This window comes from Ferrovibrio sp. (assembly GCF_041906005.1).
Taxonomy (GTDB): domain Bacteria; phylum Pseudomonadota; class Alphaproteobacteria; order Ferrovibrionales; family Ferrovibrionaceae; genus Ferrovibrio.
Genome location: NZ_JAYRJY010000001.1, coordinates 2066720 through 2176672 on the forward strand (window position 1 = coordinate 2066720; position 109953 = coordinate 2176672).

Genomic DNA, 109953 nt, shown 5'->3' on the forward strand with positions numbered 1-109953 from the left:
CGCCATAGGGTGATTTCTCGGCGGCGATCTTGTCGAGATGAAAGGGCTGCGGGTCATAGGTGAAAGCAAAGGCCAGGATCTCGGCCTCCGAGATTGTCACGCCATCAGCCCTGATGATCTCGCCGACGGTATAATCCTCGAACCAGCGTTCACTTCTGCTCATTGCTCACACACTCACATTGCGGAAAAACGACTGCACATCCTGGATGAAGGCGTCCGGCTGCTCCATTGCCACGAAATGGCCGCCGCGCTCCAGGTCGCGGCGATGCGTCACATGATAGCCACGCTCCAGCCAGCCTTTCGGCGGTGGCGGCACCAGATCCCAGGGCGGCAGCAGGAAGCCGGTGGGGCTGTGCACGAATTCGCCGGGCTTCAGGTTGAAGTCGCCGCTGCGCAAGGCCGCCCAGTAAAGCCAGGCCGCCGTGGTGGAGGTGTCGGTCAGCCAGTAGAGTGCGATATTGGCGATCAGATGGTCGATGTCGAAGGGTGGATCCTGTTCCACCGGCGCACGGGCGAAGCCATGGAATTTCTCCACGATCCAGCCGGCAAGGCCCGCCGGACTGTCGCTGAGGCCGTAGCCGAGCGATGTGGGCTTGGTGCTCTGGATCGCCAGATAGCCGGCCTCGCTGGCGTGGATCTTCTTGGTGCGGGCGATCCATTCCTTCTCGGCGGCCGTGAGCGGCGGACTGTCCTTGCTCAGCGCCGGACGCAGCGGCACCATGTTGAGATGCAGCATCACGGCCTGGTCGGGATAATCGGCACCTAGCCAGCTCGACACCACCGACCCCCAGTCGCCGGCCTGCGCCAGGAAACGCGGATAGCCCAGCACCTCCACCATCAAATCGCGCCACAGACGGGCGATGGCACGCGGCGCGATCGGCTGTTCCAGCGGCATGGAAAAGCCGTAACCGGGTAAAGTTGGGCAGATCACCGTGAAGGCATCCGCCACCTTGCCGCCGAAGCGTTCGGGATGCGCCAGCTTTTCGATGACATCGATAAACTCGAACACCGAACCGGGCCAGCCATGGGTGAGCAGCAGCGGTCGCGGATTGTCGCCCGAGCCTGGCTCGATCAGGAAATGCACGTTCTGCAGCTTGCCAGTATCGGGCCGTTTCAGCGCCACGCGATATTGCAGGAAGCGGTTCAGCTGCGTTTCCCAGTGGCGCCAGTCGAATCCGTTTTGCCAGCGCGCGATGAAGCGGCGCATGTAGGCGCCGTTGCTGCCATATTGCCAGGCGGCATCGGCAGGTTCGGCGGGGAAGCGCGTCAGCGCCAGACGCTGTTTCAGGTCGGCCAGCGCGGCATCGGGGATCGCGATGGTGAATTTTTCCGCGGCGGGGGCCAGACGCAGCATGTCAGCCCCGCTTCAGCGCCGCGGTCAGCAGGCCGGCACCAATCAGCATGCCGCCGCCGGCGCGGTTCATGTTTTTCAACACGCGCGGGCTGACGATGCGATGGCGCGCCCGCCCCATCATGGCGATCCAGCAGCCCTGGATCGAGGCCGCGAGAATATTGAGCGTGAGGGTCAGCAGCACGACCTGCGGCAGCAGGGGCCTGGCCGGATCGATGAATTGCGGCAGGAAGGCCGCGAAAAACAGAATCCCCTTCGGATTCAGCAAGGTGACGACAAAGGTCTGCAGAATAGCTTCCCCGGCGGTTCTGCGGTTGGCGGCGACCGGAGTCATATCCGCTGGCGGCGCGCGCCACAGCTTGATGCCCAGCCAGACCAGATAGGCGGCGCCGAGCCATTTCATCACCAGGAAGGCTTCGGCCGAAGCGGCCAGCAGGGCGCTGAAACCCAGCGTGGATAATGTGATGGCGCCGATATCGCCAAGGGTGACGCCGATCAGGCTGATCGCGCCGACACGTGGCCCACTGGCCATAGTATGGCCCATCACCATCAAGGTGGTTGGCCCGGGAATCAGGATCATCACCGTCGCGGCGGCGGCGAAGGCGAGCCAAAGGTCGAGACTGATCGGCATGCTGAATTCCTCCCGTGATGCAGCCAGCCACAGGCGAGGCCGGTTTGGCAAGCCTGTCATCACGGCAGGGAAGGGGTCAGTCAGCCAGTCCTTCGACGGCCAACGCCGCAAAGGTTGCCAGCCAATGCTCGCCACCATATTCGCCGCTTTCCAGGAAGGGCAGGCTGGCGGCTTCATGCGCCGCTGCCATCTCGCGCAGCAACGAGGATCGCGAATCCGGCAGGGTATTGGCGATGCCGCGCAGACACCAGGCGCGCGAGAGATTGAGTCCATCCAGATGCACGCCCTTGGCATCGCTGCGGTCGGCCACGATGGCTGGCGCGAAGGATGGCGCTGGCAGGAATGTTGTGAACCAATCGGCGAAATCACCGCCCGGCAATACCATGGCCAGAAGCAGCGCTTCGGTCAGCGCGCCGGAGAGAAAATCATCGCCATTGGGTTCGTAATGCGCGGGGTAAGCGGCATCGGGCAAGAATTTGCCCCGCGCATAATCCGTAATGGCCTGTTCCAGACCGGCATCGCCGCAGATGCGGGCGTAATGCAATGCCAGCACCAGGCCGAAGGCGGTGTTGAAATGCGTGCCGGTGCGGATCGGATAGGTCAGTTTCGCCAGATAGGCCGGGAAGGCGCGGGCGATATGATTTTCCAGAGGTCGCAGGGCGGTGCGCCAGACCTTTGCTTCCGGCTGCGGCCAGAGTTGCAGTTCCGCGCATAAAGCCAGCAGCCAGCCCCAGCCGTAGGGCCGTTCCCAGGTGCCGCGCCCGGGCTGCCGCATATAGTCCGCTTCGGCCGCACCGGCTTCAGGCGTGAAATGCGATGTGAACAGCGCAAGGGCCTGACCGGCGATCGGCAGGTCTGGATGGCGGCGCAGGCAGCGCGCCAGCAGCCACCAGCCATGCACGCAGGAATGCCAATCATAGGATCCGTAAAACACCGGATGCAGATCGCGGGGCGACCGCAGGTCTGCCGGGCCGTTCAGGAAATGCGCCAGGCTGTTGGGATATTCGGCGGTGAGGTTGCGCAAGGGCAGGGCGGCGAACCGGCTGGCCTGCTGCGGGCTGAGGCGGACTGTGGGATCAATCATGCCGCGATCTCGCCTGGCCGCAGCCCGAGCGTCAATCCCTTGCCGGCCGGGTGGGCGGGGCAGTCCGGGAAATATTAAGAATATGTTGAGAACAAAATAAGAAATATTCTCTGGACGTTCTCATTTTTCCGTGGCAGTGTTCTCATATCGTTCAGGCAGATTATGCAGGAAAGGCAGCTGTCATGTTCATGCGTCCGTTTTCCGTCGACAAGTCGCTTCGCACCCATCTGCTGCGCCCCCTGGCTGCGGCGGCAGCCAAAACGGCGCCGGCCGACCCGGTCTGGACCACGGCCTGTGCCTGGATGAACGGCGCTTCGCTGCGCCAGCTATTCGGCGACCTGATTTTCGATCTGCTGGAAGGCGTCGGCGAAGGCCAGGCGAACCGCCGCGCCGATGTGGCAAAGCTGCAGGCCTTGCTGCATCGCGAGGGCGATCTCGATCTTTTCGCCAGCGGCGGGCCGACCGGCTACTGGACCAAACGCGAGGCAACGGCCTTGCGCAGCTTCCAGCAGCGTCACGGCCTGAAGGTCGACGGGCTGGTGGCGCCGGATGGCGAGACCCTCACGCTGCTGCGTGCGCTCTACGCCCCCAGGCACTAAAAAGACGGCAAACCGGCGGTGAGCGCCCAGGCCGGCTCCGGGGCGCTCACTTGCCGTGGCAATATTTGTATTTCTTTCCCGAACCGCAGGGGCAGGGGCCATTGCGCGGCGCATGCTTCCAGGTCGCCGGATCGTTCGGATCGACCAGGGTGTTGCGCGCCTGGCTCACCGGCCGGGCCGGCAGGCCTTCCTGGGCCGTCGCGCCATCCTCGGCTTCCATCAGTTCGCCGCGGCTTTCATGCATCGGTTGCGACGGGCGGCTGAACAGCCCCTGCGGCGGTTCTTCCGCGCGAATCTCCACACGGGCGAGGATCGAGGTGGTCTGCTCGCGCACACGCACCAGCATCTGCTGGAACAGCGAGAAAGCCTCGCGCTTGTATTCGTTCAGCGGGTCCTTCTGCGCATAGGCGCGCAGACCGATCGCCTGGCGCAGGTAATCCAGGTGATGCAGGTGTTCCTTCCAGGTCTGGTCCAGCACCTGCAGCAGCAGGCTGCGCTCCACCATGCGCATCGTCTCGGGCCCGAAATTGGCGGCCTTCTCGGCCATGCGGCGGTCGACAATATCGTGCAGGCGCTCGCGGATCTGCTGGTCGGCGATGCCCTCTTCCTTGGCCCAGTCGGCGATCGGCAGGTCGAGGGCGAAAACGCGTAGCACTTCCTGCTGCAGGCCCTCCGCGTCCCATTGTTCGGCATAGGCCTTTTCCGGGATGTGGCGACTGACCATCTCGTCGACGATCTCGGCGCGCATGTCGGTGATCGTATCGGCCACGTCATCGGCCTGCATGATCTCGATGCGCTGCTCATAGACCACCTTGCGCTGGTCGTTCATCACATCGTCGTATTTCAGCAGGTTCTTGCGGATCTCATAGTTCCGCGCTTCCACCTTCTGCTGCGCTTTTTCCAGCGCCTTGTTGATCCAGGGGTGGATGATCGCCTCGCCTTCCTGCAGGCCCAGGCGCTGCAGCATGGCATCCATGCGTTCCGAGCCGAAAATGCGCAGCAGGTCGTCTTCCAGGCTGAGGAAGAATTTCGAGGCGCCGGGATCGCCCTGACGGCCGGAACGACCGCGCAGCTGGTTGTCGATGCGCCGGCTTTCGTGGCGTTCGGTGCCGATCACATACAGGCCGCCGGCCTCGCGCACACGCTGTTTCTCGGCATCCACCTCGGCGCGGATCTTCTCGATCAGTTTGTCTTTGACCTCGCCGTCGAAACCCTGGGTTTCCTGCAGGATCCGCATCTCGGCATTGCCGCCGAGCTGGATGTCGGTGCCGCGGCCGGCCATGTTGGTGGCGATGGTGACGGCATTCAGGCGGCCGGCCTGGGCGACGATGAAGGCTTCCTGGTCGTGGTGACGCGCGTTCAGCACGTTATGGGCGATGCCGCGCTGCTTGAGGAAATCCGACAGCAATTCGGATTTCTCGATCGACACGGTGCCGACCAGCACCGGCTGGCCCTTTGCGCTGCACTCGGCGATCAGTTTGACGATCGCCTCGTATTTCTCGCGCGCCGTGCGGTAAACCTCGTCATCGGCATCCTTGCGGGCGACCGGCAGGTTGGTCGGAATTTCGATCACGTCCAGCCGGTAGATGTCGGAGAATTCCGAGGCTTCCGTCGAAGCCGTGCCAGTCATGCCGGCCAGCTTGGGATACATGCGGAAATAATTCTGGAAGGTGATCGAGGCCAGCGTCTGGTTCTCGGTCTGCACCTCGACGCCTTCCTTGGCTTCCAGTGCCTGATGCAGGCCGTCGGAATAGCGCCGGCCTTCCATCATGCGGCCGGTGAATTCGTCGATGATGACCAGCTTGCCGTCCTTCACGATGTAATCGACATCGCGGGTGAACAGCTTGTGCGCGCGCAGGGCCTGGTTGGCATGATGCACGGCCGCGATGTTTTCGATGTCGTACAGCGATTCCGATTTCAGCAAACCGGCATCGCGCAGAAGCTGCTCGATATGCTCGGTGCCGGCCTCGGTGAAGCTGACGGTGCGCTGCTTCTCATCCTTCTCGAAATCGCTGTCCTGCAGCGACGGGATCAGCGCGTTGACCTTCACGTAAAGATCCGAGGTGTCTTCCGACGGGCCCGAGATGATCAGCGGCGTGCGCGCTTCGTCGATCAGGATCGAGTCGACCTCGTCGACGATGGCAAAGCTGAACGGACGCTGCACCATCTCCTCGCGACGGAACTTCATGTTGTCGCGCAGGTAGTCGAAGCCGTATTCGTTGTTGGTGCCGTAAGTGACATCGGCGGCATAGGCCGTGCGGCGTTCCTCGTCGGTCAAGCCATGTACGATGACGCCGGTGCTCAGGCCCAGGAAGCGGTATACCCGGCCCATCCATTCGCAGTCGCGCTTGGCCAGGTAATCGTTGACGGTCACCACATGCACGCCCTTGCCGGGCAACGCGTTAAGGTAGACCGCCAGTGTGGCAACCAGGGTCTTGCCCTCGCCGGTCTTCATTTCGGCGATCCGGCCGTCATGCAGCACCATGCCGCCGATCAGCTGCACGTCGTAATGGCGCTGGCCCAGCACGCGTTTGGCGGCCTCGCGCACCACCGCGAAAGCCTCAGGCAGCAGATCGTCGAGATCCTCGCCCTTTTCCAGCCGTCCGCGAAACTCCGCCGTCTTGGCCTGCAGCGCGGCATCGTCCAGCTTGGCGATCTCCGGCTCGAGGGCGTTGATCGCCTCGACAGTCTTGAAATACCCCTTTACGGCACGGTCGTTGGCCGAACCGAACAGCTTCTTGGCGATCGCGCCGAACATTATGCCGTACCCCTGGGAATTCTGCTAAATCCACGTCGCAGCACGAGAACCGGGCGACGGAAACCGCGCATTAGATATGCATTGCCCCCCGTCATGTCAACGAAGGGGGCCGGTTTTACGCCGCGTTTACCCGCATTGACCCGCGCTGATTCAAGGGGTTACATCCCGCTGTCACAGAAAGGCGTTGCCCGTGTCCGCTTCTCCCTCCGCGCCGGTCCAGACCGGCCTGCCCGATCCCGTTCACCTGGCCCAGGCCCTGATCCGCTGCCCGAGCGTGACCCCAGCCGACAAGGGGGCCCTGGGGGTGCTGGAACAGGCGCTGACCGCCCTGGGTTTCCATTGCGAGCGGCTGAGATTCTCCGCGCCGGGCACGCCCGATGTGGAGAATCTCTACGCCCGCTGGGGCACGGGCCCGATCGGGCGGAATGAAGGCCCGAATTTCTGCTTCGCCGGCCATACCGACGTGGTGCCGGTGGGCGACGAGAATGCCTGGACCATGCCGCCGTTTGGCGCCGAGATCGCCGGGGGGCAGCTTTATGGGCGCGGCGCGGCCGACATGAAATCGGCCATTGCCGCCTTTGTTGCCGCCGCCGGCCGGTTCCTGCACAGCCGCAACGGCCAATTGAAGGGCGGCATCAGCCTGCTGATCACGGGCGACGAGGAGGGGCCGGCGATCAACGGCACGGTGAAAGTGCTGCAATGGCTGGCCGAGAAGGGCGAAACGCTGTCGGCCTGCGTGGTCGGCGAACCGACCAATCCGCTGAAACTGGGCCAGATGATGAAGATCGGCCGCCGCGGCTCGCTCACGGCGCGCATCACCGTGCATGGCATCCAGGGGCATGTCGGTTATCCGCACCTGGCCGATAATCCGATCCCGAAACTGCTCGACATCCTCTCGGCCCTGAAAAGCCGCCGGCTCGATACCGGCAACGCGCATTTCGAGCCGTCCAATCTGGAAATCACCACCATCGATGTCGGCAATCCGGCCAACAACGTGATCCCGGCCAGCGCCCATGCGGTGCTGAACATCCGCTACAACACCGAGCAGTCATCGGACGGCCTGAAAAGCTGGATCACCCGCACCTGCGAAGCCGTCTGTGGTGGTCAGGGTTCCAATCGCGCACTGCAGGGCACGCGCTTTGATCTGGTGCTGGAAGATGGCGCCATGCCCTTCCTCACCCAGCCCGGTCCCTTCGTGGCCGCCATGGCCGATGCGGTGCGCGAGGGCACCGGCCAGGACCCTGAACTCAGCACAACAGGTGGCACCTCGGATGCGCGGTTCATCCAGGCCTATTGCCCGGTGGTCGAATTCGGCCTGATCGGCCAGACCATGCACAAGGTGGATGAACGCGCCGCCGTCGCCGACATCCAGGCCCTGAGCAGGGTTTACGAGGGCATGTTGCAACGGTTCTTCGCTGTAGTCTGAGCGATGGCCCTGCCACATCGCGCCGAGATAACTGCCGCCCTGAAAGGCCTGGCGCTGCTGCTGCGCGGCGATGCGCGCGCCCTGCAATTCTACGACCTCAGCCTGGATGGTTTCTGGCGTTCCTTCGGGCTGCCGCTGTTCTGCCTGGTCTGCTACCTGATCCTGCAGCCGATGACGGCCGCGCAGACCGAGCTCTGGGGCGACAACCGGGTCGGTTTCATCCTCGTGCAGGGGGTGGAATATCTGCTGGCCTGGGGCGTCTATCTGGCTGTCATGGCGGCTGTCAGTCGCGGCTTCGGGCTGTCGCACCGCTATGCCGTGTTCGTGGTCCTCTACAACTGGGCTCAGGCCATCGTCACCGCCGCCAGCCTGCCGGTGCTGGCCGGCAGTCTGATCGGGCTCTTGCCGCCAGGCACGCTGACCGGCTGGAGCACCGGTATCCTGCTGCTTTGGCTTTATATCGTGCTGCAGGCCGCCCGGATCGGCCTTGGTGCGGGACTGTCGCTGGCGCTTGGCGCCGCCTTTCTGGATCTGGCGGCCAGCATCCTGCTGCACGGGTTGCTCGATCTGGTGTCGTGACGGCCTGTTGGCGGGCCAGCCTGGTGTCGGGACAGCGGTTGGCTGGACTTGCGCGCCGCCCCGGGGCAGGGTAACCCTCAAATACGTCCAATGCCGGGTCTGCTCCCGAAGGGCCGGCGATCCAGAACGAGGACCAGAATGGACCAGAATTTGCGCCAGAAGCTGATCGCCATGGTCGATGAGGCCAAGCGGGTGCGCAGCACGCTCAGTGCCGATGGCAGCCTGTTTCAGGGCTACAACGCCGATCTGCGGGCCATCCATAACAGCCAGGCCAAAACCCTGGCCGATATCATCGATCAGCAGGGCTGGCCGGGCCGGTCGAAAGTGGGCGAAGACGGTGCCGCCGCAGCGTGGATGATCGTACAGCAGGCCATCGGCCTGCCGCGTTTCATGCGCGCCTGCCGTGATGTCATCGAGGCGGAAGTGGCCAAGGGCGAAGCGGCCCGCTGGCAATTGGCGCTGCTCACGGATCGCATCCGCTGGCTGGAAGGCAGGAAGCAGGTCTATGGCACCCAGTTCGACTGGGATGAGAAGGGTGAACTCAACCCGGTGCCGATCGAGGACGAAGCCACGGTCGATGCCCGTCGTGCCCTGGCCGATCTGGTGCCGCTGGCCGAAGGTGTGGCGCAGCGCCGTCGCGAAGCCGCGCAGAACGGCGAAGTGGCCCCGGCCAATCCGGCTGGCCGCCGCAAGGATTTCGAGGACTGGGCCAAGGCGATTGGCTGGCGCAGCTAAACAGCGCCGGGACGATTGGCTGGCGCGGTTAAATCACGCGCTTCAGTAATCAACCTGCATCAGGGTCAGGCCCTCTGCCGGCGCCGTTGGGCCGGCGGCGGAACGGTCGCGCTTGTCGAGTGCCGCTTGTACGTCGGCGGCCGACCAGCGCCCTTCGCCCACCAGTTTCAGCGTGCCAACCATGTTGCGCACCTGGTGATGCAGGAAGCTGCGGGCCTTTGCCGTGACGTGAATCTCCTCGCCCGCGCGCGTCACCGCCAGATGCGCCAGCGTCTTCTCGGGTGATTTGGCCTGGCATTCGGCGGCGCGGAAACTGGTGAAATCGTGATGGCCGACCAGGCATTGCGCGGCGTCATGCATCGCCGCCACATCCAGCGGCACCGGCACATGCCACACGAAGCCGGCTTCCAGCGCCGGCGGCGGGCGACGGTTGAGGATGCGATAGAGATACTGCCGCCCGGTGGCGGAAAGCCGGGCGTGGAAATCCGGCCCGACGATGGCGGCATCCAGCACTTTCACCGGCTCCAGCCGAAGATGGAAATTCAGCCCGTCGCGGATGCGGTCGGCCGTGAAATCGCGCTCCAGGTCGAAATGCACCACCTGGCCGCGGGCATGCACACCGGCATCGGTGCGGCCGGCCGCCACGGTTTCCACGCTCTGGCCGCTCATGGCCTGGATGGCTTCTTCCAGCGCCTGCTGCACCGCGCGGTTGTCCTGCTGCCGCTGCCAGCCGACATAGGCGCCGCCATTGTATTCGATGGTGAGGCGGAAGCGCGGCATCAGCCCAGAACCGTGCCGCGCGGCAAGGCAAAGCCACGCAGGAAATCGGCGATGCCGACTGCGCTTTTGCTGGGCCGCTGCAGGCGCAGCAGCTTCAGCGCACCGTCTCCGCAGGCCACAATGCCGGCATCGTCCAGAGTCGTGCCGGCCGCGCCGCGATCCGCCACGGGCTCGACCGCCAGCACCTTGATGCGCTCGCCGTTCAGTTCAAAGAAGGTGCCCGGCCCGGGATTCAGCGCACGCACCATGCGGTCGATTTCGGCGGCGGGTTTCGTCCAGTCGATGCGGCCTTCATCCCTGGTCAGCTTGGTCGCATAGGTCACGCCCTGTTCAGGCTGCGGCTGCGGCTTGATCTTGCCGGCGGCGAAATCGTGCAGCGCTCGCACCATCAGCGGCGCGCCCACACGCGCCAGTTCGTCATGCAGTTCGGCAATCGTCATGCGCGGGCCGATGGCGACACGCTCGCAGGCCAGCACCGGCCCGGTATCGAGCCCGACATCCATCTGCATGGCACAGACGCCGGTTTCGGTGTCGCCGGCCATGATCGCGCGCTGGATCGGCGCGGCGCCGCGCCAGCGCGGCAGCAGCGAGGCATGCAGGTTGAAGCAGCCCAGTTTCGGCGCCTCCAGCACCGGTTTGGGCAGCAGCAGGCCATAGGCCACCACCACGGCGGCATCGGCTTTCCACGCGGCGAATTCCGCCTGCGCCTCGGCCGTTTTCAGGCTCACCGGATGGCGCACGGGCAGGCCGTGCTTTTCGGCGCAGGCCTGCACGGGCGAAGGCGTCAGCTTGTGGCCGCGGCCGGCCGGGCGTGGCGGCTGGCTGTAGACAGCAGAGATCTCGTCGCCATTGGCGATGAAGGATTCCAGCACCGGCACGGCGAAATCCGGCGTGCCCATGAAAACCAGACGTAAGGCCATGGGGTGAACCGGCTCAGCCGGCTTCGGCGAGGCGCTTCTGCTTCAGCAGCTTGCGCAGGATCATATTGCGCTTCAGCGCCGAGAGATGATCGACGAACAGGATGCCGTCCAGATGGTCGATCTCGTGCTGCAGGCAGACGGCAAGCAGGCCATCAGCATGCAGCTCCTTCTTCTCGCCGTTATAGCCCAGGTATTCGATCTTCGCCTCGGCCGGGCGGGCCACTTCGGCATACTGCTCGGGCAGCGACAGGCAGCCCTCCTCGTAGACCTTGTCCTCGTCCGACAGCCAGGTGAATTCCGGATTGATGATGAAAAGCGGCTGCTTTTCCTCGCCCTCGCGCGAAACGTCGATCACCAGCATGCGCTTGGGGATGCCCACCTGGATGGCGGCCAGGCCGATGCCCGGCGCGGCATACATGGTCTCCAGCATGTCGTCGAGCTGGCGGCGCACCTCGTCGGTCACGGCCTCGACGGGGGTCGAGACAGCTTCCAGCCGGGGGTCCGGGGCGGTGATGATCGGCAAAAGGGCCATAAATCCATTCCGTAATAATCCGGGCGTCATAGGGCGCGGGCTGGCTCTCCGTCAAGCCCGCTGTTATGTAACACCCATGGCCATGGATATAATGCCGATTCTTGGAATCGCCAGCATCGCCGGGCTGGCGATCATCCTGATTCTGCTGGTTCTTCTGCTGCGCCGGGGCGCTGGCATGGGCGCTGGCGCTGCCGATCAGGCGGCCCTGGTGGCCGAACTGCGCGACCAGCTCGACCAGGCCCGCGACGAGGCCGCCACGGCCCAGGCCGCCCGGCTGGAGGCTGAACGCCAGGCCGCCGGCCTGCGCAGCGAACTCGCCGTGAAGACCCAGGCCTTCGAGAAGCTGGCGGAAACCGCGACCCAGGCGGCCCGGGCGGCGGCCGTGGAATCCGCTGCCCAGCTTTCCAACAAGCTGCTGGCCGACCACAAGCGCGAAGCCGAGGCCCAGAAGGAAGAGGGCGAGAAACGGATCAAGCAGGCGACCGACGGCCTGGCCCAGCAATTCCTCACCGTGACCGAGACGGTGACACGGCTGAACCAGCAGGTCGGCGACAGCCGCAAGGCCATCGACACGGTCTATCGCGCATTGTCGCATCCCGGCGGCGCCGGCCGTCTGGCCGAGATCGGGCTGGAAAACGTGCTGAAGGCTTTCGGCCTGCAGCCGGGCCTGGATTTCATCATCCAGTATCATGCCGCCGGCGATGGCGAGCGCGGCAACCTGCGCCCCGATGCCGTGGTGTTCCTGCCCGGCGACGCCGTGCTGGTGATCGATTCCAAGGCTTCCAAGCTGCTGCTCGACCATGCCGAGGCCGAGGATGAAGTCGCCGAGGCAGCGGCGCTGGCCCAGCTGGCCCAGCGCATGGCGACCCATCTGCGGGCGCTCAGCGCCAAGGATTACGGCAACGCCGTGCTCGCCACGTATAAAGACCTGAAACGCGGCGGCAGCCTGAAGCGCAGCATGATCGCCATGATGCTGCCCAATGATGCGGCGGTGGAAAAGCTGCGTCGCGCCGATCCCGATTTCGAACGCCGTGCTGCTGAAGTCGATATCGTGGTGACGGGCCCTTCGGCGCTGGCCGCGATCATCGCCGTGTCGCGTCTGCAGATCGATGGCGGCCGCCAGGTGGAGAATCTGGAAAAGATCGTCGAGGCGGTCGGCAACCTTGTGGAATCCACCGCCACCGCGCTCACGCTGGCCGACCGCGTCGGCCGTGGCCTGCAGCAGGCCACCGAACAATTCGAGGCGTTCAGCCGTTCGGTCAATGCGCGCCTGCTGCCGCGCATCCGGCGCCTGGGCCAGCTCGGCATCCGTTCGTCCAAGACGCCTGCGGCCCTGCCCAGCTTCCAGGTCAGCGTGCAGCGCACTGACGTGATCGAGGCCGACGCCGAGGATGTCACGCCGCAGTTACCCGGCCTGAATGACGGAACCGACAAGTCATGACCGATGCCCCGCTGAATGGCGATAATGGCAATGGCGAGACGCCGCGCAAGGTGAGCGAGATCGTCGCCGCACTTTGCGCTGGTGACCCCGAGGACCGCATCAGCCTGCATGATCTGATCCATGCCTTCGGCCTGCGTGCCTTTGGTCTGGCGATCCTGATTTTCGCTTTGCCCAACGGCATTCCGGCGCCGATCGCGCCGGGCCTTTCCGCTGTGCTGGGGGCGCCCTTGGTGCTGCTGGCGGCGCAGATGCTGTTTGGCCTGGATCATCCCTGGTTTCCCGAAAGCTGGCTGGCGCGCAGCTTCCGCCGCGCCGACGTCGCCAAGCTGCTGCGCCCGGCCATCCCGACGCTGGAACGCATCGAGCGATATGTGAAGCCGCGCTATGCTCATCTCACCGGCCGGCGATTCCGTCCGCTGCTGGGCGGCATCGTGTTGTGGAACGCGCTGCTGCTCTCGCTGCCGATCCCGTTCGGCAACCTGTTGCCGGCCTGGGCGATCATCCTGGCGGCCTTCGGCCAGGTTGAGCGCGACGGCACGCTGGTGATCGCCAGCCTGGCCGCCAGCGTGGTCGCCACTGGCTGGGTCTGGTTTCTGGTCGATGTTGGCATCGCCGTTCTGGAGCGTATCTTCGCATGACGGCGGACGAGATCATCGCCGCCCTCGGTCTGCAGCCGCATCCCGAAGGCGGGCATTATGTCGAAACCTTCCGCGATGCGCCCGGCCCCGATGGCCGCAGCCGTTCGACGGCGATCTATTTCCTGCTGCGGGCCGGCGAGCGGTCGCACTGGCATCGCGTGGATGCCGTCGAGATCTGGCATTTCCATGCCGGCGCGCCGTTACGGCTGAGTATCAGTGAAGGCGACGGCCGGCCGATACAGCAAATCACGCTGGGCCATGGCGTGATCGCAGGCCAGATGCCGCAGGGCATCGTGCCGCCGCATCACTGGCAGGCGGCGGAAAGCCTGGGCGAGTGGACCCTGGTTGGCTGCACCGTTGCGCCGGGCTTCGATTTCGCCGGCTTTGAACTCGCCCCGCCGGGCTGGGCGCCCTGACATGGCAGTGCTCGTCCGGAATGTGGTTATTGCCGACATTCCCGCCGTCAGCCGCCTGCTGATCGAAACCTGGCACGATACCTACGACGCCCTGATTGGCGTGTCGAAAGTGAACGAGATCACGGCGCGCTGGCACGCTCCACAAGCTCTGGCGCAACAGCTTGATACGGCCGGCACCTGTTTTCTGGTTGCCGAGGCCGATCATGCCTTGGCAGGTCATGCTTATGCCGATGCACGTGCCCTGCCGCGGTTGCGGATCGCCCGGCTGTATGTGCTGCCTACTTGGCAGCGGCAGGGTATCGGCCATGCGCTGCTGGCTGCGCTGTGCCAACGCTATTCATCGGCGAATCGTCTTGTGCTGGAGGTCGAGGCCGACAATGCGAAAGGCGTTGCCTTCTACCGCCGCGAGGGTTTCACCGAAACCGGGCAAATGAGCGAAGACGGTGTCCGGCTGCTGCTGATGGAAAAATTGTTAGGCTGATATGCTGCCGGAATTTCGCGCTGTACCGAAATATCTGCTCGGTGTGGTGCCGAGGCTTTTGCGGAACATGGCGGTGAAGGCGGCCGGCGAGGCATAACCCAGATCCGCCGCCACCAAAGCCACCGGCTTGCCCCCGCTCAATTGCGTCAGGGCTTCGGCCAGTCGTGCCTGCTGGCGCCAGGCGGCAAAGCCCATGCCGGTTTCGCGCTGGAACAGCCGCGCCAGACTGCGGCTGCTCAGGCCGGCCCCGGCGGCAAGGCTCTCGATATCGGCATCCCTACCCAGACTGTGCAGGATTTTCTGGCATACCTTCTGCAATCGTGGTTCTTGCGGCATTGGCAGATGCAGCGGCAGGGCCGGCACGGCGCGCAATTCATGTAGCAGCAGTTTCGCAATGGCCTCGCCGCGACTGCCGCGCGGGTATTCCACGGGTTCCTCCATGGCGGCGAGGATCAGCGCGCGCAGTAGCGGCGACACGTCGATCACCTGACAGTCGCGTGGCAGATGCCGGGCGGCACGCGGCGCGATATAGAGCGTGCGCATCGCCACTGCGCCGCTCATGTGAATTTCATGCTCGGTCTGCGGCGGAATCCACAGTGCACGCTGCGGCGGCACCATCCATGTGCCCTGCGCCGTGCCGATCCGCATCACACCCTGCGTGGCATACAGCAACTGCCCGCGTTCGTGCCGGTGCGGCGGAATATGGTGGCCGGCGGGAAAATCCTTCGGCATCGCCGCCACCGGTGTGGCGATGCGCTGGTAATCCTCGGCATTGGTACTGCGGATCATGTCCGATTCTCGATAGAAACAGGCAGGACGTCGCTTATCAGACAATCCTATCCTGCCGGGCGCAACTGTTTTGTCGGGATTGGCCGCATGTCTCTGTCGCGCCGGGTGATCGGCTTCGTCAACCTCGCCCATCTGCTGGATCATATGTTCATGTTGATCTTCCCCACCGCCGTGCTGGCGATGGAGGCGGATTTCGGCCGCTCTTACGGCGAGCTGCTGGCGCTGTCGCTGGGTGGTTTCATCGCCTTCGGGGCCGGTTCGATTCCGGCCGGCTGGCTGGGCGACCGCTGGAGCCGCCGCCATATGCTGGGCGTGTTCTTTCTCGGCGCCGGCGGTGCCGCGATCCTCGCGGGCCTCACCACATCGCTGTGGCTACTGGCAATGGCGCTGACGCTGATCGGCCTGTTCGCCGCGATCTATCACCCGGTCGGCACCGCGATGCTCACCGCCCATGCCGCCGCTCTGGGGCCGGAAACCATGGGCCGCGAGATCGGGCTGAATGGCGTGTGGGGCAATGTTGGCGTGGCTGTCGCAGCCCTTATCACCGGTGGCATCGTGCAGTTCATCGGCTGGCGCGCGGCGTTCATCCTGCCCGGCATCGCCGCGATTGCCGTTGGCATCACCTATCTGGCGCTGGTGCCCGAGCATGCCTCGCCGCCGCGCAAGGGCGGCCAGCCGCAGCCCCATGTGCCACGCGGGGTGGCGATCCGGGCCTTTGCCGTGCTGGCGCTGGTGGGGGTCAGTGGCGGCGTGGTGTTCAACGCCGCCACCATTGCCCTGCCCAAGCTGTTTGCCGAGCGGCTGCAGGATGTGATCGGCTCGGCCGTGGGAATCAGCCTGGTGGTCAGCACCGTTTACCTCGCCGGCGCACTGGCGCAGCTGATCATCGGCCGCCTGGTCGATCGCTTCACGCTGAAGCAGATTTTCGTGCCGGTGGCCTTCCTGCAGGCACCCTGCCTGTTCCTGGCGGGATGGCTGGACAATGCCTGGCTGCTGCTGCCCTGCCTGGGCGTCATGTTCGCAATCTTCGGCCAGGTGACGATCAACGATGCCATGGTGGCGAAATACACCTCAGACGCATGGCGGGCGCGGGCATATTCGCTGCGCTACCTGCTGTCCTTCGGCGCCAGCGCCACGGCCGTGCCGCTGATCGCGCTGGTGCATGATCGTGGCGGTGGCTTCGCCATGCTGTTTGCCATCCTGGCTATGCTGGGCTTCAGCATTTTCCTCGCGGCACTCGTGTTTCCCAAGTCTTCAGGTGAAAACGGCGACCGCGAGGATGCCGGGTCAGCGTCGTCGCAGGTCGCCCGTGCCTAGCACGGCACCGCCGACGATCAGCGCACAGGCCAGCAGCACCGGCAGGGTGAGTTCGCCCTGGCCGAACACGATCAGCAGCAGCGTGGAGAGCAGCGGCGCCGCATAGGCCATGGTGCCCAGCGCGCGCACGTCGCCGCGCTTCATGCCGTGATCCCAGCAGAAGAAGGCAAGCCCCACCGGGCCAAGGCCCAGGGCAACGATCGCCGCCCATTCGCCCGAGGAGGCCGGCAGGCCGGTGCTCTCGAAAGCGAAATGCCCCAGCCAGGAGAGCAAGGCGGTGGCGGCGCAGAAGGCGCCCACGGCATCGGTCGGCACGGCGGCGAAACGGCGGCTCAGCACCGAATAGCTCGACCAGGTGAAGGCACAGGCAAAGGCGGCGGCATAACCGGCCATGTAGCGCCAGTCGAAACCGAGTTCGCCCTTGCCGGCGATCAGGATCACCGTGCCGCCCAGTCCCAAAGCCGCGCCGGCCAGATGGAACCAGCGCAGCCGCTCGCCCGGCAGCAAGGCCGAGAACAGTACGATCAGCAACGGCCAGAGATAGTTGATCAGGCTGGCTTCCAAAGGCGGCGCCAGCTTCAACGCCAGGAAATACAGCGCGTGGTAACCGAACAGGCCGAACACGCCGAGCGCCCAGGCGGCGGGGCTTAAAGTGAAATGCTGCAGTACGCCCCGGATGCCATCACCGCGCAGCAGCCACAACGCGATGGCGGCAACAGCCGAGAGGCTGAAGGTCATGGCGGTGAGCTGCAGGGCCGGCACGCTGGGGGTCAGCGTGGTGAACAGGGCCAATGAGGCCCAGAGCCAGATGGCGATGGTGCCGATCAGGGTGGCGCGCAGTTTGCTGGACGCGGAGGCGGACGTAGCGGTCATGATGGTTCTGGATTCCGGAAGAAGAGGCGGGACGCAACGACGCGTGGCGCATCGCGCGCAGGGTATTTCGATTATAGGCCGCTACCGGGAAGCCGAGTTTTAGGGAAAAGCGCCGGTTAGATCAAGTTGGCAGATCAGGCCGAGCGCGCCGCGTCCAGACGATAGAACAGCGGCGACTGCTCGCTTTCCAGCAGGCGCAGGGTGCCACGCACCATCACCGGCTGCTCCGCATAGGCCACCGGCTCGGCGGCTTTCACCGCCACGATGCGGCTCAGGTCGCCGATCATGCAGCTCGGGCAATGGAACTGCAGGGCACCGAGCAGGAATTCCTTGTGGGTCTTGCCGTCGCGGAACGGCATCATGTAGCCGCTGATGGCCACCTCCTGGCCGTCCAGCGATTGCAGGGCAGCAGGAAAACGGCTGACCGTGCCACCCTGGAAACGGGCTTCACCGGCCTGGGCCAACAGGCCCCAGTCCAGGGCGCCGTCCACGGCCGGTGCGCCCTGCCGCAGATGGGCCAGAACACTGCCCTCGGCGGGTTCCAGCGAAATCGCCGCCGCATCACCGCCCGCGCAGACAAAACCGGCGCCGGCCAAGCCGGCGGCTGCGGCAGAAACCGAAAAGCGGGACAGGAACTGACGGCGCAGCATGGCAACCCTCGTGGTGAAGCTACACGTTACAATATACGCTCGCGGCCCGCCGGTTCAAGCCGCTTCGCTGGTTTGGAATTTGCATGGCTGGCGGCAGGGTCAAACGACCCTGCCAGCGGAGGCGATCGCTCCCGGTAGGCCGGCTGGCGGCCTCATCCCCGGCTCACAGAGACCGGACAGGCCAAGCGCAAGGATGCCCCATCCATGCTGACCACCAAACAGAAAACCCTGCGTAAATTCTGGCACGCCACTGTTCTGCTTGAGGATTTGAAAAGCGGCCCGAAACCCTTCCGCCTGATGGGCGAGGATATCGTGCTGTTTCTCGATGCCGAGGGCCAGCCGACGGCCCTGGCTGACCGCTGCTGCCACCGCACCGCCAAGCTGTCGAAAGGCTGGTGCGAAAACGGCAATATCGTCTGCGGCTATCACGGCTGGACCTATGACCGCAGCGGCCAGTGCATAAAAATTCCGCAATACCCCGATGGCTCTGCCGTTTCCGGCAGCCTGAAAACGTCCAGCTATCGCTGCGTGCCGCGCTACGGTTATGCCTGGGTGGCGCTGGAGGAACCGCTGGTCGATATCTTCGATATTCCCGAAGACAGCGACCCCGACTATCGCCGCATCGCGCAGTTCTACGAGGTGTGGAACTGCGCCCCTTTGCGCATGCTGGAGAATTCCTTCGATAACGCGCATTTCTCCTTCGTGCACAAAGCCACCTTCGGCCAGCTCGACCAACCCAAGCCGGAGAAATATGAAATCAAGGAGACCGATTACGGTTTCTATGCCGAATCGATCGTGCCGATCCTCAATCCGCCGATTGCCTATCGTGTCACCGGCTCGACCGCGCCGACGACCAGGCGGCATATGCGCAATCACTGGTTCATGCCGTTCTGCCGACGGCTCGACATGGAATATCCCTCCGGCCTGCGCCACATCATCTTCAATTGCGCCACACCCATGGAAGACGGGAAGATCCAGCTGATCCAGTGGCTCTACCGCAACGACACCGAGGCCGACTGCTCGACGCAGGAACTGATCGACTGGGATGCCGCGATCACGGCCGAGGACAAGGAGATTCTGGAGGCTACCGACCCCGATGCCTGCATCGACATCGGCCGTCGTATCGAGGCGCATATGCCGTCCGACCGTGGCGGCCTGATCATGCGCAAGCGGCTGCTGGATCTGTTCCAGCAGCATGGCGAAGGCGAGATCTACGGCGACATGCCGGCTTCGAGCGGATTGCAGACCGCGGCAGAGTGACAGTTCCGCGATGGCCGGCCTGCAGGGCATTTTCCTGGCTGGCCATCGCGCCTGCACCCTTGCCGAAAAGGTCAGGTGACGGATCGTCCGACCGGGTCTATAAGCCAAGGCGATGGTTGCTGCCGCTCCCCATAGCGAAACCTTCCTGAAGGCCGGCAATGGCTGGCCGCTGGTCGGTGCGTTGTCATTCGCCCAGCTTGTCTCCTGGGGTTCGATCTATTACGCCTTTTCGCTGTTCGTCGTGCCGATGGAGGCCGATCTGGGCTGGAGCCGCACGGCGCTGAACGGGGCGCTGTCGCTCGGTCTGCTCACGGCCGGCCTGGTCGCTTATCCGGTCGGCAAGCTGATCGACTCGCGCGGCGGGCGCCTGCTGATGAGCATCGGTTCGCTGCTGGCCTCGCTGTTATTCGTGGCCTGGGCCTATGTCGAACATGTGGCGGCTTTCTATGTGATCTGGTTCGGGCTCGGCGTGTGCATGGCGCTGACGCTTTACGAACCGGTCTTCGTCGTGCTGACGCGGCTGTTCCCCGAAAATTACCGCTTCCGCATCACCATGCTCACGCTGGTCGGCGGCTTCGCCTCCACGGCCTTCATCCCGCTCACCGCCTGGTGGATCGAGGCGCTGGGCTGGCGCGATGCATTGCTGGCGCTTGCCGCTTGCAACCTGCTCTATTGCCTGCCGGTGCATGCCCTGATGCTGCGCGACAAGGCCGGTGGCGCCGTCGCGACGGAGGCTTCGGTCGTTACTGGCGCTGACAGCCCGATGCGTCGCGCCCTGCGGCATCCGGTCTTCTGGGGCCTGGTGGTCTGCTTCACCTTCTACTACGCGACGTTTTCGGCGCTCACCTTTCATTTCATCCCGATGTTCGACGAGCGCGGCTTTTCGCTCAGTCTCGCGGTCGGTGTGATTGCGGTGATCGGACCGGCCCAGGTAGCTGGCCGCATCATCCTGCTGCTGTTCGGCCGCAAACTCACAGCAGCCACCACCGGCCGTATCATCGTCCTGATGTTTCCCGTCAGCGTCGCCCTGCTGGTGCTGTTCTCGGATTCGGTCGTGGCCCTGTTCGCCTTCGCCACGATCTATGGCTGCGCCAATGGCATCATGACCATCGTACGTGGCACGGCGGTTCCCGATCTGTTGTGGCGCGAGGGATATGGCGCGATCAGCGGCGCGCTCACGCTGCCGGCCAACATCGCCAAGGCGCTGGCACCATCCATTGCCGCCTTCGTGTGGGCTTTCTTCGGCAATTACGGGCCGGTGCTCTGGGTGGTCATGGCAGGTGCGCTGGTGTCGGCGGCGGGATTCTGGTTCGCGGCGTCAAAAAGCAAAACGCCCGCCGGATGAACCGGCGGGCGCGTCAGGTCGGAACTTACGTCTGCTTCTGTAATATCGTGCTTCAGCGCTTCTTCTTCGCTGCGGCCTTCTTCGGCGCGGGCAGCAGGTGCTGGACGAAGCTGGGCAGGGCAAAGGCGCCGAAATGGATTTCCGGGTTGTAATACCGCAGCGCCGGCAGCTTTGCCTTGTCGAACCGGGCGAAGATGTTGCGCGGGTCGACGTCGGTGATGTCGCGGTCGCAGGCCCAGGTCATGGACATGAAGCCGCACACATAGGTCGGCACCACGGCCAGATAGGTGCCGGAATGGGCCCAGATCTTCTGGAACAGCTTGATGGCGTCGGTCAGTTCCGGGCCCTGCATATGCGGCACGCCGTTCTGCGCCACCAGGATCGCGCCCGGCTTCATCACCCGGCGGCAGTTGTCATAGAAGGCTTTGGAAAAGAGCACGGTGGCGGGGCCAACCGGATCGGGCCGGTCGACGATCACCAGATCGTAGCGGTCTTTCGTGCTGGCCACATAGGCCGCGCCGTCGCCAACGATCAGGTTGGTGCGCTTGTCGCTGAAGGCCTTGCCGCAGATTTTCGGCAGATATTTCTTCGCCACCTCGATCACCATGCCGTCGATCTCGACCATGGTGACGCGCTTGATGGATTTATGTTTCAGCACTTCCTCTAGGATGCCGCCATCGCCGCCGCCGACGATCAGAACCGATTCCACCCTGCCATGGGCCAGGATCGGCAGATGCGTCAGCATCTCGTGATAGACGAATTCATCGCCCTCGGTGCATTGCACCACGCCGTCGAGGGCCAGCATGCGGCCGAAACGGCCGCTCTCGAATACCTTCACCTTCTGGTATTTCGACTTGCCTTCGAACAGGACCTTCTTGATCTCGTGGCTCTGCCGGAAGCCGGCATAGAGCGTTTCGTTGAACCACGTGGTCACAGGATCAGGCCCCGCTTCATCTCGGTGCACTGGATGTTGTCGGGCAGGAAGGCGCGGCGCAGCACGGGAATCGCCTTCTGCGGCTGGCAGTCGCCGCATACGAAGACATCAAGGGCCGCATAGCCCTTTTCCGGCCAGGTGTGAATCGACATGTGGCTTTCCGCCAGCACGGCCACGCCGGAAATGCCGCCATTGGGCTCGAAATGATGCAGGTCGATGTTGAGCAGGGTCGCGCCAATCTCCGACACCGCATCGGTCAGCGTCTGCTTGACCAGCGCGAGATTGTCGAGGTGCTTGCCGCCCCACAGGTCGATGATCAGATGCATGCCGGCGTAACGCACGCCGTCCTTGCAAATGAAATGCTCATCCGCCCCATTCGTCTCCGGCAGGGCCGGAACTTCGTACAGGGCGGGCTTGGTTGCCTTCTTGGTCATGTCACTCTCCACCAAGGGGGAGTCGCGCGACTGAAAATCCTGCGACTCTGTAAAGGGTTGTCCGATTGGCAGAGAGACTGTTGGGAAAGCCCCGTGGTTCCGGCCGGCAAAAAGCGGAAATTGCCGGCGGCCATGCGCCACTTTCCAAACAGTCTCTGGGAGGGGGGTATGGGGCCAAAGGCCCCCTGATGCAAGAAAAAACTGCCCCCGGGAGGCAATTTTTTGCCCCGCGGGTAATGGATCACATTTTATCCGCGAAAATCGCGGCAATCCGGCGACTTTTATGACAGGAATCCGGGCTTACACGAAACTTCCTGCCAGCGTGAAAACCTCGCCGCCGAGCCCCAGTTTGAAACGCGCTACGCCGGCGCCGCGTTCGGTATCCACGCCGCCCAGATCGAATTGCGTCACGCCGCGCGATTTCAGTTCTGCCACCGCGCGCCAGATCAGCCGGTAATGCGCCTTCACCAGGCGGCCGGCCTCGTTGCTCCAGCCCATCGCATAGGTGGCGCCGCGTCCATGACGCAGTACCAGGATGCCGGCTATTGGCCGCACCTTGCCCTGATGCAGGCCGGCATGCGCCCATAGCAGCAGGGCATCTTCATCGATGTCTTTGTTCCGCCCGACGGCATCGGCGAAAGCCGAATAGAAAACCGCGTCGGGGCCGAGGAAGCGGTTCTCCAGGCGATGCTCGTCATGCTCGCCCATCAGTGCGGCGAAAGCCTCGTCATGCCATGTGCCTTCGGCGCGGCTGGCCACCTCCAGCAGCAGTGCGGATTTCTCGGCGGTCTTGAGCGTATTGCGCCATTTGCCGTCCAACTGGCTGCGCAGGCGTTCGATCGGCGGCGACAGATCCAGCCGGATCGAGGAATAACCCGTCACCATCGGACGCAGGCCAAGCTGCGCCATGGCGCTTTCCGATTCAGAACCGCCATTCAGCTCTGGCAACCACCACAGCAGGCAACGTTGCCGCCATGGATATTGCTTGCGGATCAATGCCAGCACGGCATCGCGGCTGGCGCGGTCGAGGCCGGCCGCGAATAACGGGCCGCGCACCAGGCGGATGAATGTTCCAAGCGGGCCGATGTGGCGCCCGAAAATCTGGGCCAGAGCAATGACGCGATCCTGTCGGCGAAACATCCAGCGCTGCGGTTGCACCTTGCCGCCTGAAGCCTTCGCCACTGCTTCGCCATAGCACCAGCCTTGCTCCAGAACGCTCTGGCGCATCGCATCATGCGCCGCGGCCCAGGCGGCGGCAGAGTTGCAATGTTCGGCGGTGATGGTGGCCTGCATCGGATCGGATATGCCGGTCGGCCGCGTCCAGTGCAAGGGTTCTTGTCAGTGCCGCCCCGGTCAACCGCTCCGGACAACCGCTCCGGTCAGCCCCCTTGCGGGGCGTCGGCGAAAATCTGGCAGGCCATCACCATGTCGACGGTCTCGCCGTCATTGGCCAGTGGCAGCCAAAGCGCTTCGTAATCGTACCAATGGTCGTCCATCATCTGCCGGTTATGGGCCAGCAATGGTTCCGGCCGCGCCACAATTTCCTTCAGGCGGCTGACCAGCAGGTCGCGGTATTCCGGCGTCGGCAGTTCATCCAGCCACTTGCCGGTGGGGTCCATCCCCAGACGGGTGGCCTGATAGGTGCCGGCCAGGCGAATGCGGAAGCGCAGCGGCTCGTAATGCACCTCGATCAGCGCGATGTTGCCCAACGCCACGCGCATGGCCATGGGATCGATATCGGCGCGGGCGGGCAGGCGGCGGCCACGACGCTGGTCCTGCCAGTAGCGGTGAATCTCGGCGACCAGCGGAAAACGGAAATCGTCCGGACCGGGGTCCCAGATCAGGCGGCTATGGGCAGTCGCGAGCACGGAGAATCCTGGGGGAGGAGAACAGTTAAACGAATATCCTGAGCAGTCGACACAAAATCCTGCCTCAGAATGTGGAATTTACTATGACAACTCCTCCGAAAACTGACAAGGGCAAGCCTGAACGGCCGTCCCTGCCACATTCGTCTCTGGGCAGTGCTGCGGCTCTCGGCTAATGCTTGGGCCATGGCTTTGTTTCGCACCGCCGCCCGAATCCATGGCTATGTGATCCCCGCGCCCCGTTTCACGCGCTGGGCGCTGATCTATTTCCTGAAATTCGTGGCGGTGCCGATGCTGCTTGTGCTGCTCGCCCTCGATGTCGCGCTGTATTTCGTGTTTCGCGACTGGCTGGGCAGCTGCTACGGGCTTCTCTGTTTTCTGGAATAGGCCGACAGATTCGGCAACGAAAAAGCCCGCCTTGCGGCGGGCTTTTCGGCAGATTGCCACGAGATGATTTGGTGGAGCCAAGCGGGATCGAACCGCTGACCTCCTGCATGCCATGCAGGCGCTCTCCCAGCTGAGCTATGGCCCCATTAAATCACGGACTTTGCACCTTCCCGGGGGAGGCTTGGGGTCCGTCGGCGGGGGCGGACCATAAGCCGCCCTCCGCTGCTTTGCAAGTGTTTCGTCAGCCCGATTTCGGGTGGTTTTTCAGCGCTCTTCCTCGGCGTCCGGCGCGGCGTCGACGTCGATTTCCTCGGCGACATCCTCTTCCTCGAACTCGTCGGCATCCTCGAGGATTTCATCGCCCAGATCGGTATCCTCCACCTCGGCATCCAGCACATCGGGGCTGATGACCTTGGGGGCCTTGACCTTGGGTTCCTCGGTCTTGGCCGGGCGGCGCGAGCTTTTCACCAGCGCTTCCGGGTTGAATTCCGTGCCGCATTTCGCGCACAGGATCGGCGATTTGTTGAGATCGTAGAACGCGGCGCCGCAACTCAGACAACGACGCTTGGTGCCCCATTCGGCTTTGGCCATCGAGCAAATCTCCATGTGATCGGCGCCGCCAAACCGGCCATGGCCATGGGTCCGGAACCGGGCTGCAGCGCCATCCCCCGCCGGCTGGCCGGGGCGGCGCGATTGTGTTAAAGAAGCGCGCCCTGTCAACCCGTAAATCCGGCTTTTTTCACAGCCGGTTGCCGATCTTCCGGACGATCCCCTTCATGACCGCCGCGCCCGACCAGAAAGCCCGCCCGTTTCGTGCCCGCCCCGCCAGCCGGGGCCTGACCGGCGCCGCCCGGGTGCCGGGAGATAAGTCGATTTCGCACCGGGCGCTGATCTTTGGGGCGCTCAGCGTGGGCGAAACCCGGGTGACCGGCCTGCTGGAGGGCGAGGACGTGCTGCGCACGGCTGCCGCCATGCGGGCCATGGGCGCCGAGGTCGAACGCCTGCAGGATGGCGATTGGCGGGTCTGGGGCGTGGGCGTGGGGGGCTTGAGCGAGCCCGAGGACGTGCTCGATATGGGCAATGCCGGCACCGGCGCCCGTCTGGTGATGGGCCTGGTCGCCAGCCATGATTTCACGGCTGTTTTCACCGGCGACGCATCGCTACGCCGCCGCCCGATGGGCCGGGTGATCGAACCCCTGAGCCGCATCGGCGCCCGCTTCGAAGGCCGGCGCGGCGGCCGGCTGCCACTGGCCGTGATCGGCACGGCGCATCCCCTGCCCATCGAATATGAATTGCCGGTGGCCTCGGCCCAGGTGAAATCCGCCGTGCTGCTGGCCGGTCTGAACGCGCCGGGCATCACCACGGTGATCGAGCCGGAACCAACCCGCGACCATACCGAAAACCTGCTGCGCCATTTCGGCGCCACGGTTGAAGTCGAGAAAACCAGAACCGGTGGCCGCATCGTGCGCCTCACCGGCCAGCCGGAATTCAAACCCTCCAGCATCCGCGTGCCGGGCGATCCGTCGTCGGCCGCCTTTCCGATGGTGGCGGCCTGCATCGTGCCGGGCTCGGCCGTCACACTGCAGAATGTCGGGCTCAATCCGCTACGCATCGGCCTGTTCGACACGCTGCAGGAGATGGGCGGCGATTTCACCATCACCAACCGCCGCGACGAGGGCGGCGAGGCGGTGGCCGATATCCTGGTGCGCCATGCGCCGCTGAAAGGCGTGACGGTGCCGCCCGAGCGCGCCCCCAGCATGATCGACGAATACCCGATCCTGTTTGCTGCCGCCGCCTGCGCCGAGGGCGATACCGTGGTGCGCGGCGCCAAGGAACTGCGCGTGAAAGAAAGCGATCGCCTGGCCCTGATGGCGCGCGGCCTGAAAGCCTGCGGTGTCGATCTCGATGAATTCGAGGATGGTCTGGTGATCCGCGGCAAGGGCCGCCCGCCCGCCGGCGGCGCCAGCATCACCACGGAACTCGATCACCGCATCGCCATGTCGTTCCTTGTGCTGGGCATGGCGGCGAAAGATGGCATCGTAATCGACGATGCCCGCGTTATGGATACCAGTTTCCCCGGCTTCATCCCGCTGATGCAGGGTCTGGGCGCCAGCCTGGAGCCGGCGGCGTGACCGCGCACGGGCGCCGCGCGGGCGCATGATCGACAAGCTGGAATTCCTGCTCGCCCTGGCGCGGGAAAAGAATTTCGGCAAGGCCGCCGAAACCTGCGGCGTCACACAACCCACCCTGTCGGCCGGCATCAAGCAGCTAGAGGACACGCTCGGCATCCTGTTGGTGCAGCGCAGCTCGCGCTTCCTCGGCTTCACGCCGGAAGGTGAGCGTGTACTGGACTGGGCGCGGCGCATCGTTGGCGATGTACGCGCCATGCGGCAGGAAGTGCAGGCGCTGACCCGCGGCCTGGCCGGCCATCTGCGCATCGCGGCGATACCCACCGCGCTCGGCATGGTGTCGGCGCTCACCACGCCCTACCGCGCCAAGCACCCGGACGTGAAATTCACCATCCTGTCGCGCACCTCCATCGAGGTACTGACCATGCTCGACAATCTCGAGATCGAGGCCGGCATCACCTATATCGACAATGAACCGCTGGGGCGCGTGCGCACGGTGCCGCTTTATACCGAGCAATACCGGCTGCTCACCTCGGCCGACAGCCCACTCGGCGACCGCGACAGCGTCACCTGGGCCGAGGTCAGCCGCATTCCGCTCTGCCTGCTCACACCCGACATGCAGAACCGGCGCATCATCGACCGCCTGCTGCGCGAGGCCGGCAATGCCGTCGAGCCCACGCTGGAATCGAACTCGATGATTGTGCTGTTCTCGCATGTGCGTACCGGGCAATGGGCCAGCGTGATGGCGGAAAAGCTGGCCAACACGCTCGGTCTGACCGAAACTCTGCGCTCGATTCCCATCGTCGAACCCGATGCCGTGCACACCATCGGGCTGGTGGTGCCGCAGCGCGAGCCGATGCCGCCCCTGACGGCCGCCCTGGTCGCCGAGGCCAAGCATCTCTCGGCGGCCTATGGCCTGGATAACTGATCCTGGGCGGCTGATAGAGATCGTCTATCGCCCGACGGAAATCCTGTATTGATCCCCGGCCTGCCGGGGCAGAAAATCGGGCAGATGAACAACTCTGCCCCATTGCCGTCGCGCCCGCACAGGCAGGGCCGCGCTTTGCCGCGCGGGCGTCAGGCCAGCGTGGCCGATCATGCCACCCTGCGCGGCCTGCTGCCGGACGGCGATTTGCGGCGCGATCTTCTGGTGGAATACCTGCATCGCATCCAGGACGCGCAAGGTCATCTGCCCACCAACCTGCTCGCCGCGCTGGCCGAGATGATGCGCCTGCCATTGGCGGAAGTGTATGAGACCGCCACCTTCTATGCCCATTTCGACGTGGTGGATGCCGGCGAGGCGCCGCCACCGGCCATCACCATTCGCGTCTGCGACAGCTTGAGTTGCGTCATGGCCGGCGCCGATGAACTGGCGGCGCAGGCGGAAAGGCTGGGGGATGACGTGCGGGTGCTGCGTGCGCCCTGCATGGGGCAATGCGATCGCGCGCCCTGCGCCACCTATGGCAAGAACGTCTTCGCGCCGGCCAGCCTGGACGAGCTTTCGGCGGCGCATGAGCGGCGTGCCGTGCATCCGCTGCTGCCGCGCTACAAGACGCTGGCGGCCTATCGCGCCGAGGGCGGTTATGGCGTGCTGGCGCAATGCCGCCGCGGCGCGCTCACGCGCGCAGCCTTGCTCGCCGAATTGGAGAAGGCCGGTCTGCGCGGCATGGGCGGTGCCGGTTTTCCCACTGCGCGCAAATGGCAGGCCATGCTGCAGCAACCCAAACCGCGCATCCTGGCGGTGAATGGCGACGAGGGCGAACCCGGCACGCTGAAGGACCGCTTCTTCCTGGAAACCGAACCACATGGTTTCCTGGAAGGCATGCTGGTCGCCGCCTGGGCCATCGAGGCCGAGGCCGCCTATATCTACCTGCGTGACGAATATCCCGCGCTGCATCATGTCATCCGCGCCGAGCTGCAGGCGCTGGAACAGGCCGGCCTGCTGCAGGGGCTGCATGTCGAATTGCGGCGCGGCGCCGGCGCCTATATCTGCGGCGAGGAATCGGCGATGCTGGAAAGCATCGAGGGCAAGCGCGGCCTGCCGCGTCAGAAGCCGCCCTATCCGGTGCAGGCCGGCCTGTTCGGGCGGCCGACGCTGATCAACAATGTCGAAACGCTCTACTGGGTGGCGGCGATTGCCGACAAGGGCGCCGACTGGTGGCTGTCGCATGGCCGCAACGGTTCAAAGGGCCTGCGCAGCTATTCCGTCTCGGGTCGTGTGCGCCAGCCGGGCGTGAAGCTGGCGCCGGCCGGGCTGACGGCAAACGAACTGATCGAGGAGTATTGCGGCGGCATGGCGCCGGGCCACAGTTTCGCCGCCTATCTGCCCGGCGGCGCCTCGGGCGGCATCCTGCCCGCCGCCATGGCCGATGTCCCGCTCGATTTCGGCACGCTGGAGAAATACGGCTGCTTCATCGGCTCGGCGGCCGTGATCGTGCTGTCGGACCAGGATGACGTGAAGGCGGCGGCATTGAATCTGATGCGTTTCTTCCGTCATGAATCCTGCGGCCAGTGCACGCCCTGCCGCATCGGCACCGAGAAGGCCGCCGCAATGATGGCGCAACCCGTCTGGGACGAGCCCCTGTTGCGCGACCTGGCGCAGGTGATGCGCGATGCCTCGATCTGCGGCCTGGGCCAGGCCGCGCCCAACCCGCTGCTCTCCGTGCTGGAGCGTTTCAAATGATCCGCTTCATGCTGGATGGCCGCGCGGTGGAGGCGCGGCCGGGCGAAAGCATCTGGCAGGTGGCCAAACGGCTGGGCACCGAGATTCCGCATCTGTGCTACACGCCGCAGCCCGGCTATCGCGCCGATGGCAATTGCCGCGCCTGCATGGTCGAGATCGCGGGCGAGCGCGTGCTGGCGCCGAGCTGCAAGCGCATGCCCACCGAAGGCATGCAGGTGAGCAGCGAGAGCGCACGGGCGAAACGCGCCCGTGAACTGGTCTTCGAATTGTTGCTGGCCGACCAGCCGCCGCGCGAGATGGCACATGACGCCGAGTCCAAATTCTGGCGCTGGGCGGAAAAGCTGGATATCGCGGCCAGCCGATTTCCGGCCCGCGATCACGCGCCGCCGCCGGATCGCAGCCATGTGGCGATGGCGGTGAATCTGGACGCCTGCATCCAGTGCAATCTCTGTGTGCGCGCCTGTCGCGAGGTGCAGGGCAACGATGTGATCGGCATGGCCTTCCGCGGCCATCATTCCGAGATCGTGTTCGATCTGAAGGATCCGATGGGAAGTTCCACCTGCGTCGCCTGCGGTGAATGCGTGCAGGCCTGTCCCACCGGCGCATTGCTGCCTTCCGTGCTGGTGGATGAGCATAACAAGGGTGTGGCGAAAGCGACGGAACAGGTCGACAGTCTCTGTCCCTTCTGCGGCGTGGGTTGCCAGCTCACCATGCATGTGAAGGACAACACTGTTCAGTATGTCACCGGCCGCGACGGCCCGGCCAATCATGGCCGGCTCTGCGTCAAGGGCCGCTTTGGCATGGATTACGTGCGCCATCCGCATCGCCTGACCAAACCGCTGATCCGTCGCGACGATGCCCCCAAGCATGGGGACTGCGTCGTCGATCCCGCGAATCCATGGACACATTTCCGCGAAGCGGGCTGGGATGAAGCGCTGGAACGCGCCGCCGCCGGCCTGGTGAACATCCGCGACACGCATGGCCCGCAAGCCCTGGCCGGCTTTGGTTCGGCCAAGGGCTCGAATGAAGAAGCCTATCTGTTCCAGAAGCTGGTGCGCACCGGTTTCGGCACCAACAATGTCGATCACTGCACGCGGCTCTGCCATGCCTCGTCGGTGGCGGCGCTGATGGAAGGCGTTGGCTCGGCCGCCGTCACTGCGCCCTTTGCCGCCGCCATGGATGCCGAGGTCATCATCGTGATCGGCGCCAATCCCACGGTGAACCATCCCGTCGCCGCCACCTTTATCAAGAATGCGGTACGGCAGAGGGGTGCTAAGCTGGTGGTGATCGACCCGCGCGGCCAGGCATTGTCGCGCTACGCCGCCTACAATCTGAAATTCAAGCCCGGTTCGGATGTGGCGCTGCTCAATGCGATGCTCAACGTGATCGTCGCCGAGGGACTGGCCAATCCGGCTTATATCCAGCGTTTCGTCGATGGCTTCCCCGACCTGGAGCAGGCCGTGCAGGACGCCACGCCCGAGGCGATGGCGCCGCTCTGCGGCATCGCGCCTGATATCATCCGCGCCGTGGCCAGGCTTTATGCCACGTCGAAAGCATCGTTGATCTTCTGGGGCATGGGCGTGTCGCAGCATGTGCATGGCACGGATAATGCCCGCTGCCTGATCGCGCTGGCGCTGATCAGCGGCCAGGTCGGCCGGCCCGGCACCGGACTGCATCCCCTGCGCGGCCAGAACAATGTTCAAGGGGCTTCAGATGCCGGCTTGATCCCCATGGTGCTGCCCGATTACCAGTCGGTGGAGGATGCCGCCCGTCGCCAGGCTTTCGAGGCCGTGTGGGGCACCGCCATTGATCCCAAACGCGGCCTCACCGTGGTCGAGATCATGCATGCGGCGCTGCAGGGCGAGATCCGCGGCATGTATATCATGGGTGAGAATCCGGCGATGTCGGATCCCGATGTCGCCCATGCGCGTGCGGCGCTGGCCGGGCTCGATCACCTCGTGGTGCAGGATATCTTCCTCACCGAGACGGCTTTCCATGCCGATGTGGTGCTGCCGGCCTCGGCCTTCGCCGAAAAGACCGGCAGCTTCACCAATACCGACCGCCGGGTGCAGCTTGGCCGTGCCGCGCTCAAGCCGCCTGGCGAGGCCCGGCAGGATTGGGAACTGGTGCAGGCCATCGCCCAGCGCATGGGGCTGGGCTGGCAGTATGCGCATCCGAAAGAGGTCTATGCCGAGATGGCATCCCTGATGCCCTCATTGGCCGGCATCACCTGGGATCGGCTGGAATCGGAGGGCGCCGTCACCTATCCGCGCGGGCATGACATCATCTTCGGCGACGGCTTTCCCACGCAGGATGGTCGCGCGCGCATCGTGCCCACGAAAGTTTCGCCGCCAGCCGAATTGCCTGACGCCGACTATCCCATGGTGCTCACCACCGGCCGCCTGCTTGAACATTGGCATACCGGCGCGATGACGCGGCGCGCGACGCATCTCGATGCGCTTGAGCCCGAGGCCACTGCATCGCTGCATCCGCGCGATCTGGTGAAACTGGGCGTGGCTGCCGGCGGGCGAATCCGCGTCTCCACCCGGCGAGGCAGCATCGAACTGAAGGCCCGCGCTGATCGCGACGTCGCGGAAGGGCTGGTGTTCATTCCCTTCGCCTTCGCCGAAGCTGCGGCCAACCTGCTGACCAATCCGCAGCTCGATCCTTTCGGCAAGATCCCGGAATTCAAGTTCTGCGCAGCCCGTGTGGAGCCGGCAGCGGGAAGTGTCAGCGCGCCGGCTTGAGGATCAGACCCAAAGCGGCTGCCACCAGCGCCAGCGCGGCGAATTCCGGCCATTGCGGCTGCTCACCCAGCATCCACATCGACGAGAACACGCCCACCACCGGGATCATCAGCGTCGATAGCCCGCTGATGCCGGCGGGCAGGATGCGCACCAGCGTGTTCCAGGCCCAGTAGCAGAACACGAAGCAGATCGAGGCATTGTAGATCACCGCGCCCCAGGCGATGCCGGAATAGGCGGTCCAGCGGTCGGCTTCCAGCACGGGGGCCATCAGGAAGATCGGGATGCCGCCCAGCACCATCTGCCAGCCCACGAAGGGCACGGCCGCCATCGGCACCAGCCACAGCTTGGTCAGTAGCGTGCCGATGGCCCAGCACACGGCGGCCGCTAGCACCAAAGCCACGCCCAGCGGTGCACTTGCCATGGCATGCCATTCGCCACCCACCAGCACGATCAGGCCGCTCAGGCCGATGGCAAGGCCGGCAAGTTTCCAACCGGTCAGGCGTTCGTGCAGCCACACCACGCTCATCGGCACCAGCCACAAAGGCATGGTGAAGGCCAGGATCGTCGTGCGTCCGGCCGGCAGCATTGAGAGGCCGTAAAGCACAAAGACATTCCAGCCCGCGATGTTGAACAGGCTGATCGCCGTCAGCTTCCACAGATAGCGGCGTGGGATGCCCAGCGGCATGCGTTTCCAGATGGCGATGGCAAACAGGCCCAAGGCACCGCCGCCCAGGCAGAAGGCGCGAAAGGTGAAGACCGGAATCTCGTTCAGCGCCAGCTTCATGATCGGCCAGTTGACGCCCCAGAACAGGGTCAACAATGCCAGCAGGATCATCGAATAGGCGGAAATGCCGTGATGCGGCGGGGCGGGGGCTGCCGCGGAGGTGTCTGTCATCAGGGGGCGCTTCCGTTCGTGTGCTGATAATTTAACGCAGGGACTGGGATAGGCAATCGGCTTGTTGTTGCACCAATTTGATTGGTATGAATCCAAAAACAGTAAACCTATGGGGGCATGTATGCGGCGTTCGATCTTGGGGCTGGCAGCCATGCTGGCTGCCGGCTGGATTCCGCCTGGATGGGCGCAGCCGAAATGGGCCATCGGCCAGACGTACAGCGGCAATATCGACATCGGCGGCGTGCAGATGCCGCTTCCGGCGGGAGAGTGGACGGTATCCGGCTTTCAGGCTTCCACCAATCTGACGCGGACGGACGGCACGGTTCCCGGCGCTTCAATGGTTGTCACACTTGCGCAACTGACGGGGAGCGCCGTTCGTGGATACACGGTGTTTGTCTATAACGAACGCTCCATGAGCAGTGGCTGGAACGTTCCGGATGCCAAGACTTGCCGGCGCACTGAAATACATCACGCCAAGGTCATCCGTGATGTGCAGCTCAGCAAAAGCTGTGAGTATGTGAATCACATCATATATACCGTCAGCGCCACGTCGGCACAGTGGTGGAAAGACACCATCGATTTTGCGCGCAGCCGCGCCATTGTCATGCCGCCAGTGACAATTGCCAGCGGCATCGTCGTGTCTGATCGCGCGAATTTCGTTTCCGCCCTTTATCACTTCAATCCAGCCTTAAAAGGCTTTCCAGCGCCAAATAATACGGTCTGGGCAAGCAGTGACTGGAACGTGATGAATGTTGCCGAGGACGAAAGGAAGAAAGCCTTCGTTCAGTCGGTCATCGACTGGACGGAGAAAAGCCGTCCGGCGGTTGAAGCCGGCCTTGCCGGGAAACTGAAAAAGGGCGAGGGGCTCGACTGGCCGGCCGCGATGCAGTGACCGGGCTACAGGATTTCCAGTACCTTCTCAGGCGGGCGGCCCAGCACGGCGCGGCCCTTATGCACGAAGATCGGCCGTTCCAGCGCTTCCGGATGCGCGGCGATGCCCTTGATCAGCGTCGCCTCGTCGGCCGTTGGGTCGATGCCGGCCTCGGCAGCTTCCTTTTTGCGCAGCACGGCGCTGGCCGGCAGCTTCAGCAGGCCGAGCAGGGTCTTGAGCGCTGCGGCATCGGGCGGGGTCTTCAGGTATTCCACGATCCGCGGTTCGATGCCGCTGGCCTGCAGGATCGCCAGGGCCTGGCGCGATTTGGAGCAGCGCGGATTGTGATACAGCGTGGGTCCGATCATGGCGGGCTCCGTCATTTGGGGCGGCAGTGTCGTCATTCTGCCAAGAAGTTCCATGAAGATGGATACTTAGTCGCATCCGGGAAGAGTTGCAATTTGATGACCGGGGTATAAATAGGAAAGCCATGGCCGCCCATTGGACCCTGAACGACCTGCCCTGGACCAGTTTCGACCCCTCGAAGGTCGATCCTGAGCTGTTGCGCGCAGTCAAGGCCGCGGCCCTGGTCGAACATAACGCCGACGATTACGTCACCTATCTGTGCAACGTCTTCGCCGACGACCCCGAATTCTGTGCCGTGGTGCGGCAATGGGGCGTCGAGGAGGTGCAGCACGGCCAGGCGCTGGCCCGCTGGGCCCAGATCGCCGACCCGGATTTCGACCCCGCTCTGGCGCTGAAGCGCTTCACCGAGCATTACCGCCTGCCGCTGGAGGCCACGGCCTCCGTGCGCGGCAGCCGCAACGGCGAACTGGTGGCGCGCTGCGTGGTGGAATGTGGCACCTCCAGTTTCTACAGCGCGATCCGCGATGCCACCGACGAGCCGCTGCTGAAGCTGATCGCGGCCAAGATCGCCGCCGACGAATTCCGGCATTTCAAGCTGTTCTACGAACACCTGCAGCGCTATCAACGTAATCAGCCGCTGGGCAAACTCAGCCGCCTGCGCGTCGCTCTGGGGCGCATGCAGGAAGCCAGCGACGACGAGCTCGCCATGGCCTACTGGTGCGGCAATGGTTGCCAGGGCGAATATGATCGCGCGAAACAGAGCGCGGCCTATGAGCTGCGCGCCAGCGCGGTCTATCGCTTCGGTCATATCCAGCGTGGATTGGCCATGGCCTTCAAGGCCTGCGACCTGAATCCCCAGGGCTGGTTCAGCCGCTGGTTTGGTGCCCTGGCCTGGCGCATGCTGCAATGGCGCCAGCGCCGCCTGGCCTCTATCGCCGCGGCATAAGGCAGCGGCCAACCGCAACCGACTTTTTGCCGTATCCGCCGGCTCCGGCCTTGCGCATTCCGCCGGGCGGGCTACCGTTGCTTGCATGGGGCAGGAAATACCGGGGGCTCATCGTCACATTACGCCAGTGGCCGAGGCGGATCTCGATCCGCAATTGCAATGGCTGCTGCAGTATTGGGCGGGTAAACGCGCAAGCCGGCGCTTTGCCTCGCGAACTGATATCGATCCGCTGGAACTCAAGCCGCTGCTCGGCCACATCCTGATGGTGGATGTGGTGCCGCAATCCGATAGCGCGCCGCCCCGTTTCCGTTATCGCCTGTTCGGTACCGAATTCGTTTTCTATCACGGTGGCGACCTGACCGGGCATTGGCTGGACGAGATTGCCAATCGCGAATTCCGCGACGAGTTGCTGGATCTATATCGTGCCGTGGTCAGCGAGGGCGAGATGCGCACCTTGTCCTATGATTACGTGGTCGACAGCCGCAGGCACCGTTTCCAGGCCGTGCTGCTGCCGTTGTCCAGCGATGGCGCAGACGTCGATATCGTGCTCGGGTGTGGCGTGCGCGTTGCGGTGGTCTGAGCTTTAAGCGGCCATGGCGTGTTCGTCGATCCAGTCGGCGATCATGGCATTCACCTCATCTTCCTTCGGCTCGCCGAAAATGAAGTGGCTCAGGTCCGGCACCTCGCGGAAGACCGCGCGGCCGGAATATTGTCGGGCCACGCTGCGGCAGGTGACGGCAGGCGTCACCTTGTCATCGCTGCCGGCCAGCACCAGCATGGGGATCTGCACGCGATGGGCACTGACATGGGTGGCGGCATGCCAGTCCAGCCACCAGGTCAGCGTCTCGAACAGCACGCGACCCGATTCCGGCACCAGGCGGGCGAAACTGTCGCGCCGCAGGGCAGGCGGAATACGGTCCATCGAATAATGTTCGGCCAGTTGATAATCGGGCGGCAATGCCTTGCTGCGCAGGTTGCCGGTTTTCAGCAGCAGGCCAATGGCGCCGCCTATTTCCGCCATACTGTGCGGCAGCGTTCCCCAGGCCGCCACCGGCGCCAGCAGCACGGCGGCCCGGGCCAGATTGCGCGCGGCCAGTTGCTGCGCCAGTAGGCCGCCCAGCGAATGGCCCACCAACACCGGCGGTGGGCTGCCGCCCTGCATCAGGCGCGCGATCTCGGCTTCCAGGAAACGGCGATAATCGTCCACGCCCTGGCGATGCAGGTCGGGGTGCGGTGGCTGGCCGGCGAATTCCGCGTCATGGAAGGGCAGGTCGGGCGCATGGGTTTTCCAGCCACGGCGATTGAGCTCGCCGCGCAGCCGTTCGAACACCCAGCCGCCGGCAAAGGCGCCATGCAGCAGCAGGATATCGCCCTTGCTCATAACGCCATCCTTCCGGCTTCAACTGCGAACGCGGTCGGCGAATTCGGCGACGATCAGTTCATAGATCGGTCGCTTGAACGGCACGATCAGGTCGGGCAATTGCCGGAAAGGCAGCCAGCGCCATTCCTTGAATTCGGGATGCGGCGTTTCGATATTGATGTCGCTGTCGCGGCCCTTGAAACGCGCGAGATACCATTTCTGCCGCTGGCCGCGATAACGGCCCTTCCACACCTTGTCGGCCAGGTCGGCCGGCAAGTCATAGGACAGCCAGCCGCGGCTTTCGGCGATCACCTCGGCCAGCTTGGCAGGCACGCCGATCTCTTCTTCCATTTCGCGCAGGGCCGCCTGCAGCGGGTCTTCGCCGGGGTCGATGCCGCCTTGCGGCATCTGCCAGGCTTCCGCCGTCTGGTCGATGCGCTGGCCGACAAAAACCAGATCGTCGCGATTGAGCAGCGCAATCCCGACGCCTTCGCGATAGGGGCGCGCATCGGCGGCAGCACTCATGGCAGGCTTCACTCCGGGGTTTGGCGATTGGCGATGGCCGAAACCGGGGCCAGCGAGATGCCCTTGGCATCCAGCTTCCCCGCCCAGGCCAGCAGGCGATCCAGCGTCACCGGATAGGGCTGCGCGCTGCCGATGGCAATGCCGCCGGCGCGGGCGGTGCGCTCCAGTTCGTCCAGGCGCGCATCGATGGTCTGTGCGCCGGGCTGTGCATCGATCTGCCGGTTGACGAAAGCATAGACGCCCCCGGCATCGCGCATGATCTTCGCGGCCACGCTGCGCGGCGCCACGCGGGTATCGACGAACATCAGGCCGCGCTCTTTGAGTTTCAGCGCGATGCCACGCATATGCTCGGGCGAGGAGGTGTATTTGCCGCCCATCAGGTTGGTGAAGCCGATATAGCCGCTGGCCCGCGCCAGCAACCAGTCCAGCCGGCGCACATTTTCCTGGTCGCTCAGGCTGGTCAGCAGGGTATAGGGGCCGGGATCGCTGGTCGGATAGTCGAAGGGTTCCATCGGCATGCCGAGCAGAACTTCGTGACCGGCACTGCGCGCACGTTCGATCTGCACCGCCAGGTCGGGCGCATAGGGATTGAAGGCAAAGGTGATCGCTGGCGGCAGCCGTTCGGCGGCCAGTGTGGTGAGTTGCACGTTCAGGCCCATATCCTGCAGCACGATGGCCAGCCGTGGCCGTGTTGCCGGCTCGTCGAAGGGCCGCGCATAGGCGCTCCAGGGCTGGCGCCCGTCGGCACCGATCTTCGGGATCAGGCCGCGCGGCGTGGCTTCGCTGAGATTGGGGTCGGGGGCCACCAGCAGCCCGCTCGGCAGCCGGCCGATGGCGGGCGGTGGCGCGGCCTTGTCGGTTTTCTGGTCGGGCGCCAGCCGCGCTTCGGGCGGCAGGGCCAGGCGGGCCACGCCGATGATCACTTCCGAGCCGGGCAGCGATGTCAGGGTTTCGCCGGTGGTGACCAGCCAGCCGCCCACGCCGGCCAGCATCAGCAGCACGGCGGTCCAGGCCGTCAGCAGCAGGCGCCGGTTCACCGTGCCGAAATCGCCGCGCAGGAAGGGTGGCCAGAGGATCAGGCCGATGATGCGGAACAGCGCCGCCAGCTTGTGCTTGAAGCCCTTGCGGCGGGGCGGCGCAGCCGGGATGTCGTCTTCGGCGCGCGTGATCGTCTGGATCAGGTCGGCATCCTGATCGTCGTCTGTCTGCAGCACATGCATGTCGTCGGCATGCATGTCTCCCGCGCCGTTCATTTGGCCGGCCTGCCGCCGCCTGCGGCCAAGGCCGCCGAACAGGCGTTTCAACAGGCCCTGTTTCGCTGCAGGGCCTGGCACCGCCCGATCCTCGGGATCGGCATGCAGGTCGGATTGATCGGCCATCGGGTCAGCCTTCTGCTGATCTGTGGCGCCCGCCGCTCACTTGCGGGCAGACGGCTTGGGCGGCGCGCGCAGCACTTCGATGGCAGCCTGCAGCACCAGGTCGGGGCCATCCTGACCGGGCGTCTGCACCTGGGCCGGTGCCGGCACCTTGTTGGTGTCAGGCTGCTGCTTGGCATCGTCCTCGGTATGGCGCGTGTCGGTCATTTCCCGACGCGCCTTCAGCGCAGCGGCGATCTGGTGGTCGCGCTCGTTCCAGGCCTCCACATCGGGCACGATGCCGACCTTGTCGATGCTGCGGCCCGATGGCGTGAAATAGCCGGCCGTGGTCAGCTTCATGCCGCCGAACTCGCCCAGCGGGATCATGGTCTGCACCAGGCCCTTGCCGAAGGTGGTGTTGCCCACCAGCACGGCGCGGTGATGGTCCTGCAGCGCGCCGGCGACGATTTCAGACGCCGATGCCGAGCCGCCATTGATCAGCACCGCCATCGGCTTGCTGTCGGCGACGTCGCCACGTTTGGCGTTGTAGCGTTGGCCCTCGTCGGCGCTGGCGCGCAGCGCGCGGGTCGAAACGATCTCGCCCTGATTCAGGAACGTGTCCGACACCGAGATGGCCTGGTCCAGCAGGCCGCCGGGATTGTCGCGCAGGTCGATGATGTAGCCTTTCAGCTCCGGCCCCATTTCGGCTTTCAGCTTGTCGATGGCGGCCACCAGGTCCTGCGTGGTGTGTTCGTTGAACGACGAGATACGCAGATAGGCGAATTCGCCTTCGCGGCGCGACCGCACCACGCGTGTCTTGATCACCGCGCGGGTGATTTTCACGTCGAAGGTCTTGGCCGCGCTGTCATTGCCGCGGCGGATGGTCAACACGATATTGGTGTTGGGCGCGCCGCGCATCTTCTCGATGGATTCCTGCAGCGACTTGCCCATCACCGGTTCGCCATCCAGATGGGTGATCATGTCGCCGGTCAGCAGGCCGGCCTTCTGTGCCGGTGTGTCGTCGATCGGCGACACCACCTTCACCAAACCGTTCTCCTGTGTCACCTCGATGCCCAGCCCGCCGAACTCGCCGCGTGTCTGTACCCGGGCTTCCTGGAAATTGCGCGGCGGCAGGTAGACCGAATAGGGGTCGAGCGAGGCCAGCATGCCATTGATGGCGGCCTCCATCAGCTCGTCGTCCTTGGTCTCCTTGTAATAATCGTTGCGCACCCGCTCGAAGATCTCGCCGAACAGGTTGAGCTGCCGATAGGTTTCGTTGGCCTGCAGGTTGCCCACCTTGCTGGGCGCGGCAAACAGCGCAACCGAGCCCATCAAAGCGAAGGCACAGACACCGCCGAGGAGGAAATTGCGCATCAGCCGCTTACCTTTCTGTCGCCTGAGGCCAGCCAGGGCAGCGGATTGACCGTTTCGCCCTTGCGCCTCAGTTCAAGATATAGGACGGGTTTTTCGCCCGGGGAGTTGCCCATCAGGCCAACCGGCTCGCCGGCGAGAACCCATTGGCCGACGCTACGGTCGATCCGTCCAAATCCCGCCAATAAGCTATGGTATCCACCGCCATGGGCGATAATCAAGAGTTGCCCGTAACCGCGGAACGGTCCGGCGAACATCACTTTGCCGTCAGCCGGCGCGATCACCTGGGCGCCCGGCCGCGCCTCGATGCGGATTCCGCGCAGCGGAACGCCATTTTCGTCCGACTGGCCGAAGCGGCCGACCACCCGGCCCCGGGCCGGCAGGGCCGCAGACCCTTCCAGGGCGGCATAGGCCTCTGGCGGGTCGCGGTCGCCGCCCTTGGGCGCCGTGCCGCGGTTGCGTGCCTCGGCAGCGCGGCGTTCGGCCTCGCGGCGCTCCTGCTCCAGCAGGCGGTCGACCAGGGCGCGCAGGTCCTTCGCCTGGGCTGCCAGCTGGCTTGATTTCTCGCGCTCGGAATCGCGCTGTTCCGCGGTTTCCTGGGCTGCCGCCGCGGTTTCGGCCTGCAGGAATTCCAGATCCCTCCGTTCGCGGTCTAGCTGCTCGATCGCCCGGCCCAGTCGCTCCTGCTCGGCCGCCACGCCCTGCCGCAGCTTGCCCAGGCGGGTCAATTCGTCTTTCAGGCGGGCGGCACGCTGCTCGATTTCCGGCACCAGGGCGGCCATCAACTGGCTGGCGCGCACCATATCCAGCGCCGAACCGGGCGCAAGCACCATGGCTTCCGGCGGTTGCCGGCTCAGATGCGCCAGGCTGGCCAGCGTTTCGGCCAGTTCGCCGCGCCGGGCGTCCAGGGCCTGGCCGGCGGCTTTCTCGTCGGTGATCAGGCGGGCCAGCTTGTCCTCGCTCTGCGACACCAGGTCTTCCTGGGCCTGCAGCTTTCTGGCGGCAACCACCAGTCTCTTTTGCAGATCGCGCTGCTTCTGCGCCAGTTTGGCGGCTTCCTGGCCCAGTTCGCGCTCGCGCTGGCGGCTCTGCTCCAGCCGCTTCTGCACGTCCTGCAATTGCTGCTGTGGCGCCTGGCCCTGCGCGGGGCCGCTGGCCGCCACCAGCAGCGTCAGCAGTGCCAGCGACGACGTGAATTTACGCAAGGCGGCGGGTGGCATTCTGGCTGGCGGCCGCACCGGGCTTGGCCAGGCAATGTCCGGTCATCTCGGCCGGTTGTGGCAGGCCGAGGAAATGCAGCAGGGTCGGCGCGATGTCGCACAGCCGGCCGTCGCTTAAAGCATAGGCATCGGTGCGTGCGCCGCCGGTCAGCAGCAGCGGCACCGGATTGGTGGTGTGCTGCGTATGGGCCTGGCCGCTGCTGCGGTCCATCATCTCTTCCAGGTTGCCGTGATCGGCGGTGATCAGCATCACGCCGTCCATCTGTTTCACGGCCTCCTCGACGCGGCCGACGCAGGCATCCACGGTTTCAGCAGCCTTGATCGCGGCCGGCATCGAGCCGGTATGGCCCACCATGTCCGGGTTGGCATAGTTCACGATGATCAGGTCGTATTGGCCCGAGGTGATCGCCGCCGTGAGCTTGTCGGTCACTTCCGGCGCCGACATTTCCGGCTGCAGATCATAGGTCTTCACCTTCGGCGACGGCACCAGGATGCGGTCCTCACCGGGGAATGTCTGCTCCTCGCCGCCATTCATGAAGAAAGTGACATGGGCGTATTTCTCGGTTTCGGCGATGCGCAGCTGTGTCTTGCCGGCTTTCGCCAGCACCTCGCCCAGTGTGAGCGGATAACGCACCGGCGGAAAAGCAGTCGCGAGGAATTCGTTGAGCTGCGCCGAATATTCCGTCACGCCCACGGCGCCGGCAAACCGCACCACGCGGCCGCGGTTGAAGCCGTCGAAATGTGGATCGAGCAACGCCGTAAGGATTTCACGCGCACGGTCGGCGCGGAAATTCGCCATCAGCACGCCGTCGCCATCCTTCATGCCGCCAAAGCCCGCAATGGCGGTGGGAGTGATGAATTCGTCGGTCTCGTCTGCGGCATAACCCTGTTCGACAGCGGCCTCGGCGCTGGCCGCCGCCTTGCCCCTGGCATCCACCAGCGCGTCATAGGCCTGGGCCACACGTTCCCAGCGCTTGTCGCGGTCCATGGCATAGAAGCGCCCGGAAACGGTGGCAAAGCCGATGCCGTTGATGCCCGCGATCTGCTGGCGCACCTGGGCCAGGAAACCCAGCGCGCTTTTCGGCGGCGTGTCGCGGCCATCGGCGAACATGTGGATCCACACCTTGACGCCGGCAGCGGCAACGATCTTCGCCAGCGCGGCCATGTGGTCCTGGTGTGAATGCACGCCGCCATCCGACAGCAGACCCAGCAGATGCAGGGCGCCGCCGCTTTGCTTCAGTTTGGCGATCAGGCCGGTGACGGCCGGGTTGGTCGCCAGGCTGCCATCGGCCACGGCATTGTCCAGCCGGCCCAGATCGGGCACGGCGATACGGCCGGCGCCGATATTCATGTGGCCCACTTCCGAATTGCCCATCTGTCCGTCCGGCAGGCCCACATCGCGGCCCGAAGTGCCCATGCGGGCAAAGGGGCGGGTCTCCAGCAGCCGTCGGTAATTGGGCAGCCGGGCCTGGGCCAGTGCATTGTCGGTCGGGTCCTCGCGCAGGCCCCAGCCGTCCAGGATGCACAAAACGACGGGTTTCTTGGCTTCGGCGGTCTCGGTCATGGCTCAAGGCGGAAAAGCGGTGGGAATTCGGGCCTTACATAGCGCAACCGGGCAGCGCCGTCACGCCGGGCTTTCCCATCGCCGTGATCGATTCCACCAATCATGGCGGTCAGTCGCGGTGATAGGGATGTCCGGTCTGCAGGCTCCAGGCCCGGTAGAGCTGTTCCAGCAGCATCACCCTGGCCAGCAAATGCGGCCAAGTCATGGCCGACAGCGACAGTGTTAGCCGGGCCCTGGCCGTCAGGGCGGGGTCCAGCCCGTCGGCACCGCCGATCAGGAAAGCCACGTCCTGTTCGCCGCCGTCGCGCCATTTCTCCAGGATTTCGGCGAATTGCCGGCTGGACAGGCTTTTGCCCCGCTCGTCCATCGCCACCAGCACGGCGCCCTTCGGCACGGCCGCCAGCAGCAATTCGGCCTCGCGCGCCTTGCGCTCGGTCACACTGCCACCCTGTTTGCGGTCTTCCACCTCGCGGATGGTCACCGGCCAGGGCAAACGCTCGCGATAGGAATCGATCAGGCTCTGGGCCGCGTCGTGCTTGGCCCGGCCAGCCCTACCGATGCAGGCAACCGTGATCTTCATGGGTGGTTTTCATCGCTCCGGCTGGAACCGGAGCGATGTTGGCATCAGGCCGCAGCGGGCTCGGGAATGGCGGCGCCCCACATCTTTTCCAGATTGTAGAAGCTGCGCACTTCCGGCCTGAAGATATGCACGACGATGTCGCCGGTATCGATCAGCACCCAGTCGCCCACCGCCTTGCCTTCGGCGCGCACCTTCTTGCCGGTTTCCCGGGTGATGCGCTCCACCAGATGCTCGGCGATGGCCGCCACCTGGCGCGAGGACCGGCCCGAGGCGACAACGAGGAAATCGGCAATCGACGACTTGCCGGTCAGCTCGATCGAGACGATGTCTTCCGCCTTGTCGTCGTCCAGCGATTTCAGGATCAGCTTGTGCAGCTTGATCACCGCGGCCGGGATGGCGGCGCGGCGGGCTTCGGCTTTTTTCGGATCAATCGGCTTTTTGGCGGGCTTCGGCTTGGATGCAGCCTTGGCGGCTTTGGTGACGGCGCTGGTCACCGTCTTCTTTTTCGCCGCGCCCTTGGCTGGCGCCGTGCTTTTGGCCGGTGCCTTGGTCTTGGGGACCGGCTTTGCGGCTGATTTGGTCTTTCCGGCAGGCGTCTTGCCGGCTGAACTCTTGCCGGCTGAATTCTTTGCGGTGGAAGCGGCCTTGGGCTTGGAGCCGGCGGTCGCGGCAGCGCGTTTGCGCGTCGTGGTGGTTGCTATGGCTTGGTCCTCCTTGATGGAGTCCTCCGGAAACTGACACCCGATTCGACCGGTATGGCGGCCGAATCGGGTCCAGTGTATCGCGACTCGGGTTACCCGACAATGAAAGTCGTGTGAAACACCGGTCGGCGCGGGCTTACAGGAACCACAGCCAGGTGATCAGGACGAACGGAATCATCAGCAGGGGCACCGACCACAGCATGTAGCCGAAAAAGCTCGGCATGCGGATGCCCGACTGCTCGGCGATGGCCTTCACCATGAAATTCGGCGCGTTGCCGATATAGGTGACGGCGCCCATGTAGACCGCGCCCATCGAGATCGCCAGCAGCGTGCCGGCCATTGGCCCCATCAGCGCGGCGGCGTCGCCACCGGCCATGTGGAAGAACACCAGATAGGTCGGCGCATTGTCGAGGAAGGCCGACAGCAGGCCGGTGAGCCAGAAATACATCTCGTCGCGCGGCGCGCCATCCGGCCCGGTGGCCAGGGCGATCAGGTCGCGCAGCTGGCCGTCGCTGCCGGCGCGCAGGATGGCGATCACCGGTACGATGGTCAGGAAGATGCCGGCAAACAGCTTGGCGACTTCCAGGATCGGTTCCCAGTTGAAGCCGTTGCCTTCGCGCGTGGTCTTCGCCGTGATCAGCAGCGACACGCCGGCCAGACCCAGCAGGATGGCGTCGCGCGCCAGGTTCTGCGGTTTCACTTCCACACCGCCGATGCTGAAGCTCCAGCCCGGCTGCCAGGTGCCCGACATCAGCACGGCGCCCACCACGCCGGCCAGCAGGAAAATATTGAGGCCGCCTTCGACGCGGATGGCGGTGTCGGGCGTCGGGTCGCGGGTAACGCCTTCCTTCACGTAGTAATAGCGGTCGACGGCATAGAACACCGCCAGCAGGATCATGCTGAGCAGCAGGGTGGGGGCGAACATCGCTTCCATGGTCCAGAAGAAGCGCACGCCGTTGAGGAAGCCCAGGAACAGCGGCGGATCGCCCAGCGGCGTCAGCGCGCCACCCACATTGGCGACCAGGAAGATGAAGAAGATCACCACATGCACATTGTGCTTGCGGTTGTCGTTGGCGCGGATCAGCGGGCGGATCAGCAGCATCGCGGCGCCGGTGGTGCCCATCCAGCTGGCCAGCACCGTGCCGGCGGCCAGCAGGCCGGTATTCAGGCTGGGCGAGCCATGCAGGTTGCCCACGATGCGCACACCGCCAGCGATGGTGAACAGCGACAGCAGCAGAATGGTGAAGGGCAGGTATTCATGCAAAGCCACTTCCAGCACCACATGCATGGCGCTGTCGGCACCGTCGCGCAGGGCGAACGGCACCAGGAAGGCCAGGCCCCAGAAGGCGGCGATCTTGCCGTAATGGTGATGCCAGAAGGATGGCGCCATGAGCGGGAACAGCGCGATCGACAGCAGGATGCCGGCGAATGGCAGGCCCCATAACAGCGTCAGGCTGGCGCCGTCGATGGCAGCAGCCTGTGCCGGCGCGCTGAGGGCCAGTGCCGCAATGGCAATGAATGGAATAACGGCAAAAGCCCCGGCCTTGCGGGTCGGTTTGGCGGGCATCGCGGCGCGCTCCCCTCGGTTGTTGTTTCGCGTCGTGTGTCGCGCACCGATATGGGAATTCTTGCCGCCAATGGCAACCCTTGCCCGGGCGTATTTGCTCAGAACATGAAGAACAGCAGGGTAACAAGCACAAAACAGGGCAGCAGGATGCCGCAGCTCCACACCATGTAGCCAAAGAAGCTGGGCATCTTCACGCTCATCTCCTCGGCGATGGCCTTCACCATGAAATTGGGGGCATTGCCGATATAGGAGTTGGCGCCCATGAACACCGCGCCGGCCGAGATCGCCAGCAATGTGGTGGCCAGCGGGCCCATCAGCGTGGCGGCATCGCCGCTCGCCATGTTGAAGAACACCAGATAGGTCGGCGCATTGTCGAGGAAGCTGGACAGGCCGCCAGCCAGCCAGAAATACATCGCGTTGTTGGGCGAGCCGTCCGGGTTTGAGGCCAGGCTGACCAGGCCGCCCAAGGCGCCGTCAGTGCCTGCGCGCAGGATGGCGATTGCCGGGATGATGGTGACGAAAATGCCGGCAAACAGCTTGGCGACTTCCACGATGGGGCCCCAGGTGAACCCGTTATCGGCGCGGGTCTGCGCCTCGGTCAGTTTCAGCGAGGCAAACGCGATGGCCAGAAGCAGCAGGTCGCGTGCCAGATTCTGCAATTCGACATTCACGCCAAAGATGCTGAACTCTATGCCGGGCTTCCAGGTGCCCGACATCAGCACGGCCAGGATGACGGCGCCGAGCAGGATCAGGTTGACGCCGCCCTCGATGCTGATCGGACTATCGGGCGTCGGGTCGGCTTTCACGATGCCTTCCTTGCGGTAGAGGTAGCTGTCGATGGCATAGAACACGCCCAGCAGCACCACGACGACCACCAGCGTGGGCATGAACAGCGCCTGGGTGGTCCAGAAGAAATGCACGCCCTTGAGGAAACCCAGGAACAGCGGCGGATCGCCCAGCGGCGTCAGCGCGCCGCCGATATTCGAGACCAGGAAGATGAAGAAGATCACCACATGCACATTGTGCTGGCGGTTGTCGTTGGCGCGGATCAGCGGCCGGATCATCAGCATCGAGGCGCCGGTGGTGCCCATCCAGCTCGCCAGCACGGTGCCGATGAACAGCATGGCGGTGTTCAGGCTGGGCGAGCCATGCAGGTTGCCGGTCAGCCGCACGCCGCCGGCCACGGTGAACAGGGCGAACAGCAGGATGATGAAGGGGATGTATTCGTGCAGCGCCACTTCCAGCAGCGCGTGGCCGGTGGGCAGCGAACCGAATTGCAGGGCGAAGGGCACGATCACGCACAGGCTCCAGAAGGCGGCGACCTTGCCGTAATGGTGATGCCAGAAAGACGGCGTGAACAGCGGCATCAGGGCGATCGAGAGCAGGATGCCGGCAAACGGCAGCACCCACAGGATATTCAGCGCCTTGCCATCGATGGCGGCGGCGGCCTGCGCCGGCATGGAAAGGCCAAGGCTGAACAGCAGGCCAAACAGAATGGACGGCGCAGCCAGGCGCAGAACACGCGAGCAGGTCATGTTTCCCCCGGAATGACGCGGAATGCAGAATGCCGGCCGGCACCATACCGGCTGGCTGCCGGCCCGATCAATGGCCGGGGCAATGGCCGGGGCAATGACCGGGGCAATGGCCGGCGCGGTCTAATGGCCCGGGCTGTCGTCGCGGCTCACGAAATGGGCCTGCGGTTCGTCATAGCCGGCCGGATCCTGGTGGATGATCACCTCGGCGCCGGGAAACAGCTCCAGCAGGCGCATTTCGATCTCGTCGGAAATCCGGTGCGCCTCGCGCAGCGACAACTCGGGATCGAGTTCAAGATGGAACTGGATGAACACCTGGTTGCCGGCCTGGCGGGTGCGCAGATCGTGCAGGGCGCGCGCGTCCGGGTGGGCGCGCACCACGGCCAGAATCCGCTCTCGGTCGGCATCGGCCATTTCGCGGTCCATCAGGTGATGCAGGGCGCCGCGCACGATGTCGATGGCGCTTTTCAGGATCACCGCGGCGATGGCCAGCGCGCAGACCGGATCGAACCAGGCGAAATCGCCGCGGCTGGCCAGCACGAGGGCCGCGATCACCGCCAGGTTGGTGGCAAGGTCGCCCACGTAATGCAGGCGGTCGGCGGTAACGGCCAGCGACCCGGTCTGTCTCACCACGTGGCGCTGATACAGCACGAGGGCGGCGGTCAGCGTGATCGAGAGCAGCATCACGACGATGCCGGCCAGGCCCTGCTCCACCGGCTGCGGCTGCAGCAGGCGGTCGATCGATTCCACCACCAGGAACAGCGCCGAGCCGACGATCAGCGCGGCCTGGCCCAGTCCGGCCAGTGCCTCGGCCTTGCCATGGCCGAAGCGATGCTCGTCATCGGCCGGCGTCAGCGCGTGGCGCACCGCCAGCAGGTTGACCAGCGAAGCCAGCGCATCAAGCAGGCTGTCGACCAGGGATGCCAGCAGCGACACCGACCCGGTGACCATCCAGGCTGCCAGTTTGGCCATGATCAGCACCAGGGCCACGGCCACCGAGGCATTGGTGGCGCGCCGCATCAGCCGCGCCTTCAGCGCGGGATCGGCGGGCACATAGGCGTTCGGACCGGCCATCAGGGAAACAGCCGTTCGGTGGCCCAGCTCTCTCCGCTGCGGCGGTAGACCAGCCGGTCATGCAGGCGGAAAGGCCGGTCGGCCCAGAATTCCAGATAGCTGGGCGCGATGCGGAAGCCCGACCAGTAGGGCGGGCGCGGCACCTCGCCGATGGCGTATTTCGCGGCGTATTTCGCCACGGCGGCTTCCAGCGCGAAGCGGCCCTCCAGCGGGCGCGACTGTTGCGAGGCCCAGGCGCCGATGCGGCTGTCGCGCGGCCGCGAGGCGAAATAGGCATCGGCCTCTTCGTCGCTCACCACGCTCACCTGTCCGCGCAGGCGCACCTGCCGGCGCAGGCTTTTCCAGTGGAACACGGCGGCCGCCTGCTTGTTGGCGAGGATCTCGCGGCCCTTCTGGCTTTCGAAATTGGTGTAGAAGACAAAACCCCGCGCATCATGGCCCTTCAGCAGCACCATGCGCACGTTGGGCAGGCCATCGGTGTCGGCCGTGGCCAGTGCCATGGCATTGGCATCGTTGGGTTCGCTCTTCTCGGCCTCGGCCAGCCAGTCGGCGAACAGGGCATAGGGATCGGCAACAGCATCCATGTCTGGTTCAAGCCTTTGATAATCAATCTTAATTACTTGCGGGGCGGCGCCGCAGATATAGCGCAATGACGCAACAATACCAAATCTGCGCCGCAATCCCGCCGTAATCGGGGCCGAGATTCCCCTCCGTGCCCGCCATGGGCATGTCTTTGGGGTTCCAACATCCATGATCGCTTCATCCAAGCGTTTTGTCCCTGTCGTCGCCGCGCTGGGCATCGCCGGCCTGCTGGCCGCCTGCGCCAACGACAGCGGCCCGAAGCAGAATGTCGGCACCGTGCTCGGCGGCGTCGGTGGCGCCGTGGCCGGCGCGCAGTTCGGCAAGGGCACCGGCCAGCTGGTCGGCGTCGCGGCCGGCACGCTGATCGGCGCGCTGCTGGGTTCGGAGGTCGGCAAGTCGCTCGACCGGGCCGACCGCAGCTATATGGATCGCGCCAACCAGCGCGCGTTCGAGAGCACGCCTTCGGGCACCCAGGTTTCCTGGCGCAACCCCGATAGCGGCAATGCCGGCACCGTGGTGCCGCAGCCGGCCTATCAGGCGCAGAGCGGCGAATATTGCCGCGAATTCCAGCAGACCATCACGGTCGGCGGCCAGACCCAGCAGGGCTATGGCACCGCCTGCCGCCAGCCCGATGGCAGCTGGAAAGTGATGAACTGAACGAGCTTTTTCTGGCCCGTCTGGGCCACTGCGTCCGGCGTATTTTCCCTTCCCCCCAGACTCAACGGCGTATCCTCCCGGATGCGCCGTCTTTTTTTGTGGTGCGTTAAGGATTCCGGCCTAAGATGGGGCGGTCGCCTGCAGAAGCCGGCGATGCCATATGCAGCAGCAGGAGGCCAGAATGGTCGCCGAGATTGCCGGGAACGCCGTTCCCAAAAGCCTGCTGGCCGCGCGCGAGGCGCTGGCCGGCCTGAAAGCACCCCGTGTGAAAACCGAGGCCGAGCAGAAGCTCGACGAGGTGCTGCGCGATCTGAAAAGCACCAAGAGCAAGGCCGCGCAGGAAGCGGCCCGGCGCAAGCTGGAGCGGCTGAAGGCCCGGCTGGAGGCGCTCAAGCTCGCCGCCGGTTCGGCGGCGGCGACCGGCGATGCCAAGCTGGCGCGCAAGGTGGCCAAGGAAATCCGCGATGCCGCGCGTGAACTCGGCCGAGCACTGGCTGCCGCCGGCGGCGATGCCGGCAGTGCGGGAGTGGCGGCTTCGGCCGGCACCGCGTCTGTGGCGGCAACAGAGACAAAGACCGGCGAGCAGATCAAGACGGTGGCGGCGCCTGCCGTCGGGACCCCAGGCCAGGGCAATGATCTCGCCACGCTGAAAAGCGAGGCGATGGGGATGCTGAAAGAGCTGAAGAAAATCATGCGCAAGCTGCGCGAAACTGGCCTGCACCCGAATATCCCGTCCAAGGATCGCATCGAGATGGAAAAGATGTTCGCCGAAGCCGAGCGCGAGATGGCGGGCCTGCAGGCCGCCGCGATGCCGGGCCCCGCCATGCCGGGCCTCGACGCGGTCTCCGTTCATGGGGTGGACCTCAGGGCCTGATTTGCCTAGCCTTCCTCCGGTCAAGGGGAGGAAGAATGTTCACGCCGCTACTGGAACTGGATGTCGAGGTCGCCGCGCCGCAGAGCGTGGGGCGGGCGGAAACCGGCGAGCGCCGCTGCGTGCCGATCATCGGCGGGCGTTTCCGCGGCCGGCTGCAGGGGCGTGTGCTGGCCGGCGGCGCCGACTGGCAGGTGCTGCGGCCCGATGGCCTGGCCGACCTGGATGCGCGCTACATGCTGGAAACGGACGAGGGTGCACGTATCGAGGTGTGGAGCCGGGGTCTGCGCATCGGCACGCCCGAGGTGATGGCGCGGCTGGCGGCGGGCGAGAGTGTCGATGCGTCCGCCTATTACATGCGCACGGCCATGCGCTTTGAAACCGCCGAGCCGTCGCTGCAATGGCTGGTGCATCGGCTGGCCGTAGCCATCGGCGAACGCCGTCCCGATCTGGTACGCTTGAAGGTATTCGCGCTCGATTGAGCGTGCGGCCTAATCCCGCGCCGGCTGCAGGATGCCGTGAATGCGGCTCACCTGGCCATCCGTGTCGCGTTCGCTTTCGCCCAGCGCCAGCAGGGCGCGGTCGGGATGGTCGCGGTCGTTGAGGCGGAAGCGGATCTGGTCGCGCGCGGCGCCGGCGCGCAGCCGCTGGTAATGGCCGCGCACGATCTCGCGGTCGTCGGGATGCACGCGCTCCAGCCAGGCCGCCAGCGCGGCGGGGCAGGATTGCGGCGCCAGGCCCAGCAGGCGGTAGAATTCATCTGACCAGCCGATCTGCTCCGGCTGTGCCTGCCAGCTCCAGCTGCCATGGCCCGACAGGCGCTGGGCGGCGGCGAATTCGCCCAGCATGCTGCGATAGGCGCGTTCGATCTCGGCGCGATTGCTTTCGGCGACGGCGCGCGCGCGGTCCAGGTCGCTGATCAGTTTGGCATTGCGCAGGCGCAGGGCGATGGCAAACCGCTCCCGCCGGTTGTTGGTCTGCGCCACGAAGCTTAAGGACAGCATCAGGATGATGCCGAAGAACGACATGTAGATCGCGCTCGCCTCGGCCTCCAGCAGGGCCCGGGTATAGGGCGGCACCGACATCGTGACCATGAAGGCATAAAAGGCCGGCAGGTGCACCGCACGGGTGCTCATCGCGCTGATCAGAAGTCCGGCCCAGGCCACACCCAGCACGGCCTGCAACGCGAAATCGCCAGGCGGATAGCAGAACCAGCCCAGCAGGCCCCAGGTGATGCCGGTGATGGCCGAACCGAAGGTGAAGCGCAGGCCCCAGTCGCCGCTGCCGCCGATCAGCGGAGCGGTATTGGTGTAACGGTCACGCTGGTAATCCAGATAGAAGGTGCCGGCGGCATACAGCAGCGTCAGTCCGGCGATATGCCACCAGGTCAGGTATTCCTTGTACATGACGAAGGCGCCGAACAGCATCGGGATCGGCAGGTAACGCGTGGCGAAGCTGTTGTGATACAGCCGCTCGATCAGCAACGCCTCGACCTTCGGGTCGTACCGGTCCAGCAACGACTCATCGTCGTCCATCAGGCGCTGCAGCAGGGCAGGCGAAATGCCGGACTGATCGTCCAAGCCAAGATCCCCCAATCGTCCGTCTCAGGCGGCGGACGTTAGCATCCGTGCCCGCGCGGAAGCCAGCGCGGATGAACGGCTGTCGCGGCTTTGCTGTGGAAAACTGGCGAAGGACCAGTTCAGACCAGTTCGGCGCGCAGCTTCTGGCGCAGGATATCGATCGGCACCAGCTTGCCCTCAACCTGCATGTGCCAGAACACCCAGCCATTGCACGCGGTGGCACCCATCACATGGGCGCCGATCTTGTGGATCGAACCCACGGCGTCGCCGGTGGCCAGGCTGCCATCGGCACGCACCTTGGCCGAGAAGCGACGCGAAGGATCGACCAGCACCGTGCCCGGCGCCAGCAGGCCGCGTTCCACCACCCAGCCGAACGGCACGCGCGGCTCGTCCTTCTTGGATCGAGTCACTTCCACATCGTCGCGCGCGGAAGGCTGCACCGTGCCAATGCGGCGCTCGGCGGCCTTGGCGTAACGCTGTTCGCGTTCGATGCCGATGTAATGCCGGCCCAGGCGCTTGGCCACCGCGCCGGTGGTGCCCGATCCGAAGAAGGGATCCAGGATCACGTCACCCGGCTTGGTCGACGCGATGATCACGCGATGCAGCAGGGCCTCCGGCTTCTGCGTCGGATGCGCCTTGGCGCCGTCTTCGCCGCGCAGGCGTTCGTTGCCCGAGCAGATCGGGATCAGCCAGTCCGACCGCATCTGCAGGTCGTCGTTCAGCGCCTTCATGGCATCGTAGTTGAAGGTGTAGTTGCGCGCCGCCTGGTCCTTGGCGCACCAGATCAGCGTTTCATGGGCATTGGTGAAGCGCTTGCCGCGGAAATTCGGCATCGGGTTGGTCTTGCGCCACACCACGTCGTTCAGCATCCAGAAGCCCAGATCCTGCAGCTGCGCGCCCAGGCGGAAAATGTTGTGGTAGCTGCCGATCACCCAGATCGTGCCATTCGGCTTCAGCAGGCGGCGTGCCGCCTGCAGCCAGGCTTTCGAGAAGGCATCGTAATCCGAGAAGGAATCGAACTTGTCCCAATCGTCGTCGACGGCGTCCACCACGCTGTCGTTCGGGCGGCGCAGTTCGCCGGAAAGCTGCAGGTTGTAAGGCGGATCGGCGAAGATGCAGTCGATGCTGCCTTCCGGCAGGCTGTTCATCTTGGCGATGCATTCGCCGATCAGGATCTTGTCCAGCGGCAGATCGGGATGCGGCAGGGCCTGGGCGATTTCGGCCTTGGCCGGCTTGGCCACCAGCGGCTTGGCGCGCGTGGCGCGGCGGCCAGCATCGGGGCTGGACTTGACCAGGCTGAGATGGCCCTTGCGAAGCGCCCTGCGGGCCGGGTCGGTGAGTGTCGGAGCCATCTGCGGATCATCCCCCTATAACGACCCGCAAGTCATTAGATTCTTTAGCTTATTAATTGGTTAATTCTATATCTAGAGTCATCTGCTGCTGCACAGGCGCAAAACCTAGTCGATGATGCGGCGAAATGCCGGCGCTCTTCAGTCCGGCCTGGTGCGCGGCGGTGCCGTAACCCTTGTTGCGGTCCCAGCCATAGGCCGGGTAACGGCGGTGCAGTTTCTCCATGGCGCGGTCGCGCACCACCTTGGCGACGATGGAGGCCGCCGCGATGGACAGGCTCAGTGCGTCGCCATCCACGATGGCGGTGGCCGGGCAGGCCAGATGCTTCGGGCAATGCTTGCCGTCGATCAGCGCATGCGCCGGAATCACGCGCAAGGCCGTCACCGCGCGCTGCATCGCCAGCATGGTGGCGTGAAAGATGTTCAGTTGCGTGATCTCGGCCACGCTGGCGCCGCCGACGCCGATCACGGCATGTCCAGCCATCGCCTGTTCGCGCAGCGCGGCGAACAGTACTGCGCGCTTTTCCTCGCTCAGCTTTTTCGAATCGTCGATTCCGGCCAGCAGGTCGCGATCCACGCGCCGGCGGTCAAGGATCACCGCGGCCGCCACCACCGGTCCGGCCAGCGGTCCGCGGCCTGCCTCGTCCACGCCGCAGACCGGTTTGCCTGCCGTACCGGCCAGTTTGCTTTCCCACGCGAAATCCGGCATCCGGCTGTCTCGCCCGCCCTGCTTCTGCCACGAAACCGCATTATATCGCGGGAACGGCCCGGCCGTCTTGCCCGCATCGGCCCCGCTGTGGAAAAGTCGGCCCAGTAGAGGTGGAGGACCATAATCCATGAGCGCGGCCCAGCAGTATCAGCATCATCCCGACGGCGAGATTCTCACCCGTCGCGACGGCGTGGTGTTTCTCATTGGCCTGAACCGGCCGGCCAAGCTGAACGGATTCACGCCCAAGATGCTGCGCGAGTTGGCTGCCGCCTATACCGCCTTCGAGGCCGACCAGGCAGCCCGCGTTGCCGTGCTGTATGCCGAAGGCCCGCATTTCACCGCCGGCCTCGATCTGCCCAAGGTCGCACCGCTGATGGGCAATAAAAACCTGCTGGTCGAGCCGGGGCAGATCGATCCCTGCAACAACCTGCCACCCTTCCGCACCAAGCCGGTGGTGGCGGCCGTGCAGGGCATCACCTTCACCATCGGCATCGAACTGATGCTGGCCGCCGATATCGTGGTGGCCGCCAGCGATTGCCGCTTCAGCCAGCTCGAGGTCAAGCGCGGCATCATGGCCACCGGTGGCGCCACCATCCGCATGGTCGAACGCGCCGGCTGGGGCAATGCCATGCGCTATCTGCTTACCGGCGACGAATTCGATGTCGCCACGGCGCTCAGGCTTGGCTTCGTGCAGGAGGTTACCGAGCCCGGCGGCCAATTGAAGGAGGCCATGCGCATGGCGCATCGCATCGCGGCCCAGGCGCCGCTGGCGGTCAGCGCCACGTTGCGCAACGCGCGGCTGGCGGTGGATGAAGGCCCGGCTGCCGCCGTGGCCGATTTCCATCCCACCCAGCAGCGCCTGATGGCGAGCGAGGACGTGAAGGAAGGCGTTGCTAGCTTCGTGGAAAAGCGCGCTGCCGTGTTCGGGGGGCGCTGAGGCGATGCTCCGTCGTTTCCTCATTGCCGTTCTGCTGGCCTGCGGATTGATCCTGCCGGCCGTCGCGCCGGACAGGGCGGCGGCGCAGATTTTCATGTCGCCCGAGGATGCGAAGAAACTCGGCGCGCAGGAACATCCGAAAATCCTGAAGGAATTCGGCGGCCCTTATGATGATCCGGCCATCGGCGCCTATGTCGCCGGCATTGCCGGGCGCATCGCCGGCCAGTCGGGCCAGCCCGCCTCCAGCTTTACCTTCACGGTGCTCAACTCGCCGGTGGTGAATGCCTTCGCTTTGCCGGGCGGCTATGTCTACATCACGCGCGGCACGCTGGCGATCGCCAACAACGAGGCCGAGGCTGCCGGCGTGCTGGGGCACGAGATCGGCCATGTCATCGCGCATCATTCGGAAAAGCGGTACGACAAGTCGGTCTTCACCAATCTGGGCGTCGCCGGCGCCTCGATCCTCGGCTCGATCTTCCTCGGTTCCGGTGCCGGCGACCTGATCGGTCAGGTCGGCCAGATCGGCGGCGGCGCCTATCTGGCGGCCTTCAGCCGCGAAAACGAACTGGAAGCCGACACGATCGGTGTGAAACTGCTGTCCCGCGTCGGCTATGCGCCCGATGCCCAGGCCGCTTTCCTGCAATCCTTGAGCGACTACAGCGACCTGGCGACCAAGATGGCGGGTCAGGCCGGGCGCGACCGCATGAACGATCTGTTCGCCACCCATCCCGGCGGGCCGCAGCGCGTGCGCGAGGCGATGGCGGCGGCCAATGAATTCCCCGCCAGCCCGGTCTATCGCCGCGACGAATATCTCGACCGCATCAATGGCATGCTCTATGGCGACGATCCGAAGGAAGGCGTGGTGCGCGGCACCACCTTCATGCATCCCGATCTGCGCCTGAGTTTCTCGGTGCCCGATGGTTGGCGCATTTCCAACACCAGCGATGCGGTGATCGCCAGCGGCAGTGGCGGCAAGCTGCAATTCGACATCGAGGGCGACAAGCGCAAGCTGCAATCCTCACGCAATGCGCTGGATTATCTCACCCGCCTGTGGGTGCCCAACCTGCGCTTGTCCAATGCCGAGGCGATCACGGTGGGCGGCATGCCGGCGGCCACCGGTTCGGCCCGCGTGCAGATGAAAAGCGGCGGCAGCGCCGATGTGCGCTTCGTCGCCGTCGGCTTTCCCACCGATGCGATCCTGCGCTTTGTGATCATCGCGCCAGCCGGCGGATTGTCGAAGATCGAGCCGGCGATGATCCGCAGCGTGAACACGCTGAAATACCTGTCCGAGGCCGAGGCCAAGGCGATCAAGCCGCTGCGCCTGAAGGTGGTGACGGTGCAGCCGGGAGACACGGCCGAGAAATTTGCCGAACAATTGCCCTTTGGCCGCTTCAAGCTTGAACAGTTCCGCGTGCTCAACGGCCTGCGCGAAGGCGAGACGCTCAAACCGGGCGAACGGGTGAAGTTGGTGGAGTGATGAATGCGGGATGGATGCCGATGCGCTGACGCGCGCGCCGGGTCCCATTGGCAAGCTATCAGATGCTTACGCCTGATTCGGCTGCAGTCCCGGCACATCGCCCAGGTGACGGCGCAGGCGTTTCAGCGCCTGGTGTTCCAGTTGCCGCACGCGTTCCTTGGAAATGCCAAGCTTGATGCCCAGCCGCTCCAGCGTCACGTTGCCCTCGCTGTAGAACCGCGCCTGCACGATCATGCGCTCGCGCTCGGGCAGGGCGGCGACGGCCTCGCCCAGCCAGCGATTGCGCAGCCGCGTGTCGCGCTGGGCGATGGTGGTTTCCTCAGGGTTGGGGCGCTCGTCCACCAGCAGCTCCTGCCAGTCGGTTTCGCCATCCTCGCCGATCACGGCATTCAGCGAACGGTCGCCGGCCGCCAGCCGGCTTTCCATATGCATCACGTCATGCTCACTCACGTTCAGTTGGCGGGCGAGCTGGCGCCGGCCTTCGACGGTCAGTGCATCGCGGCCGCCGCGCTCGATCTTGGCGCGCAGACGGCGCAGGTTGAAGAACAGCGATTTATGTGCCGCCGTCGTGCCGGTGCGCACGATCGACCAGTTGCGCAGCACGAAATCCTGGATCGCGGCGCGGATCCACCAGGCCGCGTAAGTGGCAAAGCGCACGCCGCGTGCGGGCTCGAAGCGCGCGGCGGCCTGCATCAGGCCAAGATTGCCTTCCTGGATCAGGTCGTTCAGCGGCAGGCCGTAATGGCGGAAGCGCACGGCGGTCGAGATCACCAGCCGCATATGCGGCGCCACCAGTTTGTGCAGGGCGGTCTGGTTCTGGGTCTCGCGCCAGGCGCCGGCCAGTTCGGCTTCTTCCTCGGGCGAGAGCAGAGGCAGCCGCATGGCGCGGCGCACGAAGGCGCGGTCGCTGGCCTCGGTGGAAGTGACACTCCGCGCAGAAGCAGTCCGGTCTGGGGTCATGGCAGCCTCGCTGGTCTGCCAATTCTACGCCCGTTTGCGGCTCGTGGATCACCTCACGCTTGCGTGTGCCTGTCACGCTCTCGTGAATGCCGGATCCGGTGCTTTCATCCTGGCATGGGGCGGCCGCCAGGGGCCCGCGATATTGCTGCATAAAAAGCGGGTGACGCGGCCATCGGCGTCGCGCAGCGGTAACATGATACGTTGCCATGATTCCACGGCGATATGCGGCGGCGGAAAGTGGTGGGTGTAGAGCGACTGACGCCGCAGGCAGGCGGTCCGGTACAGCGCGCGGAAAAACAGCGACACGTAATTGCCGCCGTCGATTTCGGAAATCCGCCGGCCGGTCATGTCGCTGCCATAGGTCTCGGCAACCTTGGTGCCGTACAGGCGAAAAACGCCGTCCCAGCCGTCGTCGACCATGTCGATCAGCACGATATGGCCCAGCGCCGGTTTCATGCCGAATGGCGAGATGCTGTCGGCCGCCGGCAAATCCGCGCCCGCGCGCAGGCTCTGCCAGTAATCGATCAGGAAGGAAATCTGCGGACAGTCGCAGACCGTGCTGGACGGCGACCATACCAGGGCGTCCAGCCTTGCCCCGTGTTCGGCGAAATAATCGTCGAGCAGATCGCGCCGGTCGGCCAGCAGGGCTTCGGCAAGGGTTTCCATGACGGCGCGATCATTCATCCTGCAAGGCATAGCAAGATGTGGACGCTTCATCCAGCGATGGTTGCGGCGGGTAACAAGAAGCTAGGCCGGCGAGAAGATGTCAGATGGCAAAACTCTCGACGATAGCGCCGTCCAGCGAGAAGCAGGCCACATTGAGCGGCCCGCCGAACCCGGCGCCGCCATCCAGGCAGCAGGTGAAGGCGTCCAGATGGGCGCCCTCGCCGCGCGGGTTGCAGCCGCTGATCACGCGACGGAAGCCGGCATAGGGCTGGTTCAGGTTGCGGAAGGCGGGCGAGCCCCACCACAGATGATCCGACTGTCCGGCCAGCGGCGCGGCCGGGTCGATGCCGGCATGCACGAACAGCAACTCGCCGCCCGCGGTATAGGCCGCGCGGCGGAAACAGCCGAACAGGTCGTCATGGCCGGGATGCTGGCGGATCGCGGCGCGCAGCGAATTGGTCCAGCGGCTGATGCCCAGCGCGCCCTCGCGCAGGATGCCGCGCACCTGGGTCGGGTCCATGCCATAACCGCGCAGCACCGGCTCCAGCCCGTGGCGCAGCATCCAGTCGAACACCTCGCCTGGGCCGGGCGCGAACTGGATCTGCAGCAGCTTGCGCCACATCTCCTCCTGCGCGCCGCGCAGATAGACGATGTCCTCGGGCTCGGCACCGGGCAGGCAGAGGAAATCGCGCCGAAAGGCCAGCAGTTCGTCCAGGGTGGTGACGGTGTCCCGGCCTTGGCCGATCATGTTGCCCATGTAGACCAGACGGTCGCCGGGCAGCAGCCGCGCGGCCAGCTCGTTATGGGCATCGCGCAGGCGGTCGACTTCGGCATGGATGGCAGCCATGGCCCAGACGCGCCGGCTGCTGCGCAAAATGGCAAAGGCTTCGGACGCGGATGCAGCCGGAGAAGACGCAGCTTGGGATGACGCGGCCTGGTGGGATGACGCAGCAGGCGTTGCGGGGGCGCCGGAGGCGGCGCCAGGAGAAGCGGGGGCGGGATACAGCGCGGACAAGTCCCTAACGAATCGGCCAATGAAAAGCGGGTCCGGCAACCGATGCTACCGGACCCGCTGCAGAATGCGAAGCGAAAAGCCGTGTGATTTTTTCGCGTCCGGAGCGATGCGTGGCGCGCCGGCCCGGTACGGACATCAGGCCGCCGCGAAAGGCATCAGGCGATCTTGAGGATCTTCTCCAGCTTCTTGGTGGCCGAATCCTCGTCGATCCGCTCCACCGCGGCCAGTTCGCGCACCAGGCGGTCCAGCGCCGATTCATAGATCTGGCGCTCGGAATAGCTCTGGTCGGGCTGGCCGGCATTGCGATGCAGGTCGCGCACGACTTCCGCGATCGAAACCGGATCGCCGGAATTGATCTTGGCTTCGTATTCCTGGGCGCGGCGGCTCCACATGGCGCGTTTGATGCGGGCGCGACCCTTCAGGGTATCCAGCGCGGTGCGCATTTTCTGCGGCGAACTGAGTTTGCGGATGCCCACCGAATTCACCTTCGACAGCGGCACGCGCACGGTCATCTTGTCGCGCTCGAATTCCACCACCATCAGGTCCAGCTCAAAGCCGGCGATCATCTGGCGCTCGATGCGCAGGATCTTGCCCACGCCATGGGTCGGATACACGACATGGTCGCCGGCGGCGAAATCCACCTTCACCTTGGCCGGCACGGGCTTGAGCTGCATCGGTTTCTGCTGCTGCTGCACCGGTTTGGGTTCGGCGGCGGCCGGCTTCACCGGCTGCGGCAGCGGCCGCGAGGGCGGTGCCGAGACGGCCATCGGCTTCGACGGCCGGGCCGGCACGGGCATGGCCTTGGCGGCGGGCTTCGCCGCTGGCTTGGCGGCTTCGATCTTCTTCTTGGCCGGCGCGGCGGCGGCCGGCTTGGCAGCCATTTTCGGGGCGGCCGGTTTCGGCGCAGCGGTCTTGGCCGCCGGTTTGGCGACGGGTTTGGCGACGGGGGGCTTGGCAACGGGTTTGGCCTTGGCCGCCGGCGCCTTGGCGGCGGGCTTGGCGGCCGGTTTCGCGGCGGCCGGCTTGGCCGGGGCCTTGGCTTTCACCGGCTGCTTCACCGTGGCCGGCTTCTTCGTCGCGGCCGCCCTGGCTGCGGCCGGTTTGGCCGCCGGCTTCTTGCCGGCCGGGGTCTTTTTGCTCACAGGGGCTTTCTTCGCGGCTTTGGTCACTGGCCACCCTCGCTTCATGTCAATCCATCCGACCCATCGTCGCGCCCTGTATCGGGAAGAGAGGGGCCCGACCAAATACGGGAGTGTCAGGGTCCGGAGACCCTGTGCAAAATCCGCGCTGGTCGAAACCAATCTCTCGAGCGCAACCTGAAGCTGCAATTCATGATCCGCAGTCCAGGAGCCGGTCCCACCCACCCGGTATGATCGCCGGGTGAGGTTATTGTTCCGTTACATAATATACCACAGCCCGGGCGGGGTGCACAGCAATGAACAGGACGCGCAACACGGCAGCGTTGCGCGCTATAGTGGAAATCCGGGCTTTCGAAGCGGTTTTGGCGGTCGGTAAGGCTTACTTGTTGCCTTCGCCCGGGTTGGGGCTGAAATGCTGCTTGAACTTGTCCGGCACGCCTTTCCAGCTGTCGGCATCAGCCGGAGCCTGGCCCTTGCGGGTGATGTTGGGCCATTTGGCGGCATAATCCCGGTTCATCTCGACCCAGGCCTCGGCCCGGTTGTCGGTATCGGGCAGGATGGCCTCGGCCGGGCATTCCGGTTCGCAGACGCCGCAATCGATGCATTCGTCCGGATTGATCACCAGCATGTTCTCGCCGACATAGAAACAGTCGACCGGACAGACCTCGACGCAATCCATGTACTTGCACTTGATGCACTGCTCGGTCACGACGTAGGTCATCGGCGGAACCCTGGAAAAGCTGGCTTCGGTTGGGCTGCCTGATATGGGGCGGCAGCGGCGCGTGGGGTAGCACAGGGGCAAATCCCGGTCAATTATTCGTATACATACAGTATCGGATCAAGCGGATTCCGCAGGATGCGCCGCGATGCCGCAGATTCATTCTGAGGCTGCGGGTTGCCGGCCGCCGGTCTCAAGGAACGGCTTCGTAGCTCGCCTGTGCTTCCGGGGCCGGACCGCGCCGGGCCGGCAGGCTGAGCACGCGGACCACTTTCACCCCGGCCGGCAGCGGCAGGGTCAGCACATCACCTACCCGCACCAGGGCGTGGGATTTGTCCACCACACGGCCGTTGATGCGGATGCGGCCCTTGCCAGCCAGCTTCTGGCCGATCGCCCGCGTCTTGCAGAAGCGGGTCAGCCACAGCCACTTGTCGAGCCGCAATGCGCCCTGTTCGGTGTCGTCGTCATCGTTCATCGCCGCGAGTATATCGCGATGCGTCGCCGCACTTAAGCGGCCGCCGTGGTCTCGGCCAGCCAGCCCACCACGCCACGCAGGGCCTCGATGCGGCTGGCTCCTTCTTCGTCACGCAGGCGGCGATACAGCGCCACCTGCTGGGCCGCCGAAGTGCCGCGCTGCAGGATGGTGCGGGCATGCGTCACTTCCGTCATGCAGCCCAGCGCCTCGGCATCCTCGGCGATCAGCTCCAGCATGGCTTCGATGATGTCGGCGAATGGCACGACGCGGCGGGCATTGAAATCGATCAGGCCCTCGGTGGTGCCGTAACGCTGGGCGCGCCAGCGGTTTTCCTCGATCAGCAGGCGCGTATGGTTGCGCCAGATGCCGTTCAGATCGGGCAGGCGCCGCAAGGCGCGCACCAGGCAGCGATAGATCGCGGCGATGCACAGCGTGTCTTCCAGATGGGTGCAGGAATCGGCGATGCGCAGCTCCAGCGTGGGGAAACGCAGGCTTGGCCGAATCGCCCACCAGACATGGCTGGCATCCTCGATTACGCCGGATGAAACCAGCGTGTCGATGAAGCTGTTGTAATCGGCCAGATTGACGAAGAAATCGGGAATGCCGGTGCGCGGCAATTCGTCATAGGCGGCCAGGCGATAGCCCATCAGGCCGGTGGCGTGCTTGCGCCAGAAGGGCGAGGAAGTGCTCAACGCCAGCAGCACCGGCAGAAACGGCAGGATACGGTTCATCACATCGATGCGCACATGCGGGTCGGTGATTTCCACATGCACATGCAGGCCGCACATCATGTTGCGCATGGCCAGGAATTTCAGGTCGTCGGCCAGCTTGTGATAGCGCGGCTTGTCGGTCGGCTGCTGCTCGTTCCATTCCGCCATCGGATGGGTGCCGGCAGCAAAAACCTCCAGGTCGAATTCCGCCGTGGCATCGCGCAGGGCGCGGCGATAGCGGCGCAGATGGCTGCGCGCCTCGTCCAGCGAATGGCAGACCGGCGTGGCAATCTCGATCTGCGATTGCAGCAATTCAGGCGTCACCTGTTCGCCCAAGGCGCCGCGGGCGCGGCGGATCAGGGCCTTGGGCATGCGCGATACCGCGTTCTTGGTGTCGCGTTCGGCCAGGAAATATTCTTCTTCGATGCCGATGGGATAGCCGACGCTCATCGGAACCTCCTTACGCAATGTCGCTGCAATCAAACAGGCAGGGGGAATCCCGCGGGCAGGGCTGTTGTGTGTTGTGCTTGCGCCTGCTGCCGGACCGGGCCTATTTCCCCGTTCAATAAGGCCGGAATATGGCGGCCGGGCGGTTTCCAGCCGGTACCCGCCGGCATAAAGGGCAGGGCCGCCGCTGGCGCCCATCATGGGCCTGCGATAGATTTGCAACTATGACAGACCGCCAACGCACGCTCATCCTCACCGGCGCCAGTCGTGGCATCGGCCATGCCACCGTGAAGCGCTTCTCGGCGGCCGGCTGGCGCGTCTTCACCGTCTCGCGACAGCCATTTTCGGAGGATTGCCCCTGGGAGGGCGGCGCCGAAAGCCATGTGCAGATGGATCTCAACGATATCTCTACCCTGCCGGCGACGATTGCCGATCTGAAAAAGCGTCTGCCCGACGGCAAGCTGGATGCCCTGGTCAATAACGCGGCGATCTCGCCGAAAGGTCCCGGCGGATCGCGGCTCGGCGTACTGGATACCGATCTGGCCGCGCTGATGCATGTCTACAACGTCAACCTGTTCTCGGTGGCTTTGCTGGCCAAGGGCCTGTTCGACGAGCTGAAGGCCGCGCAGGGCTCGATCGTCAACGTCACCTCCATTGCCGGCAGCCGCGTGCATCCCTTCGCCGGCATGGCCTATGCCACCTCCAAGGCGGCTTTGGCGGCGCTGACCCGCGAGATGGCCTGGGAATTCGGGCCGCATAACGTGCGGGTCAATGCCATCGCGCCGGGTGAAATCGACACTTCGATCCTTTCGCCGGGCACCGACGAGATCGTGCGCCGGGAAATCCCCATGCACCGCCTGGGCAAGCCCGAGGAAGTGGCCAGCACGATCTATTTCCTGTGCACCCAGACCTCGTCCTATGTGAACGGGGCGGAAATCCACATCAACGGCGGCCAGCACGTCTGATAATTCCCGCCGGGGCTTGTGGTTTTGCCCGGGGTGGATTAGCCTTAAACACATTCCGGCAGCGTAATATACGGGATTGCGCCGACGAGGCTGCATAACCCGGTTCAGAAACGCCGTCTGGCCCATATCGGCTAATTCCGAGGTAACCGTGCTCAAGGGCAAACGCATCCTGCTGGTGATTTCGGGTGGCATTGCTGCCTACAAGTCGCTTGAGCTGATCCGCCGCCTGCGCGAACGGGGCGCGAGCGTGCGCTGTGCGATGACCAGCGCGGCCGAGCATTTCGTCACCCCCATGAGCGTCTCTGCCCTGAGTGGCGAAAAGGTCGCGAGCGATCTCTTCTCGCTGACCGATGAAGCCGAGATGGGGCATATCGAACTCTCGCGTGATGCCGACCTGCTGGTGGTCGCGCCGGCCACCGCCAACATCCTCGCCCGCATGGCCCAGGGTCTGGCCGATGACATGGCCACCACTTTGCTGCTCGCAACCGATAAACCGATTCTGGTCGCGCCGGCGATGAACGTGCGCATGTGGGTGCATCCGGCCACCCAGCGCAATGTCGAGCAGCTCAAGAAGGATGGCGTCGCCTTCATCGGGCCCAACGACGGCGAGATGGCCTGCGGCGAATTCGGTCCCGGCCGCATGGCCGAACCGCTGGAAATCGTCGCCGCCATCGAAAAGTATTTTGGCGAGGCGCAGCTCGGCAAGCCGCTGCCGCGCCATCTCACGCTGGTCTCGGCGGCCCGCCCCGCACCCATGCCGGCCAGCGTGCAGCCGCTGTCCCAGGCGCGGACCCAGGCATTGAAAGGCCGCCGGATCATCGTCACCTCCGGCCCCACGCACGAACCGATCGATCCGGTGCGCTACATCGCCAACCGTTCCTCGGGCAAGCAGGGTCATGCCATCGCCGCAGCCCTGGCCGCCCAGGGCGCCGAGGTCACTTTGGTCAGCGGCCCGGTCAACCTGCCCGACCCGCCGGGTGTAAAGACCGTGCATGTGGAATCGGCGCGTGAGATGTTTGAGCATTGCTTCCTCGCGCTGCCGGTCGATGCCGTGGTCTGCGCCGCCGCCGTGGCCGACTGGCGCGTGGCGGTGGAAGCGCCGCAGAAGCTGAAGAAAAGCGGCGACCTGCCGCCCACGCTTAAATTAGCCGAGAACCCGGATATCCTGCGCGCCATCGCCACCACCGACCCCAAGCGCCGGCCGGCGCTCGTGGTCGGCTTCGCCGCCGAGACCGAGAATGTGGTGGCCTATGCGCGGAAGAAGCTGCAATCGAAAGGCTGCGACTGGATCGTGGCCAACAATGTGGCGGAAGGCACCGGCACCTTCGGCGGCGACCGTAACACCGTGCATCTGGTGCGTGGCGAATCCGTTGAGGCCAAAGCTTCAGTGGAAGATTGGCCGACCATGAGCAAGCAGGATGTGGCGGCCCGGCTGGCCGACCGCATCGCCGCGTATTTCAACGCCCCCGGCAAGAAGAAAGACAAGTCCGCATGACCGCTCCGTTGCATGTGCCGCTGAAACGCCTGCCCCATGGCGCCGACCTGCCGCTGCCGGCCTATGCCACGGCCGATGCCGCCGGTCTCGATCTGCTGGCGGCTTTGGCCGAACCGGTCACGCTCAAGCCTGGCGAGCGCAAGCTGATCCCCACCGGCCTCAGCATTGCCGTGCCCCCGGGCTTTGAAGCCCAGGTGCGGCCGCGTTCCGGCCTTGCATTGAAGCATGGCGTCACCGTGCTGAACGCCCCTGGCACCGTGGATGCCGATTATCGCGGCGAGGTTGGCGTGATCCTGATCAATCACGGCGACCAGCCTTTTGTGATCAACCGCGGCGAACGCATCGCACAGATGGTGGTTGCCGCCTACAGCCGCGTCGAATGGATCGAAGCGGCGGAATTACCGCAGACCCAGCGCGGCGCCGGCGGCTTCGGTTCGACCGGCACCGGCACGGGTGCTGCGGCCAAGACAGCCTGAGGAGACGACGACAATGCTCAAGTGCACGCGGCGTACCATGCACGCCCTGGAAGCGGTGGTGGATATCGCCTTTCACGCGCGGCCCGAACCGGTGCAGTCCAAGGATATCGCCACCCGCCAGGGTGTGCCGCAGCGCTATCTGGAACAGGTGATGCAGCATCTGGTGCGCAACGGCATCCTCAAGGGTGTGCGCGGCCCGCGTGGCGGCTACACGCTGGCGCGCGAACGCCGCCGCATCACGGTGGGCGAGGTGGTGCGCATCGTTTCCGAACTGGATGCCGATGGCGATGACGATTTCTCGGCGGGTTCGGAACTCGGCCGCCGCACCGTGCAGCCGATCTGGGAGGAATGCCAGGCCGTGCTGATGGCGCGTGTCGACAAGATCACGCTGGAGGATCTTTGTGATCGCGCCGAAACGGCCGGTTTTGCCGCCGAGCTGGAAGGCGCGGATAATTTTGCGATCTGACGCGTTGAGTCCTGATCCCAGGCCCAGCGAGTAAATCGAAAGAACGGGAGGAATCATGACGCAGGCGCGCCCCAACAGCATCCGTCCGGCCAATCCGCCGCGTGGCCGGGTTTACGACTCCATCGTCGATACCATCGGCGCCACGCCGCTGGTGCGCATCAACCGTCTGGCGCAGGAGGCGGGGGCCAAAGCCGATCTTCTGGCCAAGCTGGAATTCTTCAACCCGCTGAGTTCGGTGAAGGACCGCATCGGTATCGCCATGATCGAGGCGATGGAGCAAAGCGGCCAGCTCAAGCCCGGTGCCACCATCGTCGAGCCCACCTCGGGCAATACCGGCATCGCGCTGGCTTTCGTCGCCGCCGCCAAGGGATATCGCCTGATCCTGGTGATGCCGGAAAGCATGTCGATCGAACGCCGCAAGATGCTCAAGTATCTTGGCGCCGAACTCGATCTCACGCCGGCCGGCATGGGCATGAAGGGCGCGCTGGCCCGCGCCGCCGAATTGCTGAAGGAGATTCCCGGCAGCGTGATGCCGCAGCAATTCGAGAATCCGGCCAACCCCGAGATCCATCGTCACACCACGGCCGAGGAAATCTGGGCCGACACGGCAGGCAAGGTGGATGTGGTGATTTCCGGCGTCGGCACCGGCGGCACGCTCACCGGCATCGGCAGCGTCTTGAAGAAGAAAAAGCCGTCCCTGCGCATGGTGGCAGTGGAACCCGAAGACAGCCCGATGATCTCGGCCGGCAAGGCTGGTCCGCACAAGATCCAGGGCATCGGTGCCGGCTTCATCCCCGGCAATCTCGACACGTCGCTGATCGACGAGGTAATCACCATCGGCAACGAAACCGCGTTCGAGACCTCGCGCCGCATGGCGAAGCTGGAAGGCATTCCCGCCGGCATCTCCTCGGGTGCCGCCATGGCTGCCGGTCTGGAAGTCGCGTCTAGGCCGGGCATGGACGGCAAGACAGTGGTTGTCATCATCCCGTCCTTTGCCGAGCGTTATCTCTCCACCGCCCTGTTCGACGGGCTCTGAGATCGTGGCGGCCTTCGGCAAGGACGAACTGGAGCGTTACGCCCGCCACATCATCCTGCCCGAGATCGGCGGCGCGGGGCAGCAGAAGCTGAAAACCTCGCGTGTGCTGGTGATCGGCGCCGGTGGCCTGGGCTCGCCCTTGCTGCTCTATCTGGCGGCGGCCGGCGTGGGCACGCTGGGCATCGTTGACGACGACATCGTCTCGCTGTCCAACCTGCAGCGCCAGGTGCTGCACGGCACCGAACGCATCGGCATCAAGAAAACGGAAAGCGCCGCCGTCTCGTTGGCGGCGCTCAATCCGCATGTGCGGGTGATCGAGCATACCACGCGGCTGACACCGGAAACCGCCGACGCCCTGATCGGCGGCTATGATCTGGTTGCCGATGGCAGCGACAATTTCGATACCCGCTTCCTGGTCAACGACACCTGCTATCGCCTGAAGAAAACCCTGGTGACCGCGGCGATGCTGCGCTTCGACGGCCAGCTCTCCACCTTCAAGGCGCATCAGGGCGCGCCGCATCCCTGCTATCGCTGTGTCTTCCCCGAACCGCCGCCACCGGGCAGTGTGCCGGCCTGTTCAGAAGCCGGCGTGCTGGGCGCCCTGGGCGGCGTGATGGGCAGCCTGCAGGCGCTGGAAGTGGTGAAGGAACTGCTTGGTCTGGGCGAGAGCCTGTCGGGTCGCCTGCTGCTCTATGACGCATTGCGCGGCGACGTGCGCACCGTGAAACTGCGCCGCGACCCCCAATGCCGCACCTGCGGCGACACCTGACCGATTGCGTGACATGAGCGTTGAGTACCATGCCCGTTGAGTATGACGCGGCCGCCGGCGAGGAAATCATTCGCGGCCGCTGGCCTGAGTTGGAGGATGCCCGGCAGCAATTGCTGCTGCGCCGCTGGGCCGAGTGGCGCGGCGAAGGGCGTCTGGTGCCGCCACGTCTGGTTCCGGCGCGCAGCGCCGTCGATCCGTCCTCGATCATTCCCTGCCTGCCGGAATTGTGGATCTTCCGCCTGAGCGAGGACCGCAGCCATGTGGTCTGTTCCCTGGCCGGCGACCGGCTGAACGAGGCCTGGGGCTTTTCCATCATGGGCAAGACGCCGATGGATCTCTGGGGGCCGGAACAGGGCGGCCTCGCCAACGAGCGGCTCAAGCGGGTGGCGCTGCTGCCCGCCATCCTGCATGGCACGTCCAGCCTCACGCCCACCACCGACATTCCGGGCACCCGCTTGGCGCGGCGGCTGATGCTGCCGCTGTGCGACGATGCCGGTGCGCCCTATGGCGTGATCGGCCTGACCCTGTTGGGCTACGATCGCCGGCGCGACCAGCCTCAGGCCGCTCCGATGCTGGTGCGGGCCTGGCGCTATCCTTGCGCCGACCTGCCGGCGGGCTTGCCGCCTGAAGCTCCCGCCGAGATACCGGTGGCAGACTAAAACCAGAAGTAAAGCTTTCCGGTTGCGGCTCGACGATAGCGCGAGCTTTGCGTAGCATGATGCGGGTATGGAGCAGTCATCGGATTTACCGGCTGTCGCGGACCAGCGCGAGCTGGAGCAGGACGGCCCCGGGCAGGGCAGTCAGGTCGCCCCGCCGGGCATCTGGCCGGTTTTCGCCGACGCGCGGTTCAGCCTGCTGCTGCGCCACTGGGCCGAAGGACGAAAGGGCATTGCCACGCCGCGCGATGCCATCGACCCGGCGGCGATCAAGAGCTGCCTGCCCCATGTCTACATGTTCCGCTTCCGCGCCGAGGACGGCAGTTTCATCTGCACCCTGGCCGGCGAGAAGGTCAGCGAGGCCTGGGGGCATGCGATGATCGGCCGCCAGCCGCAGGATTTCATGCCGGCCGCCAGCGCCGCCACCGCACTGGCGATCTATCGCCGCATCGTCACCGAACCGGCCGTGCATGTCGGCCACCGCCCGATCACGCCGCGTGTCCTGCCGGAGAAGGCCGCCGACCGCCTGGTGGTCCCGCTGACCTGGCCCGATGGCCGGCCCTGGGGCATGCTCGGCCTGTCGATCTATCACTACAATCCGGTCACCCAGGCCGGCCACCCGCCCCATGTGGGGCCGGACGTGACCTATTTTCCCTGCGTCGCCCTGCCGCCGGACCTGCCACCGGCCCCCTGATCCGGGGGTGATTGGCGGCATACTGCGACGGATTGTCGCAGTCTCCGGCCGGCTCACGCCCCGACGGACAGGGCGCAGAATCCCGGATCACGACTGCGCCGAATAGCCCATGAAAAACCATTGTTTGCAAAGGGCTTGATTTGGCAGATGCAATCGATTCGCAATTGATGCCGGGTCCCCGGGCGGCTTGACGCTGGGCAGGCCGGTTTCTATGGTGCCGGCGCTTTCCGGGGGTGGCGGATTCCCTCAGGCCGGAGCTTATGCCCATGGCTGACGATACCCGATCGCCCAAACCGGACAGCAGCGGCCCCTCGCGGCCGCCGGTGGATGATGGCAGCCACGCCGATCTGGCGCGGCTGGAGCAGAAACTGGCGGATGTGCAGGGGCGCCGGGGGGCAGACCAGCGGCCGGAGGCGGATCCCCGCCAGATGCAGCAGGTCGGCAAGGCCTGGTCGCTGGCGATCGAGATGGTCGCCGCGGTGGCCGTGTCCCTCTTTATCGGCTGGTGGGTTGACCGCTGGTTCGGTACGGCGCCCTGGGGTCTGCTCGGGTTCATTCTGCTGGGCGTCGCCGCGGCCTTGTGGTCGGCGATCCGCACGGCGCTGGTGATGCAGGCGCGACAGCAGGCCAAACAGGCCGGCGAGACGCGCGAGACGAAGTAGGAAAGGGGTTTACGGTGGCCGAGTCCCATAGCCCGCTCGATCAGTTCAAGGTCAAGTGCCTCGCGCTTTGTGGCGAGGGCGGCCAGTTGCAGGCCTTCTCCTTCACCAACGCCTCGCTGTTCATGGTGCTGGCCACCATCGGCGCCACCCTGCTGATGGTCTATGGCATGCGCCAGCGCAGCCTGGTGCCGGGCCGCCTGCAGTCGCTCGCCGAACTGTCCTACGAATTCGTCGCCGGCATGGTGCGCGAGAATGTCGGCCCCAACGGCCGTCAGTATTTCCCGTTCATCTTCTCGCTGTTCATGTTCATCCTGTTCAGCAACATGCTGGGCATGATCCCCTACAGCTTCACGGTCACCAGCCACATCATCGTCACCTTCGCGCTGGCCATCGTGGTGTTCCTCGGCGTCACGCTGGTCGCCATCGCCCGCAACGGCATTCACTTCTTCACCCATTTCATGCCGGCCGGCGTGCCGATGTGGCTGGCCCCGGTGATCGTGCCGATCGAGATCATCTCCTATCTCTCGCGCCCGATCTCCCTCAGCCTACGTCTGTGCGCCAACATGCTGGCCGGTCACACCACGCTGAAGGTGTTTGCCGGTTTCGTCGTCTCCATGATCGGCATGGGCGGCGCGCTGTCGGTTTCGGGCATCCTGCCGCTGATCATGGTCACCGCGCTCACCGCGCTGGAATTCCTGATCGCCTTTCTGCAGGCCTATGTGTTCGCCATCCTGACCTGCCTCTATCTGGCCGAGGCGGTCAACATGGAACACCACTAAGCATTTTCGTTCAGTTCAACCAGACTACCAGTTCAAACCTAGAAAGGATGAGTATCATGGATCTTGCTTCTGCCAAGATGATCGGTGCCGGCATTGCGGCGATCGGCATGGGCGGCGCGGCGATCGGCGTGGGCCTGATCTTCGCGAACTTCCTCAACGGCGCGCTGCGCAACCCGGGCGCCGCCCCGAAGCTGTTCGGCAACCTGATGCTGGGCTTCGCGGTGACCGAAGCGCTCGGCATCTTCGCGCTGCTGATCGCGCTGCTGATCCTGTTCGTCTGAGTTAAATGCCTCAGCTCGATACAGCCACTTTCCTGCCGCAGCTCGTCTGGCTGCTGATCACCTTCGTCATCCTCTATGTGTTGATGGCGAAGGTGGCTCTGCCGCGCGTGGCTGAGGTTGTGGACGGGCGCAAGAAGCGTCTCGAACACGACCTGGAAGAGGCAGCCCGGCTGAAGCGCGAGACTGAGAAGGCCATCGCCGAATATGAACAGGCCCTGGCCCAGGCTCGCGCCAAGGCTCAGGGCATTGCCGGCGACACCCGTGCGAAACTCTCGGCCGATGCGGCCGCGTTGCGCGCCCGGGTGGATGCCGAGATCGCCGAGCAGACCAGGACGGCGGAAGCCCGCATCCAGGCGGCCAAGCAGCAGGCGCTGAGCCAGCTGACCTCGGTCGCCGCCGATGCAGCCTCCGACGTGGTGGCCCGCCTCAGCGGCACGGCGCCGGCGGCCGATGCGGTGAAAGCCGCCGTCGGCCAGGCCATGGCCAAGCAGAACTGACGGATCGGAGAGCCGCATGTTCCACGATCCGACATTCTGGGTACTGGTTGCCTTCGTCCTGTTCTTTGCCCTGATCTTCTATCTGAAGGTGCCGGGCAAGGTGATGGGTCAGCTCGACGAGCGCGCCGCCAAGATCAAGCGCGATCTCGACGAAGCCGAGAAGCTGCACCAGGAAGCGCAGCAGCTTTTCGCCGAGTATCAGCGCAAGCAGCGTAACGCGCTTCGGGAAGCCGAGGAGATCGTCGCCGCCGCCGAGGCCGAGGCGAAAACCCTGCTTCGCGAGGCCGAGGCCGACCTGAAGGTCAGCCTGGAACGCCGCCGCAAACAGGCCGAGGACAAGATCGCCCAGGCCGAAAAGCAGGCTTTGCAGGAAGTCCGCGCCACCGCGGTCGAGGTGGCGATCGCCGCCGCCGCCCAGGTGCTCGGCCAGGCGCTGCAGGGTCCCGCCGCTGCGGCCCAGATCGACCGCGCCATCGGCGAGGTCAAGGCCAAGCTGCACTGATCCGCGTTTCGCGATAACGCATATGAAAAGGGCCGCAGCGATGCGGCCCTTTTTCGTTTATTGTCATAACAACAAAGTACGTCATGCTCGGGCTTGACCCGAGCATCCACGATTTTTTCAGTTTCAAGACGTGGATGCCCGGCACAAGGCCGGGCATGACGATCATTCGAATAAGCTTGCGCCTCAGTCCACCACGCCGCAATAAACGCGATACAGGCGGATCGTCTTATGAGTTCTTCCGCAGGCTTCAGTCGATGCGTTCGATCCGTATCACAAGCATGCCTGGGTGAAAGAAAACATCGGCGTTTCCTATGATCTGGCCGACGGGTATGAAGCCGGGATCGGGCTCAATGCCGTTCACGTAATAGATGGAAAATCCTGTCGTGCGCCAGACCCCAAGCGTGCCGGGATGAAAGTCGCGTTGACGTGGAACCTCCGGCAGCGAGCTCGGCAAATACCCGAATAATTCTTGTCCGTTTTGATTGTACATCTCGAGTATCAACGGGAGCATGCGGGCGAACGCCCGACCTGCATCGTTGTCGGCCAGGCGCGCGGTACGGCTGCCCCAATTCGAAAGAATGCGGATTTGTTCCTGTGCCAATGCATGGGCCGGCATAACGGCAAGCAGGCACAGGATGATGACGCATATTCGGTGAAATCGCATGAACTCTGCCTCCGCTGATCGTCGGGACGGGCAGGAGCTTCAGTCGCGCCTCAGTCCACCACGCGGCAATAGACGCGATACAGGCGAATCACATTGGCCTCGATGGCGCTGAGGCGGATAGCCCAGTGTTCGCCTTCCGAGATCGCCCATTCGCGTTCGTTCTCGTCGATATTCCGCCCTTTCAGCTTCACTTCCTCGGCGTAACTGCCGAAGGCTTCCAGCACGGCGGCTTTCAGCTCGTGGCTGACATCCTCGATGTAGCAGATGATGAAGCGCAGGCTTTCCAGCTCGGCCTGCAGGCCCTCGGGCGTCAGCAGATGCGGCTTCACCGGCTCGCGGTCCCACCAAACCTCGTAAACGCGGCTTTCGGTCGAGCCGGTCAGCAGGAAATCGGTGAACATGAGCTGGCCGCCCGGTTTCATGGCGGCGCGGATCTTGGCCAGCAGCAGGCGCTTGTCCTGCACCGGCATCAGGCCGTCTTTCGACAGCACAACATCAACGCTCTTGCGCTTGAACTGAATCTCGTCCAGCGGCGTGGTCTTGATGTTGATGCGCTGCTTCACGCCCTGGTGCTTGGCGATGTCGATGGCGGTGTTGGCCAGATCGGGGTCGGGCTCATAGGCATCGACCCACAGATTCTCGCGCGCCATCATGCGGCTCATGCCGCCCATGCCGCAGCCCAGTTCGGTGATCGACAGATTGGGGTTGAGGCCCAGCGGCGAGATCAGCGGCTTCATCAGCTCTTCGCCGCCGGGCTGGTTGAAGCCTTCGCCGAACAGCTTCTGCACGATCTGGCGCCGCCGCGGCGTCCAGCTTTCGATGGTGGGCACTTCGCGCGGCAGTTCCGGCTCCGGCGCCGGTTCGGGTTCGGCGGGGGCGGCTTGGTCCTCTCCCTCGTGCTGGATGACATAGTCGTCGCCATGCCACCAGGCGCGCAGTTTGTCGCGCCAGCTCAGGTCAGAGGATTGTTCGGTATGCTCCTTCGCCACCACAGCCATATCCGCATTCAGCCGATTCAGGCATCTGTATCAGTGGCGTGGTTGATTTTCCGTTTCTGGCATCCAGCCACGCCGGCCCCGGCAACCGGGCCAATCACAAACAGGCATAAATCTGGCGCAGACCGGCTCCATAAACAAGCGCCCGCGAAATCGCGGGCGCCTGAAAACCGTAGAGATTTGATAACCTTAAGTGGTCAGCGGCGGCCGCCAATACGCTCGGGCAGCAGGTCGCGCACCCGGCGGCGGGCTTCGGTGTCGCGGATGCGGGCCGACTGGGCGGTGGTGATCAGGCGCGGCGCCGGCGGATTGGCCAGCACGGTGACCGGATCGGTCAGCAGGTTGTCGGCCAGCTGCTTGATCTCGGCCGGCAGCGTGGTGGCGAACACGATGGTCTGGCGTTCGGTCGGCGCGGCCTCGAAGATGGCGCGCAGTTCATTGGTCACGCCCAGCTCCAGCATGCGGTCGGTCTCGTCCAGCACCATGATCTCGAGCTTGTTCAGCTCAAGCTGGCCGGCATTGATCAGTTCCACCACGCGGCCCGGGGTGCCGATCAGGATGTCGATGCCGCGCGACAGGGCCTGGGCCTGCGCGGCCTTGCCGGGGCCTTCATACACGGTGGCCTGGCTCAGGCGCACGAAGCGGCCATAGGCGCGGAAGCTTTCCTGGATATGCTGCACGCGCTCGCGCGACGTGGTCAGGATCAGCGCGCGGGCCTTGCGGGCACCGGCGGGGTGCCGGTCGATGGAAAGGTGCTGCAGGATCGGCAGGGTGAAGGCAACGGTTTTGCCGGCGCCGGCTTCCGCCTGGCCCAGCAGGTCGCGGCCCTGCAAAAGATGCGGGATGGCTTTGGCCTGGATCGGCGTCGGCGCCACATGTTTTTCAGCGGTCAAAGCCCGCTGAATGGGTTCTACGAGGTCGAGCTGCGAGAATTGATTGGCGTTCAACATCGGTCTGCAATCTATATCACACGGCAGATCCGCCAGGGGCAGGAGTACCGGGGGGCTACAACGGGCGACAACCCCGCCCTGTCCGGCAGCACCGGATCGGTGCGGCGGCGAACGGGAAGGCTTGTCACGGAAGCCAGGAACATTGGGTACAGCGGCGTCCTGCGGGGTACCGCGAACCCGCGTGATACTAGCGGCCGTTCTTCGTTTTGCAAGCGCGAAACCTCATCCTGCGACAATCACGCAAAACGTGTGGATATTGCCGCTTTTCCAAGCCTGCCTTCGATTCAAGAGATGGTGAAAACTGCAAAGATTTTCAAGAGGATGAATCAGAATTAAGGTTGCAATCCGATGTTTCGCCAGTGGCGGGTGCCGCTCGCCCTCCCAGCGCGCAGGCCGGGTGGCAAAAGGATCAAAACGGGGTCGACTCGGTCGCCCTGTTAACCATTTGGGCCGTATCCGGAGGGCTGGCCGCCCCCGCCCAGGCCGGCTTCGGGGGGATTCCGGGTTCATGAGCGGGTTTCATGGGCGGCCCGGCCGCGGATCGGGCGGGTGGATGGCGCCGGCCACCTCCGGACCGGCCCCGGACCGGCCCCGAACCGGCCGCCAAACGGCCCGAAACTCCCGCCCAAGCCGCTTGCCAAGTGGCGGTCCGGCCGCTACAACCGCGCCCTCGTATCGGGCGTTCCGGCTGGAAGGGCTGCCGTGTCCGCCTTGAAGATCACTCCATACCTTCGGAGGTTATGAAATGCCCAAGTTGAAGACCAAGAGCTCGGCCAAGAAGCGCTTCAAGCTCACGGCGACCGGCAAGGTGAAGCGGGCCCATGCGGGCAAGCGTCACGGCATGATCAAGCGCACCAACAAGCAGATCCGGAATCATCGCGGCACCGCCGTGGTGTTCGAAGGCGATGCGCGCAAGATCATCAAGAACTACCTGCCCAACGCCTGAGTTAAGGAGACTCTGACATGGCACGTGTTAAGCGGGGCGTTACCGCCCATGCCCGCCACAAGAAGGTCCTGAAGCTCGCCAAGGGCTATCGTGGCCGCAATTCCACCGTCTTCCGCGTCGCGATCGAGAAGGTCGAAAAGGGACTGCAGTATGCGTTCCGCGACCGTCGCGCCAAGAAGCGCAATTTCCGTTCGCTGTGGATCCAGCGCATCAACGCTGCCGCCCGCGAGCAGGGTCTGACCTACGGCCGATTTATCAACGGCCTCGCGCTCGCCGGCATCGAGGTTGACCGCAAGGTCCTCGCCGATCTCGCCGTGCACGAGCCCGAGGCGTTCAACGCCCTGGTGGCGCAGGCGAAAGCCGCCCTGCCCGCCACGGCGGCCTGATCGGCCCGCGTTCGCCCAACTCAATTCAAGCGACCGTTTGCGAAGGGGGCCGTCATTGCGGCCCCCTTTGTTTTTGTCCACGCTGTCGCTGATTCGCGCGTTGAAAGAGGAAGCATGACCGAGATTGCCACGCTGGCAGCCGAGTCCGAAAAGGCCGTGGCTGCGGCCCAGACTCTGGAAGCCCTGGAAGAGGCCCGCCTTGCCGTGCTGGGCAAGAAGGGTTGGCTCAGCGCCGCGCTGAAAGACCTGGGCGGCCTGTCGCCTGACGAGCGCAAGGCGCGCGCCCAGATGCTCAACGAGGTGAAGGATCGCCTCGGCGGCGCCATCGAGGCGCGCAAGGGCGTGCTGGCCGACGCCGCGATCAATGCGCGGCTGGCGGCGGAAAAGCTCGACATGACGCTGCCGCTCAACGACAGCCACGAGCAGCAGGGCCGCATCCATCCGGTCAGCCAGGTGATCGACGAGATCACCGAGATCTTCGCCGCCATGGGTTTCTCGATTGCCGAAGGTCCGGATATCGAGGACGACTTCCACAATTTCACCGCGCTGAACATCCCGGCCGAGCATCCCGCCCGGCAGATGCAGGATACGTTCTATCTGCCCAAACGCGCCGATGGCGAGCAGATGGTCCTGCGCACCCATACCTCGCCGGTGCAGATCCGCACCATGCGGTCGGGCCCGCCGCCCTATCGCATCGTCGTGCCGGGCCGCACGTATCGCAGCGACTACGACATGACGCACACGCCCATGTTCCATCAGATCGAGGGCCTGGTGATTGATCGCAACATCCATATGGGTCATCTCAAGGGCGTGCTGGTCGAATTCTGCAAGGCCTTCTTTGAAACCGACAATGTGAAGATGCGGTTCCGCCCCAGCTATTTTCCCTTCACCGAACCCTCGGCGGAAGTCGACATCAACTGCTCGCGCGAGGGCGGCGTGCTGCGTGTGGGCGAGGGCGACGACTGGCTGGAAATTCTCGGCTCCGGCATGGTGCATCCGCGCGTGCTGCAGCATTGCGGCCTCGATCCTTCCGAATGGCAGGGCTTCGCCTGGGGCATGGGCATCGACCGCATCGCCATGCTGAAATACGGCATCCCCGATCTGCGCGCCTTCTTCGATGCCGATCTGCGCTGGCTGAAGCATTACGGCTTCGTGCCGCTTGATGTGCCCACTCTGGGCCAGGGGGTGGCGCGATGAAATTCACCCTCGCCTGGCTGAAAAGCCATCTCGACACCACCGCATCGCTGGACGAGATCGCCGCGAAGCTCACCGCCATCGGCCTGGAAGTCGAAGGCATCACCGATCCGGCCGCCGTTTTCGCCCCCTTCGTGGTGGCGGAAGTGAAGAAGGCCGAGCCGCATCCCAATGCCGACAAGCTGCGGGTCTGCGAGGTCTTCACGGGCAAGGAGACCCTGCAGGTGGTCTGCGGCGCGCCGAACGCGCGCGCCGGCATGAAGGGCGTGTTCGCGCCGGTCGGCTCCACCGTGCCGGGCATCAACCTCACGCTCAAGGCGGCCACCATCCGCGGCGTCGCCTCCAATGGCATGCTCTGCTCCGAACGCGAGATGGGCCTGACCGACGAGCATACCGGCATCATCGATCTGCCGGCCGATGCGCCCATTGGTGCGCCGTTCGCCGCCGTGATGGGCCTCGACGATCCGACCATCGAGATCAAGCTGACGCCCAATCGCGGCGACTGCCTCGGCGTGCGCGGCATCGCGCGCGACCTGGCCGCTGCCGGTCTGGGCAAACTGAAGCCGCTTGAGATCAAGCCGGTGCCGGGCCAGTTCAAGAGCCCGATCAATGTGCGCCGCCAGTTCACGCCGGAAAACGACCGCGCCTGCGCCATCTTCGCCGGCCGGCTGGTGAAGGGCGTGAAGAACGGCCCGTCGCCGCGCTGGCTGCAGCAGAGACTGAAGGCCATCGGGCTGCGCCCGATTTCAGCGCTGGTCGATATCACCAATTTCTTCACCTACGATCTCGGCCGTCCGTTGCACGTTTTCGATGCCGCCAAGGTGAAGGGCGACATCCAGCCGCGCATGGCCAAAGCCGGCGAGAAGCTGCTCGCGCTGGATGGCCGCGAATACGTGCTGGACGAAACCATGTGCGTGATCGCTGACGACAATGGCCCCGAGGGCATCGGCGGCATCATGGGCGGCGAACATTCCGGCTGCTCGGAGAGCACCACGGATGTCTTTGTGGAATGCGCCTGGTTCGATCCGGTGCGCATCGCCACCACCGGCCGCAAGCTGGGCATCCATTCCGATGCGCGCCATCGCTTCGAACGCACGGTCGACCCGGCCATGGTGCGGCCCGGCATCGAACTGGCGACGCAGATGATCCTCGAGCTGTGCGGCGGCACGCCGTCGGAGGTGGTGGTGGATGGCGCCGAGCCAGAATGGCGCCGCAGCCTCAGCCTGCGGCCGTCGCGGCTGCAGAACCTGGTTGGCTTCGATCTGCCGGTGGCCGAGCAGACGCGCATCCTCACGGCGCTCGGCTTCACTGTCACGCCGGCGGGCGACACGCTCTCCGTGGCGCCGCCCTCCTGGCGGCCGGATATCGACGGCGAAGCGGATCTCGTGGAGGAGATCGCGCGCCTGCATGGCTTCGAGGCGATTCCCGCCGTGCCGCTGCCGGTGACGCGCGCCGTGCCGCAGCCGGCGGTGACGGCCGGCCAGCGCCGCGCCCGCATCGTCCGTCGCGCCCTGGCGGCACGCGGGCTCGTCGAGGCCGTCACATACTCGTTCATCAAGCGCGCCGAGGCCGAGGTGTTCGGCGGCGGCCAGCCCGAGCTGCTGCTGGTCAACCCGATCTCGGCCGACATGGATGCCATGCGGCCCTCCACGCTGCCCGGCCTGATCGCGGCGGCGAAGCGCAACATGGATCGCGGCATGATGGATGTCGCCCTGTTCGAGCTGGGGCCGCAATATGCCTCGGCCGCGCAGGACGGCCAGGCTCTGGTCGCCGGCGGCATCCGTCGCGGCCAGACCGGGCCGCGTCACTGGCGCGAGAAGCCCCGCAATGTCGATGCCTATGATGCCAAGGCCGATGCCTTTGCCGCGCTGTCTGCCGCCGGCGTGGCGGTGGATGCGCTGATGGTGATGGACGGCGCGCCGGAGTATTACCATCCCGGCCGCTCGGGCACGCTGCGCCTGGGGCCCAAGACCGTGCTGGCCGCCTTCGGCGAGCTGCACCCGCGCACCCTGCAGGCCATGGACATCAAGGGGCCGCTGGTGGGCTTCGAGATCTATCTCGACCGCATCCCGGCCAGCCGCGCCAAGACCAAGGCCAAGCCCGCGCTCAAACTGTCCGAGCTGCAGGCGGTGGATCGCGATTTCGCCTTCATCGTCGATGCCACCGTGGCGGCCGATACGCTGCTCAAGGCGGTGCGCGGTTCCGACAAGGCGCTGATCGCGCGCGCCAGCGTGTTCGACGTCTTCGCCGGTGCGGGCATCCCCGAGGGCAAGAAGTCGCTGGCTGTCACCGTGCGGCTGGAACCGTCGCAGCAGACGCTCACCGACGCCGAGATCGAGGCGGTGGCGAAAAAGATCGTGGCTGCGGCCGAGAAGGCCTGCGGCGCGACGCTGCGCGCCTAGGCGTCGGAGCCATGCTGGTCCTCGGCGTTCATTCCGGTTGGGCTGACGCCGGGGCAGCGGTCTTCGACGATTACGCCATGCTGGCCGCCGTGCCGCTGGCGCGGCTGACCGGCATGCCGCGCGATGGTGGCCGCCTGCCCATCGAGGCCATCGTCGAATGCCTCGATATCGCCGGCCTGCGCGCCGACGAGATCGGCGCGCTCTGCCTGTCGCAGGGCGTGTTCCCCGGCCGCTACTACAATCACCTGTCGCTGCCCCGCCGGCTGGGCCGCGGCCTGCGCCAATTGTTCGGCCGCGACACGCCGATCAGCCTGAGCGACGAGATGCGCCGCCACGGCCAGGCGGCATCCGCCCTGCTCAACCTGCCTGTGCTGCTCGACGATCTCGGGCTCAACCGCAACATCGCGGTGCATGTCTATCGCGATCATGCCGCCCAGTCCCTGCTGGCGCTGGCCGAGGCCGCATGGGATCACGGCCTGGTCTACACCGCCGACGAGACGGGCTGCTGCGCCAGCGTGCTGAAATACGGCCGCCTCGCCGTGCTGTTCGACGACGAGACCGATCTTGCCGCCGAGACGCTCACCCCCGGCCGCCTGCTCGGGCTGTGCGTCGATGCGCTTGGCCTGCCCGATGCCGTTTCGCTGTTTGCGCTGGCGGCCCATGGCGAGCCGATGCTGGGTCAGGCCATGCTGGCGCATCTGCGCGTCGACGATGACGGCCATATCCAGGCCGATTTCAGCGCCGAAGGCGGCGTGCAGCGCTGGCTGCGCCGCCTGGCGCAGGACCAGCCGCCGGCCCTGGTGGCATCCTCGCTGCATTTCGCCTTGTCCAGCCTGTTCGCGCAGGCGATTGCCGCGCTGATGCAGCGGCATGATCTGCGTCATCTGGCGCTGGGCGGCAGCCTGTTTGCCGACCCGCGCATGGTGCACATGATCGGCCAGGCTTTGCAGCCGGCGGGGCTGTCGTTATATCCGCGCGCCACCAACGCGGCGCTGCCGCTCGGCGGCGTGCTCGACCTGCTGCTGCAGCGTGACGGCATCGCGGACTGGCAGCACAGGCGCCAACCGCTGGCGCAGGCCGCCTGGGGCCGCGATTACACCGCCGATATCGACCCGGTGCTGGGCAATGCCGGCTGCCGCCTGGTCAGCCACGATCCGGTGCGCGCTGCCGCGGCTTTGCTCAACGCCGGCAAGCTGGTCGCCTGTTACGACGGCCGGGCGCGCGGCGCCGATGGCGGCGCGGCGCGGCTGGTATTGTTCAGCGGCGGCAATCCCGGCGCCACGGCTTCGGCGAACCAGCGGCTGGAGCGGCCGGGCTGGCTGCCACCCGCCATCTATGTCGCCCGGGTCGGGCTCGGTCTGCTCTGTCCGGGCCTCGATATCGCCCAGGCGCAGGGCGGCATTGCCGCTTTGCCGGCACCACGCTGGCAGCAAAGCCTGCATGCCGCGCTGTTGCCTGATGGTCTGGTGGTGCCGGTGGCCGTCGACGCGCAGCAATCGCCTCTATTGGCCGATCTGCTGGCCGCCTATGCCAGTCTGAGCGAGTTGCCGGCTTTGCTCGGCCTGCCGATGCAGGTCGGCAACCTACCGCCCGCCGATGCGCCGGCCGAAGCGCTGCAACTGCTGCAGGATGGTCGCGTGGATTACATCGTCACCGACAATGCGGTGTGGGAGCGCGGAACCTAGGCTACGGCGGCAGTCCGCGTCATCCATCGCCAGGCATCGGCGATCTGCATCTCCAGCGCGGCGCGCTGTGGCCGCCAGCCCAGCACCCGCTGCGCCTGGGTGGCATCGGCCACCAGAGCCGGCGGATCGCCCGCGCGACGGCCGCTTTCCTGCACGGTGATCCTGTGACCGGTCACGCGTTGCGCCGTCTCGATCACCTGCCGCACCGACCAGCCCTGTCCGGTGCCCAGATTGAGCCGCAGCGATGTGCGGCCCGCCAACAGGTGCCGTAGCGCCAGCACATGGGCCTCGGCCAGGTCGCTGACATGCACATAGTCGCGGATGCAGGTGCCATCCGGCGTATCGTAGTCGCTGCCATAGACCGTGATCTGCGCGCGCTTCCCCGCCGCGACCTGCAGCACCAGGGGGATCAGATGCGTCTCTGGTTCGTGCTGTTCGCCCAGCTCGCCATCGGGATCGGCACCGGCGGCGTTGAAGTAGCGCAGGGCGGCAAAGCGCGAACCATGGCGCGCGGCGAAATCGGCCAGCATGGTTTCTGCCGCCAGCTTGGTTTCGCCATAGGGATTGATCGGCCGCAACGGGTGGTCTTCCGCAATGGGCGCCGTCTGCGGCGCGCCATACACCGCCGCCGTACTCGACATCACGCAGGATGCGATATCCGCCTGCTGCAATGCTTCCAGCAGGCAGCGCGTGCCCTCCACGTTCACGGCATGGAAGGCGGCCGGATCGCGCACGGACTCGCCGGCTTCGATGCGGGCGGCGAAATGCAGGGCCGCCACCGGCCGATGCCGCGCCAACACATCGCGCAGCCGTGCGGCATCGCGGATATCGCCGCGCTCCAGCGGACCCCAGCGCACGGCCTTTTCGCAGCCGCCCGACAGGTCATCATAGGTCACCGGCACAAAGCCCGCGCCATGCAGCGCCTTGCAGGCATGGCTGCCGACAAAACCGGCGCCGCCGGTGACAAGAACGGTATGCGTCATGAATTCCCCCGCGCGCAGCATAGGCAGCGGCGGCCGTCGTGCAATGCGCAGGGCTGTAATATGGCCTGTGGATATGGCTGTATTCTGTGGACTGTTTTATAGTCAACTTTTCATCCACAACGAGAAACGGCCGGCAGGAACGCCATGAAACAGAAACACAGGATTGCAGTGATTCCCGGCGATGGCATCGGCAAGGAAGTGGTGCCCGAGGGTTTACGCGTCATGGATGCGGCGGCGCGCCGCTTCGGCATCGATTTTGGTTTCGACTCCTTCGACTGGAGCTGCGACTACTATCTGAAACACGGCAAGATGATGCCGGACGACTGGAAACAGCGGATCGGCGGACATGACGCGATCTTCTTCGGCGCCGTGGGCTGGCCCGAGAAAGTGCCCGACCATATTTCGCTCTGGGGTTCATTGATCCAGTGGCGTCGCGAATTTGACCAGTATGTGAACCTGCGCCCGGTGCGCCTGATGCCGGGCATTCCTTCGCCGCTGGCCAACCGCAAGGTTGGCGACATCGATTTCTACGTGGTGCGCGAGAATACCGAGGGCGAATATTCCTCCATCGGCGGCCGCATGTTTGGCGGCACCGAGCGCGAATTCGTCATCCAGGAAACCATCCTCACCCGCACCGGCACGGACCGCATCCTGAAATTCGCCTTCGATCTGGCGCAGAGCCGGCCGAAAAAACACCTCACCTCGGCCACCAAGTCGAACGGCATCTCGATCACCATGCCCTACTGGGACGAACGCGTGGCCGAGATGGCAAAAGCCTATCCCGGCGTGCGGGTCGACAAGTTCCACATCGACATCCTCACCGCCCATTTCGTGCAGCATCCGGACTGGTTCGACGTGGTGGTGGGCTCGAACCTGTTCGGCGACATCCTGTCCGATCTCGGCCCGGCCTGCACCGGCACCATCGGCATCGCGCCCTCGGCCAATCTGAATCCCGAACGCAACTTCCCCTCGCTGTTCGAACCCGTGCATGGCTCGGCGCCCGATATCGCGGGCAAGGGCATCGCCAATCCGGTGGGCCAGATCTGGTGCGGCGCCATGATGCTCGAGCATCTGGGCCACAGGGACGCGGCGGATGCGGTGATGAAAGCCATCGAAGAGGTGCTCACCGCCGGGCCGCGCACACCCGACATGGGCGGTCAGGCCAATACGCAGGACGTGGGCAAGGCGATTGCCGAAGCCGTGGCGAAGGGGTGACGGTCGCAATCGTCATTTCCTTTTCCAGCGGTATCATGATCCACGCCAAGTCCTGCATGCCGCCCTCTGGCGGTAACATGATCCGCGCTGTTGGCTGCATGTCTTCCAAATCATGCAAATGACTTCTGCATTCCGGCGTCTGACAGAAAGTTCTTGATCTGCGTCAACACCGCTTCCGCTCGGCAATGTTATCGGGATCCAGCATCGTCGATGACGGCGAAAAAAACGAGACAGGGAGCAGATGATGGCTTTTCAGTTGCTGGTGCCGGTGATCACCTATCAGGCCGGAAACACCGATGCGTTGATCGGAAACGTGGCCGGTATCGCGAAATATCTTGAGGCGGATATCCATGCGCTGGTCCACGTGCCGGATTTTCCGCCCGTGGCGAGTGCGCTCGGCAACATGCTGCTCGATGTGCCGTCGATGGTGCGCGATGTGAAGTCGGATTGCCGCGCGCGCGCAAAGACGCTGGTCGAGGCGATCGGTCAGGGGCTGGCGGGTCATCGCCTGCAACTCAGAACCACGGAGGTCATGTGTTTCCCGCCGGAGTTTGGCGATGTTGCCGCCGAACATGCGCGATACCATGACCTGACGGTCGTGGATCTGAACACCAGCGAGTCGGCGCCCGGCGCCGCGGAGTCGATCATCTTCGGTTCGGGCAGGCCGGCGCTGCTGATTTCCGACAGGGTGCGCCGGATCAGTTTCGATCATGTCATGATTGCCTGGGACGGAACCCGCGCCGCCGCCCGCGCGGTCGCAGATGCCGGACTTTTCCTGCAGCGCGCCGCCAAGGTCACGGTCGCCACGGTGACCGAGGAAAAGCTGTTGCCGGAGGGTGAGCCGAATGCCCGCCTGATGGATTATTTTTCCCGCCGGGGTCTCGATGCGCAGGCCGTTACCATTGGCGGTGGCAGAGTGAACCCGGTTGCGCAGCTTCTTCAGGACAAGGCGAAGGAAATCGGCGCCGGCCTGATCGTCATGGGCGGCTTCGGCCATTCCAGGATGCGCGACTTCGTCCTGGGCGGCGCCACGAACGGCATCCTGAAAGACCTGCAGGTTCCGGCCCTGCTGTCGCACTGATCGCGGGCGTGGGGCCTCAGCCCAGGCTCCGCGCCATCCGCCATTCATCGGCGATCCGGGCCCGGCGGCGCAGCAGCGCCTTGTAGCTTTCCGCCTCCTGCACGCTCAGGCGGGGCCGCCGGCCCAGATGGGCGGCCAGCGTGCGGCATTCCCGGTCGCAGATCGCAAATTCATGGCCCAGTTCGTCGGCGATCCGGCTGGCGGTCGGCAGGTCAGACTGCAGGGCAGGCGGCAGAACAGGGCGCATGGGGGGCTCTCCGAAATCAGGATTGAAATGTACGCTTTTTGTTCTAATTGAACAAGGGCTGGCCGTTGGCAGTGCGGACCCGCATCCCCAAAACCCGGTTCATGTAAAATCAATGGTTTATCCTATCAAAACCATCGCAAAACGACGCAAAACCGTCGCCGTCCGCCGCAAAACCGCGCCATCCTGGGCCGGGGCGGCGGGCGGCGTGGTGGCTGCGCCCGGGATACGCGCAAAACCGCCGGCCCTGCCGGAGGCCGCCCGGGGCAGGCCCCGGCCTGAGCCGGGCCCCGCCCCTGTCTCTGCCCCTGTCTCTGCCCCTGTCTCTGCATGGGGCCGGCCTGCGTTGCCGCCCATCATGGCGGATGCTACAACCCCCGCCCATGAGCGCACCCCAGATCACCGACCAGCCGGCAGCCGCCCCCGCCGGCATGAAGAAGCTCGACCTGCTGGCCGGCTTCATGGAAACCAACGGCCCGCTCTGGGGCCGGCTGGACGAGGCCGACGGCCTGCCGGTGATGGGCTTCCGCGTCGAACTGCGGCACTGCAACCCGATGCAGATCTGCCATGGCGGCATGCTGATGACCTTTGCCGACATGCTGCTGGGCTTCACCGTCTCGGTGGCGGCCGGCGGCAAGAAGTTCCTGCCCACGGTGCAGCTTGGCGGCGACTATGTCGGGCCGGCGCCACTGGGGGCCTGGGTCGAGGGCAAGGGCCGGCTGATCCGCATGACGCGCAATCTCGGCTTTTCCGAATGCCTGATCACCGCCGATGGCGCGCCCTGCCTGCGCGCCTCGGGCATCATGAAAATTCCGTCTCAGGAATCCCGCGAGGGCAATGTCCTGAGCCTGTTCCGCTGAAACACGCGCTGGAAACGAGTCCGCTGTGGCCACCGACCTGTCCCTGATCCGCAACTTCTCGATCATTGCCCATATCGACCACGGCAAATCGACCCTGGCCGACCGCCTGATCGAGGCTTGCGGCGCGCTGGAAAAGCGCGAGATGAGCGAGCAGATCCTCGACAGCATGGACATCGAGAAGGAGCGCGGCATCACCATCAAGGCGCAGACCGTGCGCCTGAACTACAAGGCCAAGGACGGCAAGACCTACGTGCTCAACCTGATGGACACGCCCGGCCATGTCGACTTCGCCTACGAGGTCAGCCGCTCGCTCGCCGCCTGCGAGGGTTCGCTGCTGGTGGTCGATGCCAGCCAGGGCGTGGAAGCGCAGACGCTCGCCAACGTGTATCAGGCACTGGATGCCAACCACGAGATCGTGCCGGTGCTGAACAAGATCGACCTGCCGGCGGCCGATCCCGACCGCGTGAAGCAGCAGATCGAGGATGTGATCGGCCTGGATGCAAGCGACGCCGTGCCGATCTCGGCCAAGACCGGCATCGGCATCGACCTGGTGCTGGAAGCCCTGGTCAATCGCCTGCCGGCGCCCAAGGGCGACCGCAACGCGCCGCTGAAAGCTTTATTGGTGGATAGCTGGTACGACGCCTATCTGGGCGTCGTGGTGCTGTTCCGCGTGATCGACGGCACGATCCGCAAGGGCATGAAGATCAAGTTCATGTCGTCGGGCGCCGTGCATCTGGTGGAACGCGTCGGCGTCACCACGCCCAAGAAGGTGATGGTAGACGAACTCGGCCCCGGCGAGATGGGCTTTTTCACCGCCGCCATCAAGGAAGTGGCCGATACCAGCGTCGGCGATACCATCACCGACGAGAAGCGGCCGGCGGCCGAGCCGCTGCCGGGCTTCAAGCCGTCCATCCCCGTGGTGTTCTGCGGCCTGTTTCCGGTCGATGCCAGCGCCTTCCCCGAGCTGCGCGAAAGCCTGGCCAAGCTGCGGCTCAACGATGCCAGCTTCCATTTCGAGATGGAAAGCTCGGCCGCGCTGGGCTTCGGCTTCCGCTGCGGCTTCCTCGGCCTGCTGCATCTGGAAATCATCCAGGAGCGGCTGGAGCGCGAGTTCAACCTCGACCTCATCACCACCGCGCCCAGCGTGATCTATCACGTCTACAAGACCGACGGCACGATGGAAGAGGTGCACAACCCGGCCGACATGCCCGATCCGATGCTGATCGACCATATCGACGAGCCGTGGATCAAGGCCTCCATCATGGTGCCCGACGAGCATCTGGGCGCCATCCTCAAGCTGTGCGAGGAAAAGCGCGGCCGCCAGATCGAGCTCACCTATGTGGGCAACCGCGCCATGGTGGTCTATCGCCTGCCGCTGAACGAGGTGGTGTTCGATTTCTACGACCGGCTCAAGTCGGTCAGTCGCGGCTATGCCAGCTTTGATTACCAGATGGACGGCTACGAGCCGGGCCAGCTGGTGAAGATGACCATCCTGGTCAACGGCGAGAATGTCGACGCGCTGGCCACCATCGTTCACTCTGCCCGCGCCGAGACGCGCGGCCGCCAGCTCTGCGAGCGGCTCAAGGAACTGATCCCGCGCCAGATGTTCAAGATCGCGATCCAGGCGGCCATCGGCGGGCGCATCATCGCCCGCGAGGATATCTCGGCCCTGCGCAAGGACGTGCTGGCGAAATGCTACGGCGGCGACATCAGCCGCAAGCGCAAGCTGCTGGAGAAGCAGAAAGAGGGCAAGAAGCGCATGCGCAATGTGGGCAATGTGGAGATCCCGCAGGAAGCCTTCATCGCCGCGCTCAAGATCTCGGACAACTGAGCCTTAAAGCCAGGGCACCCTAGGCAAGAGCGCCGAAGCGCTGGCGTCGCCGCGGCGGGCGCTTGCGGAACAGGATCAGCAGGATCGCGCCCAGTCCGCCCATGGCGATGCCGGCCGGCCAGCCCAGCACCGTCACCATGGCGGGGTCCCAGATCACGGGCGGCAGCAGGCTCTGCAGCAGGGCCGGGCCCTCGGGATGGAAATGCATCCAGAAGTCGCGCAGGCTGATCAGCGCCAGCCGGCCGCTTTCCAGCCAGCGCAGGCCGTCGCCACCCAGTGCCAGCATGGCCAGCGCCAGCAGCAGCCAGCCCAGAATGCGTCCCAGCAGCACGGCGCTCCCCCTCGTGATTCCGCTTGCCCTGACAGGACTTTACGCTCTCCCGTGGGCCGATTGCAAATTCGTCTCCGGCGGGTATAGTGCCGCCCCGCGCCGGAGGGATGGCCGAGTGGTCGAAGGCGCACGCCTGGAAAGTGTGTATACCTCAAAAGGGTATCGTGGGTTCGAATCCCACTCCCTCCGCCAATATCCGCTCCAGGATATTGGGCTCGTTCCGCCGATGTCGCGGCGGCGCTCCCTCCCCATACTGGTTCCGGTGCCGCCGCCACCCGCACGAGGGCTGTTCTTGCTGCGCCGTTGACCGGCCATTACCATGCCCCGGCACTCCAGATTCCAATGATAAGGGCGGGTCAGGCCGATGGCGAAAAAGACCAGGATCGAAACCGATTCCTTCGGGCCCATAGCCGTGCCGGCGGATAGATTATGGGGCGCGCAGACCGAGCGCTCGCGCCAGAATTTCCGCATCGGCGGCCAGCGCATGCCGATCGAGGTCATCCACGCCTACGGGCTGCTGAAACAGGCGGCGGCCGAGGCGAATATCAAGCTGAAGAAACTCGACCCCCGGCTTGGCAAGGCGATCATCCAGGCCGCCGGCGAAGTGGCTGCAGGCCAATGGGATGACCATTTCCCCCTGGTCGTGTGGCAGACCGGTTCCGGTACGCAGACCAACATGAATGTCAACGAGGTCATCGCCAATCGCGCCAATGAAATCCTTGGCGGCAAGCGCGGCGACAAGGCGCCGATCCATCCCAACGATCAGGTCAATTACGGGCAGTCCTCCAACGATTCCTTCCCCACCGCCATGCATATCGCGGCAGCGCGGCAAATCGAGGACGCAGTCCTGCCGGCATTGAAGCATCTTCAGAAGGCCCTGGATCAGAAGGCCAAGGCTTTCGCCAGGATCATCAAGATCGGTCGCACCCATTTGCAGGATGCCACGCCGATCACCCTGGGCCAGGAATTCTCCGCCTATGCGGCGCAGGTCGCCCTTGGCATCGCGCGTATCCAGTCGGCCCTGCCGCGCCTTTATGCCGTTTCCCAGGGCGGCACCGCGGTTGGCACGGGGCTGAACGCCGCCAAGGGGTTTGACATGGAATTCGTGCGCTGCCTGAAGCGTCTCACCGGGCTGCCCTTCAGCGCGGCACGCAACAAGTTCGAAGGCATGGCGGCCCATGACGCCATGGTGGAGATGTCGGGCGTCTATAATGTCATCGCCTGCTCGCTGATGAAGATCGGCAACGACATTCGCCTGCTTGGCTCGGGCCCCCGGTCCGGTTTGGGCGAGCTTGCCTTGCCGGAAAACGAGCCCGGCTCATCCATCATGCCCGGCAAGGTCAATCCGACCCAGGCCGAGGCGCTGACCATGGTCGCCGCGCAGGTGATGGGCAATCATGTCGCGGTGTCGGTGGCGGGGTCCAACGGTCATCTCGAGCTGAACGTGTTCAAGCCGGTGATCATTTATAATGTGCTCACCTCCGGCCAGCTGATCGCCAGCGCCTGCCGGTCATTTGCCGACCATTGCGTCGTCGGCATCAAGGCCAATACCGGCCGTATCCGCGAACTGCTCGACCAGTCGCTCATGCTGGTGACGGCGCTGAACCCGCATATCGGCTATGACAGCGCGGCCAAGGTGGCGAAGAAGGCACACAAGGATGGCACGTCGCTGAAGGACGCCGCCCTTGCCCTGGGTCTGCTCGACGAGAAGCAGTTCGACAGCTGGGTGCGGCCGGAGAAAATGCTCGGGCCGGATTGAGGTGCAACCATGCTGGCTCGCTTGCCGCCAAGTTTCTGCGGTTTGCCTGCTCGCGCCAATTGATCATTGTACGATCCATTGCTACGGTCGGGGCCAACCAGAACATAAAGTCCCGAGAACAGGCCCGTGAACCAACCCAATATTCCAGCGGCAGAACTGCTGGAGCTCTATCGCATGATGTGCCGCATCCGCGCCTTCGAGGATGCCGCCGAGGAAGCGAGCAAGGGCGGCGTTGCCGCGTTCGGCCAGCAGGCCGCCGGCCAGGCCCATGTGCGCGGGCCGCTGCATCTTTCCACCGGGCAGGAAGCCGTGCCGGCCGGCGTGTGCCGTCACCTGCGACCAACCGACTATCTCACCTCCACCCATCGCGGCCATGGCCACACGCTGGCTAAGGGTGCCGATCTCGAACGCATGATGCACGAGCTGTTCGGCAAGGCGACCGGCTTTTGCGGCGGTCGCGGCGGCTCGATGCATATCGCCGACTTCTCGGTCGGCATGCTGGGCGCCAACGGCGTGGTTGCCGCAGGCATTCCGATTGCGCTGGGCGCCGCGCAGTCGATCAAGATCCGCAAGCTTGACGCCATCGCGGTCACCTTCTTTGGCGATGGCGCCATCAATCGTGGTCCCTTCGCCGAAAGCCTGAACTGGGCGGCGGCCTTTCAGTTGCCGATCCTGTTCGTCTGCGAGGATAACCAGTGGTCGGCCACCACCAAGACCGGCGCGATGTCGGCTGGCGAGGGTGCGGCGGCGCGTGCGCGCAGCTTCGGCATCGAGGCTGCCGTGGTGGATGGCAACGATGCCGGCGCGGTGAGTGAAACCGCCCGCCAGATGATTGCCGATATCCGTGCCGGCAGGGGGCCGCGTTTGCTGCATGCCCGCACCTATCGATTCAAGGGCCATGTCTCGGTCGATCCCGCCGCCTATCGCGATCCGAAGGAACTGGAGGCCGCGCTGAAATCCGACCCGCTGCTGGTGACGGCGGCGCAATTGCGTGCGCATGGTCTGACGCAGGCCGAGATCGACGCAGTGTTGCAGGCCGCCCGCACGGAAGTCGCTGCCGCCATCGCCACCGCCACGCAGGCGCCCTGGCCCGAGGCCGGCGCGGCGTTTTCGCAGATCCAGGATACGGGGGCGGGGCAATGGCTGTGATGAGCTATGCCGCTGCGGCGGCCGCATCCTTAAGCGATGCCATGCGTCGCGATGCCGCCATCGTGGCCCTGGGCGAGGATGTCGGCCGTGGCGGCATTTTCGGCCAGTATCGCGGCCTGCAGGACAGCTTTGGCGCGGAACGCGTGATCGACACGCCGATCTCGGAGGCCACCATCATGGGGGCTGCCGTTGGCATGGCGCTGACCGGACTGAAGCCGGTGATCGAGTTGCGTGTGATCGACTTCGCGCTCTGCGCCATGGACGAGATCATCAACCAGGCCGCCAAGAACCGCTTCATGTTCGGCGGCCAGGGCCGCGTGCCGGCCGTGATCCGCATGCCGATCGGCATCTGGAGCGCGTCGGCCGCGCAGCATTCGCAATCGCTGGAAGGCTGGTTTGCCCATGTGCCGGGCCTGGTGGTGGTGGCGCCGTCCACACCGCAGGACAATTACGGCCTGCTGCAATCCGCGCTCGCCAGCGGCGACCCGGTCACGTATTTCGAGCACAAGGAACTCTGGGCCCTGGAGGGCGAGGTCGATCCGGCCGCCGTCATTCCGCTAGGCAAGGCCGCCATCCGTCGCGCAGGCAAGGACCTCAGCATCATCAGCTGGAGCAAGGCGGTGCATTGGTCGCTGGAGGCCGCGGAAGCCCTGGCGAAAGACGGTATCGACGCCGAAGTGATCGACCTGCGCACGCTCTGGCCCTGGGATCGCGAGGCCGTCTTCGCATCCGCAGCGAAAACCGGCCGCGTGCTGGTGGCGCATGAGGCCATCCAGGTGGCCGGTTTCGGCGCCGAAATCGCGGCGACATTGGCTGAAGCCGGCAACGTCAGGGTGGCGCGGTTGGGCGGATTGCGCGCTCCGGTGGGCTATGCCCCGGTGCTGGAAGCGGAAACGCGCGTCACGCCGGCCCGCATCGCGGCTAAGGCCCGCGCGCTGCTTGCGCGATGAGCAGCGCAGGAAAGCGGCATGTGCGTCGCTCCGTATCCATCCCGTCTTGGCGGGTTACGCGGAATGCTGTATTGGCTGAACAACAAAAAATAAACACTGGAGGAAACTGACCATGGATCGTCGTTCGCTGCTTAAGGCCGGCCTTGCCGGCACCGCTCTTTTCGCCGCGCCCGCCATCATCGGCCGCAGCGCGTATGCCAGCAACTACAAGCCGGAATACAAGCTTTCCACCGTGGTGGGTCTGCCGTTTCCCTGGGGCCAGGGCGGCGAGATCTGGTCGAACCTGGTGAAGGAACGCACCCAGGGCCGCATCAACATCAAGATGTATCCCGGCGTGTCGCTGGTGAACGGCGACCAGACCCGCGAATTCACCGCGATCCGCCAGGGCGTGATCGACCTTGCCATCGGCTCGACCATCAACTGGTCGCCGCAGATCAAGCAGCTCAACCTGTTCTCGCTGCCTTTCCTGGCGCAGGACCATGCCGGTCTCGATGCCCTGGTGCAGGGCGAGGTGGGCAAGGAGATCATGGCGCTGGTGGAGAAGAACGGCGTGGTGCCGCTGGCTTGGGGCGAGAACGGCTTCCGCGAGGTCACCAACTCCAAGCGCGAGATCCGCACGCCGGCCGACATGAAGGGCCTGAAGTTCCGCGTCGTCGGTTCGCCGATCTTCAACGATACCTTCACGGCGCTGGGCGCCAACCCGACGCAGATGAGTTGGGCCGATGCCCAGCCGGCACTGGCCTCCGGCGCGGTCGAAGGCCAGGAAAACCCGCTGCACATCTTCACCGCCGCCAAGCTGCATACCCTGGCGCAGAAATTCGTCACGCGCTGGGGTTATGTGGCCGATCCGCTGATCTTCGTCGCCAACCAGGATGTGTGGAAATCGTGGTCGGCCGAGGATCAGAAGATCGTGCGTCAGGCCGCCCTCGATGCCGGCAAGCAGGAAATCGCCATTGCGCGCAAGGGCCTCACTGCCACCGACCAGTCGCTGGTCAAGGAAGTGGAAGCGCTGGGCGTGAAGGTCACCGAACTGACCGAGGCCGAGAAGAATGCGTTCAAACAGGCGGTGAAGCCGTCCTACGACAAATGGGCGCAGCAGATTGGCACCGATCTGGTGAAGAAGGCCGAAGCCGCAGTCGCCGCGCGCAAGAAGGCCTGAATGACGATGTGATCGGCGCAGGCCGGAAGCGGGGCCGGGATTTCCCGGCCTTTGCTTTTCCGGCCTTGCGATGAAACGGGAGAACCAGCGTGCCGGAAACGCCAGGTCAGATATCATCCATGCCGCCGGCGCCGCAGGCGCGTGGCCCGCTGCGCTGGGAAGACTGGATCGGCGCCGCCGTCATGCTGTTGCTCGCGGCGATTACCTTCGCCAATGTGATCGCCCGTTATTTCACCGACCAGTCTTTTGCCTGGACCGAGGAAATCTCGATCTCGTTGATGGTGATTCTCACCATGGTCGCGGCCAGCGCCGCGGTGGCGCGCGACCGCCATATCCGGATCGAGGCGTTTTTCGAACGCGGCACGCCGCAACGGCGGCGCGTGCTGGCCCTGGTCTCGGCGGCGGCCACGGTGGTTGGTTTTTTGGTCCTCACCGTTCTCGCGGCCCGCTTTGCTTATGATGACTATCGCTTCGATGTGACCTCGCCGGGCATTGGCGTGCCGCAATGGTGGTACAGCGTCTGGCTGCCGGTACTGTCGGCTGCCATTGCGTTCCGCGGCGCGCAGGTGTTCTGGCGCAAATGGCAGGGCCGCGCATGATCGGGTTTGCCATCTTCGCCGTTTTCATTGTGCTGATGCTGGCCGGCGTGCCCATCGGCGTGGCGCTGATGCTGGGCGGTGCGCTCGGCATCGGGCTGGCCGATCTGGGCATGATGTCGCTGCCCAACAATTTCTATGCCGGCATTGCCAAGTATCCGTTGCTGGCCTTGCCGATGTTCGTGCTGGTCGGCGTGATCTTCGAGAAATCCGGCGTGGCTGAACGGCTGGTCAATCTCGCCATCGCCATCGTCGGCCGCAAGCCCGGTCGCCTGCCATTGGTGGCGATCGCGGTGGCGATGCTGCTGGGCGGTATTTCGGGTTCCGGCCCGGCTACAGCGGCGGCGGTCGGCGGCGTGATGCTGGCCGCCATGGCACGTGCCGGCTATCCGGCCGCCTATTCCGCCACCGTGATCGGCGCGGCGGCGGCGACGGATATCCTGATTCCGCCATCGGTGGCCTTCATCATCTATTCCGTTCTGGTGCCGGGGGCGTCCGTGCCGGCGCTGTTCGCCGGCGGTTTGATTCCCGGCATCATGGCCGGCATCGCGCTGATGATCCCGGCCGCCTGGCTGGCGCGGCGGCATGGCTTCGGCAAAAGCGACATCGACACCAGGCGGCCGCCCTTCTGGCCCGCCCTCCAGGGCGCCAGCTGGGGCCTTGCCGCACCGGTGCTGATCCTGGGCGGCATGCGCATGGGCTGGTTCACGCCCACCGAAGCCGCCGTGGTGGCAGTAGTCTACGGCCTCTTTGTCGGCATGGTGGTCTATCGCACCATCCGGCTGAAGGAACTGCTCGACATCCTGGTCGATGCGGCGGAAACCTCGGGCATCATCCTGGTCGTGGTCGCGCTTGCCAGCATCTTCGCCTATGCCGTCAACACGCTGGGTATCGTCGACCCGATTGCCAGGGCGATCACGGGCAGCGGCCTGGGATCTTACGGCACGCTGGCGCTGATCGTGCTGGTGCTGCTGGGCATCGGCATGGTGCTGGACGGCATCTCGATCTTCCTGATCTTCATCCCGATCCTGCTGCCGATGATGCGTAGCTTCGCCTGGGATCCGGTCTGGTTCGGCGTGCTGCTCACCTATATGGTCGCCATCGGCCAGTTCACGCCGCCCATGGCGGTGAACCTGATGGTCTCGGCCAAGCTGGCCGGCGTACCAATCGAGCAGACGGCGCGCTGGGCAGTGTGGTTCGTGCTGGCGATGATGCTGGCACTGGTCCTGCTGATCGTAATGCCCGATCTTGTGCTATGGTTGCCGCGCAGCCTGGATTACTGAGTCGCAGGGGATCGCGCCATGCTGTTCTGCTTCTACAATCTTGACAAACCGGGTGCTGCCGCGCTGCGCCAGCAATGGCGGCCGGCGCACAAGGAATACCTGGGCAGGGTGGCCGACCATATCGCTTTCGCTGGCCCGTTGTTCGCTGACGATGGCGAAACCATGCAGGGTAGTCTGCTGGTGATCGATTTCCCCAACCGGGCTGCCGCCGAAGCCTGGCTGAAAGACGAGCCCTTCACGCAGAACGGCGTCTATGCCTCGGTATCGATCCGTGCCTTCGCCAATCTGTGGCCCCAGAAGGCCGGCTTCCCCGCCTGAATTCTTGCGGCTTGGCAGTGATGCCGGCAGGGCCTAGTCTGGATGGTGCGTTTCAATCCATACAGACGGGGGATCGGCAATGGGGATGCAGGTATCGCGGCGGGCCCAGGCATTGAGATTTGGTTTGGCCCTGGGATTTGGCCTGATGCTGGCCATGGTGCAGCCGCTGGCGGCACAGGAACTGAAGGTCGGCCTCAAGACCGAACCCAGTTCGCTCGATCCGCTCTATCACGCGCTCACGCCCAATCTTCAGATCGCCTTTCATATCCATGATGGCCTCACCATGGCTGACGCGGAAGGCAAGCTCTATCCCGGCCTTGCCGTCTCATGGTCGCCAGTCGGCGACACCATGTGGGAATTCAAGCTGCGGCCGAACGTGAAATTCTCTGATGGCTCGCCGTTCACCGCCGAAGACCTGATCTATACCTACCAGCGTGCCGGCAAGGTGCCGAACAGCCCGTCACCCTATACCGTCTATCTGCGGCAGATCGCCAGTTTCGAGATCGTCGATCCGCTCACCCTGCGCATCAAAACCGACGGTCCGGCACCGGCGCTGCCGCTTGATCTGTCCAACGTGCCAGTGATGCAGAAGAAGGCGGCATCTGCCGCTGTGGCCGAGGGCGTCACCACCGAGGCACTCAACCGCGGCGAGGGACTGATCGGCACCGGCCCGTTCAAGTTCGTCGAATGGAAGCGCGGCAACCAGCTGGTGCTGGAGCGTAACGACCTCTACTGGGGTCCGAAACCGGCCTGGAAGACGGTCGTCTTCCGGCCGCTGTCCAATTCGGCGGCGCGAGTTGCCGCCATCCTGGCCGGCGACGTCGACCTGATCGAGGATCCGCCGACCGACGATCTGGAACGCCTGAAGAAGGATCCCAAGCTCAATGTCTCGGAGGCGGTGTCGAACCGTCTGGTCTATATCCATTTCGACCATGCCGGCGAGCCGAGCCCCGGCATCGAGGGCACCGATGGCAAGAACCCGCTAAAGGACAAGCGCGTACGTCAGGCCCTGTCGCTGGCCATCGACCGGCAGGCCATCGGTTCGCGCATCATGGAGAATGTGGCGATCCCGGCCGGTGATTTCCTGCCCTGGCCGATGTTCGGCACACGCAAGGATGCACCGGTGGAAAAATACGATCTGGCGAAGGCCAAGGCCCTGCTGGCCGAAGCCGGTTATCCCGACGGCTTTTCGCTCGCGCTCGGCACTCCCAATGGCCGCTACATCAACGACATCAAGGTGGCGCAGGCGATTGCATCGATGTGGGCGCGGCTGGGCATCAAGACACGTGTCGATGCCGCCGTGCCGCCGGTCTTCTTCAAGAACCGCGACGAATACAAATACAGCACCTACCTGGCCGGCTGGTCAGCGCAGGAAGTCGGCAACGCCCTGCGTGCGCTGGTTGCCACGCCGAACAAGGAAAAGGGTATGGGCACCACCAACAAGGGCCGCTATTCCAATCCGGCAATGGATGCCAAGCTGGAAGAGGCAATGCGCACGGTGGATGACGTGAAGCGTTCGGCCCTGCTGCAGGAAGCCAGCCTGATGGCGATCCAGGATTACGGCCTGCTGCCGCTGCATTTCGAAAAATCGACCTGGGCGATGAAGAAAGCCATCGTTTATCCCGGCCGCAGCGACCAGATGGTGCGCGCCGACGCGATCAAGCCGGCCAAGTAACCCACTCGGCAATCTACCCGAACGGCACGCGGCGCGATCCGCGTGCCGTTTTTTTTATCTGCCGTGTTTGGCCGGCTGCCAGCCGGTATGGGCCAGGTTGCGGCTGCCGGCATCCACGCCGATATCCTCCAGCGTGGTAGCCATGGAATCGTTCCACCGGTTGAGGAATCCGAACAGGGCGATCACGCCCATGATCTCGACGATCTCGTCATCGCTCCAGTGCTTGCGCAGGCTGGCCTGGATCTCCGGCGTCACGGCCGAGGGCACGCAGGCGGCCGCCAGCGCGAAGTCGAAAGCGGCGCGTTCGGCATCCGAGAAATGCGGACTGGTCTGGTATTCCCAGATTGTCGCCAGCCGTTCAGGCGTCGCGCCGAAGCGTTCGGCGGCCAGGATGGTATGCGCCTCGCAATAGCGGCAGCCGGCCGCGTGAGATGCCACATAGCCGATCAGGCGTTTCTGCTCCGACGTGACGCGCCCGCCGTTTTCCATCACGGCCTTGTTCAGGTCGGTGAAGGCCCGCGCGATGGCCGGCCGCCGCTGCATGGTCAGAACGCTGTTGGGTACCACGCCCAGCGGGCCGCGGAAGAACTGGATCAGGTCGATCAGCTCGGAGTTATGGTCTTCGGGCAGGGGCGCAACAAGGGGCATGAGAAGGCCTGTCATTTCGATGATGGGCTGCTTGATGCAGCGCTGCGTTCATGGTCCTGCAGCACGCGCCACAGGATCTTGCCGGTGGCCGATTTCGGCAGAGCGTCGGCAAAAACCACCACGCGCGGCACCTTGTAGGCGGCCATGCGGTCGCGGCACCAGGCCTGGATCTCTTCGGCCGTCAGGTCTTTTGCATCATCCTTCGGCACGATCACGGCCTTCACCGTTTCGCCGCGATGGGCATCCGGCGTGGCGATGATGCAGACCTCGCGGATGCCGGGATGGGCATACATCATCGCCTCGATCTCGGTCGGCCAGACCTTGAAACCCGCCGCGTTGATCATGCGCTTCAGCCGGTCGACCAGGAAGAAATAGCCCTGCTCGTCGTAATAGCCCAGATCGCCGGTGCGGAAGAACCGTTTGCCGTCGCGTTCGAAAAACACCGCGGCCGTCTCGGCCGGCCGGTTCCAGTAACCCAGGAAAACCTGTGGTCCGGCCACGACGATCTCGCCGGTTTCGCCCGGTCCCAGTTCCTGCAGGGTATCGGGATTGACCACGCGGGAATCCACATCGAAGACGGGAATGCCCAAACATTGCGGGCGCGGGTTGTCCACCGGGTTGATATGCGTGGCGGCAATGGTCTCCGACAGGCCATAGCCCTCGATGTAATCCAGTCCGGTTAGTTCCTTGAGTTTTGCCGCCACCGCCTTGGGCATCGGCGCGCCGCCGCCGCCGATGCCGATCAGGCTGGAGAGATCGTATCTGCCGATGCCGGGATCGGACAGGAAATCGATGCACATGGTGGTGATGTTGCGCCAATGGGTCACGCGGTGGCGCTGGATCAGTTCGGCGGCCACCCGGCGGTCCCAGCGCGTCATCAGCACCAGCGTCGCGCCATTGAACAGCGGCGCGTTCATCGAATTCTGCATGCCGGTGACATGGAACAGCGGCAGCGTGACAAGCTGCACGGATTCCGGTGTCGCCGGATTCCAGGCGATTGAGCCGAACAGCGTGGCGGTCACGCCGCGGATCGTGTGCAGGCAGCCTTTCGGCGCGCCGGTGGTGCCCGAGGAATACGGCAACACGCACCAATCGTCATGGCTGGCCTGATGGGGCGATGCGGCCAGGCCCGCTGCCAGAGCATTGCTCCAGGATGTTGCACCGGGCATGTCGAAGGCCGCGCGTGGCGCGGCGACCACATCGGGCAGCGGCAGGTCGGTCGGCGCGCTGACATAATCGCCATAGGCCGCCACCACGGCATGCTGCAAGGTTTCGCCCAGCAGGGGTTGCACGAAGGCCAGCAATTCCTGGCCGCAGATCACCGTGCCGGCGCCGGTATCGGCCGCGATATGGCGCAGCTCTTCCGTCTTGCTCATCGGATTGACCGGCACCACCACGGCGGTCAGGCGCTGGATGGCGTAATAGGCGATCACGAATTGCGGGCTGTTCTGCATGTATAGCAGCACGCGGTCGGCTTTTTTCACCCCGCAGCGCTGCTCGAGCCAGCCGGCCAGCCGGTCGATGTGGTTTTTCAGATCGGCATAGGACAAGGCCGCGCCGTAATAGAGCAGGGCCGGTTTACGCGGAAACCGGCGAGCTGAAATCTCGATATTCTCGTACAGGCTGGTCTCGGGCAGGGTCAGGTGTTTGGGCACGCCCTTGGGCCAGACCGCGTAATGCCGGTCGAACATGGTTTTCCTCCCTGACGGATCGTCATCGTCGGGCGTTTCGCCGTCCGGTTCAATGGGTTACCTAACGGAAGCGAGCCGGAGAAAGTCCATTGACGCCGGCCAGATGCCGCGCGAATATATTTGCAAATACAAATAAATTCCGTATCGGGAGGATCACATGACCATCCATGCCGAATTGCCGCGTGCCGCCGCGGCGGATGCGTTGCCGCGCTGGGAAGGCGAGGGGGCCAGCCGGGTGCCCTATTGGGCCTATACCGATCCGGCCGTGTATCGCCGTGAGCTGGAACGGTTTTTCCATGGCGGCGGCCACTGGTGCTACGTCGCGCTGGAGGCCGAGCTGCCGAAGCCGGGCGATTACAAGCTGTCGTATGTTGGTGAGCGGCAGGTGATCGTGGTGCGCGACCGCGACGGCAAGCTGAACGTGGTGGAGAACCGCTGCGCCCATCGCGGCGTGCGCTTCTGCCAGAAACAGCGCGGCAGCGCGCGCAGCTTCGTCTGCCCCTATCACCAATGGACCTACAAGCTGAACGGCGACCTTGCCGGCCTGCCTTTCCGTCATGGCGTGAAGAAAGAGGATGGCAGCGTGCAGGGCGGCATGCCCGAGGATTTCGACCTGAAGCAGCACGGCCTGACGAAGCTGAAGGTCGCCACCTATAACGGGCTGGTCTTTGCCAGCTTCTCGCCTGATGCGCCGGCGCTGGAGCATTACTTCGGCCCCAATGTGATGCCCTGGCTGAATCGCATCTTTAACGGGCGCAAGCTTACCATCCTCGGCACCAACCGCCAGCGCATCCCGGGCAACTGGAAGCTGATGATGGAAAACATCAAGGACCCCTACCATCCGGGCCTGCTGCACACCTGGTTCGTCACTTTCGGCCTGTGGCGGGCGGACCAGCAGTCGCGCATGGTCATGGATAAAGAAGGCCGTCACGCGGTGATGATCTCGCAGCGCAATGCCGGCGGTGAGGTAAAGGCGGTCACCGAAGGCGTCACCAGCTTCAAGAAGGACATGGCGCTCAACGATCCGCGCCTGCTGGATGTGGTGCCGGAAAACTGGTGGAATGGTCCGACGGTGACGATGATCACCCTGTTTCCCAGCGTGATCATCCAGCAACAGGTCAATTCGCTATCCACCCGCCATATCGTGCCGGCCGGTCCTGATGCATTCGATTTCGTGTGGACCCATTTCGGCTTCGAGGAGGATGACGAGGCGATGACGCGCCGCCGCCTGCGCCAGGCCAACCTGTTCGGGCCAGCCGGTTTCGTATCGGCTGACGATGGCGAAGTGATCGAGTTCTCGCAGGATGGTTTCCGCCAGAATGGCGGCACCGCCAGCACGATCTGCGAGCTGGATGGCCGTGAGGCCGCGCCGACGCCCCACATGGTGACCGAGACGCTGATTCGCGGCATGTATGGTTACTGGCGCAAGGTGATGGAGATCTGATCATGCCGATGCGGCCCCATGCCATCGCGCTCTCAATCCTGGAATCGCAGTATCGCGTTGACCAGTTCAATGCCGCCTATGGTGATTGCCTGGATCGCGGCGATTTCGACGCCTGGATCGCCATGTTCACGCCCGACTGCTTGTACAAGGTGATCCCGCGCGAGAATTTCGATGCCGGCCTGCCGCTTTGTACCATGGCACTGGAAGGGCAGGGCATGCTGAAGGATCGCGCTTATGGCGTGAGCAACACGCTGTTCCATGCGCCCTACTACCAGCGCCACGTGATCGGTACGGCGCAGATCCTGTCCGACAATGGCGATGTCATCCGCGCCACGGCGAATTATGCCGTGTTCCGCACCAAGCCCGGTTCGGTCTCCGAGGTCTACAATGTCGGGCGCTATCTCGACCGCTTCGTCTATGGCGAGAAGAATGCGCTGCTGCTGGAAGAGCGGCTTTGCGTATTCGACAGCGAACTGATCCTCAATTCGCTGATCTATCCGATCTGAAGCATCAGATCATCTGATCCCGCAAACCCTCGGCCGCCTGCAGCAAGGCGGGCAGAAAGGTTTCGCGCATCTGTTTCGGCGTGGCGCTCTCTATGCGGATGCCGATATTCAGCGCCGCCACCACGCGGCCATCGAAGCGGCGGACCGGCACGGCCAGCGAACGGAAACCCAGTTCCGCTTCCTGATCCGCCAAGGCATAACCGTCTCGTCCGGCCTTGGCCGTGATTGTCTGCAGTTCGGCCGGATCAGTCACCGTTTTCGGCGTCAGTGCCTGCGGTCGCAAGGCGGCGAACCAAGCCTGTCGCGCCGGCGTATCCAGGGCCGCCACCAGCACGCGACCCAGTGCCGAACAGAAGGCCGGTACGCGGAAACCGATGCCGGGCGCGGACGACATGAAGCGCTGCGGCGAGCTGTGTGCCACCATCACCGCCATCTCGCCATCCAGCACCGCCGCCGAGCAGGCTTCATCGGTTTCGCGGCACAGCCGGTCGCAGGCGCTTTGCAGGGCGGCCGCGTTTCCGGTGGAACCAAGAAAGGCCGAAGCCAGTCGCAACACGCGCGGCGTGAGGCGGAACAGTTTGCCGTCGCTTTCCAGATACCCGAGCTGCTCCAACGTATAGAGCGCGCGGCGCGCGGTGGCGCGCGGCAGATCCACCGCACGCGCCACATCGCTCAGGGTCAACTGGCGTTGCTGACTGTCGAACACGGTCAGCACGCTCATGCCCCGGGCGAGCGCCTCGAGGAAATCGGGGCCCAGCCCGCTTTGGTGGCGTTTTTCGGCATCGGCGGCGCGGAGGCGGGTCATGGCGGTTTTTTGTGCAGCTTCAAGAATGGCGTATTTTTCAACTCTCCGCTTGTAGCGGATCGCTGGAACAAGTATTATCGCACATACGTTCGCTAGTCGAACAAATTCGTATCGGCCTGTGGGAGGGCCACCATGACCACGCACGAACAGAACATGCGCATGACCCGCGTCGGGGCCGACCAGCCGGCCGGCAAGCTGCTGCGGCAATACTGGCAGCCGGTTGCCCTGATCGAGGAACTGGATCCGGCTCGTCCAGTGCGCGCCGTGAAGGTGCTGGGCCAGGATTTTGTGCTGTTCCGCGACGAGCAGGGCCGCTATGGCCTGCTGGATCGCGACTGCCCGCATCGCGGCGCCGATCTGGCCTTCGGTCGCGCCGAGGATGGCGGCCTGCGCTGCCCGTTCCATGGCTGGCTGTTCGACGTGAACGGCAATTGCCTGCAAACCCCGGCCGAACCCGAGAACAGCCGCCTGTGCCAGCGCATCAAGCAGAAGAACTATCCCGTGGTTCTGCGCAGCGGCATCCTGTTCGCCTATCTCGGTCCGCTGGACGAAAAAACCGGCGAGCCGCCGGCCTTCCCCGATTTCGACTGCTTCGTGGCGCCCGACAGCCATGTCTTCGCCTTCAAGGGGCATATCGCCTGCAACTGGCTGCAGGCCTTGGAGGTCGGCATCGATCCGGCCCATGCCTCCTTCCTGCACCGCTTCTTCGAGGACGAGGACCCGGACGCCAATTACGGCCGCCAGTTCCGCGCCACCTCGGCCGATTCCGACATTCCGATGACCCGCGTACTGCGCGAGTTCGACCGGCCGCAGATCGAGGTGGAACGTACCGATTACGGCATGCGGCTGTTTGCCCTGCGCCAGATCAGCGACCAGAGCACTCATGTCCGCGTCACCAACCTGATCTTCCCGCAGACCTTCAATATCCCGCTGTCGGCCGAGATGACGATCACGCAGTGGCATGTGCCGATCGACGACACCAATTGCTACTGGTACGCGATCTTCACCAGCTTTGCCGGTCCGGTCGACAAGGCGAAGATGCGGGCGCAGCGGCTGGATCTCTATACCCTGCCGGATTACATCCCGCGCCAGAACAAGAGCAATAATTACGGCTTCAATGTCGATGAGCAGAAAAACCAGACCTATACCGGCATGGGTTTCGACATCAACGTGCATGATCAATGGGCTGTGGAAAGCCAGGGTCCGATCCAGGATCGCACCCGCGAGCATCTGGGTAGTACCGACAAGGCCATCATCAACTACCGGTCCATGCTGATGAGGGCCATCGACCAGGTCGAAGGCGGCAAGGAAAAGCCGCTGATGGTGCTGGATGCGCAAAGCGCGAAGGCGATCCTGGGCCCGGTCACGGTGGATGGCGTTGCCCCAACGGCGCAATGGCAGGCATACTGGCGCGACGCCGATGCGCGCAAACGCCAGAATGCGTCGTGGTCGCCGCCCAGTCCTCTGGCGCCCACGCCGCAAGCGGCGGAATAGTAGAATATGCCGTCATGATCAGCAGCATGTAGCGTTCCGCGTATCGGTCGCGCCGCAGCAGGGCAGAGGGGGAGCGGGTGACAAGTTTTGTCGAGAAGTACGGTCTATGGACGCCGGAGCAGCAGAAGGCGGCGGCCATGGTGGAGAAGGAGGTCGCCGGTCGCGGCCTCGGCGTGGTGCGGTTCTCGTTTGCCGATCAGCACGGCATCCTGCGCGGCAAAACGGTGGTGGGCGATGAAACCGCCAGCGCGATGCGCTCGGGTATCGGCTTCACCACCACACTGCTGGCGAAAGACACGGCGCATCGCACGGTGTTCCCCGTCTTCACCAAAGGCGGCGGTTTCGCCATGCCCGAAATGCAGGGCGCGGCCGACATCCTGATGGTGCCCGACCCCACCACGTTCAAGATCCTGCCCTGGGCGCCGCATACCGGCTGGCTGCTCTGCGACCTGTATTTCGCCGATGGCCGTCCGGTGCCGTTTTCGACGCGGCAGATCTATCGCGACACACTGACGAAGCTGAACGACCAGGGCTACGATTATGTCGCCGGTCTGGAAGTCGAATTCCATGTCTTCAAGCTGGAAGACCCGAAGCTGGCGCCATCCGATGCCGGCCAGCCCGGCAATCCGCCCGAGGTGAGCCTGCTGACGCAGGGTTATCAGTATCTCACCGAGCTGCGGTACGACCAGTATGACGACATCTACGAAATTCTGCGCAAGGACATCCAGGCGCTTGGCCTGCCGTTGCGCTCGCTGGAGGTCGAGTTCGGGCCCAGCCAGGGCGAGTTCACCTTCCGTCCGGGCCTCAACATGGACTCACCGGATACCATGGTGCTGTTCCGATCGGCAGCCAAGCAGATCGCGCGGCGGCATGGCTATCACGTCACCTTCATGTGCCGGCCGAAACTGCCCAATGTGTTTTCCTCGGGCTGGCATCTGCATCAGTCGTTGAAGGATCGCAAGACCGGCGCCAATGCCTTCATCCCGACCGAAGAGAGCCAGCCGCTGTCAAAGCTCGGCCGGCATTTCCTGGCCGGCCTGCTGGACCACGCGCCGGCGTCGGCCGCTTTCGCCGCGCCCACCATCAACGCCTATCGCCGCTACCGGCCTTATTCGCTGGCGCCCGACCGGGCCATCTGGGGCCGCGACAATCGCGGCGTGATGTGCCGTGTGCTCGGCGCGCTGGGTGATCCGGCCAGCCGCATCGAAAACCGTCTGGGTGAGCCGGCGGCCAATCCATATCTCTACATGGCATCGCAGTTGATCGCCGGCATGGATGGCATGGCCAAACAGGCCGAGCCGCCGCCATCGGCCGATACGCCTTATGAAACGCCGGCGCCGCTGTTGCCGCGCTCGCTGGAAGCCGCCCTGGCGGCGCTGAAGGCGAGCGCCTGTTATCGTGCCGGCTTCGGCGACCGCTTCGTGGATTATTTCTTGCATATCAAGGAAGCCGAGATTGCCCGCTATCAACTGGAGGTAAGCGAATGGGAACATCGTGAATATTTCGAACTCTTCTGAGGCCGGTTACGCGAACGCGGCATAGAACCGCGGCGAATCGACTTCGGTTTCCAATCCCCGGACTTGACAGAGACCGCCCCACCCCAGGGCGGCGAGAGTGGAGGTTATCATGGTGACGCAGACCAGGCTTGCGACCGTTCTGAGTGCAGTTGCTTTTCTCTGGGCCGGTGCGGCCCCGGCGGCGGATGACACGATCCGTATTGGCGTGATCGCCACCTATTCCGGCCCCTATGCCGATTACGGCAAGCAGTTCGACAGCGGCATCGCCCTCTACCTCAAGGAACATGGCGGCAAGATCGCCGGCAAGAAGGTCGAGATCGTCAAGAAAGACACGGCTGGTCCGGCGCCGGATGCGGCCAAGCGCTTTGCCCAGGAGCTGGTGGTGCGCGATAAGGTCAATTTCATGACCGGGCTGGATTTCAGCCCCAATGCCTATGCTGTAGGCGCCGTTGCCGCCGAAGCCAAGATTCCAACCATTGTGATGAATGCCGCGTCCTCGGCAATCACCACCAGTTCGCCCTATGTCGCCCGCGTGTCCTTCACCGTGCAGCAGGTTTCCGCGCCGATGGCCGACTGGGCGCTGAAAAACGGCATCAAGGAAGTTTTTACCGTGGTCTCGGACTATGCCTCCGGCGTCGATTCCGAAACCGCCTTCAAGAAGGCATTCACCGCCGGCGGCGGCAAGATCGTGGGCGAACTGCGCACGCCGCTCAACAACCCCGATTTCTCGGCCTATGTCCAGCGCATCAAGGACGAGAAGCCGCAGGCAGTATTCTTCTTCTTCCCGTCGGGCGTGCAGCCGCCGGCTTTCCTGAAAACCTGGAAGGAACGTGGGCTGGAAGAGGCCGGTATCAAGCTGATCGCCACCGGCGAGGCCACGGATGACAGTTATCTTGAGGCAACCGGCGATGTGGCGCTCGGCCTGATCACCTCGCATCATTATTCCTATGCGCATGATTCGGAGAAGAACAAAAAATTCGTGCGCGATTTCGAAGCCGAGTTCGGTACCAAGCTGCGGCCCAGCTATTTCGCCGTGGCGGCCTATGATGGTCTCGCGGCCATAGAGGGGGCTCTGGCAAAGACCAAAGGCAGTGTCGATGGCGCAAAGGTGATGGAGGCGCTAAAGGGTCTGCAATTCGAAAGCCCGCGCGGTCCGATCGAGATCGATGCGGTTACGCGCGATATCGTGCAGACGGTCTATGTCCGCCGCACCGAAAAGGTTGGCGGTAAGCTGGTCAATGTCGAGTTCGACAAGTTCGAGCGCGTCAAGGATCCCGCCAAGGAAACCAAGTAGTACCGCAGCACGGCGACCGGTCATGTTGGGAATCCTGCTCGGCGTCCTGTTCGACGGCCTGGCCTATGGCATGCTGCTGTTTCTCATCAGCATCGGTCTGTCGGTTACCATGGGGCTGATGGGATTCGTCAATCTCGCCCATGGCGTCTTCGCCATGTTCGGGGGCTATGTCGCCGTCGTCCTGATGCAGCATGCAGACTGGCCGTTCTTGGCCAGTCTGCCGGCTGCCTTCGTTGCGGTGGCGGTGGCCAGTATTGTCGTGGAGCGCCTGCTCTACCGGCATCTCTATCGCCGCAGCCAGCTCGACCAGGTGTTGTTCACCATCGGGCTTACCTTCATGGCTATCGCGGCGATCACATATATCTTCGGCCCCAGCCAGCAGCCGGTGCGCCTGCCCGCCTTCCTGCAAGGCCAGATGCGGCTGCTTGGCCTCGATATCGGTATCTATCGCCTGTTCCTGATCGGTGTTGGCCTGCTGGTCATGCTGGGCGTCGTGTTCGGCATCGAACGCACCCGTTTTGGCGCCCGTGTGCGCGCCGCAGTCGACAATCCGGTGATGGCGGTCGGCCTGGGCATTCCGGTTGGCGTGGTGTTTGCCGCTACCTTTGCCATCGGCAGCGGCCTGGCCGGGCTGGGAGGGGCATTGGGCATCCAGATTCTCGGTCTCGATCCGGCCTTTCCGCTCAAATTCCTGGTCTTCTTCCTGATTGTCGTGTCGGTCGGTGGACTGGGCAGCATCGGCGGCACCCTGCTGGCGGCCTGCATCGTCGGCATCTGCGATGTGGCGGGAAAATATTTCCTCCCCGAGATCGGCGCCTTCATCATCTATGCCGTGATGGTGGCCTTGCTGATGTGGCGGCCGCAGGGCCTGTTGAGGAAACGCGCATGATCCGCCGCCCGTTCAGCCTCTATGCCGAGATCGCCGCCTGGCTGCTGATGCCCGGTGTGGTTCTGGCATTCTTTCCCACCTATTGCGTGCTGGCCAGCCAGATCGCAATAGCCGGCCTGTTCGCGCTGTCGCTCGATCTGCTGATCGGTTATGCCGGCATCGTTTCGCTCGGCCATGCCGCCTTCTTCGGTGTCGGTGCCTATGCTGCCGGCCTGCTGGCGCAACAAGGCTGGAGCGAACCGCTCAGCGGCCTGCTGCTTGCCGCGGTTGTTTCCGGCGTGGTCGGCTATGCCTGTAGCTTCATGGTCGTGCGGGTGCAGCATCTGGCGCAGCTGATGATCACTCTAGGCATCTCGCTGCTGCTCTATGAAGGCGCCAGCAAGCTGCGCGTCATCACCGGCGGTGACGACGGCTTGCAGGGCGTGGTGGTCGCGCCGATCTTTGGCCTGTTCAATTTCGATCTCTTTGGCCGCGTCGCCTTCCTCTACAGCTTCGTTGTACTGCTGTTGTGCTTCCTCTTCGTCAGCCGCGTGGTGGCTTCGCCCTTTGGCCTGGCCCTGCAGGGCCTGCGCGAGAATCCGCGCCGCATGGCGGCCATTGGCACGGCCGCGCTCCGGCGCTTGCGCAAGGCTTATGTGATGGCCGCGATCCTGGCCGGCATCGCCGGCGCCCTGCTCACCCAGACGACGCAGTTCGTTGCGCTCGAGGTGCTCAGCTTCAAGCATTCGGCCGAAGTATTGATCATGCTGGTGCTGGGTGGCAGCGGCCGGCGCTATGGCGGTCTGCTCGGCGCGCTGCTGTTCAGTCTGGCGCGTGACTGGCTATCGGATCTCAACGCCGAATTCTGGCAATTCGGCCTCGGTGCGGTGATGGTGATCGTGGTGCTGTTTGCACCGGGTGGCCTGATCGGCGGCGTGGCGCGTATCCTTTCTGCCTGGCGCCACCGCGGCGAAGCAGCCGGAAAGGACGACAGTCGGAAGGAGGCCCGGGCGTGACACCGGCATTGCAGACCGGGAAGCTCTGCCTCAGCTTCGGCTCGCTTGAGGTTGCGCGCAGTATCGATTTCATCTTGCCTGCTGGCGCACGCCATGCCCTGGTGGGGCCGAATGGCGCCGGCAAGACCACCTTCATCAATCTGCTGACCGGGCATCTCGCTCCATCGGCGGGCAATATCCATTTGCATGGCGAGGCGATCACCGGCTTCAAGCCCGACCAGCGTGTCAAACGCGGTCTGGTGCGCACCTTCCAGGTCACGTCGCTGTTTCCCGCCCTTACGCCCCTGCAATCGGTGGCGCTGGCGATCTGTGAACGCGAAGGCCTGACCGGCCGCTGGCATCGGCCGCTCGGTGACCATCGCGCCGCGCTCGACGAGGCGGCTGAAATCCTGCAGCGCCTGCGGCTGGGTGCCGTGGCCCAGCGCGAAACCCGCCTGCTGGCTTACGGGCAGCAGCGCATCCTGGAAGTGGCAGTGGCGCTGGCCGCGCGGCCGCGCGTGCTGCTGCTGGATGAGCCGGCTGCCGGCATTCCCGCCGCCGAAAGCGCTGAATTGTTCGAGGTAATCGCCGGCCTGCCCGACGATATCTCGCTGCTGTTCATCGAACACGACATGCATCTGGTGTTCAAATTCGCCAGTCGCATCACCGTGCTGGTCGCCGGTGCTATCCTGGTCGAGGGCAGTCCGGCCGAAATTGCCGAGGATCCACAGGTGCGCACCGTCTATCTTGGCAATACGGGGATTCCATGAGCGGCGCGTTGCTGGAACTCGATGATGTCACAGCCGGATACGATCGCGCCGTGATCCTGGATGGTGTCAGCCTCAGCCTGCAGCCGGGCGAATCGCTCGCCTTGCTGGGCCGCAACGGCGTGGGCAAAAGCACGCTGATCGCCACCATCATGGGCGCGGCCCAGTTGCATGGCGGCAAGCTGCGCTGGAAGGGATATGACATGGCCACGTTGCCGCCGCATCGGCGAGCCGCCCAGGGCCTGGGCTGGGTGGCGCAGGAACGCTGGATATTCCCGTCTCTCACCGTGCGCGAAAATCTTACGGTCGCCGCCCGCCGCGGGCCATGGACGCTTGAGAAAGTCTACGCGCTTTTCCCCCGCCTGCGCGAACGTGAGCGCAATATGGGCAACCAGCTTTCCGGCGGCGAACAGCAGATGCTGGCGATTGCCCGCGCCCTGCTGCTCAATCCACGTCTGCTGCTGCTCGATGAGCCGTTGGAAGGCTTGGCCCCGGTAATCGTCGAGGAACTCAGCCATGCCATCGCCGACATGACGGCCAGTGGCGACCTCGCCATGATCCTGGTCGAGCAGCATGCCGCCCAGGCGCTGGAGATGACCTGCCGTGCGGTGATCATGGATCGCGGCCGCATCGTGCATGCAGGCCATAGCGAGGCGCTGTTGGCCGATCAGGCCCTGCTTGATTCCGCCATCGGCCTGGGCCTGGCGCATTAAGGCCAATCGATATTCTGCCCAATTGACATTCGGTGTCGGCTGGCGGAAAACCCGGGCATGACGCTGCTCAGCCTGTTCCCGACCCGCATCTATTCCGCGCCGCTGAAAAAGGGCGGCCTGGAACGCTTCAACCGCGACCTGATCGACGAATGCGATGGCCTGCGGCTGGCCGATCTCGCCGGCCAGGCCTGGAGCGCGAAGAATTACCCGGGCGGCTACACGTCTTATGGCAGCCACGACAGGCTGCATTGCATTTCCTCGGGCTTTGCCGCGCTGGAAAAGGCCATCGATCCGCATGTGAAAGCCTATGCGAAGGCGCTGGGTTACGACATGCGCGGCCGCCGGCTGGAGATGACCGATTGCTGGGTCAACATGATGGCCGGCCCGGTCACTCATGGCCTGCACCTGCATCCCCTGAGTTTCATCAGCGGCACATATTACGTGCAGACACCGCGCGGCGCGGCGGCGATCAAGTTCGAGGATCCGCGGCTGGACCGCCTGATGGCTGCCCCGCCGAAACGTGACGACCTGCCGCCGCGCGAGAAACTGCATTACAGCGTGAAGCCCAGGGCGGGCAGCCTGGTGCTGTTCGAAAGCTGGCTGCGCCACGAAGTGCCGCCCAGCTTCACCAGGCGGGAACGTATATCGATCAGCTTCAACTACGCCTGGCGCGACCAATCCTGAGATTGGTACGCCGGCAATCATGTGCTTGAAATCGCGGCGCGCTGCGCCACACTCAAGCGGCACCCTTCCCATCAGCCTCCGGTATCCCAGACATGTCCGCCCTGTTCGAGCCCCTGCAGCTCCGTTCCGTCACGCTGCCCAACCGCATCGTGCTATCGCCGATGTGCCAGTATTCCGCCACCGACGGTGTGCCCAATGGCTGGCATCGCATTCATCTCGGCCGCTATGCCGCTGCCGGTCTTGGCCTGATTATCGCAGAGGCCACCCATGTCAGCCCACAGGGCCGCATCACGCCGGGCTGCCTCGGCCTGTACAACGCCGTGCAGGAGGCCGAGCTTGCCGCCATCGCCGCTGATCTGAAACGTTTCGGTCGCGCGCCGTTTGGCATCCAGCTGGCCCATGCCGGCCGCAAGGCGTCCACCGATCTGCCCTGGCGTGGCGGCAAGCCGCTGACTGGGGCGGAAGCCTGGCTCACCGAGGCCCCCAGTGCGCTGCCCCATGGCGAAGGCTGGCATGTGCCGCAGGCGCTGGACGAGGAAGGCCTTGCACGGGTGAAACGAGATTTCGTCGAAGCCGCGCAGCGTGCCGAC

115 protein-coding genes and 2 tRNA genes (2 of these 117 only partly in view) are annotated in these 109953 nt (G+C 64.7%); 67 read left to right on the forward strand and 50 right to left on the reverse strand.

Annotated features, from left to right (window positions below):
- The 4 genes from ACE3OO_RS10075 to ACE3OO_RS10090 form a co-directional block, all read right to left on the reverse strand.
- Positions 1-163, reverse strand: the 5' portion of a protein-coding gene (locus tag ACE3OO_RS10075; RefSeq protein WP_374302391.1) for a MaoC family dehydratase. Its footprint begins 299 nt before the window's first position; only the first 163 of its 462 coding nucleotides appear in the window; its start codon is at positions 161-163; its stop codon lies beyond the left edge, outside the window.
- Positions 164-166: 3 nt separating this feature from the next.
- The gene (locus ACE3OO_RS10080; protein ID WP_374302393.1) at positions 167-1354 is read right to left on the reverse strand and encodes an epoxide hydrolase family protein; all 1188 of its coding nucleotides are present in this window, start codon (positions 1352-1354) and stop codon (positions 167-169) included.
- 1 nt (position 1355) lies between these two features.
- On the reverse strand, positions 1356-1982 hold the full coding sequence (locus ACE3OO_RS10085) for a LysE family translocator (protein ID WP_374302395.1): 627 nt from the start codon (positions 1980-1982) through the stop codon (positions 1356-1358).
- 76 nt (positions 1983-2058) lie between these two features.
- Entirely contained in the window at positions 2059-3066 is a 1008-nt protein-coding gene (locus ACE3OO_RS10090) for a DUF2891 domain-containing protein (protein WP_374302397.1), read from the reverse strand.
- Positions 3067-3248: 182 nt separating this feature from the next.
- Here ACE3OO_RS10090 and ACE3OO_RS10095 point away from each other — a divergent pair, with 182 nt between their 5' ends.
- Complete coding sequence (locus ACE3OO_RS10095) at positions 3249-3665, forward strand: peptidoglycan-binding protein (RefSeq protein ID WP_374302399.1); 417 nt, start codon at positions 3249-3251, stop codon at positions 3663-3665.
- A gap of 46 nt (positions 3666-3711) precedes the next feature.
- Here the strand turns inward: ACE3OO_RS10095 and secA are convergent, their stop codons facing one another.
- Positions 3712-6423, reverse strand: coding sequence for a preprotein translocase subunit SecA (gene secA / locus ACE3OO_RS10100; RefSeq protein ID WP_374302401.1), 2712 nt, complete (start codon positions 6421-6423; stop codon positions 3712-3714).
- A 190-nt stretch (positions 6424-6613) separates the two neighbouring features.
- On the opposite strand from secA, the gene dapE reads away from it, so the two are divergent.
- The 3 genes from dapE (at position 6614) to ACE3OO_RS10115 (ending at position 9163) form a co-directional block, all read left to right on the forward strand.
- On the forward strand, positions 6614-7849 hold the full coding sequence (gene dapE, locus ACE3OO_RS10105; protein ID WP_374302403.1) for a succinyl-diaminopimelate desuccinylase: 1236 nt from the start codon (positions 6614-6616) through the stop codon (positions 7847-7849).
- Between the two features lie 3 nt (positions 7850-7852).
- Positions 7853-8428, forward strand: a complete 576-nt coding sequence (locus tag ACE3OO_RS10110; RefSeq protein WP_374302405.1) for a hypothetical protein — start codon at positions 7853-7855, stop codon at positions 8426-8428.
- A gap of 138 nt (positions 8429-8566) precedes the next feature.
- Positions 8567-9163, forward strand: coding sequence for a DUF6624 domain-containing protein (locus tag ACE3OO_RS10115; RefSeq protein WP_374302407.1), 597 nt, complete (start codon positions 8567-8569; stop codon positions 9161-9163).
- 42 nt (positions 9164-9205) lie between these two features.
- Here the strand turns inward: ACE3OO_RS10115 and truA are convergent, their stop codons facing one another.
- Genes truA through def form a run of 3 tightly spaced genes read right to left on the reverse strand, consistent with a single transcriptional unit; the run spans position 9206 to position 11395 of the window.
- A complete protein-coding gene (truA, locus tag ACE3OO_RS10120) occupies positions 9206-9943 on the reverse strand; it encodes a tRNA pseudouridine(38-40) synthase TruA (RefSeq protein ID WP_374302410.1) in 738 nt (245 codons plus the stop codon).
- On the reverse strand, positions 9943-10863 hold the full coding sequence (fmt, locus tag ACE3OO_RS10125; RefSeq protein WP_374302412.1) for a methionyl-tRNA formyltransferase: 921 nt from the start codon (positions 10861-10863) through the stop codon (positions 9943-9945). Before fmt ends, truA begins: the two co-directional genes overlap by 1 nt.
- A gap of 13 nt (positions 10864-10876) precedes the next feature.
- Positions 10877-11395, reverse strand: a complete 519-nt coding sequence (def, locus tag ACE3OO_RS10130; protein ID WP_374302414.1) for a peptide deformylase — start codon at positions 11393-11395, stop codon at positions 10877-10879.
- A gap of 76 nt (positions 11396-11471) precedes the next feature.
- On the opposite strand from def, the gene rmuC reads away from it, so the two are divergent.
- The 4 genes from rmuC to ACE3OO_RS10150 are packed head-to-tail and all read left to right on the forward strand — an operon-like array spanning position 11472 to position 14371.
- A complete protein-coding gene (rmuC, locus tag ACE3OO_RS10135; protein ID WP_374302417.1) occupies positions 11472-12836 on the forward strand; it encodes a DNA recombination protein RmuC in 1365 nt (454 codons plus the stop codon).
- Entirely contained in the window at positions 12833-13474 is a 642-nt protein-coding gene (locus tag ACE3OO_RS10140) for an exopolysaccharide biosynthesis protein (protein ID WP_374302419.1), read from the forward strand. The genes rmuC and ACE3OO_RS10140 overlap by 4 nt, the downstream gene beginning before the upstream one ends.
- Entirely contained in the window at positions 13471-13890 is a 420-nt protein-coding gene (locus ACE3OO_RS10145) for a cupin domain-containing protein (protein ID WP_374302421.1), read from the forward strand. Before ACE3OO_RS10140 ends, ACE3OO_RS10145 begins: the two co-directional genes overlap by 4 nt.
- 1 nt (position 13891) lies before the next feature.
- Positions 13892-14371, forward strand: coding sequence for an N-acetyltransferase family protein (locus ACE3OO_RS10150; RefSeq protein WP_374302423.1), 480 nt, complete (start codon positions 13892-13894; stop codon positions 14369-14371).
- Here the strand turns inward: ACE3OO_RS10150 and ACE3OO_RS10155 are convergent.
- Positions 14363-15160, reverse strand: coding sequence for a helix-turn-helix transcriptional regulator (locus tag ACE3OO_RS10155; protein ID WP_374302425.1), 798 nt, complete (start codon positions 15158-15160; stop codon positions 14363-14365). The genes ACE3OO_RS10150 and ACE3OO_RS10155 overlap by 9 nt on opposite strands.
- An 87-nt stretch (positions 15161-15247) precedes the next feature.
- Between ACE3OO_RS10155 and ACE3OO_RS10160 the strand changes: the two genes are divergently transcribed.
- Complete coding sequence (locus ACE3OO_RS10160) at positions 15248-16477, forward strand: MFS transporter (RefSeq protein WP_374302427.1); 1230 nt, start codon at positions 15248-15250, stop codon at positions 16475-16477.
- On the opposite strand, the gene ACE3OO_RS10165 is transcribed toward ACE3OO_RS10160, so the two are convergent.
- Both ACE3OO_RS10165 and ACE3OO_RS10170 read right to left on the reverse strand, forming a co-directional pair.
- Complete coding sequence (locus ACE3OO_RS10165) at positions 16448-17350, reverse strand: DMT family transporter (RefSeq protein WP_374302429.1); 903 nt, start codon at positions 17348-17350, stop codon at positions 16448-16450. The genes ACE3OO_RS10160 and ACE3OO_RS10165 overlap by 30 nt on opposite strands.
- A gap of 134 nt (positions 17351-17484) precedes the next feature.
- Positions 17485-18000, reverse strand: coding sequence for a hypothetical protein (locus ACE3OO_RS10170; RefSeq protein ID WP_374302431.1), 516 nt, complete (start codon positions 17998-18000; stop codon positions 17485-17487).
- A gap of 204 nt (positions 18001-18204) precedes the next feature.
- Between ACE3OO_RS10170 and ACE3OO_RS10175 the strand changes: the two genes are divergently transcribed.
- Entirely contained in the window at positions 18205-19260 is a 1056-nt protein-coding gene (locus ACE3OO_RS10175; protein WP_374302433.1) for a Rieske 2Fe-2S domain-containing protein, read from the forward strand.
- Positions 19261-19372: 112 nt separating this feature from the next.
- Entirely contained in the window at positions 19373-20605 is a 1233-nt protein-coding gene (locus ACE3OO_RS10180; RefSeq protein WP_374302436.1) for an MFS transporter, read from the forward strand.
- 52 nt (positions 20606-20657) lie between these two features.
- On the opposite strand, the gene speE is transcribed toward ACE3OO_RS10180, so the two are convergent.
- The 4 genes from speE to ACE3OO_RS10200 all read right to left on the reverse strand — a co-directional run bounded on the left by speE (position 20658) and on the right by ACE3OO_RS10200 (position 23841).
- Positions 20658-21539, reverse strand: coding sequence for a polyamine aminopropyltransferase (gene speE, locus ACE3OO_RS10185; RefSeq protein WP_374302438.1), 882 nt, complete (start codon positions 21537-21539; stop codon positions 20658-20660).
- Positions 21536-21973, reverse strand: a complete 438-nt coding sequence (speD, locus tag ACE3OO_RS10190) for an adenosylmethionine decarboxylase (protein WP_374302440.1) — start codon at positions 21971-21973, stop codon at positions 21536-21538. The genes speE and speD overlap by 4 nt, the downstream gene beginning before the upstream one ends.
- Positions 21974-22273: 300 nt before the next feature.
- Complete coding sequence (locus tag ACE3OO_RS10195) at positions 22274-23266, reverse strand: peptidoglycan bridge formation glycyltransferase FemA/FemB family protein (RefSeq protein WP_374302442.1); 993 nt, start codon at positions 23264-23266, stop codon at positions 22274-22276.
- Positions 23267-23352: 86 nt separating this feature from the next.
- Positions 23353-23841: a PAS domain-containing protein gene (locus tag ACE3OO_RS10200; RefSeq protein WP_374302445.1), complete on the reverse strand. Its 489-nt coding sequence runs from the start codon at positions 23839-23841 to the stop codon at positions 23353-23355.
- A gap of 183 nt (positions 23842-24024) precedes the next feature.
- Between ACE3OO_RS10200 and ACE3OO_RS10205 the strand changes: the two genes are divergently transcribed.
- Complete coding sequence (locus ACE3OO_RS10205; RefSeq protein WP_374302448.1) at positions 24025-24225, forward strand: hypothetical protein; 201 nt, start codon at positions 24025-24027, stop codon at positions 24223-24225.
- 69 nt (positions 24226-24294) lie between these two features.
- On the opposite strand, the gene ACE3OO_RS10210 is transcribed toward ACE3OO_RS10205, so the two are convergent.
- Positions 24295-24370, reverse strand: a tRNA-Ala gene (locus ACE3OO_RS10210).
- 119 nt (positions 24371-24489) lie between these two features.
- Entirely contained in the window at positions 24490-24816 is a 327-nt protein-coding gene (locus ACE3OO_RS10215) for a TIGR02300 family protein (RefSeq protein WP_374302451.1), read from the reverse strand.
- A 185-nt stretch (positions 24817-25001) separates the two neighbouring features.
- On the opposite strand from ACE3OO_RS10215, the gene aroA reads away from it, so the two are divergent.
- From aroA to fdhF, 4 genes are all read left to right on the forward strand, one after another.
- Positions 25002-26357, forward strand: a complete 1356-nt coding sequence (gene aroA, locus ACE3OO_RS10220) for a 3-phosphoshikimate 1-carboxyvinyltransferase (protein ID WP_374302453.1) — start codon at positions 25002-25004, stop codon at positions 26355-26357.
- A 25-nt stretch (positions 26358-26382) separates the two neighbouring features.
- Entirely contained in the window at positions 26383-27282 is a 900-nt protein-coding gene (locus ACE3OO_RS10225; protein WP_374302455.1) for a LysR family transcriptional regulator, read from the forward strand.
- Between the two features lie 84 nt (positions 27283-27366).
- Entirely contained in the window at positions 27367-29037 is a 1671-nt protein-coding gene (locus ACE3OO_RS10230; protein ID WP_374302457.1) for an NADH-ubiquinone oxidoreductase-F iron-sulfur binding region domain-containing protein, read from the forward strand.
- Positions 29034-31784, forward strand: a complete 2751-nt coding sequence (fdhF, locus tag ACE3OO_RS10235; protein ID WP_374302460.1) for a formate dehydrogenase subunit alpha — start codon at positions 29034-29036, stop codon at positions 31782-31784. The genes ACE3OO_RS10230 and fdhF overlap by 4 nt, the downstream gene beginning before the upstream one ends.
- Here the strand turns inward: fdhF and ACE3OO_RS10240 are convergent.
- Entirely contained in the window at positions 31768-32679 is a 912-nt protein-coding gene (locus ACE3OO_RS10240; protein WP_374302462.1) for a DMT family transporter, read from the reverse strand. The genes fdhF and ACE3OO_RS10240 overlap by 17 nt on opposite strands.
- A 121-nt stretch (positions 32680-32800) precedes the next feature.
- Between ACE3OO_RS10240 and ACE3OO_RS10245 the strand changes: the two genes are divergently transcribed.
- A complete protein-coding gene (locus tag ACE3OO_RS10245; RefSeq protein ID WP_374302464.1) occupies positions 32801-33571 on the forward strand; it encodes a hypothetical protein in 771 nt (256 codons plus the stop codon).
- A gap of 5 nt (positions 33572-33576) precedes the next feature.
- Here the strand turns inward: ACE3OO_RS10245 and arsC are convergent, their stop codons facing one another.
- Positions 33577-33918, reverse strand: a complete 342-nt coding sequence (gene arsC / locus ACE3OO_RS10250) for an arsenate reductase (glutaredoxin) (RefSeq protein ID WP_374302466.1) — start codon at positions 33916-33918, stop codon at positions 33577-33579.
- Positions 33919-34040: 122 nt separating this feature from the next.
- Between arsC and ACE3OO_RS10255 the strand changes: the two genes are divergently transcribed.
- Positions 34041-34862, forward strand: a complete 822-nt coding sequence (locus ACE3OO_RS10255) for a ferritin-like domain-containing protein (RefSeq protein WP_374302468.1) — start codon at positions 34041-34043, stop codon at positions 34860-34862.
- 127 nt (positions 34863-34989) lie between these two features.
- A complete protein-coding gene (locus tag ACE3OO_RS10260) occupies positions 34990-35442 on the forward strand; it encodes a PAS domain-containing protein (protein WP_374302470.1) in 453 nt (150 codons plus the stop codon).
- Between the two features lie 3 nt (positions 35443-35445).
- Here ACE3OO_RS10260 and ACE3OO_RS10265 read toward each other — a convergent pair whose 3' ends face one another.
- From ACE3OO_RS10265 to rsfS, 8 genes are all read right to left on the reverse strand, one after another.
- Positions 35446-36243, reverse strand: coding sequence for an alpha/beta hydrolase (locus ACE3OO_RS10265; RefSeq protein ID WP_374302472.1), 798 nt, complete (start codon positions 36241-36243; stop codon positions 35446-35448).
- An 18-nt stretch (positions 36244-36261) separates the two neighbouring features.
- The gene (locus ACE3OO_RS10270) at positions 36262-36759 is read right to left on the reverse strand and encodes an RNA pyrophosphohydrolase (protein ID WP_374302474.1); all 498 of its coding nucleotides are present in this window, start codon (positions 36757-36759) and stop codon (positions 36262-36264) included.
- On the reverse strand, positions 36756-38126 hold the full coding sequence (locus tag ACE3OO_RS10275; protein WP_374302477.1) for a divergent polysaccharide deacetylase family protein: 1371 nt from the start codon (positions 38124-38126) through the stop codon (positions 36756-36758). Before ACE3OO_RS10275 ends, ACE3OO_RS10270 begins: the two co-directional genes overlap by 4 nt.
- A 36-nt stretch (positions 38127-38162) precedes the next feature.
- Complete coding sequence (locus ACE3OO_RS10280; protein WP_374302479.1) at positions 38163-39476, reverse strand: S41 family peptidase; 1314 nt, start codon at positions 39474-39476, stop codon at positions 38163-38165.
- A complete protein-coding gene (locus ACE3OO_RS10285; RefSeq protein ID WP_374302481.1) occupies positions 39476-40693 on the reverse strand; it encodes a murein hydrolase activator EnvC in 1218 nt (405 codons plus the stop codon). Before ACE3OO_RS10285 ends, ACE3OO_RS10280 begins: the two co-directional genes overlap by 1 nt.
- Positions 40671-42257: a 2,3-bisphosphoglycerate-independent phosphoglycerate mutase gene (gene gpmI, locus ACE3OO_RS10290; protein ID WP_374302482.1), complete on the reverse strand. Its 1587-nt coding sequence runs from the start codon at positions 42255-42257 to the stop codon at positions 40671-40673. Before gpmI ends, ACE3OO_RS10285 begins: the two co-directional genes overlap by 23 nt.
- Positions 42258-42366: 109 nt before the next feature.
- Positions 42367-42837, reverse strand: coding sequence for a 23S rRNA (pseudouridine(1915)-N(3))-methyltransferase RlmH (gene rlmH / locus ACE3OO_RS10295; protein WP_374302484.1), 471 nt, complete (start codon positions 42835-42837; stop codon positions 42367-42369).
- Between the two features lie 44 nt (positions 42838-42881).
- Positions 42882-43331, reverse strand: coding sequence for a ribosome silencing factor (rsfS, locus tag ACE3OO_RS10300; protein ID WP_374302486.1), 450 nt, complete (start codon positions 43329-43331; stop codon positions 42882-42884).
- On the opposite strand from rsfS, the gene ACE3OO_RS10305 reads away from it, so the two are divergent.
- On the forward strand, positions 43315-43575 hold the full coding sequence (locus ACE3OO_RS10305) for a hypothetical protein (protein ID WP_374302488.1): 261 nt from the start codon (positions 43315-43317) through the stop codon (positions 43573-43575). The genes rsfS and ACE3OO_RS10305 overlap by 17 nt on opposite strands.
- Positions 43576-43674: 99 nt before the next feature.
- Here ACE3OO_RS10305 and ACE3OO_RS10310 read toward each other — a convergent pair whose 3' ends face one another.
- From ACE3OO_RS10310 to pdxH, 4 genes are all read right to left on the reverse strand, one after another.
- Entirely contained in the window at positions 43675-45105 is a 1431-nt protein-coding gene (locus ACE3OO_RS10310) for a sodium:proton antiporter (RefSeq protein ID WP_374302490.1), read from the reverse strand.
- Between the two features lie 98 nt (positions 45106-45203).
- Positions 45204-46640 (reverse strand): sodium:proton antiporter, encoded by a 1437-nt coding sequence (locus ACE3OO_RS10315; protein WP_374302492.1) that lies wholly within the window; start codon positions 46638-46640, stop codon positions 45204-45206.
- Between the two features lie 120 nt (positions 46641-46760).
- A complete protein-coding gene (locus ACE3OO_RS10320) occupies positions 46761-47711 on the reverse strand; it encodes a cation diffusion facilitator family transporter (protein ID WP_374302494.1) in 951 nt (316 codons plus the stop codon).
- Positions 47711-48322: a pyridoxamine 5'-phosphate oxidase gene (pdxH, locus tag ACE3OO_RS10325; protein ID WP_374304681.1), complete on the reverse strand. Its 612-nt coding sequence runs from the start codon at positions 48320-48322 to the stop codon at positions 47711-47713. The genes ACE3OO_RS10320 and pdxH overlap by 1 nt, the downstream gene beginning before the upstream one ends.
- A 139-nt stretch (positions 48323-48461) precedes the next feature.
- Between pdxH and ACE3OO_RS10330 the strand changes: the two genes are divergently transcribed.
- From ACE3OO_RS10330 to ACE3OO_RS10340, 3 genes are all read left to right on the forward strand, one after another.
- Positions 48462-48950: an RT0821/Lpp0805 family surface protein gene (locus ACE3OO_RS10330; RefSeq protein ID WP_374302496.1), complete on the forward strand. Its 489-nt coding sequence runs from the start codon at positions 48462-48464 to the stop codon at positions 48948-48950.
- 181 nt (positions 48951-49131) lie between these two features.
- Positions 49132-49824 (forward strand): hypothetical protein, encoded by a 693-nt coding sequence (locus tag ACE3OO_RS10335; RefSeq protein WP_374302498.1) that lies wholly within the window; start codon positions 49132-49134, stop codon positions 49822-49824.
- A gap of 35 nt (positions 49825-49859) precedes the next feature.
- Complete coding sequence (locus ACE3OO_RS10340) at positions 49860-50303, forward strand: DUF3237 domain-containing protein (RefSeq protein WP_374302500.1); 444 nt, start codon at positions 49860-49862, stop codon at positions 50301-50303.
- Between the two features lie 9 nt (positions 50304-50312).
- On the opposite strand, the gene ACE3OO_RS10345 is transcribed toward ACE3OO_RS10340, so the two are convergent.
- The 3 genes from ACE3OO_RS10345 to ACE3OO_RS10355 all read right to left on the reverse strand — a co-directional run bounded on the left by ACE3OO_RS10345 (position 50313) and on the right by ACE3OO_RS10355 (position 53459).
- Positions 50313-51401, reverse strand: a complete 1089-nt coding sequence (locus ACE3OO_RS10345; protein ID WP_374302502.1) for a PAS domain-containing protein — start codon at positions 51399-51401, stop codon at positions 50313-50315.
- 119 nt (positions 51402-51520) lie between these two features.
- Entirely contained in the window at positions 51521-52549 is a 1029-nt protein-coding gene (locus ACE3OO_RS10350; protein ID WP_374304682.1) for a site-specific DNA-methyltransferase, read from the reverse strand.
- Between the two features lie 256 nt (positions 52550-52805).
- Entirely contained in the window at positions 52806-53459 is a 654-nt protein-coding gene (locus ACE3OO_RS10355) for a ribonuclease HII (protein ID WP_374302504.1), read from the reverse strand.
- Positions 53460-53586: 127 nt separating this feature from the next.
- On the opposite strand from ACE3OO_RS10355, the gene ACE3OO_RS10360 reads away from it, so the two are divergent.
- Positions 53587-54396: a crotonase/enoyl-CoA hydratase family protein gene (locus ACE3OO_RS10360; protein WP_374302507.1), complete on the forward strand. Its 810-nt coding sequence runs from the start codon at positions 53587-53589 to the stop codon at positions 54394-54396.
- Positions 54397-54400: 4 nt separating this feature from the next.
- Complete coding sequence (locus ACE3OO_RS10365; RefSeq protein ID WP_374302508.1) at positions 54401-55873, forward strand: M48 family metalloprotease; 1473 nt, start codon at positions 54401-54403, stop codon at positions 55871-55873.
- Between the two features lie 66 nt (positions 55874-55939).
- On the opposite strand, the gene ACE3OO_RS10370 is transcribed toward ACE3OO_RS10365, so the two are convergent.
- From ACE3OO_RS10370 to ACE3OO_RS10400, 7 genes are all read right to left on the reverse strand, one after another.
- On the reverse strand, positions 55940-56833 hold the full coding sequence (locus ACE3OO_RS10370) for an RNA polymerase factor sigma-32 (protein ID WP_374302510.1): 894 nt from the start codon (positions 56831-56833) through the stop codon (positions 55940-55942).
- Positions 56834-56905: 72 nt separating this feature from the next.
- Positions 56906-57499 carry a PAS domain-containing protein gene (locus ACE3OO_RS10375; protein WP_374302512.1) on the reverse strand — a complete coding sequence of 198 codons (594 nt, stop codon included), beginning with the start codon at positions 57497-57499 and terminating at the stop codon, positions 56906-56908.
- A gap of 100 nt (positions 57500-57599) precedes the next feature.
- The gene (locus ACE3OO_RS10380) at positions 57600-58346 is read right to left on the reverse strand and encodes a hypothetical protein (protein ID WP_374302513.1); all 747 of its coding nucleotides are present in this window, start codon (positions 58344-58346) and stop codon (positions 57600-57602) included.
- Between the two features lie 323 nt (positions 58347-58669).
- The gene (locus ACE3OO_RS10385; RefSeq protein WP_374302515.1) at positions 58670-59656 is read right to left on the reverse strand and encodes a CarD family transcriptional regulator; all 987 of its coding nucleotides are present in this window, start codon (positions 59654-59656) and stop codon (positions 58670-58672) included.
- Between the two features lie 376 nt (positions 59657-60032).
- Positions 60033-60374: a ferredoxin FdxA gene (gene fdxA, locus ACE3OO_RS10390; protein WP_374302517.1), complete on the reverse strand. Its 342-nt coding sequence runs from the start codon at positions 60372-60374 to the stop codon at positions 60033-60035.
- A gap of 190 nt (positions 60375-60564) precedes the next feature.
- Positions 60565-60846: an RNA-binding S4 domain-containing protein gene (locus ACE3OO_RS10395; RefSeq protein ID WP_374302519.1), complete on the reverse strand. Its 282-nt coding sequence runs from the start codon at positions 60844-60846 to the stop codon at positions 60565-60567.
- Positions 60847-60878: 32 nt separating this feature from the next.
- Positions 60879-62006: a carboxylate-amine ligase gene (locus ACE3OO_RS10400; protein ID WP_374302521.1), complete on the reverse strand. Its 1128-nt coding sequence runs from the start codon at positions 62004-62006 to the stop codon at positions 60879-60881.
- 221 nt (positions 62007-62227) lie between these two features.
- On the opposite strand from ACE3OO_RS10400, the gene ACE3OO_RS10405 reads away from it, so the two are divergent.
- From ACE3OO_RS10405 to ACE3OO_RS10465, 13 genes are all read left to right on the forward strand, one after another.
- Positions 62228-62968, forward strand: a complete 741-nt coding sequence (locus tag ACE3OO_RS10405) for an SDR family NAD(P)-dependent oxidoreductase (RefSeq protein WP_374302524.1) — start codon at positions 62228-62230, stop codon at positions 62966-62968.
- Positions 62969-63116: 148 nt separating this feature from the next.
- Positions 63117-64463, forward strand: coding sequence for a bifunctional phosphopantothenoylcysteine decarboxylase/phosphopantothenate--cysteine ligase CoaBC (gene coaBC, locus ACE3OO_RS10410; RefSeq protein ID WP_374302526.1), 1347 nt, complete (start codon positions 63117-63119; stop codon positions 64461-64463).
- A complete protein-coding gene (gene dut / locus ACE3OO_RS10415) occupies positions 64460-64939 on the forward strand; it encodes a dUTP diphosphatase (RefSeq protein WP_374302528.1) in 480 nt (159 codons plus the stop codon). The genes coaBC and dut overlap by 4 nt, the downstream gene beginning before the upstream one ends.
- 13 nt (positions 64940-64952) lie before the next feature.
- Positions 64953-65405 (forward strand): Rrf2 family transcriptional regulator, encoded by a 453-nt coding sequence (locus ACE3OO_RS10420; RefSeq protein ID WP_374302530.1) that lies wholly within the window; start codon positions 64953-64955, stop codon positions 65403-65405.
- Positions 65406-65460: 55 nt separating this feature from the next.
- A complete protein-coding gene (gene cysK, locus ACE3OO_RS10425) occupies positions 65461-66441 on the forward strand; it encodes a cysteine synthase A (RefSeq protein WP_374302532.1) in 981 nt (326 codons plus the stop codon).
- 4 nt (positions 66442-66445) lie between these two features.
- Positions 66446-67210 (forward strand): ThiF family adenylyltransferase, encoded by a 765-nt coding sequence (locus ACE3OO_RS10430; protein ID WP_374302533.1) that lies wholly within the window; start codon positions 66446-66448, stop codon positions 67208-67210.
- A gap of 29 nt (positions 67211-67239) precedes the next feature.
- The gene (locus ACE3OO_RS10435) at positions 67240-67869 is read left to right on the forward strand and encodes a PAS domain-containing protein (RefSeq protein ID WP_374302535.1); all 630 of its coding nucleotides are present in this window, start codon (positions 67240-67242) and stop codon (positions 67867-67869) included.
- A 67-nt stretch (positions 67870-67936) separates the two neighbouring features.
- Positions 67937-68560 (forward strand): PAS domain-containing protein, encoded by a 624-nt coding sequence (locus tag ACE3OO_RS10440; RefSeq protein ID WP_374302537.1) that lies wholly within the window; start codon positions 67937-67939, stop codon positions 68558-68560.
- A 266-nt stretch (positions 68561-68826) separates the two neighbouring features.
- Positions 68827-69222, forward strand: a complete 396-nt coding sequence (locus ACE3OO_RS10445) for an AtpZ/AtpI family protein (RefSeq protein ID WP_374302539.1) — start codon at positions 68827-68829, stop codon at positions 69220-69222.
- Positions 69223-69236: 14 nt separating this feature from the next.
- The gene (locus ACE3OO_RS10450; RefSeq protein WP_374302541.1) at positions 69237-70001 is read left to right on the forward strand and encodes a F0F1 ATP synthase subunit A; all 765 of its coding nucleotides are present in this window, start codon (positions 69237-69239) and stop codon (positions 69999-70001) included.
- A gap of 56 nt (positions 70002-70057) precedes the next feature.
- The gene (locus tag ACE3OO_RS10455) at positions 70058-70282 is read left to right on the forward strand and encodes a F0F1 ATP synthase subunit C (RefSeq protein WP_144068315.1); all 225 of its coding nucleotides are present in this window, start codon (positions 70058-70060) and stop codon (positions 70280-70282) included.
- A gap of 5 nt (positions 70283-70287) precedes the next feature.
- The gene (locus ACE3OO_RS10460; protein ID WP_374302543.1) at positions 70288-70779 is read left to right on the forward strand and encodes a F0F1 ATP synthase subunit B'; all 492 of its coding nucleotides are present in this window, start codon (positions 70288-70290) and stop codon (positions 70777-70779) included.
- Positions 70780-70795: 16 nt separating this feature from the next.
- A complete protein-coding gene (locus ACE3OO_RS10465; RefSeq protein WP_374302545.1) occupies positions 70796-71281 on the forward strand; it encodes a F0F1 ATP synthase subunit B in 486 nt (161 codons plus the stop codon).
- A 247-nt stretch (positions 71282-71528) separates the two neighbouring features.
- Here ACE3OO_RS10465 and ACE3OO_RS10470 read toward each other — a convergent pair whose 3' ends face one another.
- From ACE3OO_RS10470 to ACE3OO_RS10480, 3 genes are all read right to left on the reverse strand, one after another.
- Positions 71529-71945, reverse strand: a complete 417-nt coding sequence (locus ACE3OO_RS10470) for a cyclophilin-like fold protein (RefSeq protein WP_374302547.1) — start codon at positions 71943-71945, stop codon at positions 71529-71531.
- A 50-nt stretch (positions 71946-71995) separates the two neighbouring features.
- Positions 71996-72943 (reverse strand): class I SAM-dependent methyltransferase, encoded by a 948-nt coding sequence (locus ACE3OO_RS10475; RefSeq protein ID WP_374302549.1) that lies wholly within the window; start codon positions 72941-72943, stop codon positions 71996-71998.
- 194 nt (positions 72944-73137) lie between these two features.
- On the reverse strand, positions 73138-73890 hold the full coding sequence (locus tag ACE3OO_RS10480; RefSeq protein ID WP_374302551.1) for a DEAD/DEAH box helicase: 753 nt from the start codon (positions 73888-73890) through the stop codon (positions 73138-73140).
- 745 nt (positions 73891-74635) lie between these two features.
- Between ACE3OO_RS10480 and rpmI the strand changes: the two genes are divergently transcribed.
- From rpmI to ACE3OO_RS10505, 5 genes are all read left to right on the forward strand, one after another.
- Positions 74636-74836: a 50S ribosomal protein L35 gene (gene rpmI, locus ACE3OO_RS10485; protein ID WP_144068321.1), complete on the forward strand. Its 201-nt coding sequence runs from the start codon at positions 74636-74638 to the stop codon at positions 74834-74836.
- 17 nt (positions 74837-74853) lie between these two features.
- On the forward strand, positions 74854-75222 hold the full coding sequence (gene rplT, locus ACE3OO_RS10490) for a 50S ribosomal protein L20 (protein WP_374302554.1): 369 nt from the start codon (positions 74854-74856) through the stop codon (positions 75220-75222).
- A gap of 114 nt (positions 75223-75336) precedes the next feature.
- Positions 75337-76419: a phenylalanine--tRNA ligase subunit alpha gene (pheS, locus tag ACE3OO_RS10495; protein WP_374302557.1), complete on the forward strand. Its 1083-nt coding sequence runs from the start codon at positions 75337-75339 to the stop codon at positions 76417-76419.
- Positions 76416-78818, forward strand: a complete 2403-nt coding sequence (gene pheT / locus ACE3OO_RS10500; RefSeq protein WP_374302559.1) for a phenylalanine--tRNA ligase subunit beta — start codon at positions 76416-76418, stop codon at positions 78816-78818. Before pheS ends, pheT begins: the two co-directional genes overlap by 4 nt.
- Positions 78819-78829: 11 nt before the next feature.
- Positions 78830-80503, forward strand: a complete 1674-nt coding sequence (locus tag ACE3OO_RS10505; RefSeq protein ID WP_374302560.1) for a hypothetical protein — start codon at positions 78830-78832, stop codon at positions 80501-80503.
- Here the strand turns inward: ACE3OO_RS10505 and galE are convergent.
- Complete coding sequence (gene galE / locus ACE3OO_RS10510; RefSeq protein ID WP_374302562.1) at positions 80500-81486, reverse strand: UDP-glucose 4-epimerase GalE; 987 nt, start codon at positions 81484-81486, stop codon at positions 80500-80502. The genes ACE3OO_RS10505 and galE overlap by 4 nt on opposite strands.
- A gap of 144 nt (positions 81487-81630) precedes the next feature.
- Here galE and ACE3OO_RS10515 point away from each other — a divergent pair, with 144 nt between their 5' ends.
- Positions 81631-82701, forward strand: a complete 1071-nt coding sequence (locus tag ACE3OO_RS10515) for a tartrate dehydrogenase (protein WP_374302564.1) — start codon at positions 81631-81633, stop codon at positions 82699-82701.
- Between the two features lie 262 nt (positions 82702-82963).
- A complete protein-coding gene (locus ACE3OO_RS10520) occupies positions 82964-83782 on the forward strand; it encodes a universal stress protein (protein WP_374304683.1) in 819 nt (272 codons plus the stop codon).
- A 16-nt stretch (positions 83783-83798) separates the two neighbouring features.
- Here ACE3OO_RS10520 and ACE3OO_RS10525 read toward each other — a convergent pair whose 3' ends face one another.
- Positions 83799-84029, reverse strand: coding sequence for a hypothetical protein (locus ACE3OO_RS10525; RefSeq protein WP_374302566.1), 231 nt, complete (start codon positions 84027-84029; stop codon positions 83799-83801).
- Between the two features lie 380 nt (positions 84030-84409).
- Here ACE3OO_RS10525 and ACE3OO_RS10530 point away from each other — a divergent pair, with 380 nt between their 5' ends.
- On the forward strand, positions 84410-84886 hold the full coding sequence (locus ACE3OO_RS10530; protein WP_374302568.1) for a PaaI family thioesterase: 477 nt from the start codon (positions 84410-84412) through the stop codon (positions 84884-84886).
- Positions 84887-84911: 25 nt separating this feature from the next.
- Positions 84912-86717 (forward strand): translation elongation factor 4, encoded by a 1806-nt coding sequence (gene lepA, locus ACE3OO_RS10535; protein WP_374302571.1) that lies wholly within the window; start codon positions 84912-84914, stop codon positions 86715-86717.
- A gap of 19 nt (positions 86718-86736) precedes the next feature.
- Here lepA and ACE3OO_RS10540 read toward each other — a convergent pair whose 3' ends face one another.
- On the reverse strand, positions 86737-87048 hold the full coding sequence (locus tag ACE3OO_RS10540; RefSeq protein ID WP_374302572.1) for a hypothetical protein: 312 nt from the start codon (positions 87046-87048) through the stop codon (positions 86737-86739).
- 101 nt (positions 87049-87149) lie between these two features.
- On the opposite strand from ACE3OO_RS10540, the gene ACE3OO_RS10545 reads away from it, so the two are divergent.
- From ACE3OO_RS10545 to ACE3OO_RS10585, 9 genes are all read left to right on the forward strand, one after another.
- Positions 87150-87240 (forward strand) — tRNA-Ser (locus ACE3OO_RS10545).
- Between the two features lie 172 nt (positions 87241-87412).
- A complete protein-coding gene (gene fumC, locus ACE3OO_RS10550; protein ID WP_374302574.1) occupies positions 87413-88807 on the forward strand; it encodes a class II fumarate hydratase in 1395 nt (464 codons plus the stop codon).
- A gap of 126 nt (positions 88808-88933) precedes the next feature.
- Complete coding sequence (locus ACE3OO_RS10555) at positions 88934-89956, forward strand: thiamine pyrophosphate-dependent dehydrogenase E1 component subunit alpha (protein WP_374302577.1); 1023 nt, start codon at positions 88934-88936, stop codon at positions 89954-89956.
- Positions 89947-90906: an alpha-ketoacid dehydrogenase subunit beta gene (locus ACE3OO_RS10560; protein WP_374302579.1), complete on the forward strand. Its 960-nt coding sequence runs from the start codon at positions 89947-89949 to the stop codon at positions 90904-90906. The genes ACE3OO_RS10555 and ACE3OO_RS10560 overlap by 10 nt, the downstream gene beginning before the upstream one ends.
- Before the next feature lie 112 nt (positions 90907-91018).
- Positions 91019-92065 (forward strand): DctP family TRAP transporter solute-binding subunit, encoded by a 1047-nt coding sequence (locus tag ACE3OO_RS10565; protein WP_374302581.1) that lies wholly within the window; start codon positions 91019-91021, stop codon positions 92063-92065.
- Positions 92066-92184: 119 nt separating this feature from the next.
- Complete coding sequence (locus tag ACE3OO_RS10570; RefSeq protein WP_374302583.1) at positions 92185-92664, forward strand: TRAP transporter small permease; 480 nt, start codon at positions 92185-92187, stop codon at positions 92662-92664.
- The gene (locus ACE3OO_RS10575) at positions 92661-93944 is read left to right on the forward strand and encodes a TRAP transporter large permease (protein WP_374302585.1); all 1284 of its coding nucleotides are present in this window, start codon (positions 92661-92663) and stop codon (positions 93942-93944) included. Before ACE3OO_RS10570 ends, ACE3OO_RS10575 begins: the two co-directional genes overlap by 4 nt.
- A gap of 18 nt (positions 93945-93962) precedes the next feature.
- Positions 93963-94262 carry a YciI family protein gene (locus ACE3OO_RS10580; protein ID WP_374302587.1) on the forward strand — a complete coding sequence of 100 codons (300 nt, stop codon included), beginning with the start codon at positions 93963-93965 and terminating at the stop codon, positions 94260-94262.
- A 145-nt stretch (positions 94263-94407) separates the two neighbouring features.
- A complete protein-coding gene (locus ACE3OO_RS10585) occupies positions 94408-95937 on the forward strand; it encodes an ABC transporter substrate-binding protein (protein ID WP_374302589.1) in 1530 nt (509 codons plus the stop codon).
- A 54-nt stretch (positions 95938-95991) separates the two neighbouring features.
- On the opposite strand, the gene ACE3OO_RS10590 is transcribed toward ACE3OO_RS10585, so the two are convergent.
- Together ACE3OO_RS10590 and ACE3OO_RS10595 are read right to left on the reverse strand one after the other, a co-directional pair.
- Positions 95992-96585 carry a carboxymuconolactone decarboxylase family protein gene (locus ACE3OO_RS10590; RefSeq protein WP_374302592.1) on the reverse strand — a complete coding sequence of 198 codons (594 nt, stop codon included), beginning with the start codon at positions 96583-96585 and terminating at the stop codon, positions 95992-95994.
- A gap of 11 nt (positions 96586-96596) precedes the next feature.
- Positions 96597-98276 carry a long-chain fatty acid--CoA ligase gene (locus ACE3OO_RS10595; protein ID WP_374302594.1) on the reverse strand — a complete coding sequence of 560 codons (1680 nt, stop codon included), beginning with the start codon at positions 98274-98276 and terminating at the stop codon, positions 96597-96599.
- Positions 98277-98433: 157 nt separating this feature from the next.
- On the opposite strand from ACE3OO_RS10595, the gene ACE3OO_RS10600 reads away from it, so the two are divergent.
- Together ACE3OO_RS10600 and ACE3OO_RS10605 are read left to right on the forward strand one after the other, a co-directional pair.
- Entirely contained in the window at positions 98434-99720 is a 1287-nt protein-coding gene (locus ACE3OO_RS10600) for an aromatic ring-hydroxylating dioxygenase subunit alpha (RefSeq protein ID WP_374302596.1), read from the forward strand.
- 2 nt (positions 99721-99722) lie between these two features.
- Positions 99723-100226: a nuclear transport factor 2 family protein gene (locus ACE3OO_RS10605; RefSeq protein WP_374302598.1), complete on the forward strand. Its 504-nt coding sequence runs from the start codon at positions 99723-99725 to the stop codon at positions 100224-100226.
- Between the two features lie 4 nt (positions 100227-100230).
- Here ACE3OO_RS10605 and ACE3OO_RS10610 read toward each other — a convergent pair whose 3' ends face one another.
- Complete coding sequence (locus tag ACE3OO_RS10610; RefSeq protein ID WP_374302600.1) at positions 100231-101031, reverse strand: IclR family transcriptional regulator C-terminal domain-containing protein; 801 nt, start codon at positions 101029-101031, stop codon at positions 100231-100233.
- A gap of 132 nt (positions 101032-101163) precedes the next feature.
- Between ACE3OO_RS10610 and ACE3OO_RS10615 the strand changes: the two genes are divergently transcribed.
- The 9 genes from ACE3OO_RS10615 to ACE3OO_RS10655 all read left to right on the forward strand — a co-directional run.
- Positions 101164-102525: a Rieske 2Fe-2S domain-containing protein gene (locus tag ACE3OO_RS10615; RefSeq protein WP_374302603.1), complete on the forward strand. Its 1362-nt coding sequence runs from the start codon at positions 101164-101166 to the stop codon at positions 102523-102525.
- Between the two features lie 77 nt (positions 102526-102602).
- Entirely contained in the window at positions 102603-104042 is a 1440-nt protein-coding gene (locus ACE3OO_RS10620; protein ID WP_374302605.1) for a glutamine synthetase family protein, read from the forward strand.
- A gap of 109 nt (positions 104043-104151) precedes the next feature.
- Complete coding sequence (locus ACE3OO_RS10625; protein ID WP_374302607.1) at positions 104152-105336, forward strand: ABC transporter substrate-binding protein; 1185 nt, start codon at positions 104152-104154, stop codon at positions 105334-105336.
- Between the two features lie 22 nt (positions 105337-105358).
- Positions 105359-106225 (forward strand): branched-chain amino acid ABC transporter permease, encoded by an 867-nt coding sequence (locus tag ACE3OO_RS10630; RefSeq protein WP_374302609.1) that lies wholly within the window; start codon positions 105359-105361, stop codon positions 106223-106225.
- On the forward strand, positions 106222-107220 hold the full coding sequence (locus tag ACE3OO_RS10635; RefSeq protein WP_374302611.1) for a branched-chain amino acid ABC transporter permease: 999 nt from the start codon (positions 106222-106224) through the stop codon (positions 107218-107220). The genes ACE3OO_RS10630 and ACE3OO_RS10635 overlap by 4 nt, the downstream gene beginning before the upstream one ends.
- On the forward strand, positions 107217-107969 hold the full coding sequence (locus ACE3OO_RS10640) for an ABC transporter ATP-binding protein (protein WP_374302613.1): 753 nt from the start codon (positions 107217-107219) through the stop codon (positions 107967-107969). Before ACE3OO_RS10635 ends, ACE3OO_RS10640 begins: the two co-directional genes overlap by 4 nt.
- Positions 107966-108679: an ABC transporter ATP-binding protein gene (locus ACE3OO_RS10645; protein WP_374302615.1), complete on the forward strand. Its 714-nt coding sequence runs from the start codon at positions 107966-107968 to the stop codon at positions 108677-108679. Before ACE3OO_RS10640 ends, ACE3OO_RS10645 begins: the two co-directional genes overlap by 4 nt.
- 57 nt (positions 108680-108736) lie before the next feature.
- Positions 108737-109363 (forward strand): TIGR02466 family protein, encoded by a 627-nt coding sequence (locus ACE3OO_RS10650; RefSeq protein WP_374302617.1) that lies wholly within the window; start codon positions 108737-108739, stop codon positions 109361-109363.
- Positions 109364-109455: 92 nt separating this feature from the next.
- Positions 109456-109953, forward strand: partial view of an NADH:flavin oxidoreductase/NADH oxidase gene (locus ACE3OO_RS10655; protein ID WP_374302619.1) — the start only. It continues 612 nt past the right edge of the window; the window shows 498 of its 1110 coding nt (coding positions 1-498); the start codon lies at positions 109456-109458; its stop codon lies off the right edge, out of view.

Excerpts from the sequence above, each read along its gene's own strand:
- ACE3OO_RS10355 (WP_374302504.1), bottom strand. The coding sequence starts at position 53,459 with ATGCCGGATTTCGCGTGGGAAAGCAAACTGGCCGGTACGGCAGGCAAA.
- ACE3OO_RS10175 (WP_374302433.1), top strand. The coding sequence starts at position 18,205 with ATGCTGACCACCAAACAGAAAACCCTGCGTAAATTCTGGCACGCCACT.
- ACE3OO_RS10395 (WP_374302519.1), bottom strand. The coding sequence starts at position 60,846 with ATGAACGATGACGACGACACCGAACAGGGCGCATTGCGGCTCGACAAG.
- ACE3OO_RS10615 (WP_374302603.1), top strand. The coding sequence starts at position 101,164 with ATGACCACGCACGAACAGAACATGCGCATGACCCGCGTCGGGGCCGAC.
- cysK (WP_374302532.1), top strand. The coding sequence starts at position 65,461 with ATGACGCAGGCGCGCCCCAACAGCATCCGTCCGGCCAATCCGCCGCGT.
- speD (WP_374302440.1), bottom strand. The coding sequence starts at position 21,973 with ATGACCAAGAAGGCAACCAAGCCCGCCCTGTACGAAGTTCCGGCCCTG.
- ACE3OO_RS10605 (WP_374302598.1), top strand. The coding sequence starts at position 99,723 with ATGCCGATGCGGCCCCATGCCATCGCGCTCTCAATCCTGGAATCGCAG.
- ACE3OO_RS10240 (WP_374302462.1), bottom strand. The coding sequence starts at position 32,679 with ATGACAGACACCTCCGCGGCAGCCCCCGCCCCGCCGCATCACGGCATT.
- truA (WP_374302410.1), bottom strand. The coding sequence starts at position 9,943 with ATGCCGCGCTTCCGCCTCACCATCGAATACAATGGCGGCGCCTATGTC.
- ACE3OO_RS10195 (WP_374302442.1), bottom strand. The coding sequence starts at position 23,266 with ATGCAGGCCACCATCACCGCCGAACATTGCAACTCTGCCGCCGCCTGG.
- ACE3OO_RS10090 (WP_374302397.1), bottom strand. The coding sequence starts at position 3,066 with ATGATTGATCCCACAGTCCGCCTCAGCCCGCAGCAGGCCAGCCGGTTC.
- ACE3OO_RS10625 (WP_374302607.1), top strand. The coding sequence starts at position 104,152 with ATGGTGACGCAGACCAGGCTTGCGACCGTTCTGAGTGCAGTTGCTTTT.
- ACE3OO_RS10455 (WP_144068315.1), top strand. The coding sequence starts at position 70,058 with ATGGATCTTGCTTCTGCCAAGATGATCGGTGCCGGCATTGCGGCGATC.
- ACE3OO_RS10585 (WP_374302589.1), top strand. The coding sequence starts at position 94,408 with ATGCTGGCCATGGTGCAGCCGCTGGCGGCACAGGAACTGAAGGTCGGC.
- ACE3OO_RS10155 (WP_374302425.1), bottom strand. The coding sequence starts at position 15,160 with ATGATCCGCAGTACCAATGCCGAGGATTACCAGCGCATCGCCACACCG.
- ACE3OO_RS10215 (WP_374302451.1), bottom strand. The coding sequence starts at position 24,816 with ATGGCCAAAGCCGAATGGGGCACCAAGCGTCGTTGTCTGAGTTGCGGC.
- ACE3OO_RS10590 (WP_374302592.1), bottom strand. The coding sequence starts at position 96,585 with ATGCCCCTTGTTGCGCCCCTGCCCGAAGACCATAACTCCGAGCTGATC.
- ACE3OO_RS10245 (WP_374302464.1), top strand. The coding sequence starts at position 32,801 with ATGCGGCGTTCGATCTTGGGGCTGGCAGCCATGCTGGCTGCCGGCTGG.
- rlmH (WP_374302484.1), bottom strand. The coding sequence starts at position 42,837 with ATGAAGATCACGGTTGCCTGCATCGGTAGGGCTGGCCGGGCCAAGCAC.
- galE (WP_374302562.1), bottom strand. The coding sequence starts at position 81,486 with ATGACGCATACCGTTCTTGTCACCGGCGGCGCCGGTTTTGTCGGCAGC.
- ACE3OO_RS10145 (WP_374302421.1), top strand. The coding sequence starts at position 13,471 with ATGACGGCGGACGAGATCATCGCCGCCCTCGGTCTGCAGCCGCATCCC.
- ACE3OO_RS10480 (WP_374302551.1), bottom strand. The coding sequence starts at position 73,890 with ATGTTGAACGCCAATCAATTCTCGCAGCTCGACCTCGTAGAACCCATT.
- ACE3OO_RS10255 (WP_374302468.1), top strand. The coding sequence starts at position 34,041 with ATGGCCGCCCATTGGACCCTGAACGACCTGCCCTGGACCAGTTTCGAC.
- ACE3OO_RS10225 (WP_374302455.1), top strand. The coding sequence starts at position 26,383 with ATGATCGACAAGCTGGAATTCCTGCTCGCCCTGGCGCGGGAAAAGAAT.
- ACE3OO_RS10140 (WP_374302419.1), top strand. The coding sequence starts at position 12,833 with ATGACCGATGCCCCGCTGAATGGCGATAATGGCAATGGCGAGACGCCG.
- ACE3OO_RS10565 (WP_374302581.1), top strand. The coding sequence starts at position 91,019 with ATGGATCGTCGTTCGCTGCTTAAGGCCGGCCTTGCCGGCACCGCTCTT.
- ACE3OO_RS10440 (WP_374302537.1), top strand. The coding sequence starts at position 67,937 with ATGGAGCAGTCATCGGATTTACCGGCTGTCGCGGACCAGCGCGAGCTG.
- ACE3OO_RS10400 (WP_374302521.1), bottom strand. The coding sequence starts at position 62,006 with ATGAGCGTCGGCTATCCCATCGGCATCGAAGAAGAATATTTCCTGGCC.
- ACE3OO_RS10310 (WP_374302490.1), bottom strand. The coding sequence starts at position 45,105 with ATGCCCGCCAAACCGACCCGCAAGGCCGGGGCTTTTGCCGTTATTCCA.
- ACE3OO_RS10150 (WP_374302423.1), top strand. The coding sequence starts at position 13,892 with ATGGCAGTGCTCGTCCGGAATGTGGTTATTGCCGACATTCCCGCCGTC.
- ACE3OO_RS10610 (WP_374302600.1), bottom strand. The coding sequence starts at position 101,031 with ATGACCCGCCTCCGCGCCGCCGATGCCGAAAAACGCCACCAAAGCGGG.
- rpmI (WP_144068321.1), top strand. The coding sequence starts at position 74,636 with ATGCCCAAGTTGAAGACCAAGAGCTCGGCCAAGAAGCGCTTCAAGCTC.
- ACE3OO_RS10420 (WP_374302530.1), top strand. The coding sequence starts at position 64,953 with ATGCTCAAGTGCACGCGGCGTACCATGCACGCCCTGGAAGCGGTGGTG.
- ACE3OO_RS10335 (WP_374302498.1), top strand. The coding sequence starts at position 49,132 with ATGGTCGCCGAGATTGCCGGGAACGCCGTTCCCAAAAGCCTGCTGGCC.
- ACE3OO_RS10085 (WP_374302395.1), bottom strand. The coding sequence starts at position 1,982 with ATGCCGATCAGTCTCGACCTTTGGCTCGCCTTCGCCGCCGCCGCGACG.
- fdhF (WP_374302460.1), top strand. The coding sequence starts at position 29,034 with ATGATCCGCTTCATGCTGGATGGCCGCGCGGTGGAGGCGCGGCCGGGC.
- ACE3OO_RS10635 (WP_374302611.1), top strand. The coding sequence starts at position 106,222 with ATGATCCGCCGCCCGTTCAGCCTCTATGCCGAGATCGCCGCCTGGCTG.
- secA (WP_374302401.1), bottom strand. The coding sequence starts at position 6,423 with ATGTTCGGCGCGATCGCCAAGAAGCTGTTCGGTTCGGCCAACGACCGT.
- ACE3OO_RS10230 (WP_374302457.1), top strand. The coding sequence starts at position 27,367 with ATGAACAACTCTGCCCCATTGCCGTCGCGCCCGCACAGGCAGGGCCGC.
- ACE3OO_RS10205 (WP_374302448.1), top strand. The coding sequence starts at position 24,025 with ATGGCTTTGTTTCGCACCGCCGCCCGAATCCATGGCTATGTGATCCCC.
- rplT (WP_374302554.1), top strand. The coding sequence starts at position 74,854 with ATGGCACGTGTTAAGCGGGGCGTTACCGCCCATGCCCGCCACAAGAAG.
- ACE3OO_RS10180 (WP_374302436.1), top strand. The coding sequence starts at position 19,373 with ATGGTTGCTGCCGCTCCCCATAGCGAAACCTTCCTGAAGGCCGGCAAT.
- fumC (WP_374302574.1), top strand. The coding sequence starts at position 87,413 with ATGGCGAAAAAGACCAGGATCGAAACCGATTCCTTCGGGCCCATAGCC.
- fmt (WP_374302412.1), bottom strand. The coding sequence starts at position 10,863 with ATGGCCTTACGTCTGGTTTTCATGGGCACGCCGGATTTCGCCGTGCCG.
- ACE3OO_RS10370 (WP_374302510.1), bottom strand. The coding sequence starts at position 56,833 with ATGACCCCAGACCGGACTGCTTCTGCGCGGAGTGTCACTTCCACCGAG.
- ACE3OO_RS10165 (WP_374302429.1), bottom strand. The coding sequence starts at position 17,350 with ATGACCGCTACGTCCGCCTCCGCGTCCAGCAAACTGCGCGCCACCCTG.
- ACE3OO_RS10285 (WP_374302481.1), bottom strand. The coding sequence starts at position 40,693 with ATGCCACCCGCCGCCTTGCGTAAATTCACGTCGTCGCTGGCACTGCTG.
- ACE3OO_RS10560 (WP_374302579.1), top strand. The coding sequence starts at position 89,947 with ATGGCTGTGATGAGCTATGCCGCTGCGGCGGCCGCATCCTTAAGCGAT.
- ACE3OO_RS10570 (WP_374302583.1), top strand. The coding sequence starts at position 92,185 with ATGCCGCCGGCGCCGCAGGCGCGTGGCCCGCTGCGCTGGGAAGACTGG.
- ACE3OO_RS10445 (WP_374302539.1), top strand. The coding sequence starts at position 68,827 with ATGGCTGACGATACCCGATCGCCCAAACCGGACAGCAGCGGCCCCTCG.
- rmuC (WP_374302417.1), top strand. The coding sequence starts at position 11,472 with ATGGCCATGGATATAATGCCGATTCTTGGAATCGCCAGCATCGCCGGG.
- fdxA (WP_374302517.1), bottom strand. The coding sequence starts at position 60,374 with ATGACCTACGTCGTGACCGAGCAGTGCATCAAGTGCAAGTACATGGAT.
- def (WP_374302414.1), bottom strand. The coding sequence starts at position 11,395 with ATGGCCCTTTTGCCGATCATCACCGCCCCGGACCCCCGGCTGGAAGCT.
- ACE3OO_RS10460 (WP_374302543.1), top strand. The coding sequence starts at position 70,288 with ATGCCTCAGCTCGATACAGCCACTTTCCTGCCGCAGCTCGTCTGGCTG.
- ACE3OO_RS10170 (WP_374302431.1), bottom strand. The coding sequence starts at position 18,000 with ATGCTGCGCCGTCAGTTCCTGTCCCGCTTTTCGGTTTCTGCCGCAGCC.
- gpmI (WP_374302482.1), bottom strand. The coding sequence starts at position 42,257 with ATGACCGAGACCGCCGAAGCCAAGAAACCCGTCGTTTTGTGCATCCTG.
- aroA (WP_374302453.1), top strand. The coding sequence starts at position 25,002 with ATGACCGCCGCGCCCGACCAGAAAGCCCGCCCGTTTCGTGCCCGCCCC.
- ACE3OO_RS10435 (WP_374302535.1), top strand. The coding sequence starts at position 67,240 with ATGCCCGTTGAGTATGACGCGGCCGCCGGCGAGGAAATCATTCGCGGC.
- ACE3OO_RS10405 (WP_374302524.1), top strand. The coding sequence starts at position 62,228 with ATGACAGACCGCCAACGCACGCTCATCCTCACCGGCGCCAGTCGTGGC.
- dut (WP_374302528.1), top strand. The coding sequence starts at position 64,460 with ATGACCGCTCCGTTGCATGTGCCGCTGAAACGCCTGCCCCATGGCGCC.
- ACE3OO_RS10645 (WP_374302615.1), top strand. The coding sequence starts at position 107,966 with ATGAGCGGCGCGTTGCTGGAACTCGATGATGTCACAGCCGGATACGAT.
- ACE3OO_RS10095 (WP_374302399.1), top strand. The coding sequence starts at position 3,249 with ATGTTCATGCGTCCGTTTTCCGTCGACAAGTCGCTTCGCACCCATCTG.
- ACE3OO_RS10650 (WP_374302617.1), top strand. The coding sequence starts at position 108,737 with ATGACGCTGCTCAGCCTGTTCCCGACCCGCATCTATTCCGCGCCGCTG.
- ACE3OO_RS10080 (WP_374302393.1), bottom strand. The coding sequence starts at position 1,354 with ATGCTGCGTCTGGCCCCCGCCGCGGAAAAATTCACCATCGCGATCCCC.
- ACE3OO_RS10315 (WP_374302492.1), bottom strand. The coding sequence starts at position 46,640 with ATGACCTGCTCGCGTGTTCTGCGCCTGGCTGCGCCGTCCATTCTGTTT.
- ACE3OO_RS10515 (WP_374302564.1), top strand. The coding sequence starts at position 81,631 with ATGAAACAGAAACACAGGATTGCAGTGATTCCCGGCGATGGCATCGGC.
- ACE3OO_RS10600 (WP_374302596.1), top strand. The coding sequence starts at position 98,434 with ATGACCATCCATGCCGAATTGCCGCGTGCCGCCGCGGCGGATGCGTTG.
- ACE3OO_RS10525 (WP_374302566.1), bottom strand. The coding sequence starts at position 84,029 with ATGCGCCCTGTTCTGCCGCCTGCCCTGCAGTCTGACCTGCCGACCGCC.
- ACE3OO_RS10280 (WP_374302479.1), bottom strand. The coding sequence starts at position 39,476 with ATGCGCAATTTCCTCCTCGGCGGTGTCTGTGCCTTCGCTTTGATGGGC.
- ACE3OO_RS10265 (WP_374302472.1), bottom strand. The coding sequence starts at position 36,243 with ATGAGCAAGGGCGATATCCTGCTGCTGCATGGCGCCTTTGCCGGCGGC.
- ACE3OO_RS10580 (WP_374302587.1), top strand. The coding sequence starts at position 93,963 with ATGCTGTTCTGCTTCTACAATCTTGACAAACCGGGTGCTGCCGCGCTG.
- ACE3OO_RS10360 (WP_374302507.1), top strand. The coding sequence starts at position 53,587 with ATGAGCGCGGCCCAGCAGTATCAGCATCATCCCGACGGCGAGATTCTC.
- ACE3OO_RS10110 (WP_374302405.1), top strand. The coding sequence starts at position 7,853 with ATGGCCCTGCCACATCGCGCCGAGATAACTGCCGCCCTGAAAGGCCTG.
- ACE3OO_RS10465 (WP_374302545.1), top strand. The coding sequence starts at position 70,796 with ATGTTCCACGATCCGACATTCTGGGTACTGGTTGCCTTCGTCCTGTTC.
- ACE3OO_RS10530 (WP_374302568.1), top strand. The coding sequence starts at position 84,410 with ATGAGCGCACCCCAGATCACCGACCAGCCGGCAGCCGCCCCCGCCGGC.
- ACE3OO_RS10340 (WP_374302500.1), top strand. The coding sequence starts at position 49,860 with ATGTTCACGCCGCTACTGGAACTGGATGTCGAGGTCGCCGCGCCGCAG.
- pheS (WP_374302557.1), top strand. The coding sequence starts at position 75,337 with ATGACCGAGATTGCCACGCTGGCAGCCGAGTCCGAAAAGGCCGTGGCT.
- ACE3OO_RS10375 (WP_374302512.1), bottom strand. The coding sequence starts at position 57,499 with ATGGAAACCCTTGCCGAAGCCCTGCTGGCCGACCGGCGCGATCTGCTC.
- arsC (WP_374302466.1), bottom strand. The coding sequence starts at position 33,918 with ATGATCGGACCCACGCTGTATCACAATCCGCGCTGCTCCAAATCGCGC.
- ACE3OO_RS10380 (WP_374302513.1), bottom strand. The coding sequence starts at position 58,346 with ATGGCTGCCATCCATGCCGAAGTCGACCGCCTGCGCGATGCCCATAAC.
- ACE3OO_RS10475 (WP_374302549.1), bottom strand. The coding sequence starts at position 72,943 with ATGGCTGTGGTGGCGAAGGAGCATACCGAACAATCCTCTGACCTGAGC.
- ACE3OO_RS10160 (WP_374302427.1), top strand. The coding sequence starts at position 15,248 with ATGTCTCTGTCGCGCCGGGTGATCGGCTTCGTCAACCTCGCCCATCTG.
- ACE3OO_RS10320 (WP_374302494.1), bottom strand. The coding sequence starts at position 47,711 with ATGGCCGGTCCGAACGCCTATGTGCCCGCCGATCCCGCGCTGAAGGCG.
- ACE3OO_RS10505 (WP_374302560.1), top strand. The coding sequence starts at position 78,830 with ATGCTGGTCCTCGGCGTTCATTCCGGTTGGGCTGACGCCGGGGCAGCG.
- ACE3OO_RS10275 (WP_374302477.1), bottom strand. The coding sequence starts at position 38,126 with ATGGCCGATCAATCCGACCTGCATGCCGATCCCGAGGATCGGGCGGTG.
- ACE3OO_RS10470 (WP_374302547.1), bottom strand. The coding sequence starts at position 71,945 with ATGCGATTTCACCGAATATGCGTCATCATCCTGTGCCTGCTTGCCGTT.
- ACE3OO_RS10115 (WP_374302407.1), top strand. The coding sequence starts at position 8,567 with ATGGACCAGAATTTGCGCCAGAAGCTGATCGCCATGGTCGATGAGGCC.
- ACE3OO_RS10595 (WP_374302594.1), bottom strand. The coding sequence starts at position 98,276 with ATGTTCGACCGGCATTACGCGGTCTGGCCCAAGGGCGTGCCCAAACAC.
- ACE3OO_RS10330 (WP_374302496.1), top strand. The coding sequence starts at position 48,462 with ATGATCGCTTCATCCAAGCGTTTTGTCCCTGTCGTCGCCGCGCTGGGC.
- ACE3OO_RS10575 (WP_374302585.1), top strand. The coding sequence starts at position 92,661 with ATGATCGGGTTTGCCATCTTCGCCGTTTTCATTGTGCTGATGCTGGCC.
- ACE3OO_RS10350 (WP_374304682.1), bottom strand. The coding sequence starts at position 52,549 with ATGAACAGCCTGCCGGAAGGCAGCATCGACTGCATCTTCGCCGATCCG.
- pheT (WP_374302559.1), top strand. The coding sequence starts at position 76,416 with ATGAAATTCACCCTCGCCTGGCTGAAAAGCCATCTCGACACCACCGCA.
- ACE3OO_RS10365 (WP_374302508.1), top strand. The coding sequence starts at position 54,401 with ATGCTCCGTCGTTTCCTCATTGCCGTTCTGCTGGCCTGCGGATTGATC.
- ACE3OO_RS10630 (WP_374302609.1), top strand. The coding sequence starts at position 105,359 with ATGTTGGGAATCCTGCTCGGCGTCCTGTTCGACGGCCTGGCCTATGGC.